Consider the following 115343-nt stretch of genomic DNA (forward strand, 5'->3'; position numbering starts at 1 on the left):
CGGTGTGGGCGAATACTTCAAATTCCGTATTCATTATGGCATCGTGAACGCAGGATATGCCACGCTCGACATGCAGGAATCGACGAGAAACGGCAAAAAAGTTTTTCATGCCGTCGGGAAAGGCTGGACAGTCGGAATGTCGCGTTTTTTCTTCAAGGTAGACGATACTTACGAAAGCTATTTCGATAAGGGAACATGTGTACCCGTGCAAGCCGTGAGAAAGATAGACGAGGGCGGATACGTCCGGAACCAGGAAGCGTTTTTCGACCAGCCGGGCAATCGTGTTTTGGTCAAGGATTACAAACGCAACAAGGAAAAAACATACGTGACGCCAGACAATACACTCGACGTGGTTTCGATGTTCTATTATTTGCGAAACCATCCGAGCATCGATAAAATGAAAGTCGGGCAGGCGATTACCGTCGACATGTTTTTTGACGACGAGGTGATCAAGTTTAAGTTAAAATATATTGGTCAGGAAGATATATCGACTAAATTTGGGACGATTCCGACGATGATTTTCCGTCCGCTCGTCCAGTCGGGCCGCGTTTTTAAAGAGGAAGAGAGCCTCACCGTCTGGATATCAGACGACGACAACAAAATTCCGGTCCGCATCAAGGCGAGTTTGGCCGTCGGATCCATTAAAGCCGATCTTGAAAGCTTTAAAGGACTCAAACATTCATTTAAAGTAAAAGCTAAACCCTGATGTCCAACCACAACATATCGGAAGAAATCCTCGATAAATTAGAGGAAAAATTCCGTGCGATTGACCAAAAGACAGAAACACACCTAGAAGGATTATTATGGTCTAAACCCATTACCTACTGGGATTACATACAAACCGACGCTCTTCTAAACTTACAGACGCAACGCACGACTTTGCCCGATGAAATGGTATTCATCATGTACCATCAGGTCAACGAATTGCTGTTCAAGATGATTTTGTGGGAAATCGAGCAGGTTTGCCACACCGAGAAGCTCACGACGAATTTCTTTACCGAGCGTTTGATGCGGATCTCGCGTTATTTCGACCTGTTGACGAATTCTTTCGACATCATGGGCGACGGGATGGAAGTGGAGCAATACATGAAATTCCGCAACACGCTTACGCCTGCGAGCGGTTTCCAGAGCGCGCAATATCGATTGATCGAATTCGCGTCGACCGACCTGATCAACCTGATCGATTACCGTTTCCGTGCGACTATCGACAGAAACACGCCATATTTGCACGCTTTTGAGCACTTATATTGGCAAGCTGCGGGGAAAGACTATCGAACAGGCAAAAAATCGGCGCTGCTCGGCAATTTCGAAAAGAAATACAAAGACAAGTTCCTTCGCTTCATGGAGGAATACAACACCATAAACCTGTGGCGCAAGTTTTCGGAACTTCCCGAAGAAGACCGCCAAAACCCCGAATTGAGAAATGCGATGCGCCATTACGACCACACGGTGAACGTGAAATGGGTGATGGGACATTTGCACGCTGCGCGAAAATACATCGACAGCGGACACGGAGACGGCGAGGCTACCGGAGGCAGCGACTGGAAAAAGTACATGCACCCGAAGTACCAACGCCGTATTTTCTTCCCCGAACTCTGGAGCGAGGAAGAACTCAAGAATTGGGGAGAGGAAAAAGTGTAACCGCGTAAAAGCCAAGATTTGAAACGATTATCCGTACTGTTTTTACCGGTATTCCTATTGCTTTTCGCGTGCAATAAATCTGAGAAAGAAACCGAAACGAAACCCGTCGTGGCCAAGGCGAAACCCGTGATCGTCGAATTCGGTTTCAAGTTGAACGATTTCGACGTGCTCAACGATACGGTCGTTTCGGGCGATACGTTCGGAAGCATCCTCGAGAAGCAGAATTTCAATCCGAGCCAGGTACACGATATCGTCGAGCAGATACGCGATACGTTCGACGTGCGAAAAATCCGTGTTGGAAAACCCTATACGATCCTGCGTACGAAAGATGTATCCAAAAAAGCACAGATTTTCGTTTACCAACCCGACCGCTTGAGTTATTATGTGGTCGATTTGCGCGATTCGATCGCAAAATCCTATAAAAAAGTACGTCCGATAAAAATCAAAAGACGCACGATTGCAGCGGCTCTCGACGGCTCGTTGACCGAAGAGCTCGAACGCCAGCACGTCGATCCGGGACTCGCGAACAAAATCTCTACGGTTTACGCTTGGAGTATCGATTTCTTCAAATTGCAGAAAGGCGACAAGTTCGCGATCACGTTTACCGAGCGTTATATCAACGATACGATTTACGACGGTGTAGAAGACATGGAAGCCGCGTTTTTCGAATACAAAGGAAAATTGATTTACGCGTTTCCTTTCATTCAGGACACGACGCGTGGAAGAGTTGCTTATTACGACGAAGAAGGAAAAGTGCTCAAGAATTTCTTTTTGAAAGCGCCATTGAAATTCAGCCGCATCTCATCGCGTTTTTCACGCAACCGATTCCATCCGGTGCAACAAGTCTGGAAAGCGCATAAAGGCACCGATTACGCCGCGCCGACAGGAACTCCGATCATGACAACCGCATCCGGAGTCGTTGAGCAAACCGGCTATACGACCGGAAATGGGAATTTCGTCAAAGTCAAACACAACGGCACCTATTCGACCCAATATCTTCATATGTCGAAAATCCTCGTCAGACGTGGTCAACGCGTCACCCAAGGCGATGTGATCGGACGCGTCGGAAGTACCGGATTGGCGACAGGTCCGCACGTGTGCTACCGATTCTGGAAAAGCGGTGTACAGGTCGATCCGTTGCGTTTGCGACTTCCTAACGCCGAACCGATGGACAAGAAATACAAACCCCGTTTCATAGCCGAAATGACGCCGCTAAAACGCGAACTCGACAGCGTCGCTTCGTCCAAATTCAAGGATTTGCCCAAAAGCTGATCCAAATCTGTTAATATATCGGTATTGAATTAATCGGGATTGTGTTATTTTTGGTCTGTCAAAAAAACGATTATGCCACTACCTAAGATAAACCCCGAAACGACTGCTGCCTGGCAGGAATTGCAACACCACCACGGTCATTTGTGCCACATTCCGATGAAGAAACTGTTCTCGGAAGATGCGAATCGCGCCGAAAAATTCCACATTAGCTGGAACGATTTCCTGGTTGATTATTCGAAAAACATCATTACGCAGGAAACGCTTGATCTGCTTTTGAAATTGACCGAAGAAGTCCAGTTGAAAGACGCGATTTCGAAGTATTTCAACGGAGATGCGATCAACGCGACCGAAAAACGTGCGGTGCTGCACACGGCTTTGCGAGCTCCCGAATCGGCGGTTATAAACGTGGACGGAGAAAACGTCGTTCCCGAAGTTTATGCGGTAAAAAATAAAATCAAGGCCTTCACATCCGAAGTGATTGCGGGCACGAGAAAAGGCTTTACCGGAAAAACCTTCACCGATGTCGTGAATATCGGTATCGGCGGTTCCGATTTGGGTCCGGCCATGGTCGTGGAAGCGCTCAAATTCTATAAAAATCACCTCAATGTACATTTCGTTTCCAACGTCGACGGAGATCACGTGAACGAAGTCATCAAAAACCTCGATCCCGAAACGACTTTGTTCGTCGTGGTATCCAAAACCTTCACGACACAGGAAACGTTGAGCAATGCCGAAACGATCCGCAAATGGTTCCTGAAATCGGGCAAACAGGAAGATGTCGCCAAACATTTCGTAGCCGTTTCGACGAACATCAAAAAAGTAACGGAATTCGGTATCGACGCCGACAATATTTTCCCGATGTGGGATTGGGTAGGCGGACGTTTCTCGTTGTGGAGCGCCGTCGGATTGTCTATCGCTTTGGCTGTCGGATTCGAAAATTTCGACGATTTGCTCAAAGGGGCGAACGAAATGGACGAACACTTTAAATCGACCGAATTCAACCAAAATATTCCCGTCGTACTTGCGCTTTTGAGCGTTTGGTACAACAATTTCTTCGGGGCCGAAACCGAGGCTTTGATCCCATATTCCCAATATTTGAACCGACTCGCGCCGTATTTGCAACAAGGCACGATGGAAAGTAACGGCAAATACGTCGACAGAAACGGAAACGTCGTTGAATACCAAACCGGAACGATCATTTGGGGAGAGCCGGGCACGAATTCCCAGCATGCATTCTTCCAGTTGATCCATCAGGGTACGAAATTGATTCCTACGGATTTCATCGGATTCGTAAAGCCTTTACATGGCGATTGGGACCATCACGACAAACTGATGTCGAACTTTTTCGCCCAGACCGAAGCGCTTCTCAATGGAAAAACCGGCTCCCAAGTACAAGCCGAATTCGACAAAATGGGCGTTTCAAGTGAAGAAGCCAAAAAACTCAAGCCGTTCAAGGTTTTCGAAGGCAACAAACCGACGAATTCGATCCTTATCGATAAGCTGTCGCCGAAAACGCTCGGTTCTTTGATCGCGCTTTACGAACACAAGATTTTCGTCCAGGGCGTCATCTGGAACATTTACAGTTTCGATCAATGGGGCGTCGAACTCGGCAAGCAGTTGGCCACTTCGATTTTAGACGAAATCAACAGCGGAAAAGTCGGCAACCACGACAGTTCTACGAGCTTTTTGCTCAAGGCGTTCCTTGCGAAAAAGTAATTTCTATCGATTCCATATAACAAGCCTCGCCTCAAAGCGGGGCTTTTTTATGCTAAATTTTCCTATATTTGGGTTTCCAAACAACGAACTACCGATGGAAAAATTCATTCAACAAGCGCATTCCGGATGGGCTTACATCGTTCTCCTCGTGCTTCTTATCGCCGCAATCAACGGGCTTTCAGGATACTTTTCCACACGCGAATTCAAGCCTTCCGACAAAAGATTAGGATTATTTGCGCTGATTTCCTCCCACGTACAACTTGTATTGGGATTGCTGTTGTATTTCACGTCTCCGCTCGGTTTCGCGTCGCTCGGACAAATGAGCAACAGTGCCTTGCGATTGACTTCCCTAGAGCATCCGCTTGTCAATATTTTGGCCATCGTCTTGATTACGATCGGATGGTCGAAACACAAACGAAAGGAACTCAGCAAAGACAAATTCAAGTGTTTTGCCATTTTCTACACTTTGGGATTGGTCTTTCTTTTGAGCAGGATTCCGTGGAATTTGTGGTTCCAATAACCATTCAGGCGCTTTAGGGCGCTTTTTTCGTCTAAAGGAACGGTATTTGTTAAAACGTTCCCGCGATAAAATTTCAGATATGAAAAACAAAAAAATACTATTTACCGCGATCGCGATTTTAGCGGTTTTCATCAGCGGATTCGGTTTCCAGTCGAGCCAACAGCCGCAACAAGGGAAAACGCCACAGGATTCGATAGCAAAGAATGCAGCGGTTGCCGACAGTCTCAAACTGGTGTCCAACCTCAAGCTCAAAGTCTTCAAAAAGAACGCGCACGCTTCCTATTATCACGACAAGTTCAACGGAAAGCGCACCGCAAGCGGACGTAAGTTCAGCAACAAAGGCTATACGGCGGCACATCGCAAGCTGGCTTTCGGAACCAAACTCAAGGTAACCAACGAGGCCAACGGCAAATCGGTCATCGTAGAAGTCACCGATCGCGGGCCATTCACTAGAGGACGCGACATCGACCTTACCAAAAAAGCGTTTATGGATATCGCCGGCTCGGGTTGGGGCGGCGCACTCAAAGTAACCATCGAAGTAATCGAATAAACCTGTATATGAAGCGGATCCTTGCCCTGATCGTCTTCTTCATGCTGTCGGTTGCCGTCGTTTCCTGTTCGTCCTCAAAAGGCGGCGGATCGGCCAAAACTTTCAAGCGCAATGTAGAAGCCTCGTACTATGCCGACAAATTCAACGGTCGCAAAACCGCGAGCGGTGAAAAATTCCACAACAGCGATTTGACCGCGGCGCACCGCAAGCTGCCTTTCGGGACGAAACTGCGGGTGACCAATGTCAAGAACGGAGAATCGGTCGTGGTGACGGTGAACGACCGCGGGCCGCACAAAGCCGGACGCGAACTCGATTTGACCAAACGCGCGTTCATGACGATCACCGACAATAAAAACCACGGCTTTATCCGCGTCAATATCGAAGTATTAAATTAAGCGCATGGCCAAAACGAACCTTTCCGATACCGAACAAGTCGATCGTCATTTGGAAAGTATTGAGCCGATTTCACGCGCGACTGTCGATTATCTTCGCACACTTTTTCTTAATACCGATGATGAAATTTCGGAACACGTCAAATGGAATTCGATCGCGTTTTATTTTAACGGTCAAATGGCCGAATTCGACGCCAAGGAATACAAACGCGATTTGGCCGTCATCAATCTTCACAGAAGCAAAATCCTGATCGTTTTTCCGACGGGAAACAAAATCGACGATGCGGTAGGGCTTAAGGGCAAGAATTATCCCGACGGACGCAAAATCGTCGAAATCCTTAACATTGCCGAAGCGCAGGCATTGTCCGAAAAACTACAAACGGGTATAAAAGACTGGCTCTCAAAAGTCGAGCGTTATTAAAATCCATTTTCATCCCCTAAGAAATCGATTTCGTAAGATTAACACAAATTTAAGTTCGGTTAGTTCGGTGAAAGACGAACCAAGTTTAATTTTGTGGTCAAATTTTTTGTGAAATGGATCTTCAAAAGGAAAAAGAGGAACTCATCGAAATGTTCGGCGTCCACTTTGAGACACTTTACCATTTACCGCCGTTGGCTTCGAGAATCCTCGGATTGATCATCGTAGACGGGCGCACTCCGGGCTTTACGTTCGAAAGCCTTGTCGAGATTACCGGCGCGAGCAAAAGTTCGGTTTCCACGGCAGTGAATTTACTGCTCAAACTCGGCAAAATCACGTACATCACGGTTTCGGGCGACCGAAAGAAATATTACAGGCCGGCTCCGTTCAGCGACCGCCTTGACAATTACCAACGCATGCTGCAATTCGAGAAAAGGCTTATCGAGCGCATGTTGGCCTACACCGAAAAGACACAGCACGAATACAAATACGAGAACATAGAAAACATCAAGGCGTATCAAAGCCATGTGCTCAAGGTCGAGGAATTGCTGCAGAAAACGGTAGAGCGCTTCCGTCAGATCGAAGAAAAAAACAAGAAGAAGTAAACAATCAATCTACACTCACATTTATATGAAAACCAATCACATTTTCAGTTTCATCATAGCTTCGGTTCTTTTGGCCTCTTGCGGGAAAAAGAATGAACAGGCTCAACAGGCTCCCGGCCCGATGCCGTTTCCTGTAGAGAAAGTCGTCAAACAGGACGCGACGGTCTACCAGGAATACACGGCGAACCTCGAAGGCCGACAGAACGTCGAAATCCGTCCGAAAGTAAACGGGTTCATCCAAAAGATTTACGTCGATGAAGGCCAGCAGGTGCGCAAAGGCCAAATCCTTTTCAAATTGGAGACGAATACGCTCAACCAAGACGCTTCCGCCGCGAAAGCAGCCGTGAACGCCGCACAGGTCGAAGTGGATCGTTTGAAGCCGCTAGTCGACAGGAACATCATCAGTCCGGTGCAGCTGGAAACGGCCAAAGCGAAACTCGCACAGGCGAAAAGCACTTACGGTAGCGTTGCCGCGAACATCGGTTACGGCACGATTACGTCTCCCGTAGACGGCTTTATAGGAAGCTTGCCGTACAAAGAAGGCGCTTTGGTCAGCATGTCTGACGACAAGCCGCTTACGACGGTTTCGGATACTCGTGTAATGCGTGCTTATTTTTCGCTCAACGAGAAACAGATGATCGATTTCGCCAAGACGTTCAAAGGCGAATCGCTGGCCGCGAAACTCAAGAATGTGCCTGCGGTTTCTTTGCTTTTGGCCGATAATTCGGAATACGACGTAAAAGGAAAGATCGAAACGGTCAACGGTCAGGCCGATCCGGAAACAGGAACGACACAGTTCCGTGCCGAATTCGCGAACCCGCAAGCGGTTCTAAGAAGCGGCGGAACCGGAATCGTAAGAATTCCCGTAGAAGTGAAAAGTACGATCCTCGTGCCTCAAAACGCCGTTCTCGACATGCAGGGCAAGCAACAGATTTATGTGGTCGGAAGCGACAACAAGGTCAAATCGCGTATCATCAAGACCAACGGAGTTTCAGGACTTAATTTCATCGTTTCGGAAGGCTTGCAGGAAGGCGAGACCGTCGTGATAGAAGGCGCTTCGAAAATGAAAGACGACATGCAGATCGTCCCGCAACCGAAACAGCCGACCGCCGAGACCGCTCAAAACGCGTCGGACAAAGATTCTGCAAAAGCAACCGTAAAATAATCCGACGCCATGTTAAAGACATTCATACAACGGCCGGTCCTGTCGACCGTAATTTCCATACTGATCACGATTCTCGGGATTTTGGGATTGCTCTCGCTTCCCGTTGAGCAATATCCCGAAATTGCACCGCCGACGGTTCAGGTAACCGCGACGTATACGGGTGCGAATGCCGAAACCGTTCTCAATTCCGTCGTGATTCCGCTCGAGGAAGAAATCAACGGCGTCGAAGGCATGACGTACATGACCTCGTCTGCCGCAAACGACGGTTCGGCCAAGATCACGGTTTTTTTCGAACTCGGAATCAATCCCGATATCGCAGCCGTAAACGTACAGAACCGCGTGTCGCGTGCCACGAGCAAATTGCCTCAGGCCGTCGTACAAACCGGTGTGACCACGTTCAAAAGCCAAACGAGCGCGCTTATGTTCCTTTCGATTTTCTCGAACAATCCCGAATATGACGGGACTTACGTGCAGAACTACGCCAAAATCAACCTCGTGCCGAAACTCCAACGTGTAAAAGGAGTCGGGCAGGTGAACGTTTTCGGCGGTAAGGACTATTCGATGCGTATCTGGATCGATCCCGAGAAAATGGCCGCCTACAAAGTGTCGCCAAAAGACGTGCAGGCCGCGCTCAACGAACAGAACGTCGAGGCTGCGCCGGGTAAATTCGGTGAAAATGCCGAAGGTGTCTACGAATACGTGATCAAATACAAAGGGCGTCTTTCCAAAACCGAGGAATACGAAAATATCGTCGTAAAAGCTACGGGTAACGGACAATTCGTGCGTTTGAAAGACGTGGCCGATATCGAACTCGGCGCGTTCAACTACGCCCAGAAAAACTACGGAATGGGTCAGCAAGGCGTCGCGATGGGCGTTTTCCAGACGTCGGGCTCGAATGCGAACGACATCATCGAAGAAGTAGAATCGATCATGACCGAAGCCAAAGCCGACTTTCCCGAAGGTATCGATTACGTGATTCCGTTCAACACGAAAACCTTCCTCGACGCCTCGATCGAAAAGGTAATCTCTACGCTCATCGAAGCGTTTATCCTCGTGTTCATCGTCGTGTTCATTTTCCTTCAGGATTTGCGCTCGACTTTGATTCCGGCTATCGCGGTTCCGGTCGCGATCGTAGGTACGTTTTTCTTCCTCAACGTTTTCGGATTCTCGATCAACCTCCTCACGTTGTTCGCGCTTGTTTTGGCGATCGGGATTGTGGTCGATGACGCGATCGTCGTCGTCGAGGCCGTACACTCCAAAATGGACCAAGGCGAGAAATCGGCCAAAAAGGCGACCATTTCGGCCATGAGCGAGATTACGGGGGCGATCATTTCGATTACGCTCGTCATGGCGGCGGTATTTATTCCGGTGTCGTTCCTCAAAGGTCCGTCGGGCGTGTTCTATACGCAGTTCGCGATCACGTTGGCCGTGGCGATCCTGATCTCGGCCGTGAACGCGTTGACGCTTTCGCCTGCGCTTTGTGCGTTGTTTTTGAAACCGCACGACGAACACGAACACGAAAAGAAGAAGAATTTCAAGGACAGGTTCTTTATCGCATTCAATTCCGGTTTCGACCGAATGAACGACCGTTACGTAAAATCGCTCGGTTTCCTTTTCAAGAGAAAATGGATCACCGTCTTGGGATTGGCGGTTTTCGCCGGAGCCATCATTTTGTTGTTCAAGTCGACGCCATCGGGCTTTATCCCGAACGAGGACCGCGGTATCATCATGGCCGACATCACGCTTCCGCCGGGAACTACGTTGGAACAGACCGATAAAGTCATACAGAAATTCGATTCCATCCTCAAGACCATGCCGCTTGTAGAAGCGCGTATGAACATCGTCGGATTCAGTTTGCTCAACAGCGTAAACGGAGGTTCGTATGCGTTCAGCGTCATCAAGCTCAAAGATTGGAAAGAGCGCAAGGAAGACAACCAAAGCGTCGATGCTATCGTAGGCGAACTCTTCGCGAAGACCGCCGGATTCAACGATGCCAGAATGTTGTTCTTTACGCCTCCGAGCGTACAAGGTTTCGGTACGGCCGACGGTTTCGAACTCAAGATCCAGGACAAAGGCGACGACGATTGGCAGAAAGTGAACCAAGTGACCGGAGAGTTCCTGGGCGCGCTCAACCAACGTCCCGAGATAGCGTATGCGATGACGAACTTCAACCCGAATTTCCCGCAATATCGCATGGACATCAACGTAGAAAAGGCCAAAGACGCCGGCGTTTCGGTTTCGGACATCTTCAATACGATGCAAGGGTATTACGGCGGTTTGTATACGACCGATTTCAACCGATTCGGAAAACAGTTCCGCGTCATGATCCAATCGAAGCCGGAAGCGCGTGCCGACGAGAATTCGATCAACCACATTTACGTGAAGAACGCAAACGGAGAGCAGGTCGCGATCAGCCAATTCATCACGCTTTCGCGGATTTACGGACCGGAAGCCGTCGCGCGTTTCAACATGCTCAAGGCCGTAAACATCAACGGTAAGGCGAAACCCGGATTCTCTTCGGGAGATGCGATCAAAGCCGTACAGGAAGTGGCCGAGCAGCATTTGCCGAAAACCTACGGATATGAATTCTCGGGCATGACGCGAGAGGAAATCATCGCCGGAAACCAAGCAGCGGGCGTATTTTTGCTCAGTTTGATTTTCGTGTACTTCCTGTTGAGCGCGCAATATGAAAGTTACCTGATACCGTTGGCCGTAATCCTTTCGCTTCCGGTCGGTATCGCGGGTGCGATCGGATTCGTGAAACTCGCCGGATTGGAAAACAACATCTACTTCCAGGTCGCACTTATCATGCTTATCGGATTGCTCGCCAAGAACGCGATCCTGATCGTCGAATTCGCGATGCAAAGGCGAAAACACGGCATGGAAATCTGGCAGGCGGCCATCGAAGGTGCGAAAGCGCGTCTGCGTCCGATCCTGATGACCTCGTTCGCCTTCATCTTCGGATTGATGCCCCTTGCGTTGGCCAATGGCGTTGGAGCGGTCGGTAACCGTTCGATCGGTATGGGTGCCGTTGGCGGAATGCTCGTCGGAACGATTTTCGGCGTATTCGCGATTCCGGTGCTGTACGTGATTTTCGAATCGCTGCAGGAAAGGATTTCGGGCCAGCCGCACGACGCCGATTACGATGAAGACCAAGACCAACCAAAAACCGTTACAGAATGAAATCGAATATAATCAAGATAACAATCGTACTCGTTTCGGCCTTTTCGATGCAATCGTGCTTCGTGGCCAAGAAATACGAGCGCCCGCAGGTTCAGACCGATAATTTATACCGATCGGATCTGACGGCACAAGACAGCACGTCTCTCGCCGATTTGTCGTGGGACAAGCTTTTCACCGATCCGACACTGCAAGGCCATATCAAAAAAGCCATCCAAAGCAATTACGACATGCGCATCGCAGTGCAGACCATTGCATCGGCCGAGGCCTATGTCCGCCAGGGAAAAGCCGGATATTACCCGACTTTGAGCGTCACACCTAGCTGGACGCACCAGGAGTTGTCGAAAGAAAGCCAGCTCGGCGCATTTTTGACCGATCGCGGTACCGATACCTACCAATTGGCAGCGAATGTGTCCTGGGAAGCCGATATTTGGGGTAAAATCCGCAGTACGAAACGCGGAGCCGAGGCGCAATATCTCCAAACCGTAGCGGCTCGCCAAGCGATTCAGACGCAATTGGTCGCCAATGTGGCCTCGAGTTATTTTCAATTGCTGGCTTTGGATGCACAGCTCAAAGTCGTAGATTCGACTTTAGGCAACCGCAACAAAAGTGTCGACGTGATCCGCGAACTCAAAAAGGCCGGTGAAACCAACGAAGTCGGCGTGAAGCAAACCGAAGCGCAGTTGTATGCGACACAATTGATAAGAGAAGATCTGAAAAACCGTATCGTCGTACTCGAAAACGCGATGAGTATTTTGTTGGGCGAAGGGCCGCATCATATCGAGCGCAGTAATTTTGATACGCAATCGGTTACGGCCGATGTAAAAACCGGCGTTCCGGCTTTGCTGTTGCGCAAGCGTCCCGATGTGATCGCCGCCGAGTACAACCTCATAAACAAATTTGAACTCGTAAACGTGGCGCGAAGCAATTTTTACCCATCGCTTACCGTTACAGCTACTGGAGGTTTCCAAAGTATCGACATCGACAAGCTGTTCAGTGCAAACGCGCTTTTCGCGAACATCGTTTCGGGTTTGACCCAGCCGATTTTCAACCAACGCAAAATCAGGACGCAACACGAAGTATCGAAAGCGAACCAAGAAACAGCTTACCTGCAATTCCAACAAACGTTGCTCACCGCAGGCAGGGAAGTTTCGGACGCGTTGCAGCAATACCAAAACGAGACCAACAAGCTCGAAATCCGCGCCAAACAATTGGAATCGTTGCAAAAAGCCGCGAGTTTTTCGGACGAATTGCTGCAATACGGAATGGTGAACTACCTCGAAGTGCTCACGGCCAAAGATCAGGCGTTGAACACCGAGTTGAATTACATAGACAACCAATACCAGAAGTACAACGCCGTGATCACGTTGTACAAAGCCCTCGGAGGCGGCTGGCAATAAGGTTATACGATAATTTTAATTTGTTTTTGGCCATCGGTCCTTTTCGGGATCGGTGGCTTTTTTTATGGAAGTGCGACCTTTATCGATTTGATGGCGTCGAGTGCGCGCTCTTTGTAATACGGTTCGGAAATGTAGCCGTTATCGATCAATGCCTGAAGGAATGCCGCGTCCTTTTGGTTCGGGATGGCTTTGGCGTATTCGATGAACAGATTTGCTGGATTGTTCGGTCTTTTCTCATCGAATCGGTCTTGGCTTTCGTTGTAATAGGCGCCCGAATCGAATCGGATGTACACATTTTTAGGTGCGATTTCCAAAAGTTTCGCGATGCGTTGCCGTGCCGATTTCGGTTCTTCTTCCGACGGGATCACCACTTCAATCATATGATAGACGGCGACTTTTTTACCCGTACTCTCTTCGCTTTCGCGGATAAAAGCGATGTCATGCGACAACTTGTAGTTTTTGAAGTCGGGAAGGCTGTTGAATTTTTCGGACAACGCGCGCTCTTCGGACTTTTTGAGGTCGAACAACGCCGGATTTCGCACAAAATCCGGGCTGATACCCATCCAATCGTAAATCGAAGCATAAATATAAGGGCGCGCCTCTTTGGTTTTAAGACGTGTGAACGACTCGATGTAGGCAGCGTTCCATTTGAGTTGTTTCCGGCTTTCCAAAGTATCGGCATAGGTTTGGAAACGTTGGTAATCGAATAACAGGAAATTTTTTATGTCGGAGCTTTTGAGCGCTGACAGGTTCGTGATCATCCAACTTTGGTCGCGCCGGCTGTTGCGGTTGCAGTTCGAAATGAAATACTTGAGGCTTGGTAAGCATTCGTTGAGGCTGTCGGAGACGATGAAAGTCGCAATCGTCGAGGCGAGTTCCTCGTTCTTCTGTAATAGGTTCGAATTGAAATACGGGATGTATTCTTTGCTTCCGATGGCTTTTAATGATTCCACGACAAGCTTGAACTGATCGGGGTCGTTCGTGTTGAGCAACGGCAAAAGTGCAGGCACGGCCGCTTTGTATCGCATTTCACCCAACGCACGTATAATTTCGTTTTTTCCGCCATCGCTGCGGTTCATGACGGGATCCATTAAATTTATCGGCCCATAATTGCGACTGCTCGCCGTTTTCAAATGTTCAACCAGCAATGGCCCGACAATCTCGATAGGTTCTTTTTTGAGTTGACGCACCGCTTCACCCTGGACCAAGCTACTGTCATCCTTGAGCAATTTGAAAAGGACTTCACGCGATTGGTCGTTCCGGACATTGCCCAAAAGTTGCGCAAGCGCGTATTTGGTGGTTACCGAACCGTAATCGGCGAACTCGTCGTACACTTCTTCAAATTCGTCGAACCCGAGAAAATAGAGTTTCATCAAGTGTTGGGCAACGACTTCAGGATCGGCATCCGACAACAATCTCGGGCGCAATTGCGAAATGAGTTTAGGGGCTTTTTTACGATCGTAATACGCCTCTAGGAATTCCTCGAATTGCTTGAGCGAATGAAAGTGCTGGTTTTGATGGAATGTGGTAGACGTCAAATCGTACTGCACGTTTTTTCCTTTGACTTTAAGGTCGCCCGAGGTTGGCGATTGCACGTAATACGAAAGGACTTGATCCGATTTGTCGCGTCGGTTCAAAAAGACCACGTATCGGTCGCCTTTCTCCATTTTGTCGATCGGGCCGTATCGGTTGCTGAATTCTGAGATTTCGATGACATCGCCCACTTTGAGTGCGCCTTTATACATCGACACGATTTTGGCTTTCGCATTGAAATCGCCCGACGAAACGTATTCGACCAAAGCCACGACATCGGAATTGTCGAGCATTTTTCGCCACGTGGGATCGATCCACGAGTCGGCCTTCGCATTCATGGAAGCGATCAGGAAAAGACTAATGATAAGATGCTGGAAACGTTTCATTTAGTCGCAAAATCCGTAAGCACACGAAAGTTCGTTCTTTTTGCCCGTCTTTACAATGGTATGCGACTGGATTTTTTCGCCCACCATGATTTTTTCGAGGAAATCGACAATTTTTTGCTGTTCTTTCTCGAACAGCCAACCGCTGTATTCGTGTCCACCGCCGCAATAGGTGTACAATTCTGCCGAAGCGTTTTTCGCCAAAGCATAATTGTAAATCGAATATGAACCGAAAAGCATCAGCCAACCCGAAGCGTCGGTCTTGCAGTAATGATGCGCCGCCGTGCCGTACGGAACCGTGCCGTCTCCGTTGCCGTGGAAGAAAAACATCGGGATGATGTTCTTATCGGTAATCAGGTTCAGATCCATGATCGCGCCCGCTCCCGAAACCAGTCCGGCGTATTTGAAATCGGGCGGAAGGTTGTGTTCGTACATCTTCATTAGGTTGCGATCCCAATATGCGGCGTGCAAGACGGTTTCCGCACCCGCGCTCGATCCGGAAATAAAGATTTTCGAATCGTCAAGATTGAATTTTTCCTTGTTCTGCAAGAAATACGAAGTCGCGAGCCATAAATCGTTGACGCCGAATTTGAACGCTTTGACTTTTTCGGTCAAAATCCCGTCGCAACTGAACTTCTTGCCTTTCATGTACAACGTATACGAAATCGTGGCCGCCGCGAATCCGTGTTGGGCGAGATATTGGCAAAAGGAAGCATTCTGTAGGCGTTGTCCGCCCGAAAATCCGCCACCGTGAACGAAAATCATAAGCGGCAATTTGCCCGAAGGCTTCTTGTCGGGCATGTACAAATCGAGGTCGAGCTGAAGCGTATCGTTTTTGAAATACGTCAAGGTTTGCATTTTCTGCGCGCTCAGGACATTGGCGAACAACAGTAGGAAAAGGACTTTTTTCATTTTAATCGGCTAATTGTTCTACGACCAAACCAAGCGCGAATATGTTCGGTACATATTCGTTGTTGAACGTGTTCATGAGGCGCACTTTGTATTTTCCGGGTGAAAGCGATCTGGGCAAGTTTATCTTTTGCGTGAGATCGCAATAATCACCAGAGCAATCGCCGAGTTCCTGACCTGAATCGTCTTTCGTGACGAAATCGAACGCGACGCTCGACATTTGGCCGTCGGGATACGTGATTTCGGCAATCATTGGGATTTTGGCGAACTGGCCGCCGTATATATAACTCATGAAAACGTTGGCCTCGTAAGGTGTGGCGTCTTGCGTGATCTCGAATTCATACGTTTTGATGTCGGACTTTTGCCATCGGTTCTCTTCGAAACTCTTGTCGATTTCGGAATACAAGGTGTTGCCGTTGCAGGAAATCAACAAAAAAGCGGCAAAAAACAGTACAAGTCGTTTCATGTCAGGAGTTTTTTAAAATGTGGTCAATAATCATATCGGCATGGATGCGTGAGTTCTCAATAAACCATTTGTGGGTTTCCATTCCACCGCAAACCACACCCGCGAGATAGAGTCCGGGAATGTTGGTTTCCATGGTTTCGGGATCGTGTTTCGGGATCAGGAGTTCGTCTTTCGAAAGTTCGATGCCCGTCTTTTCAAGAAAATCGAAATCGGGACGATAACCCGTAAGTGCGAGCACAAAGTCATTTTCTACGGTAAATTTCCCGTCGGCGTTCTCGATTTCGACCTCGCTTTCGCGGATTTCGGTCACGCACGAATTGAAATGCGCCTTGATGTTTCCTTCGGCAATACGGTTTTCCGCATCAGGCTTGACCCAATATTTCACACGCGGACTGATTTCGCCTTTGCGGATGACCATCGTCACCTGAGCGCCTTTGCGCCAGCATTCGAGAGCGGCATCGACAGACGAATTGTTCGCACCGACCACGAGCACTTTGCGGAATGCGAATTCATGCGCCTCCTTGAAATAGTGGCTGACTTTGGGTAATTGCTCGCCCGGAATCCCCATGTAAATTGGGATGTCGTAAAATCCGGTGGCGATCACGACGTTCTTGGCCGTGTACTTTTCCTTTTCGGAAATCACATCGAAAAGATCATCGGTTTTGGCGATCGACTCAACTTTCTCGAACAACCGGATATCGAGATCGAAATAGCGTTGGATGTTGCGGTAATATTCCAAAGCTTCCTGACGACCAGGTTTCGGCGCAAGGCAATTGAACGGAATGCCGCCAATCTCGAGTCTTTCGGCCGTAGAGAAAAACGTCATGTACAACGGGTAGTTGAAAAGGCTGTTCACCAACGCGCCTTTTTCGAGAATCAGCGTTTTAAGGTTCGCCTTTTTAGCCGCGATCGCACACGCCATCCCGATCGGGCCGCCGCCTACGATGATGAGGTCGTATGTCACTTCGGCCATTGGGAAAACGGATTTTTACTCAGGTAGGCGTTGTAGTAGCGTTCGTCGTTGGTGATTTCCTCGCCGAGCCAATCTGGTTTTTCGTAGGGTTCGTTCTCCTCGGACAATTCGAGTTCGGCCATGACCAAACCTTGGTTGTCGCCAAAAAACTCGTCTACTTCGAAAGTGTGCTTGCCGATTTGGACTTCGTACCGCATTTTGTCGATCGTGCCTTTTTCACACAAGGCAAGCAACGGTTTGGCTTCGAGCAGCGGGATTTCGGTTTCCCATTCAAAGCGCGTGGTTCCCGTTTCGTTTCCTTTGCCTTTTATGGTGATGAAACCGCTTTCGCCTTTGATGCGAACCCTCACGGTCCTTTCGGGATGCGAACTCAAATAGCCTTGGGCAATGTGGAATTTGTGTTGCGCCTGTGTTTTGAAAGCGTCTGAAAGTACAAGGAATTTTCTTTCGATTTCGACCATTTGTCTGAGGTTGATTTTAGTAGCAAGTTACGAAAATCGTTGCGCTTGGCTGTGATTTTATAGGTTAATTGGATTGTAAATAACAAGTGAGGTAAGTCAATCGGATTGGATTTCGATGGATGATGATTTAACAAAAAAGGCAGAAAATCTGTAATTGACAAGAGTGGGATTTCGTGAACTTTGTAGACCTAACAGATTTTCAAAATCTGTTAGGTCTTACAAACCCTCAAAACTGATGTGTTTTTGATGGGTCGCGAAAGTTCTCTTCGTATTTTTACTTCTGGAACCCGAGACGTTTTATTGGTTCCGATACCAATGAAGCCCAGCGAATTTCCGATTGCGAACCGAAAGATAATCCATGTCGACATGGACGCTTTCTACGCATCCGTAGAGCAGCTCGACAATCCCGAACTTCGGGGAAAACCGATAGCCGTCGGTGGAAGCGAAAGACGTGGAGTGGTCTCGGCGGCGAGTTACGAAGCGAGGAAATTTGGCGTAAGGAGTGCCTTGAGCGGGGTTTTGGCCAAACGCTATTGTCCCGAACTCATTTTCGTGCGTCCGAGGTTTGATCGCTACAAGGAAATTTCCCAACGCATCCGCAAGATTTTTCACGAATATACAGACTTGGTCGAACCGCTTTCGTTAGATGAGGCGTATCTCGACGTCACCCAAAACAAAAAAGGCAATCCGAGTGCGACATTGCTTGCCCAAGAAATCCGACGCAGGATTTTCGAAGAGACGGGACTGACCGCTTCGGCAGGCATTTCAATCAACAAATTCGTTGCAAAGGTCGCTTCAGATTACAACAAACCCAACGGACAGAAAACCGTGAATCCGGACGAAGTTCTGGACTTCCTCGAAAACCTTCCGATAAAGAAATTCCACGGCATCGGAAAAGTGACGGCCGAAAAAATGTACCAGCTTGGGATTTTTACGGGAAAAGAACTGCGGGAAAAAAGCCTCGAATTTTTGGCGGGTAACTTTGGGAAATCGGGCAGTTATTATTACTACATCGTGCGCGGCATCCACAATAGTGAAGTCAAAAGTGAGCGTGTCGCTAAATCTGTCGCCACCGAACATACGTTCAGCGAGAACCTTACGAGTGAGATTTTTATGGCGGAAAAGCTCGAAATGATCGCTGGCGAACTCGAACGTCGCTTGAAGCGATACGAAATCGCAGGGAAAACCGTCACGCTCAAAATCAAATACAGCGATTTTACGCTCCAGACGAGAAGCAAGACGCTACACTATTTCATTTCGGACAAGTCGTTGCTTTACGACACGGCAAAAGAGCTTTTATATCAGGAAAAGCCTAAAGATTCGGTGCGCTTGCTTGGGATTTCCCTGAGCAATTTGAATACCGAGGAGAAGAAAACGGTGGCGGTTCAGTTGAAGTTTGAGTTTTGAGGTTTGTTCCGAGCGCAGTCGAGGAACATCTTGGAAGGTTCCTCGACTGCGCTCGGAACAAAAAAGCCGTCCAAAACGAACGGCTTCTATATTTTCACAAAAATTGATCAGCTCTTTCTGCTCATCAGAATTCTAAGGATATACCAGAACAAAAGCATCACAGACGCAAAAATCTGCAAAGCCGCGCCAACGTATTGTTGTGTTCCGTAATCGTGACGGATTTTATCGGTTTGATACAAGATACTTGCGCAAGCCAAGACTACCATTCCAACGGAAAACCACAATCCTAGATTGAGTCCGAAAAGTACACCGGCTACGATTGCGCCAAGTGCGACGAATCCTCCGATTATCAAAACGCTTCTCAAAAACGAAAAGTCGGCTTTTGTAAAGAAAACGACTGCGGTCAAACCAGAGAACATAAAGAGTGTGATGACGGCCGCTTGCATGATGATTTCTCCACCGCCTGCCATCATCGAAGCGATTGCGATCATCGGTAAGAAGATAATAGCTTCGAGAAGAACATAGAAAGCGAGACCCAAATATTGTTTCTCTCTTGATTGATCCATCGAAAGTTTTTCGGAAATCGTCGAGCCAAGCCAAAATGCGCCAATCAGGAATAACCAGATAAATTTGCCGCTTATCATCCAAGCGATGACATCAATCGGCACAACTGCGAGCAGGACGCTTTCTACGGCCATAAAAGCCAAAATTGCCAAGGCTACGTGTGTATAGGTTTTTTTGTAGAACGTTGCCCTTTCAAGTTCCGACGCTTGGGAAACCAAAATATTTTCTTCCATAATGCTTATTTATTTGAGGCTAAAATAAAGATTTTCCTGAAATGAAAAAACCCACCGTGATGGCGGGTTTTTCTATATGGATGTTTTGATATTACTCGATTTCCGAAACACGCAACGTATTCACCATTCCCTTATCGGCCACAGGCATCGCGGCAAGGTTGATCAAAAAGTCGCCTTTTTCGACATAGCCTTTGTCTTTGGCCATTTGGTTGATGTCGGTTACGGTCTCGTCGGTACTTACCGATTTGTCGTAAAAATATGATTTCACGCCCCAAAGCAGGTTCAATTGCGTGAGGATGCGTTTGTTCGACGTAAATACCAAAATGTGCGAAGACGGACGCCAGGCCGAAATCTGGAAAGCCGTATAACCGCTGTTCGTAAGCGTACAAATCGCTTTTGCGCGGATTACGTTCGCCATAGAAGCGGCGTGGTAACAAATCGTTTTGGTGATGAAACGCTTCGTGCGCACTTGCGGCGTATTCTGCGGAACTTGAATCAGTGGAGAATCTTCTACCGCTTCAATGATTTGCGTCATTTTCTCGATAACCTGTACCGGATAGTTTCCTACCGATGTCTCGCCCGAAAGCATTACCGCATCGGCGCCGTCCATTACAGAGTTCGCGACGTCGTTCACTTCGGCACGCGTCGGGGTCAAACTTGTAATCATCGTTTCCATCATCTGTGTAGCGATGATAACCGGAATACGAGCGGTTTTGGCGCGGTTTACGAGTTTCTTTTGGATAAGCGGAACTTCATGAGCCGGAACTTCAACACCCAAATCGCCACGCGCTACCATCAAACCGTCGCAGAAAGCCACGATCTTGTCGATATTTTCCACAGCTTCGGGTTTCTCGATTTTAGCCACGATCGGAATTTTATGGTCGGAATGTTCGGCGATAAGATCCTGTAATTCCTCCAGATCTTTTGGCGTACGAACGAAAGACAACGCGATCCAGTCGACATCGCATTCAATGGCGAAAATCGCGTCTTTGATATCTTTTTTGGTCAATGCCGGAAGCGAAACCTTGGTATTCGGAAGGTTCACGCCTTTTTTCGATTTCAAAGGTCCGCCTTGGATCACGCGACACAAAACTTCGGTAGAACCGTTGGTAGAAACAGCCTCGAAAATGAGTTTTCCGTCGTCGAGCAAGATTCTTTCGCCCGGATTTACATCGGCAGGGAACGCTTTGTAGTTCATATAGACGCGATCGGCTGTTCCGGGAACATCTTCTGCAGTCTGGAACGTGATCGTATCGCCCGGGTTTACCACAACGTCGTCTTTCATTACGCCAACGCGCAACTTCGGACCCTGAAGGTCGGCAAGGATTGCGGTCGTGTATCCGAATTCGTCGTTTAGGGAACGGATGGTATCTATCTTAAACTTTACATCATCGTAATCGGCATGCGAAAAATTGACGCGAAATACGTTCACTCCTGCATCGATCATGTCCTTGAGGACTTCACGCGTACTACACGCCGGCCCAAGAGTGGCAACAATTTTCGTTTTCTTGTTCGTTGGCATTGGTATTAAAAGATTAAATTGTTTATCGATTTTATGCGGTTCGTATCCAAAGTATACGACATCGTTATTTGGTCAATCTGTTGCAGTTTGTCGCAGATGTCTTCGGCCGAATCGTCCATGTTCTGCAATTTGAGCAGATAATCCACTTTTTTGAATTCGGGCAAAAGAAACGCTTTGGATGCGACTTTCACGTTCGCGCGTCCGAAAAGGTCGCTGTCGTTCGTGCTGGTCTGGGAAACGATCTCGCTTTGGTTCTGGATCAGATCCCAGGTCGAACATGTGTATTCGTCCTCGAACGAAAAGCGTGAAAGCGTCGTGCTTCCGGATTTTGCGGTAATTGGAATGTCCTTCTCGTTCTTGGCGAGCAATACGGGAAAATGCTGATTGATAAAAAAGGCCAGTCGGTAATCCTCTAAAGAAGTGTGGATCGCGATCAGTTGATAATCGATTTCGTCAAACTCATCGATATTCAGTTTATAAACGGCCATTGTGCTCCAAATAAGCCGTAAAGATAACATTTATAAAGCACGAATGAAAACGAAGGAATTCAACTTAACGTTAAATTGTCAACGAAATCGATGTAGTTTTAGAGAATGTGATTTATTTTTTGTTAATTTTTTCCTGAAATGCAAAATAAGCACGTTGGGATGCTTTTTCCTCTGCTTTCTTTTTGGATGTGGCGCGCGCTTTCGATACGACCTTGCCGCCAATGCTAAGCCTGACGCCGTATAAACGTTGGCCGTCTATGCCGTTGTCCTCGAAAACATCGTAGTGGAACGCGAGTTTTTCCTTTTGGCACCATTCGATAAGCAAACTCTTGTAGCTGATGACTTTGCCTTCGAGCCTCGGAATGTCGACATACGGTTCGATGACGCGTTTCTGGATGAAGATTTCGCAATACGGATAACCTTGGTCAAGGTAAATCGCTCCGACCAAAGCCTCGAAAATATTGCCGTGGACGTTTTCTCCGAAATGTACCGGTGCGATTTTGCTGTCGATGAATCCGATGAGGTTCAAGTCGCGTCCGAGTTCGTTCAAGTGCTCGCGGCTCACGATTTTGGAGCGCATTTTCGTGAGATAACCTTCATCGCCCGAAGGTACTTCGTTGAAAAGATGCGCCGCGATCACCGAACTCAGCATCGCGTCGCCCAAAAACTCGAGACGTTCGTAATTAACGGGATTGCCTTTGTCGTCGTGTTTATTCGATGAACGATGTGTGAAGGCACGTCGGTACGGCTCAAGCGAAACCGGGTCGAAACCGAGTATGGCTTTGAGCGCGTCAAAAAAAATCCCGTCTTCTGGAGAACGGGAATCTTTTTTGGTGAAAATATTTTTAAAAATCTTTTTCAAAAATTATTCCTCTAGTTTTTTCACAAGCACGCAGGCATTGTGTCCGCCAAAACCGAAAGTGTTGCTCATCACCACTTTCATATCGCGTTTCTGCGCTTTGTTGAATGTGAAATTGAGCTTCGGATTAATGTTTTCGTCGTCGGTGAAATGGTTGATCGTCGGCGGTACGATGCCATACTTGATCGACAAGATCGCCGCGATTGCCTCGATCGCACCAGCTGCGCCAAGCAAGTGGCCCGTCATCGATTTGGTCGAGTTGAGGTTCATCGTGTAGGCATGTTCCCCGAAAACCGCTTCGATCGCTTTAGATTCGGCAATGTCTCCCAGTGGAGTAGACGTTCCGTGCATGTTCACGCCGTCTACATCTTCGGGTTTCAAACCTGCGTCTCTCAAACAAGACAACATTACGTTCCTTGCCCCGAAACCTTCCGGATGCGGTGCGGTGATGTGGTGCGCATCGGCACTCATTCCGCCTCCGCCAACTTCACAGTATATTTTCGCTCCACGCGCTTTTGCGTGTTCGTATTCTTCTAAAATAAGTGCGCCTGCTCCTTCGCCGAGGACGAAACCGTCACGGTCTTTGTCCATAGGGCGCGAAGCCGTTGCGGGATCGTCGTTTCGCGTAGAAAGCGCATGCATCGCGTTGAATCCGCCCATACCGGCGATTGTTACGGCTGCTTCAGAACCTCCGGTCACCATCACGTCGGCATGACCCAAACGGATGTAGTTGAAAGCATCGATCAACGCATTCGTAGACGAAGCACAAGCCGAAACCGTCGTAAAGTTCGGTCCGCGGAATCCGTATTTGATCGAAATGTGTCCGCCGGCGATATCGGCGATCATTTTCGGGATGAAGAACGGGTTGAATTTCGGAACTCCGTTTCCGGCCGAAAACTCCATGACTTCCTGTTGGAACGTCTCCAAACCGCCGATTCCGGAACCCCAAATGACACCTACGCGGTCTTTGTCTAACGTTTCGAAATTGAAATCGGCATCTTTTACCGCTTCTTCCGATGAAACGATGGCGTATTGAGCATAACGATCCATTTTGCGTGCTTCTTTGCGCTCGATGAAATCCTCTACGTTGAAGTTCTTGACTTCGCAAGCGAATTTCGTCTTGAAATGGGTCGTGTCGAAATACGTAATAGGGGCGGCTCCTGGTTTTCCTGCAATCAGCGCATCCCAATATTCCTGGATGTTATTGCCAATCGGGGTTAATGCACCTAAACCTGTTACAACTACGCGACGTAATGCCATATGTGATCGTGATTTTATTGTTTAAACAAATAATACCTATGCTTTATGCCTAAAAGATCATTAAAGTCACAGGTATTATCGAGTATTATGATGATTGACTAATCAATCGGGATTTAATTGGAAAAAATAATAACACCCGCAAACTTAACGGAATACGGGTGCTGGGGAATATTATTTTTTAGCTTCTTCGATGTAAGAAATCGCCTGACCTACAGTAGCAATGTTTTCAGCCTGGTCGTCTGGAATCTGGATGTCAAATTCTTTTTCGAATTCCATGATAAGCTCAACAGTGTCTAAGGAGTCTGCTCCCAAATCGTTGGTGAAGCTTGCTTCCGCTACGACTTCATTTTCGTCAACGCCTAATTTGTCTACGATAATCGCTTTAACTCTTGATGCAATGTCTGACATAATCTTTCTTTTTAAAATTTTAATTTGTTGGCAAAAATAAAAAACTTTATTTTAAAACAACCTTTTGGTTCGGAAATGTGATTACTAATTTAAAAAATTAATTTCATAAAGAAACGGTAATTCTGTCTATTGTCGGCAATATTCCGTTTTTTTGCAAGCCAAAACAAAGCACATGAAAAAACTCGTCCTTTTCGCTTCGGGAGCGGGTTCAAACGCTGAAAATATCATTCGTTTCTTTAGGCAAAATCCGGTTGCCGAAGTCGTAGCCGTGTTTACCAACAAGGCCGATTCGGGAGTCGTCGACAAAACAAAAAGCTACGGGATCCCGGTTGTGGTTTCGACGAAATCCGATATTGAAAACGGAACAGCTTTATCCGAGGTCAACAAGTTTAATCCAGACCTTATCGTTTTGGCCGGTTTCCTTTTGAAATTCCCTTCGGACATCATCGCCGCATATCCGAACAAAGTCATCAATATCCATCCGGCGCTTTTACCGAAATACGGCGGTAAAGGCATGTACGGCATGAATGTCCACAAAGCGATTTTGGAAAACAAAGAAGCCGAAACCGGTATTTCGATCCATTACGTGAACGAGCATTACGACGAAGGCGCGATCATCTTCCAGGAAAAAATAGGCGTTTCCGATTGCGATACGCCCGAACAGATCGCCGCTCGCGTACAAAAACTCGAGCACGAGCACTTTCCTTTAATAATAGCGCAACTCCTTAAATAATGTCTGCCGAAGTCCATTTGTATACAGACGGCGCGGCCAAAGGGAATCCCGGTCCCGGCGGATATGGCGTCGTGTTGGAACTCGTCGGCCAACCTTATCGAAAGGAATTCTATGAAGGTTTTCGTTTGACTACCAACAATAGGATGGAACTTTTGGCGGTAATCGTAGGGCTTGAAAAACTCAAAAAACCCATGACGAAGGTTTTGGTAATCTCCGATTCGAAATACGTCGTGGATTCTGTCGCGAAAGGTTGGGTTTTCGGATGGGAAAAGAAAGGTTTCGCCGGGAAGAAGAATCCCGATCTGTGGATGCGTTTCCTCAAAGTGTACCGTCAGCATCAAGTAGCTTTCCAATGGGTAAAAGGCCACAACAACCATCCGCAGAATGAAAGGTGCGACGAACTGGCGGTTATGGCGAGCCAATTGCCCAAATTGAATGTGGATGCTTTTTACGAAAGGGAAGAAGGGAAGTTGCTTTAACAATTTTGGCAGAAAATCTGTAATAGAGATGTTTTTAAAACGTATAACTTCGGTCCAGACCTAACAGGTTTTCAAAACCTGTTAGGTCTTAAGCCAAAATTCAGATTCCTCAATTTTCCCAAAAGTAAGCGCCGACATTTTGAATGTTAAAATCGTAATCTAAACCGCTTACAATCAACTTTTTATTTTCACAAAACTTTACCAAAATACCACGTTGCAACTTTCTACATTATAAAGTATCTTTGCGCCTTCAATTAAACACTGGATGAACAAACTACTCATTGTCGGCACCGTGGCTTTCGACGCTATCGAAACCCCATTCGGGAAAACCGATAAGATCCTTGGCGGAGCCGCGACTTTCATCGGGCTTTCCGCTTCCCATTTCAACGTAAAATCGGCGATCGTATCGGTTGTAGGCGAAGACTTCCCACAGGAATATCTCGATTTGCTTACGTCTAAAGGAATCGACATTTCCGCGATCGAAATCGTAAAAGGCGGAAAAACGTTCTTTTGGGCCGGAAAATACCACAACGACCTGAACTCCCGCGACACTTTGGTCACCGAGCTCAACGTTTTGGCCGATTTCCAACCCAAAGTCCCACAGAATTTCAAGGACGCCGAAGTCGTGATGCTTGGAAACCTGCATCCGTTGGTACAAACCAGTGTTCTCGATCAAATGACGACCAATCCGAAACTCGTCGTGCTCGATACGATGAATTTCTGGATGGATTGTGCGTTGCCCGAATTGCTCGACGTAATCAAACGCGTAGATGTGATCACCATCAACGATGAAGAAGCACGCCAGTTGTCGGGAGAATATTCACTTGTGAAAGCCGCTGCCAAAATCCATACGATGGGGCCGAAATATGTCGTCATCAAAAAAGGAGAGCACGGCGCATTGATTTTCCACGGGAAAGAAGTGTTCTTCGCTCCGGCATTGCCGCTTGAAGAAGTTTTCGACCCGACGGGAGCAGGAGACACGTTCGCCGGAGGTTTCTCCGGTTACATCGCCCAAAGCGAGAACGTATCGTTCGACAATATGAAAAACGCGATCATCTACGGATCGAACCTCGCTTCGTTCTGTGTAGAAAAGTTCGGCACGAAACGTATGGAGACGCTCGAAAAAGACGAGGTCATCGCGCGCCTTAAACAATTCAGGGCGCTTACGCAGTTCGACATCGCCTTACAATAAGAAAAGTTACGCCTCGGAATGCCGGGGCGTTTTTGATTGGTCTGGACCGTTTTTTGACAAGCTTCGGCTATTTAATGATTGAATTACAATTACATCCGGTTTTCCGGAAACAACACAACAACAATTATGAGCGACAAACTCAACCACGAATGCGGCATCGCTTTCCTTCGATTAAAGAAGCCGCTTGAATTCTATAAAGAAAAGTACGGATCGGCTTTCTACGGCATACAGAAAATGTATTTGCTCATGGAAAAGCAGCACAACCGCGGCCAGGACGGAGCCGGTTTTGCCAGTATCAAACTCGATTTGCAGCCAGGCGAACGCTACATCAGCCGCGTGCGATCGAACGATCCGCAACCGATTGCCGACATCTTTTCGCAGATAAACGGACGTATCAACGACGAACTCACGTTGCATCCCGAATGGAACGACGACATGAACGAGCTCAAACGCAACGTGCCTTATGTGGGCGAAGTTTTCCTAGGGCACGTGCGTTACGGGACTTTTGGGAAGAACAGCATAGAAAGCGTCCATCCATTTTTGCGTCAGAACAATTGGATGCACCGAAACCTTATCGTTGCCGGAAACTTCAACCTTACGAACGTCACGCAACTGTTCAACAGCCTGATCGAACTCGGCCAGCATCCGAAAGAAATGGCCGATACGGTGACCGTGATGGAGAAGATCGGACACTTTCTCGATGACGAGGTTACCGATTTATATCAGGAATGCAAAGAAGAAGGTCTTTCTAAAAGAGAGGCGTCTCCTGTAATAGCCGAGCGATTGAATGTCGCCAGAATCTTGAAAAGAGCTTCGAAAGGTTGGGACGGCGGCTATGCGATGGCGGGCTTGTTCGGTCATGGCGATGCGTTCGTGTTCCGCGATCCGGCGGGAATCCGACCTGCGTATTTCTACGAAGACGATGAGGTTGTGGTCGTGGCGTCCGAAAGACCGGTCATCCAAACGGTTTTCAACGTCGACCATGAAGACGTAAAGGAATTGACACCTGGTTGTGCGCTTATCGTAAAGAAAAACGGTTCGGTTTCCGAAGAAGAAATCCTGCCGCGCCTTCCATACAAAGCGTGTTCGTTCGAGCGCATCTATTTTTCGCGCGGTTCCGATGTGGAAATCTACAAGGAACGCAAGGAACTCGGGCGTCTCGTTTTGCCGCAAGTTCTCGAAGCGATCGAAAAAGACACCGACAATACTGTTTTCAGTTACATCCCGAATACGGCCGAAACGTCTTTCTTCGGATTGACCGAAGCCGCACGTGACTTCCTCAACAAACGCAAGAACCAACACATTCTCGACCATCGCCACACGTTGACCGAAGAGACGTTGGCCGAATTGCTTTCGGTGAAGATCCGCATGGAGAAAATCGCAATCAAGGATGCCAAACTGAGAACCTTCATCACCGAAGACAGCAGCCGCGACGATTTGGTCGCCCATGTGTACGACGTGACGTATGGCGTGGTAAAACCGACCGACAACCTGGTCATCATAGACGATTCCATCGTTCGCGGGACGACGCTTAAAATGAGCATCATCAAAATGATGGATCGCTTGAAACCGAAGAAGATCGTAATCGTGTCTTCGGCTCCGCAAATCCGTTATCCCGACTGTTACGGCATCGATATGGCCAAACTCGAAGGGCTTGTCGCGTTCAAGGCGGCTCTCGAGTTGCTTAAGGAGCGCAATATGTACCACATCGTAGAAGATGTATACAAACGATGCAAAGCGCAGGAGAATCTTCCCGATACAGAAGTAGTGAATCACGTCGTGGATATCTACAAACCGTTCACCGATCAGGAAATTTCAGATAAGATTGCCGAAATGCTACATTCCGACGGTATCCAGGCCGAAGTGAAAATCATTTTCCAAACGGTCGAGAACCTGCACAAGGCTTGTCCTAAGAACTTAGGCGATTGGTACTTTACCGGAGACTATCCGACACCAGGCGGAAACCGCGTCGTGAATAAGGCATTTATGAATTTTTACGAAGGAAAGGACGCACGAGCATACTAAAACGATGTAAAACGTGCAGTTTATCGATTATTGGTGTATTTCAACTAATTTTTTTGTTAAGAGATTAGAGCGCATATACATTTGAATCACCATAGCATTAGTAGGTTAAGTTTATGGTAGATTTGGGGCAAAAAGGGTGAAAGAAATTTCACCTTTTTTATTTTAAGAAAGTTACAATTGGTATATATGCAAAAGCGGCTGAGGATTTCCTCAGCCGCTTTTATTTTAAAGCTTTCGCTATTATTTCTCGGTAGCGTAACGTCTTGCCACTTCTGTCCAGTTGATCACGTTGAAAAACGCCTCGATGTAATCCGGACGACGGTTTTGGTAGTTCAAATAATACGCGTGTTCCCAAACGTCCATTCCCAGAATCGGTGTTCCGCCGCAGCCGACTTCGGGCATCAACGGATTGTCCTGGTTCGGCGTTCCGCAAACGTCGAGTTTTCCGCCAGGCTGTACGCAAAGCCATGCCCATCCCGAACCGAACTGTGTCGCGCCCGCTTTAGAGAATTTCGCCTTGAACTCGTCGAAAGAACCGAAATCGCGATCGATCGCCTCGGCCAATTCGCCAGACGGCTTTCCGCCACCGTTCGGACTCATCACGGCCCAAAACAGATTGTGGTTGTAGAAACCGCCGCCATTGTTGCGCACGGCCGCATTCTTCTTGTCAAGGTTGATCAGGATGTTCTCGATCGTCTTGCCTTCCATATCGGTACCTTGAATGGCCGCGTTGAGGTTCGTAGTGTAGGCTTGGTGATGTTTGGTATGGTGGATTTCCATGGTGCGCGCGTCGATATGAGGCTCAAGCGCATCATAGGCATAAGGTAATTTCGGTAATTCGAATGCCATAATTTCTAAGTTGTTAAGTGTTTATAAAAAAGTCAATTCAAATTTATAGATTTAACTTTGTAATTGAAACCTTGTGTCCGTTATAATTTTTGTAAAAACGGCCGTCTGATTTTCAGAATCCTAAGGTTTTCAGGAGCTGATCCGGCTGCCCGCTACCAGCTTTCTTAAAAACAGCCTTTTTTCAACGTTAGGCACGAGCTTCCTTTGGTCGCTGCGCCAAACGTGAAAAAAATGGCGGTTTTTTGCAAAAGGCTAGCCGCTTGCATCCGGGCTAGGGCTTTCGTGAAATTGGGGATTCCGACGCAGGAGGAATCTCAGCCAACGCATACAGGATTAGATTCCTCCTTCGTCGGAATCCCAAAAAAACAAACTATGTCCGAAATATCTTTCTCCATTTACGACGCATCCGCAGGTTCGGGTAAAACCTACACGCTCGTAAAAGAGTACCTCAAGATCATACTGCGTTCGCAAAGATCGGACGCATACCGAAACATTCTCGCGATCACGTTTACGAACAAAGCGGTGCACGAAATGAAAAGCCGCATCGTGTCGAGCCTTTCCGAATTCGCTGCCGACGAGCCTTCAGACAAGGCCGAAAACCTCATGCGCGACCTTTCGGGAGAACTCAGGATGTCGTTGCCCGAAATCAAACAGAAAGCCAAGCAGATCATCCGCCACATCATCCACAATTACGCGGCTTTCGATATTTCGACGATCGACAAGTTCACGCACCGCGTCATCCGTGCGTTTGCGCGCGATTTGAATTTGCCGATGACGTTCGAAGTTTCGCTCGATACCGAAAATCTGCTCCAGGAAGCCGTCGACGCACTTATCGCCCAAGCAGGTGAAGACGAGACGCTCACGAAACTGCTCGTCGATTTCGCGATGGAAAAGACCGACGACGACAAATCCTGGGACGTTTCACGCGAAATCATGGAAACCGGACGTTTGGCGCTCAACGAGAATCATCGCGGCGAAATCGCGCATTTGAGCCAAAAGTCGATTCCCGAGTTCATGATGCTCAAGGAAAAACTCGGTAAACTCAGCGACGAGCTCGAAGCGCAGAACAAGCTTCTGGCCCAAACTATATTGCAAAATTTCGACAATAATGCAGTCGATCGCGCATCATTTTCCGCGGGACATTTTCCGAAGCACTTACAAGGAATCGCAGAAGGCAAATTCAATCCGAACAATAAAACCTATCACGAACTCGACGACATCCGGATCAATAAAACGGCCAAAGACCGCAACATAATAGAAAGCTTGTTGCCCGATGTGCTCGCGACTTTATCTGCGATTTATGCCAACTTCGGCAAACGCAATATGTATCTGGCGTTTCTCAAGAACATCACGCCTTTGTCGTTGCTCAATACGGTCAACAACGAGATCGAGCGCATCCAAAAAGAACAGAATATCCTGTCGATTTCGGAATTCAACGCGATCATCCACCGCGAAATCCAAAACCAGCCCGCGCCGTTTATTTACGAACGCCTCGGCGAGCGTTATCGCAATTATTTCATAGACGAATTCCAGGACACAAGCGAAATGCAATGGCAGAACCTCGTTCCGCTTATCGGGAATGCCGTTTCGGGACAGGACGAATTGGGTCAAATCGGTACGTTGATGATTGTCGGCGATCCCAAACAATCCATTTATCGCTGGCGCGGCGGAAAAGCCGAACAGTTCATCGCATTGGGCAAGGAAGAAAACCGCGAACCGTTTCCCAATGTCGCCAAAAAGTTGTTCAAACTCGATACGAATTGGCGCAGTTATTCTGAAGTGGTCCATTTCAACAACGATTTCTTCGAGTTCGTCTCGAGCGAATTCGAGCATGGCGATTACAAAGATTTGTACGAAAAGCAAAGCCGTCAGGAAACCACGGCGAAACAAGGCGGTTATGTGAACATCCGTTTCGTGCAGCCCAACGATGAAGACGAAGACGTGACGACCGAAAAAGACGAACTTCACCTTCAGGCTACTTTAAAAACGATCAACGAAGTCATCGGGCTCGGTTTCCGCTACAGCGAAATCGCGATATTGACCAGAAAACGCGACAAGGGTATTCTGGTCGCGAATTACCTTACCCAAAACGAGATTCCGTTGCTTTCGTCGGAGACGTTGCAGATCGCGACCTCGACCGAAGTGCGTTTCATCGTCAACCTGCTGCGTTATCTCAAGAACGCTAACGACGCCGAGGCCAAGGCGATGTTCCTGCAATATATCGGCAAGCATTTGCAGCAGAGAATGCCGTTGCACGATTTTATCGCCCAGGGCATGTCGCATCACGAAGAGAAGGCATTTGCCGATTGGTTGGCTTCTTTCGATTTCGAGATGTCGTTCGCCGATATCCGAAAGAAGTCGCTTTATGAGGCCGTCGAACGCATCGCCTCGACGTTTATCGTCGAACACAACGCCTATGTGCAATATTTCCTCGACATCGTCTTGGAGCGCGATGTGCGCAACCAGGCCGGAATTGCCGATTTTTTGGTGTTTTGGGATTCGAATTCCGACAAGTTCAGCATTCCGTCGCCCGAAGGAAAGGACGCGGTCAAGATCATGACGATCCACAAATCGAAAGGACTCGAATTCCCGGTCGTCATCATGCCTTTTGCCGAAGAGGATTACAATCGGAAACCGCGCGAAAAAATCTGGATTCCGGGCGAAGACGAGGAATTGGATTTGCCCAAGGTTTTGGTGGACAGCAACAGTTCGGTCGAAGGTTTCGGGGAAGCCGCCGCATTGGTCTACAACCAGAAAAAGCAGGAAGAATTGCTCGATAACATCAATGTTTTGTATGTCGCCTTGACAAGGGCCGAAGAACAGCTGTATGTGATTTCGGGCATGAACCTCGATAAAAACGGTACAGCCAAACGCAATAACATGTCTACTTTTTTCATCGATTTCCTTTTGGAAAAAGGGCTGTTTGACGCCGAAAAATTCGACTACGGCTTCGGGAACAGAAAAAAACTTTCCCAAGTAAAGCAATCGCTACAAGAGCCTTTTTATATCAAACCGGTAGAAGAGCCGCTCGATACGGCCAACATCAAGATTGCACAACGCGAGTCGCTTATGTGGGGTTCGAAACAGCTCGAGGCGATCGAGTATGGGAATACAATACACGAAATCCTCGCCTCGGTCGCATATGCAGATGATATCGACCTGGCGTTGATAAAAGCGGTCGAAAACGGACTGATTTCGCAACTGCAACTGCCGGAAGTCGGACAGACCTTAAAAAACATCGTCGAACATCAAGAATTGGCCGATTACTTCGCGGTCGGCAACGTGGTTTTGAACGAGCAGGCGATCATCCGCACACAACCCGGATTGATCAAGCCTGATCGCATGGTACTGACTCCCGACAGGCAGGTTTATCTGCTTGATTACAAGACCGGAAACCCGAATCCGAAATACGAAAAACAGCTCGAAAATTACGCCCACGCCATAGAAAGCATGGGATTCCGCGTCACCAAAAAAGCGTTGGTGTTCACGGGAGAGCCTTTAAATGTGATACATTTGTAAGCAAACGACAACTAGCAAAACAACAACCTTTATGTACGGCAGAATACAACAACACTTACAGCAGGAACTGCAAACCATCGAAGAAAACGGATTGTTCAAGAAAGAGCGTGTGATCACGTCTCCACAAGGAGCCGAGATTACCGTAAACGGCGAAACCGTGCTCAATTTCTGCGCGAACAATTATTTGGGATTGTCCTCGCATCCCGAAGTGATCCAGGCCGCGAAAGACACGCTCGATTCGCATGGTTTCGGGATGTCGTCGGTGCGCTTCATCTGCGGCACGCAAGACATCCACAAAACACTAGAAAAGACCATCGCCGATTTTTACGGAACCGAAGACACGATCCTTTACGCTGCGGCATTCGATGCGAACGGAGGTGTTTTCGAACCGCTTTTGGGCGAACAGGACGCCATTATTTCAGACAGTTTGAACCACGCTTCGATCATAGACGGCGTGCGTCTTTGTAAGGCGATGCGCTACCGTTACGAAAACAGCGACATGGCCGATCTGGAACAACAGCTCATCAAAGCCAACGAAGCCGGAGCGCGTTTCAAGCTCATCGTCACCGACGGTGTGTTCTCTATGGACGGACTCGTTGCGCCGCTCGACAAAATCTGCGACCTCGCCGATAAGTACGACGCGATGGTCATGATTGACGAATGCCACGCGGCAGGTTTTATCGGCGCTACGGGCAAAGGAACTCCTGAGGCCAAAGGTGTTTTGGGTCGCATCGACATCATCACCGGAACGCTTGGGAAAGCGCTCGGAGGCGCAATGGGCGGCTATACGACAGGAAAGAAAGAAATCATTGAATTGCTGCGTCAACGCTCGCGTCCGTATTTGTTTTCGAATTCGCTTGCGCCGGCAATCGTCGGAGCTTCGATAAAAGTGTTCGAACTACTCAAGAAAGACACCTCGCTTAGGGATAAACTCGAGTGGAACACCAATTATTTCAAGGCCGGAATGAAGGCTGCCGGTTTCGATATAATCGATGGCGATTCTGCTATCGTACCGGTCATGTTATACGATGCAAAACTATCCCAAAACATGGCCGACGAACTGCTAAAAAAGGGCATTTATGTGATCGGATTTTTCTTTCCGGTGGTTCCAAAAGGCAAGGCAAGAATTCGCGTCCAATTGTCGGCAGCCCACGAACAACGCCACTTGGACAAGGCGATAGCGGCCTTCACAGAGGTCGGAAAAATGTTAAATGTTATCTGACAGAGGAATCTTAACAATATGTTATTTTTTTAACATTTGTCTTTGCGGTTAAAAAAAGTACGTTTACATTTGTTCTAATAACTTTTGTAACTAAAAATGAAATCTAGTATGAAACATCTTAACAAAGTTTTTGCCGCGGCAGCTTTGTTGTTGGGCTTGGGCGCTAACGCTCAGGACAGCGACAATCCGTGGGCAGTATCGTTCGGTGCGAACGCGGTTGACACGCGTTTCAGCGCTGCCTCTAAGTTGGAAGACCAATTCTCCGAGTACTTTAACGCTAAAGATAACTGGAACATCATTCCATCTGTATCTTACCTTAACATCACAAGACACGTAGGTAGTGGTTTCACGTTTGGTGTGACCGGATCTATCAACAAAATTGACAAATTCGTAAGCAAAAGAGGCGAAGGCCCTACAGGAATCGATGACTACGAAGTATCTAACCCTGGCGACCTTAAGTATTACGCTGTTGACGGTCAGTTGACTTACCGTTTCGGACAAATGCTTAAATCTAAGTGGTTTGATCCTTTCGCTCACGTAGGTGGTGGTTACACTTGGCTAGGTGACGAAAGCAACGGAACAGTTAACGGTGGTCTTGGTATCACTTTCTGGATCGTTGAGCAAGTTGGTTTGACTTTCCAATCTACTTACAAGCACTCTTTCGAGGACGACAGAAACGTATTCCCTTCTCACATGCAGCACTTTGCTGGTCTTACTTTCAAATTCGGAGGTAAAGACACAGACGGTGACGGAATCTACGACAAAGACGACGCTTGTCCAGAGCAAGCTGGTTTGAAAGAATTCCAAGGATGTCCTGATACAGACGCAGATGGAATTCCTGACAAAGACGACGCATGTCCAGAGCAAGCTGGTCCGAAAGAATTCAACGGATGTCCTGATACAGACGGTGACGGAATCGCTGACAAAGACGATGCTTGTCCAGATGTACCTGGTTTGAAACAATTCAACGGATGTCCTGATACAGACGGTGACGGTGTTACCGACAAACAAGACAAATGTCCAGATGTTAAAGGTCCTAAAGAAAACGGTGGTTGTCCTTGGCCAGATACAGACGGAGACGGAGTTCTTGACAAAGATGACAAATGTCCTACTGTAAAAGGAACTGCTGCTAACTTCGGATGCCCAGAAATCTCTGAAGAGCAAATCAAGAAATTGAACGAGTACGCTAGAACGATCTTGTTCAACTCTGGTAAAGCTACTTTCAAAGAACAAACCTATGCTGTCCTTGACAACATGGTAACGATCTTGAAAGAGTACCCAGGATCTAAATTCATGATCGAAGGTCACACCGATAGCGACGGAAGCAACGCTTTGAACCAGACATTGTCTGAAAACCGCGCTGCCGCTGTTAGAACGTACTTGCAAGAGCACGGAATCGATGCTTCAAGATTGCAATCAGTTGGTTTCGGTGAAACTAAACCGATCGCTTCTAACAAAACAGCGAAAGGTAAAGCTCAAAACAGAAGAGTTGAAGTGAAATTGATCAAAGAATAATTTCACCTTCTTAATACCAAGAACGCCTCGAGAAATCGGGGCGTTTTTTTATTTTTATGCGATGACCGATTTCCTTGATAAACTCGCCCAAAAAATCATAGCCAAAGGCAGCGACTCGTTAGTCAACCTCACGATTGTTTTGCCCAACAGGCGCGCGCGGATATTCCTGATAGAAGCCATCAGGAAACAAATCCCGGGTACGGTATTTTCCCCAAGGATTACGAGTATAGAAGATTTCATTCAGGAAGTCGCTTTGGTACGGACCATCGACAATATCGAGTTGCTGTTCGCTTTTTACGAGATTTATCTGTCGGTAACCGATAAGGAAGAGCAACAGGATTTCGAGCTCTTCGCCAACTGGGCCAAAGTATTGCTGCAGGATTTCAACGAGATCGACCGCTATTTGCTCGATCCGTTCCAGGTCTTGAATTACCTCAAAGCCATCGAAGACATCAAGCACTGGTCGCTCGATCTTGAAAAACGCACGCCGCTTATCGAGAATTACCTCAAATTTTGGAACAAGCTGCCCGAATACTATACGGCTTTGACCGATTATTTGAGTTCGAAAGGAGTCGGCTATCAAGGGTTCATTTACAGGGAAGCGGTAAAGAATCTCGAGCATTTTACCACGTCCAAACCCGATCAACACTACATTTTCGCCGGATTCAACGCGCTCAATGCTGCCGAGGAAGTCATCATCCAACATCTGTTGTCGCTTGCGATGGCCGAAGTGTATTGGGATATCGATTCGGTTTTCCTAAAGGATGAAGAACACGACGCCGGACTTTTCATCAGACGTTTCAAAAACAACTGGAAATACTACAACAGCCATCCGTTCGAGTGGATTATGGACGATTTCGGACGTGAAAAAACCATTAAGGTCATCGGAACTCCCAAAACCATCGGGCAGGCCAAAATCGCCGGAAAAATCCTCGAGGAGCACATCGCAGCGAATCCCGAACAAAAACTAGACAAAACAGCTGTAGTATTGGGCGAGGAAAACCTGTTGGTGCCTTTGTTGTACGGATTGCCGTCGACCGTCGGGGCGCTCAACATTACGATGGGTTATTCGGCGAGAAACAATCCGGCGCAAATCCTCGTGGCCAAGCTTTTTAAGTTGCACGTGAATGCCAAATCGCGCCACGAAACGAACTATGTGTTTTATTACAAAGACGTGCTCGACATCCTTACGCATCCATTGATAGAACCTTATGCGAATGCGCGAGAGACCGTGAACCTGATCAACCGAAACAACTATTCGTTCATCACGCAGGCGAGGCTTCTCGAAAGGTCTGGAGAAACTTCCGATTTGTTCCGGCTGCTGTTCACCAAATGGGATCAAGGCCCGTTACAGGCGTTGCTCCAGATTTCGGACATCCTTCTGATAATCAAGACGCGTCTCGGCAACGACAACCAGCAGGAAAAGATCGCAAAAGCCTTCCTGTATTCGGTTTTTAAGGTCATCAACAAGCTGATTTCTTACTTTTCGAAAGATTCCGTGACCGATTCGATAGAAACGCTACAGGCCATCTATAAACAAGTCATCGACCTGGCCGAAGTCTCGTTCGAAGGCGAACCGCTCGAAGGCCTACAGATCATGGGCGTACTCGAAAGCCGCGTACTCGATTTTGACACCGTCATCGTCACTTCGATGAACGAAGGCAACTTTCCGGCGGGTAAATCGTCGAATTCATTCATCCCGTACGATGTGAAACGCGAGTTCGGATTGCCTACGTTCAAAGAAAAGGACGCGATTTATACGTATCACTTCTACCATTTGCTGCAACGCGCCAAGACCGTTTATTTGCTTTACAACACCGAAAGCGAAGGCCTGGATGCTGGCGAACGCAGCCGTTTCATTACGCAACTCGAGGTTGAAAAGCAGCCCAAGCACCATCTTTCGTTCGAAATCAGGAATGCCGAAGTGCCGCTTATCGCTTACGAACCCATCGAAATCCCGAAATCGCCGCTTGTGATGGATCGCCTCAAGGAAATCGCCGACAAAGGATTTTCGCCTTCGTCGCTTACGAGTTACATCCGCAATCCCGCCGATTTCTACTTCAAACGGATTTTGCGCATCAGCGAGATCGATGAGGTCGAGGAAACCATCGCTTTGAACACGCTCGGAACGATCATCCACGCCACACTCGAGAATCTGTATCGTCCGCTGATCGGCAAATTTTTATTGGAACAGGACATCGACAATTGTTTCAAATCGCTTGACGCCGAAGTCATGAAACAGTTCAAGGAAGTCTACAAGGAAGGCGATATCAAGAAAGGGCGCAACCTGCTCGCTTTCGAGGTAGCCAAACGAAATGTCGCGAACTTCCTGCGTTTGGAACGGGACGACATCAGGAACGGCGACGCGATTTCGATCATCGCGCTCGAACACACGTACGAACGTTGGCTCGAACATTCGAAATTGCCGTATCCGGTGCTGATAAAAGGTAATGTCGACAGGGTCGAGATGCGAAACGGCAAGATCAGGATCGTCGATTACAAAACCGGAAAAGTCGAGGCGCGCGAGGTCAAACTTAAAGATTGGGACGGTTTGATTACCGAAGTCAAAACCGATAAAATCATTCAGGTTTTAGCCTACGCGTTCATGATTTCGGACGAAGATTTCATACAAGGACGCGACATCGAAGCAGGCATCATTTCGTTCAAGAACCTCAAGAACGGATTTTTGCCGTTTGAATTCCAGGGCGAGGACAAAGTCGCGGTTTCTATCGTAAACGAACAGATTTTCTCGGACTACACCGAGCAACTCGCAAGTTTGTTATCTGAAATTCTCGATCCCGAAACGGCATTTGTCGAAAGGATCAACCGATAAGCGTCTTGCTAAATATCAGATTTCCTTTAAAAACGACTGCAATTCCTTAAGAAGTCCGTCTTTGTTTTCGATGGTCGACATGTGCCCGTCGTTGAACGTCACGAGCTTGACCGACGTGTTTTCGATTTGGTCGATGTTCTCGTCGTAATTCAATACTGGATCGGCTTTTCCCAAAACGAGCAATATCGGATAAGGCGCAAAATGCAGCAAAACTTCCCTATCCTTGCGGATTTTCATACCTTCGAGCGAGGCCACGATGCCTTGCAAAGGCGTTTTGAGCGCTTCCTGTTTCACGTTTTCAATCTCGGCAGACAAGCGTTCGCGATTGTTTTCGCTGAACAAATTCCCTACCGATAGGCGCACGAACGACGTATAGTCTTTCTTCACGGCCTTTATCGCGCGATCGCGGTTGAGCTTGCGTTCGTCGCTGTCGGCGCGCGAGGTCGAATTAATCAGCGCTATGCCTTTGACCATGTCGGGATACAATTCGGCGAAAGCCAAGGCCACATAACCGCCCATGGAATGCCCGGCGAGCACGACTTTGCGGATGTTGAGTTCCGACAAGACCGTATGCACCAAATCGGCGTTGTCTTCCATGGTTTGCACGTATCCGACGGGTCCGGTTTGTCCGTGTCCGAGCAGATCGATGGTGATGATGCGGTGTTTTTTGGACAATTCGGGCACGAAATCGTCCCACATTTTGGCGTTTTCAAGAAAGCCGTGCAGCAAAACGACGGCCGTTCCCTTGCCTGTGTCAGAATAGTTTACAGAAGTGTTTTTGTAGGTTACGAGCTTTTGGGAAGTCATGATTTGAGGAAATTTCCGATTTCGGAAAAATACACATTTTCGGCGTCAAGCCAACCGTAATGGCTGCAATTATCGAGCATCACCACACGGGAATTTTCAAATACCGAATGTGCTTTTTGCGCGAGTTTTTCGGGCACGATGTCCTGTTTGCCCTGAATGATCAGCACGGGTTTTTTGAACGATTTGAGTTGGGGCGCACAATCGAAACGGATTCGGCCCAAGTCGTTCCAGACCAAACCGAGAATCTCGCGGTTGCCTTGTGTAAGGCGTTCGGCCAAAATCGGATAGAATTTAGGATTCACCACATAAGCCGGAGCCAGAGCGCGTCCGCGACCCAATCTGGTTTTGTAGCTCGTGTCGCCTTTGTCGATCTTGGCGTTCCAATACGCCAATGAATCGCGATGCGGCTTGTCGAGTTTTTCGCGGATGAAATCGCCTTCGGCCAACAAATCGAGATCGATTCCGCCAGATGACGAAAGAATGAGTTTTTCTACGCGTTGCGGATGAAGTGACGTGTAATACGAACCCAACATGCCGCCAAACGAATGTCCGAGTACGATCCAGCTTTCGAACCCGAGTTTTTTGCGCAATTGTTCAATGTCGTCGACCATCAAATCCATCGTGACATTTTTCGAGGTCGGATTTTTAAGCGTCGATTTTCCCGTTCCGCGCTGGTCGTAAATAATCGCGAAGTTGTGTTCACCAAGTCTTTTGGCCAACGCCTCGAATCCGTTCGAGTTCATTCCCGGGCCGCCGTTTATGATCAGCAGCGGTTTTCCTTTTCCGAACGTGCGGTAATAAATGGGCGTACCGTCGCCGCTTTGGGCGAATCCTTCGTTTTGGGAATAGGCGATTCCCGACAAAAGCAGCAACAGTACGACCAGTTTTTTCATGTTATTTCGCGTTCATCAGCGTTTCGATTTCGTCGATTTCGATCGGGATATTGCGCATCAAATTGAACGGCTCGCCCGATTCCTGTACCACCACATCGTCCTCGATCCGGATTCCGAAACCTTCTTCGGGAATATAGATTCCAGGTTCGACGGTGAATACCATGTTTGCTTTCATCGGTTCGTGCAACAATCCGTAATCGTGGGTGTCGAGACCCAAATGGTGCGACGTTCCGTGCATGAAGTACTTTTTGTACGCTGGCCATGTCGGATCTTCGTTCTGTACGTCGGCTTTGTCTATCAATCCGAGTCCGAGCAATTCCGAAGTCATGATTTTACCGACTTCCACATGATATTCTTTCCACAGCGTTCCGGGTACGAGCATTTTCGTGGCTTCGTTCTTGACGCGCAAAACCGCGTTGTATACATCGGCCTGGCGTTTGGAGTAACGTCCGGAAACGGGAATCGTACGCGTCAAATCGGAAGAATAGTTGGCATATTCGGCCGCGACGTCTAAAAGCAACAGATCGCCGTCCTTACATTGTTTGTTGTTCTCGACGTAATGCAACACGTTCGCGTTGTTTCCCGAAGCGATAATCGGGCCGTAAGCGAATCCTTTCGAGCGGTTGCGCACGAATTCGTGTAACAGTTCGGCTTCGATTTCGTATTCCCAAACACCTGGTTTTACGAATCCGAGAAGTCTGCGGAAACCTTTTTCGGTATTGTCGCAGGCTTTTTGGATTAACGCGATTTCTTCGGGTTCCTTTATCGAACGCAAGCGCTGCAATATCGGGTTCGATTTCTCGACTTTGTGCGCCGGATATTTTTCTTTCCACCATTTGATGAAGCGATCTTCACGCGTTTCGGTTTCTACAGACGCGCGGTAATGCTCGTTCGTGTTGATGTACATCGTATCGGCATACGTCATCAATTCGTAAAAAACCTTGTTGAAATCCTGAAGCCAATACACCGATTTGATGCCCGAAACCTCGAACGCCTGTTTCTTGTCGAGTTTCGCACCGTGCCAGATCGCGATGTGCTCGCTGGTTTCGGTCAAAAACAGTATTTCGCGTTGGTGCTCGTAAGGCGCGTCGGGGAAAAGTACCAAAATGGATTCTTCCTGGTCGACACCGCTCAGGTAAAAAATGTCGCGGTGTTGCTGGAACGGCATCGTACTGTCGGCCGAAATCGGATAAATATCGTTCGAATTGAAGACCGCTATCGCACCGGGCTTCATCTGTGACATGAACTTTTTGCGGTTTTTGACGAAAAGGTTGCTGTCGATTTGTTCGTATTTCATAATCGGAAATTTGATTTTTTCAAAATTACGCATTCGGTTTGGGTGAAAGAGTGGCCAAATGGCGGAAAATTTAGTGTAAGGTAATTTTAGGATTTTTGGTAGAAAAACTGTAATTGGGTTTTGATACGATTGTTTTATTTAGAAACCTCAAAGGTTTTCAAAACCTTTGAGGTTTAGAACGAAAAAACAGTTTTTGCCATCACCCCAAAACGCTTTTCCTGATCCGACTCATATGCCGCGTCGAAATCCCCAAAAAAGAAGCGAGATAATGCAAGGGCACTTCCTTGATCAGTTCGGGTTCGGTCTCGAGTAGTTTGGCGTAACGTTCCTCGGGCGAAAGCGTGAGCAAATCGATGCGGTAATCGTCGATCAGGCAAAGCTGGCGTTCGAGCAATTCATAATAAAGTTTATAGAACTCGGTATTTTCCGACAAGAGCTTTCCGAAGTGGTCGCGACCTATGACGAGCAATTTCGTATCGGTTAAGGCTTTTATGCTTTTGCGCGACGGTTTTCGGTATAAAAAACTTCCAAGTGATGACGTGATGGAATTCGCAAGTCCGAGATAGGTGGTTTTTTCTTCAGATTCAACGTTTATCGCATGTTGCAATATGCCCGATTCGATCAGGCAAAAATATCGGCAAACTTCGCCTTCAACGACGAGGAAATCGTTTTTTTTGAGGTGCATTTTCCAAAATCCCGAGTCGGGACTTTCAATGAAATCCTGCAATTCGCGGCTCGCACCGGGTGAAAAACCTGAAAGAGTATCGAAAAATGCCATACTTAAATTTACGCATTAGTGCGCCTTTCGGGATTGGAGTTACACCGATCAATCGATCCATTTATAAAAACGCGCACCGATCAAATTCGGGTTGTCCTGTTCTATCCGATCTAAAACCCATTCGTTTTTCGGGCTTCTCACGCTGAAATGCTGTTCTTTTTTATGCAGTTTCTCGTAAGTGTCGAAGTTGATTTCGGTAGAATTGTCGAGCGTTTCGAACAATTTTGCTTTAGAGATGGCATGTTTCCATTCGGGTTGTATCTCGCCTTCGAACACTTTCGATTTCGATCCGCTTCCGTACGCCAGGAATCCGAATTTGGTGCCCGAGATATCGCGGTTGTTGTGTAAAGCGTCGCACAAAGCCGACAGCAATCCCATGAAAATCGAACCCGTGTACAAATTTCCGATAAGCGAAGAAGCCGTTTCGGCAGGTTGCAGTTTTTGCTTGACGAATTCGCGATAGGAATCGGTTTTCGCCAATTCCTTGAGTTTGGTTTGGTATTCCGACGGATTTTCGTCTGCCGAAAGTGTTTTTTCCGAAGCGTCCAAAGCAAAAATCTCGGTGAGCATGCGCCGTCCTTGGAAAGCATATGGCAAATGCATAATGATGTTCGACCACGATCCGTAAAGCGAGCCTTCAAAACCGGTTGCTTTCTTGAATGCGAAATAAGCTTCGCGCGTGCGATCGGTGTAACATTGGTTCGAATATTGGCCGTCGAAAACCGGTTGGTCTTTGTGGATTTCGATTTCCGATTCGAGATTCCCGAACCACGGCCTGTTGTCGTCGTTGCCCGAAATCAGGAACTTCGAAACTTTTCGGTACGGTTTGAAAAAGTCGAATACGCCTTTATTGCTCACGGTCCATTCGTTGGCGAACGCGATGATTTTCGGATTCGCCGAAACCAGCATGGCAACCGCGCCCGCGCCTTGGGTGTATTCTCCTGTAGATCCGAGATCGTATTTGGCGATGTCCGACGCGATTACGATGGCTTTCTTTTCGGGATTCAGGCGGATGAAATCGAAGCAATTCTGCAAAGCGTCTACCGCGCCGATACACGCGAACGTAAAATCGACCGCATCGCAATACAGAAGCGAATCCTCACCGAATTTCTGTTCCATCAAAGCCGTGATGAACGATGCGACGGGTTTGGAATTGTCGATGCCGCTTTCCGTTCCGACGTAAATCCGTGAAATTTCGCTCAGATCGATGTTGTGGTATTCGATCAATCGCGTCAATGCATTCGCGCCGAAAACGACCGTATCCTGATGGGCGTCGGGCAAAGTCATCTTGATCAGGCCAAGTCCTTTCTCGAGTTTTTCGGGTTCGATATGGCGCGCCTCGGCCAGTGTTTTTATGGGAAGATGGATGTTGGCGACGTCAAAAGCGATCGCGTCGATTCCTATTTTCATGTCGAAAAATTTGAATGGGTAAAGGTACGACCCGGTTTGTGAATTGTTTGTAAAATCCAATGCCGGGACGCATTTTTACGGTTAACGCCGAACAAGGTCGCAAAGTGTGGATTCTGCCAAATTTTTCAACGCCTAAATTCAGAATTCGACAATAATCGCAACAAGCCGCCGTTATAAGAAAAACCAAAACCAATCGCTATGAGGACAAGCGGTGTTTACTTGTTGTGCGCGTTTTTGCTTTTATCGTTGAACCTGTTGTTCGTTTCTTGCTCCAGCGACGAGACCAATAGCGAGGAACCGATGCTTATCGTGAAGTTCAATTTCGACGGAAATCAGCAACGGCTCAACAATTTGGGTCAACCGGCGGCGATTCCTGCGGGGCATGCGGCCCAGACGCCCGATTTCCACACGATTTCCGCCCACTATTTCGAACTCGCTCCCGATATGTACACCCAATTAGGAGACGGATCGGTTTTGTATCACGCTCCGGAAACGACCCAAGGCGGCACGAATGCAATCGATTTCAGTCAAGCGAAAATCGTTTCCGAAGGCGAGACTTTCCTCAAAATCCCACTGAGCCAGGTCGCCTCCGGAAATTACAACTGGGTACGCGTGTCGCTTTCATACCAGAATTACTCGATCAAATTCCGTCAGGCAGGTGTCGATTACAATGGCACTTTGGCGAGCTTCGTCGGATTCAATACGTATATCACTTCACATTCCATCGGCAATAATTTCTTCGATGTGAACGCCAACCGACTTCAAGGGTATTGGGCTTTCGCTTTGGATGATTATCCGTACAGTTCCGAAGGACAGGCGCCTGCCGGAGCGACTACGGTTCCGAACCCGCTGGCTTCGACTTCGCCTATTCCTGCGGGTTCATGTGTCGTAACCGGCAAATTTGCGAACGAGCTCCAAATTACGGGCAACGAAACAAAAGATGTCGTGGTCACGCTTTCGCTATCGATAAACAAAAGTTTCGAGTGGCAGGAAATCACACCTGACGGCAAATTCGAGCCTTCGATAGGCGAAAACGTAGTCGATATGGGATTGCGAGGCCTGATTCCGTCTTTCACAAGAGAAAATTGACGATTTAAAACCTTTATCGCCAGTACTTTTCGGGGCAATTAAAATTGATTATAAATAACCCGAAAAACATTGTGCTATAATCCATTTAGCCGTATTTTTGTGTGATTTTTTATTAAATTACTCAATTCTATGGCGAATTCTGCATTCCTGAAGTCATCTCTGGCGAAAAAGTACTGGATGGCATTGACAGGTTTATTCTTGTGTCTGTTCCTGATTGGGCACTTGTTGGGAAATCTTCAGCTTTTAAGTACCGAAAAGTACGGGGCGGCGTTGCGATTCAATCAATACGCACATTTCATGACGACGAATCCGGCGGTAAAAGTGCTTTCCTGGCTCACGTACATTTCAATTTTATTTCATGCCATCGACGGTTTTTGGCTTACTGTGCAAAACCGCAAGGCGCGTCCTGTCGGATATGTGAAGAACAGTCCGTCGGCGAACACTACATGGGCTTCGCGCAACATGGCGCTTTTGGGAAGCCTTATCCTCTTGTTCATCGTGACACACATGGCCAGTTTTTGGGGCCGTATGCACTTTGACAAGAACATGCCGCTTTACAAGGTGGAAATAGAGGCGATGGGTCAAAAGCAAAGTTTCTATCAATTGGTGAACGGACAGTTCGTTCCGGTAGAGCAAGTAGCGATGAGCCTTGTAGAAGCGCGTGAAAAGCACATGCCGAAATACATCCACAACAAAACCGAGCTTTTCGATACCAACGCTAAAATCCAGATAGGCGAACTTTACAAAGACCTTTACAAAATCACCGTAGATTTCTTCAAACAGCCGACATACGGATTGCTTTACGTGATCCTTTACGTGATTTCTATGGCGGTTTTAGCGTTCCACCTGAGCCACGGATTGGCGAGTTCGTTCCAAAGTATCGGCATGAGCCATCCAAAATACAGTCCGTTCATCGATAAATTCGGATTGGTATTCTCTATCGTGGTGAGCGTGCTTTTCGCGATACTTCCCGTTTACATTTATTTCGTCCTTTAACAATCCATATTCATAGGCATTATGAAATTAGATTCTAAAATACCGGAAGGCCACATTTCTGAAAAGTGGACCAACCACAAAAATCATCTGAAACTTGTTGCCCCGAACAACCGTCCGAAAATCGACGTGATAGTAGTAGGAACAGGTCTTGCCGGAGCTTCTGCCGCCGCATCACTTGGTGAAATGGGCTACAACGTAAAATCGTTCTGCTTCCAGGATTCACCGCGTCGTGCGCACTCGATTGCGGCTCAAGGCGGTATCAACGCAGCCAAGAATTACCAAAACGATGGTGACTCGATTTACCGTTTGTTCTACGATACGATCAAAGGTGGCGATTACCGCGCCCGTGAGGCGAACGTTCACCGTTTGGCCGAAGTTTCAGGAAACATCATCGACCAATGCGTCGCCCAAGGTGTTCCGTTTGCACGCGATTACGGCGGAATGCTCGACAACCGTTCATTCGGTGGAACCCAGGTTCAAAGAACGTTCTACGCGGCCGGTCAAACCGGACAGCAATTGTTGCTTGGTGCGTATTCTGCGCTTTCACGCCAGATCGGACAAGGAAACGTGCAGCAGTTCAACCGCCACGAGATGCTCGACATCGTAAAAGTCGATGGGAAAGCGCGCGGCATCATCGCCCGTAATCTCGTCACAGGTGAAATCGAAAGACATTCGGCACACGCCGTGATCATCGCCTCAGGCGGTTACGGAAACGTGTATTTCTTGTCTACGAACGCGATGGGATCGAACGTTTCAGCGGGTTGGAAAATCCACAAAAAAGGAGCGTTGTTCGCAAACCCTTGTTACGTGCAGATCCACCCGACCTGTATTCCGGTTCATGGAACCAACCAATCGAAACTGACCTTGATGTCGGAATCGTTGCGCAACTCAGGCCGAATCTGGGTTCCGAAGAAAAAAGAAGATGCCGAAGCGATTCGTGCCGGGAAATTGAAACCGACACAAATCGCCGAAGAAGATAGAGATTACTATCTCGAAAGACGTTACCCGGCGTTCGGTAACCTCGTACCTCGCGACGTGGCGTCAAGAGCAGCGAAGGAGCGTTGCGATGCCGGTTACGGAATCGAGGCCAACGATACGAACGAAGGTGTTTACCTCGATTTCTCGTCAGAAATTACGAGCAAAGGAAAACAGGCGGCTTTGGTTGCGGGCGACCACAATCCATCGGAAGCCAAAATTCTTGAATTGGGTAAAAAATGGATCGAGGAGAAATATGGTAACCTTTTCCAGATGTACGAAAAGATTACAGCTGAGAATCCTTACGAAACACCAATGAAAATCTATCCTGCGGTTCACTATACGATGGGCGGCGTTTGGGTTGACTACAACCTGCAATCGACGATTCCGGGCTGTTTCGTGGCCGGCGAGGCGAACTTCTCCGATCACGGAGCGAACCGTCTTGGAGCATCGGCTTTGATGCAAGGTCTGGCCGACGGCTATTTCGTATTGCCTTACACCGTTTCCGATTATTTGGCGAACGAAATCCGTACGGGAAAAATCTCGACGCAATCGGCAGAATTCGACGAAGCCGAAAAAGCCGTTCGTGCGCAAATCGACAAATTCCTCAACAACAACGGAACGAAATCGGTAGATCATTTCCACAAAAAACTCGGACACATCATGTGGAATAAGGTCGGAATGGGACGAAATGCCCAAGGTTTGGCCGAAGCCGTAAAGGAAATAGACGCTTTGCGTGCCGAATTCCACCGCGACGTGTACGTTCCAGGAAAAGCGGACGAAATGAATCCTGAACTCGAGAAAGCGTTGCGCGTTGCCGATTTCATGGAACTCGGCCAATTGATGGCAATGGACGCCCTGCAAAGAAACGAGTCTTGTGGCGGTCACTTCCGCGAGGAATACCAAGATGCCGAAGGAGAAACGTTGCGCGACGATGAGAACTTCAAATTTGTCGGGGCTTGGGAATACAACGGAGAGGACATCAACAAGGAAATCCTCAACAAAGAAGACCTGAACTACGAATTCATCAAGATAGCCGCACGTAACTACAAATAAAATCCTGCGATATGGCAACTAAATATATCAATATAAACCTCAAGGTTTGGCGCCAGAAAGACGCTAAGGCGAAAGGACAGATGGAAAGCTACAAGCTCGATAAAGTATCGACAGACAGTTCTTTCCTTGAAATGCTAGACCAATTGAACGAACAGCTTGTAAACGAGCGCAAAGAGCCAGTGGCGTTCGACCACGACTGCCGCGAAGGAATTTGCGGAATGTGTTCGCTTTACATCAACGGACGCGCCCACGGCCCGGATCGTTTCATTACGACCTGTCAGCTGCACATGCGTTCGTTCAAGGACGGAGAAACGATTTTCATCGAACCTTGGCGTTCTAAAGCGTTCCCGGTGATCAAGGATTTGGTCGTAGACAGAAGTTCGTTCGACCGCATCCAGCAAGCCGGTGGTTTCGTTTCGGTAAATACATCAGGAAACACGATCGATGCCAATGCGACGCCAATCAACAAAGCAGATGCCGACCGCGCATTCGAAGCGGCAGCCTGTATCGGTTGTGGAGCTTGCGTGGCGAGCTGTAAAAACGGTTCGGCTATGTTGTTCGTTGGGGCGAAAGTTTCGCAATACGCGCTTCTTCCGCAAGGAAAAGTAGAAGCTCACGACCGCGTCTTGAACATGGTGCGCCAAATGGACGAAGAGGGATTCGGAAACTGTACGAATACCGGAGCTTGCGAAATCGAATGTCCGAAAGGCATTTCGCTTGAAAATATCGCACGTATGAACCGCGAGTATTTGAAAGCTTCGTTGAGCTGATGAGCCACTAATGACACGAATGTCACCAATTATAAACGCACTCTTTTGGGTGCGTTTTTGTTTTGACATCATTTTATCTCCAGTAGTATCGGATGGCTTTTGTCACAAAGGATCATCGTCGAAAGTGAAGATTTGCCCTTGATGTCGTATATCGTGACCTGATTGCCTCTTTTTAGTTTCCGGATCGATTTCATCGCTTCTTGCGACAGGCTGTCCGAGCGCATCTCAAGCGCCGCCATTCCGGGAACCTTGAGCATAAAACCGTCGATCTTGAATGTTTCCTCGTATCGGTAATCCCTTTCGATGGTTAATTTTCCGTTGTCGAAAGTATCATAGCCCAATTTTGGGATTTCGCCGTAATATGAAGTCACTCCCGCAAAACAGTTTCGTCTCGACGGGATATTTCCGATTCTAAGTATTACGGAATCCTTGTATTTCAAACCGCTGTTCATGATGGCCTCAATCTTTACGGTCGCCTGCGTGCCGGCACCGGGATTGAACGTGTAATGCCCGAATTCATCGATCTTTTTCAACCCTTCGCACGAAACCTTTACCGATTTGGCGTTCGGGACTTGAATCGTAATCGGATTCGGAATGCCGCGATACACGAATTTCTCGAGCTTGTCGACCGACACTACCGCAAAAGGCTTTGCCGCGGTTGCAAAATCGGTGGCCACGAATGCGCTCGCGACGAGAGCCATTGCAGAGATGAGATTTTGTAGGTGTTTCATACTGAGCTTTTTGGTTTAAACTGTAAATCGAGAAATTTATTGGATAGCGATTAAAACGTATGGCTCTTATCGATTTTCAAACGTCTCCCATTTGCTTATATTTGGGGAACAACTACAAACCCATGCGACAGTATTTCCTTTTGCTTCTTTTGCCGGTTCTCGGCTTTTCACAACTTTCAAAAAATGTAAATCCTCTAATCGGCACCGGCGGTCACGGCCACACGTTTCCTGGAGCGACCGTTCCTTTCGGCATGGTGCAATTGTCTCCCGATACCCGAATCGACGGCAGTTGGGACGGTTGCGGTGGTTACCACTACTCCGATTCGGTGATTTACGGATTTTCGCATACGCATCTTAGCGGCACGGGCGTTTCCGATTACGGCGATATCATGCTTATGCCGACCATGGGCGAACCATCGCTCGATAAAGACCAATATTCGTCTGTATTTTCGCATGCCAACGAAAAGGTTTCGGCCGGATATTACGCCGTCAAGCTCGACAAATTCAATATTGACGTACAATTGACCGCTTCCACACGCGTCGGTTTCCACGAATACAAATTTCCCAAAAAGGGGCAGGCCAACATCGTTCTCGACCTGAACCATCGAGACCAACTTCTGATGGGTGAAGTAAAAGTCATCGACTCCAAAACCATCGAAGTATACCGAAACAGCTCGGCTTGGGCTACCAACCAAAAGATTTGGGCGCGAATCGAATTCGACCATGCGATGAACATCACCAAAATCGACAACAATGCGTTCGCTCCCGCAAAACCCACCGATAAGATGATCGCCGGAAGTTTGCTGCGGATCGCATTTTCGACCGATGTAAAAAAAGGAGAAACCATAAAAGTCAAGGTGGCGCTTTCGCCTACTGGATTCGAAGGTGCGAAAAAGAACATGTCCGAAATCACCGGCTGGGATTTTAAGAAGGTGAAGCAATCGACCGAAAAACTTTGGGACAAGCAATTGTCGAAAATCACGATTTCCGAGACAAATAAAGACAAACTGGCCGTTTTCTACACCGCATTATACCACACGATGATCCAGCCCAATATCGCTCAGGACATCGATGGAAAATACCGTGGGCGCGACGACGAGATCCATCAGGCCGAAGGCTTCGATTACTATTCGGTTTTCTCGCTTTGGGATACGTTCCGAGGCGCGCATCCGCTGTACACGTTGATAGAAAAGAAACGCACTTCCGATTTCATCAATACGTTTTTGAAGCAATACGAACAAGGCGGGCGTTTGCCGGTTTGGGAATTCGCCTCGAACGAGACCGATTGCATGATCGGTTACCATTCGGTTTCGGTAATGGCCGACGCGATGGCGAAAGGCATCAAAGGGTTCGATTACGAAAAAGCGTTCGAAGCGGCCAAACACAGCGCCATGCTCGATCATTTAGGGCTTTCGGCCTACAAAAAGAACGGTTTCATTTCTATGGACGACGAGCACGAAAGCGTGTCCAAAACCGTCGAATATGCGTATGATGACTGGTGTATCGCTCAAATGGCTAAAATCCTCGATAAAAAAGACGATTACGTGTATTTCATAAAGCGTTCGCAAAGCTGGAAAAACGTATTCGATCCCGAAACCAAGCACATGCGACCTAAGAAAAACGGGGGTTGGGACAAACCGTTCGATGCACGCGAAGTCAACAATAATTTTACCGAAGGCAACTCGTGGCATTATTCGTTTTTCGTGCCACAGGATATTCCCGGGATGATCGAAGCGTATGGCGGGAACGATGGTTTTGAGCAGAAACTCGATGAGATGTTTTCGGCTCCGTCGGCAACTACGGGTCGCGAACAGGCTGACATCACGGGTTTGATCGGGCAATACGCCCAAGGTAACGAGCCGAGCCATCACATGGTCTATCTTTATAATTACATCGGAAAGCCCGAAAAGGCACAGGAAAAAATCAAATTCATCCTCGACAATTTTTACAAGAATACACCAGATGGATTGATCGGGAATGAAGACTGCGGGCAGATGAGCGCGTGGTATGTGTTGAGTTCGCTCGGATTGTACAGCGTGACGCCCGGTTTGCCAAAATGGACCGTTTCAAAACCGTATTTCGAAAAAATTACAGTCGATTCTGGAAATGGGCAACACTTGATCGAAAATGGTAAGGCAATTGAAGTTTTCGGATTTGACGTGGCAGATTTTCCCAAAACGCATCTTCTCCCGGAAAATGCACCTGAAATCTTTTTCCAAAATATTGTTCCGGTTCCGGCAATCAAGGCCGATGGCAAATCTTTTCAAGGGAAAATGGATATTTCGTTTTCCCCGTCGAACACGGCTGTCGAATATTTCTACAAAATCGATGGAAAGGATGCAAAATTTCAGATGTTTTCAGCCCCTTTTGAGATTTCGGAAACCAGTACGATCGAATATTATGCGAGAGATGGTTACGGAAAAACCAGTGACACGATCTCATCTACATTCTACAAAAAACCAAACGATTACGCGGTCGCCATCAATTCGACCTACAACAAACAATACCACGCGGGCGGCCCGGACGGATTGCTAGACGGCATTCTAGGTTCCGAAAACTGGCGAAAAGGCGACTGGCAAGGCTATCAAGGCCAAGATTTCGAGGCCGTGATCGATTTGAAGAAGAAAACCGAAATCTCCAAAATCGATGCCCGTTTCCTTCAGGATTCGCGCGCTTGGATCTTGATGCCGACCAAAGTCGAGTATTACGTTTCCGATGACAATTCGAACTTCAGGCTCGTCAAGACCGTCGAGAACACCTACGATCCGAAGAATGCCGAAGTAAAAGTCGTCGATTTTACCGCCGAATTCCCGAAAACATCCGCAAAGTATGTAAAAGTCAAGGCATACAAATTCGGTAAATTGCCCGAATGGCATCAAGGTTTCGGCGGAGATGCGTTTATTTTCACGGACGAAATCACCATAAACTGATGGAAACCCAACTCAACATCGCGCTCGTACAAACGCCTTTGGTATGGCAGGATTGCGAAGCCAACCGAAACCTTCTCGAGGAAAAGATCAACGCGATTGCCGAACCCGTAGACATCATCGTTTTGCCCGAAATGTTCTCGACGGGATTCACGATGACGCCAAACGAGTGCGCCGAGACGATGAATGGCAAATCGGTCAAATGGATGAAACGCCTGGCTTCTGAAAAGAACAGTGCGATCGTAGGAAGCCTCGTCATAAAATCTGGTGTAAAATGCTATAACAGACTACTATTCGTGAGGCCTACGGGTGAAATCGAAACCTACGACAAACGACATCTGTTTACACTTGCAGGAGAAGATAAAGTATACACAAGCGGCAGGAAAAAACTCGTGCTCGACTATAAAGGCTTCAAGATTTGCCCGTTGATATGCTACGATTTGCGGTTTCCGGCTTTTTCAAGAAACGTGGAAGATTACGACCTGTTGATTTACGTCGCCAACTGGCCGTTGCCCAGAATTGCGGCTTGGGACGCGCTTTTAAAGGCACGCGCAATCGAAAACATGTGCTATGTGGTCGGTGTGAACCGCGTGGGCGAAGATTGGAACAAACACCAATATCCGGGGCATTCGCAAGTTTTGGATTATTTGGGTGAAACGTTGCTCTCGGCTTGGGAAAACGAAGGCGTTTTTATCATCGGAATCGATAAACGTCCTATGCTCGAAACGCGCGAGAAACTGGCTTTCCTCAACGACCGTGACAACATCAAGGTAAGCTGAACGGCTGGTCGACGTCCCAATTGGCGCGCACTTCAATATCTTTGGGGAAATAGATGACTTCCTCGGCCTGTCGCTTTTGCAAGTAATTCCCGGCGTCCCATTTGCGGTTCTTGTTGTCGTCGTAAATGATGCGCAACGTATAAGAGGCCGGATCGATTGCGTTGAAATCGACCACATTTGCCGTTCCCGTATACTCGGAATACTTCACTTTTCCTTTTGTATCGGTAAGCTCCACGATGATCGGAAAGCGTTTGGCGTTTTCTAAAGTGACGCGCAAATTCCCGTAATCGGAAGTGTTTTTAGTGGAAAGCTTGTACGTCAGCGTATCCTTGTTTGTCGATTCATAAAAATCGGTAAGTCCTTCGGGAAGTATCTGAATCGTATATTTTTCGAGCGGATTCTTCTTGAAATCGAGTTCAAGCAAACGCGTGAATTCGTCGTATTTGGATGTGAATTTAACCGTAGAATCCTTTGTGGTGACCGAAATTTTGGATGCGTCTATTTTAGACAGCGGAATGCTCGTCTCCAATCCGAAAGTACCTCTCAATGGCAAAGTTCCCGTCTGTCTCGGCGAAAAACTAAGCGTGTCCTTCTTCTGCGACTTGATTTTTACCCAATACGACGATTTGAAATTGTCTTTTTCGATGTTGAGTTGTAGTGAATCGGCCTTGACTCTCGGAAACCAAACGTTGACGGAATCTTTATCGGGCACTTGGGTAATCGCGGTTTTAAGCGTTTCCGAACCGTTCTTGACGACGGCTTTCATGTCTTTCGGGTCGCCTTCGATACCGACGAGAAATTTATGGCCCGCATCGAGCGTCGGGCGCAACGCCTTGAATGGTATGGCTTCCTTGAAAATTTCCAACTCGTATAACGTATCGGAAGGAACGGTAACGAAATCTTTCTGGAACGCGATCTTGTCCGATTTCGGGTCGTATTTGTTATTGTTGTTGTCCTTGAGCGCGATCAGCAAGTACTTTCCGGCTTTGATGTTCTCGATCTTCCAGCTCGTCAAACTATCGAGCGTGTTCGTGATGTAACGCGGCGGTTTTTTGTAAATGACCGAATCGTTGAACGTACTGTCCACTTCGTACAGCATCACCGAAACGAAATTGTCGGCCTTTTTTGCGAAAGCGTCCTTGATTTTGCCGCCGATCTTGAGCGAATCGATGTAATCGCCCGTAGAAAACACATATCTGAACTGCGAATACGGATTGCCTTCGTTGTTGTCCTGCAAACTTTGGCCAAAGTTGAAACTGTAAGTCGTATTCGGTTGCAGCGTGTCCTTGATCGTGATGGTGAACGACTTGGCCGCGGTCGACGGTATGATCGTCGGTTCGTATTTGAGCGGAGGCGAAACGATCAATTGTTTGTTGATGTCCTTCATCTTCACATATTCGTCGAAAACCAGCTTGAAACTCTTGCCTTTGAAGTTCTTCGAGAAATTCTCGGGAATGCTCTGCAACAGCTCGGGTGCTACGGTGTCTTTCGATCCTCCGGTAATCGTGCCGCGTTTGGCACAGCCCACAAAGGCCATAACGAGTAATAAAGCGAGGTATGTGGCGGTTTTCTTCAACTGAAAATCAAGTTACGAAGCACAAAATAACGATTATAATTCTTCGCTGCGAAATGTTTTTTGACCGAATTGTGAATGAGAGCCGATATGCGCGTTCAATGCGAAAAAGCAAGGCATGCGATCGAGATTTTCACCTCGGGAATCTTGAGCAATGCGCGGCTGCAGGCTTCGAGCGTCGATCCGGTCGTGAGCACGTCGTCGATCAGCAGGAAATGTTTGCCTCGATGTTGCTCACTAAAATCAGCTTCGAAAAGCGTTTTGCTGAGTTCGGACCTCGCGAAAAGGTTCTTTTTCGTTTGTGTTTTCGAGTAGAAGTTGCGTTTGAGCAGGTTTTCGTCCAACGGGATTTCCAAAACCTCAGACAACGCTTTCCCAAACGACGTGACTTGATTGTAGCCGCGCTGTTTCATCTTTTTCGGATGCAGCGGCACAGGTATTATTTCATCGGCGAAAGCGGCGGAAGTAGCTTTTAAATCCTCGGCGAACCAATAACCGAGAGCTGTCCCGATGTCTTGCTGTCCTTTGTATTTCAGTTTGTGGATCATTTCCTGCACGATGCCCTTTTTGTGGAAATACGCGAACGCCGTGACCGATTCGATCGGAATCCGTCCGAAGAATTTCGCCGAAGCTTCGTTTTGCGGTTGTAAGTGATGGTTGGTCAGCGGGATTTCGTGCCGGCAGTGCGAGCAGATAACCGATTCGTGTGTGAGCAACAGGTTGTCGCATCCGGCGCAGACCGTCGGAAAGAACAGGTCGAGTAAGGCGTGTAACATAATGGAATGGCGTTTAATGCCTTAAAGTTAGCGAATTCGAGGAAGTAAAGCCGTTTTTATTTTCGGCCTCGGCCAATAATTTTTACTTTCGCGGTTGAATTCTCAAAAACTAAGTACAAGCATCATGTCAAAGCAGGAAGATTTATTCAAAAATGTGATTTCCCACGCCAAAGAGTATGGTTTTATTTTTCCGTCGAGCGAAGTATACGACGGATTGAGCGCGGTTTACGACTACGGCCAGAACGGCGTCGAGCTCAAGAAGAACATACGCGAATATTGGTGGAAAGCCATGGTGCAGATGCACGAGAACATCGTAGGTCTCGATGCGGCGATTTTGATGCATCCGACTACCTGGAAAGCGTCGGGTCACGTCGATGCGTTCAACGATCCGCTCATCGACAACAAAGATTCCAAAAAAAGATACCGCGCCGACGTTTTGATCGAGGATTATTGCGAGAAACTCAACCAAAAAGCACAAAAAGAAATCGACAAGGCGAAAGAGCGTTTCGGCGATGCGTTCGACGAAGCTCAATTCGTGGCTACAAATGCCCGCGTCGTCGAATATAAAGCGCGTCAGAAAGAGATTTTGGGTCGCATGGCCTCTGGTCTCGAAAGCGGGAATTTAGAGGATGTGAAAGCGCTTATAGAGGAGCTTGGCATAGCCGATCCTGAAACCGGTTCGAAAAACTGGACCGAAGTGCGCCAGTTCAACCTCATGTTCGGTACAAAACTCGGTGCTTCTGCCGAAAACGCGATGGATTTGTACCTGCGTCCCGAAACCGCACAGGGAATTTTCGTGAATTTCCTCAACGTGCAGAAATCGGGTAGGATGAAAGTGCCTTTCGGGATCGCCCAGACAGGGAAAGCGTTCCGCAACGAGATCGTGGCGCGCCAGTTCATCTTCCGCATGCGCGAATTCGAACAGATGGAAATGCAATTCTTCGTGCGTCCCGGCGAAGAGATGAAATATTACGAATACTGGAAAGACACGCGCCTCAAATGGCATTTGTCGCTTGGTCTCGGTAAAGAGAACTACCGCTTCCACGACCACGAGAAACTGGCGCATTACGCGAACGCGGCCGCCGATATCGAATTCAACTTCCCGTTCGGGTTCAAGGAACTCGAAGGCATCCATTCGCGCACCGATTTCGATTTGAAGGCGCACGAACAGCACTCGGGAAGAAAATTGCAATATTTCGATCCGGAACTCAACGAAAATTACGTGCCGTATGTGGTCGAGACTTCGGTCGGATTGGATCGTATGTTCCTGGCCATTTTCTCGAAATCGTTGAAAGAAGAAACGCTAGAAGACGGCTCTACGCGTACCGTTTTGGCTTTGCCAGCTGTTTTGGCGCCTACGAAAGCCGCGGTTCTGCCGCTCGTCAAAAAAGACGGTTTGCCCGATTTGGCGCAAAAGATCGTAGACGACCTCAAATGGGATTTCAACGTGGCGTACGATGAAAAAGATGCCGTCGGACGCCGTTACAGAAGGCAGGACGCTTTAGGGACGCCTTTTTGCATCACCGTCGACCACCAGACGTTGGAAGACAATACCGTAACCATCCGCCACCGCGATTCGATGAAACAGGATCGCGTCGATATAGCGCAACTTCGCACGCTAATCAACGACGAAGTTTCCATGCGCAACTGGTTGATGAAAATGAATTAAGAAAAAGCCTCCGAACTTGGAGGCTTTATTTTTTTACGAACATCGCTTCCTGGAGTTGTTTGGCGAAAGTCGGCAATTCGGGTTTTTCGGTTGGGTCGGGCAATACGACGCTGCGCCTCAAAGGATGCGATTTATCGAGCAGTTGGCCCAAGATGGACAGGTTCTGCCCCGAAACCCCATACAATCCGATCAAAGCATGCAAATAAGCCGACAACCCCGATTTTTCAATACGTTGTGGTTGCTTACGGCTGCGGTAGGTGCGTTTGGGAGCAGATTGACGCAATTCTTCCATGAGATCTTCGGGCAAACGTCCAAAAACCCATTCGTGTATGAAATTCGCTGCCGGTATCGGATTTTGGGCGATTTCCTTCCAATCGGTTTGCAGTTGGTCCAGCAAAAAATCCCAAAAATTGTCGTTTAGCCCGCGGATCCACACATGGGCTTTCTCTTTTTGTTTTTCCTGTAACACATCAAAGATTCTTTGGGATGCTTTCCATTTTAAATGGTTCAATCCCGTGATTTCGGTAATCTGGTGCTCAAAAGGTTCTTTTCGGTGCGCCGACAAAATATTTTCGGCCAGCGCGGCGATACGAAGTTCGATGACGCTAAGAAATCCTTCCTTTTTGGCAAACAGGATGAATTCGCACGAATCGAGCAATGTTCTGACCGAATACGCTTCTTCAATGGTCGGAAATCCGTCCTTTTTGACGACTTGGAACAAAATAGGGTTCGAAAGTTGCTCAAGCAAACCAGTCGCCCCGATTCCGAACCGCGTAAAGCCGTGCATGTACTCGTTGAGCCAATCCGACTTGCCCGTATGTCCGAAATAGCGGTTGATGCTTTTCTTGGTCAGCACCAACGACAAATCATCGAGCACGTAAGGCTGAAGCCCAATGCCCGTCCCGACGAGTTTCTTTGCGGTTGATCCTGTAAATATCGAGTGCATTATTTCAATTGGGTGAGCCAGTCGGTTATCGCTAATTGTGATGGGGTTTCTGGTTGTTTTGTAACCGGAGCCGATGTTTGTGTACGCACGTACTTGGCAATCCTTTTTTGCATGAGCCAAGCCGTTTTAGGCGTCACTTCAATCTTTTTGGAAAGGTCGATTGCGGTGATGTTAGGATAGTTGGTAGTGATCCAGATAGCCTGGAACCATTTGGCGAGCTCGATTTTCGTGTTATGGAAAATCGTATGGGTTTTTACATTGAAATACTTGCCCGTGTTGCGGCATCTGTACTTTCCTTGTTTGCATTTGTAGATTTTAGAGGTTTCATCGAACGGACTCACGATATCGTCGTTCCAACGCAAAGTTTCCAATTGGGCGACGCAATATTCCTCGTTATTGAAGATCTCCGAAACCTCTTCCTGCGATTTAAAGTCTTTAAAATCAATGAATTTCATTTTGGTTTGGGTATTTTTATAAGAATACACAAAAATAATAAAATTAGTGTAAAATAATAAAATTAACGATCTAATTATTACAGTTAGATGCATTTCAGCGGAAAATCCTGCCGTTGGTATAGTATTGATAAAAAAGCTTCCGTCTAAATCTTCGCGCGAAAAAACCATTCGTTTTTCACAATACTTTAGCATTCGATAAGTCCCCAAACTATCAACCTGCGTGCCGGTTCCCTAAACCATGAAGCACACTTACGTAATTCTTAGCGACAATCGCGACGAAATCGCGGAAACAAAGGCCGTAGTGTCTGTGTTCCCGCAGATGTCGTTTGTAGGTAGCGCCCAGAATTACGAAGACGGTCTCGATCTTATCCTCGACAAAATGCCGCAGGTGGTCTTCCTCGAAATCCAACCCGAAAAAGCGGACAGCAAGCTCGGTCTCAACCTAATCAGCGAGCTTTATCGTTATTTGAGCCATGTTCCCGAAATCATCGTCACCGCGAAAAACAGCGATTTGGCTTATGAAGCCTTGCGTTACGAGGTGCTCGATTACTTGATTACACCTTTCCGTTCGCTCGATCTTCGCAAGACGTTGTTGCGTTTCGAGAAAGGGCGACTAAAGCCGCTGCACATTCCTACCATAGAGGAAGCGCCGATTTTGTTGCCGATAATCGAAGAGGTTGCAACAGAGGAAGAAGTTGCCACATTAACAGAAGAGCCCGAAGTACTTCCAATCCAGGAAATGCCTCAACCGGTCATGGTTCCGGCCGTCAAGGAAGAAAAGCCGCTTATCATTTGTGTAAAGTCGTACGGAGACTACCGTTTCATCGAGGCTAAGGACATCTGCTACCTGCAGGCCGACAACAATTCTACCGACATCCATTTGAACAACGGCGAAATGATCACGGCGTTCAAGACGCTGAAGCATTTCGAAAATGTATTGCAGCCGCCTTTCGTGCGCATACACAACAGTTACATCGTCAATATAGATTACGTTTCCAGGATCCATACCGGAAACGCCGTTTGCTACATTAAAAATTCTTCTATCAAGCTGCCGTTCTCCAAATCATACAAGGAAAACGTCGATTCTATCATCAGCAGCATCTCAAACGGCAATTATTTGGAGTTTTAAAAGATTCCATCCACACTTCAAAATGGTATCAACCACTCACAAACAGATACCATCTACCAAAGACACCAGTAAACATAGGGCTTGAGAGAGGCATCGTAAGTAGTTTTGCTTCGTGGATTGATATGCACAATACATATGTCCACAGGAGAAACAAAAACAAAATACCACGAACATAAATGTCTCAAATTATGAAAAAAGCTATTTTAACTTTCGGATTGTTTTCACTTGTATTGGTGTTGACGTCTTTTACAACACCTGAGAGTGTAACCTACACGGGTGAGCCTGATGACACAACGGTTGGAAGAGGTGATACAGGAGGTGTGAAGCTTCCTGGTGATGGGAAAAAGTTAGATTTTGAAACTGGCGGAGTAAAATTGCCGGGCGATGGGAAAAAGTTAGATTTTGAAACTGGCGGAGTAAAATTGCCGGGCGATGGAAAAAAACTAGATTAAACGTAAAAAAATTATATATTGTAAAGGGCTGTCAATTTTGATAGCCCTTTTTTTATGAAAAAAATTGTACTTTTTTTAAATATTCTAATTTTAGCTAGCTGTGATTTTTCGGATGATGAGAAGAATCATCAAATAATAAATAACTCATTCAGTATTGCTGAAACCAAAAAACTTTCGCAATCCGAGTTGACCAAACTCCTTAATGAGATTACGTGGAGGGTGAACGAATTGTCTGTGGACACAATAAAAAAAGATTATTATTACAGACTTGCAAATTTATACTGGAATAATGGAAATTATTCTTTTTATAAAAAATTTGTCTTAAAGGGAATAGTTGAATCTCAATCTGTAAATAGTGAATTTGGGTTAGCCCGAGGTTATAGAAAGATAGGAGAATATTATTGTAGGCCGCCTTTTATTGAACGAGATAGTGCATATTATTTTTTAAAAAAATCCGCGAACATATATTTTGAAAAGAAGGATTATGCATCGTTGGCGAATGTAGATTTGATGTTGGGGAATAATTCTTTCTTTTCAGGCGATTTTACTGAGTCTGAAATGTATGCTCTAAAGGCTTTAGATTATTTTAAGAACACTTCGAAAAACGAAAAAATAGCCAGTTGTTATACTCTGCTAGGAATATCTAATCTAGAAAGTAAAAACTTTTCACAAGCAGGTAAGTATTTAAAAGAAGCTAATGAACTTATCAGAAAAAAAACTAATAATAATTGGGATAGGGCAGTAGCTTTAAACAACTTGGGTAAATGTTACTTGGAACAGTTTCAATTCGATTTGGCTAAAGATTGTTTTGTAAAAGGGTTGCACGAACTACAAGGAGAGAAAGACCCACTTCCAATGGCATTGCTAATGGAAAATTTAGCTATTGTTGAATCTAAAATTAACATTCAAAATCCGGATATCCCAAATTGGTTTTTAAAAGCTATTATTCTTAAAGACTCTTTGAAATTCGAAGAAGTTAGATCAAGAATAAATTTTTCAAATTATTATCTACAAAAAGGAGATTCAACTACAGCCAAGCTAAAGGCTGAAGAAGCTGCTAAAATTTCAGAGTTGAAAGGGTTAAAAGACCGGAAGTTGGCCGTGGAGCAGCTTTTGAAGGTTGAAAGGAAAGCCGGTCAAAATAGAGTACATCAATTCCTGTCCTTAGCTGAAGAACTAAATCATTCAGAATTAGTTCTAATGAGAAACATCCTAAAGATAAATAGAGACTTTGACTCTTCGACTAGATTGAAGGATAAACAGTTATATTTAAGACAAAAAATAATTTTTGTATTGTGTTTAGTATTAACTATTGCAATAATACTAGGTCTCATCTGGTTTGTTTTGAATCGAAAAAGACAAATTAAATGGCTGCAGAAAGAACGACAGATGAGTAAGGAAATCTATCATTTAATGGAACAACAGTATATTGATGCAGCTGCAAGAAATGATGAAAAGAAAAGAATAGCAGGAGACTTGCACGATAGTATAATCAACTCTTTGACTGTAATTAGATTAAATCTCAATTTGCTTGGGATAAAATGCAAAGAAGAAACAATGAAAGAGACATTTATTTATGTCAATCAAATTCAAGAAGTCGAAAAGCAAATCAGGGCTATTTCATATGACACATATTTTTCAACAAATGGCTTAGATTATGGTATTCAACAAATGCTGAAGGAAATTATTTCTCATAAAAAAGTTCTTGGATTTAAAGGGACTGTAAATTTAAACCTATCAGATAAAATACCGTGGGTTAGATTAAATATGAAAGAGCAATTTAATCTTTTTGCAATTTTGAGAGAAGGTCTTTTAAACGCTTTAAAACACTCTTCCGCAAGCAGGCTAGAATTAAAAGGGTATTATAAATCCGACAGTCTTGAATTTGAAATTAATGATAATGGAGTGGGATTCAATACAAAAAGTCAAGGTTTAGGAATGGAGAATATGTTTAATAGGGCAAAAAAGCTCAATGCGATTTTGCAAATTAATTCAGAGATAAACGGAGGGACTATAATTCTTTTAAACTTGAAGCTATGAATTCAATTGTTCGTATTCTTATTGTTGAGGATCATTTAGCGATGATTGAAGGATATAAAAGTATCCTTCAATTACTTATGCCGGAATATAATTTTCACTACTCAATTGCGACAAGCTACAGTCAAATTGAATCTTTGATTGAGAAAAGCAGATTCGAATTTGATGTTGTTTTTCTAGATATTTCATTAAAGAAATCTGATGAAAAGATTGAGAATTCGGGAATTCAAGCTGGACAATTAATAAGGAATAAATATTCGGACATCAAAATTCTCATTTTAACTTCTCATGATGAAAAACTCCTGATTTACCAATTGCTTCAAGAAATTAAACCAAACGGTTTCTTAGTTAAGAGTGACTTTGGGCCAATGGAATTGGTACTTGCACTAAAGCAATTACTGAAGTCAAGAAACTATTATAGTGAAAGGGTGGAACTTTGTGTAAAAGAGTTAAATAATGCAATACACTATTTAGATTCAATTAATCGTAAAATTATATACTTGATTGATCGTGGGATTAAGTCTAAAAATCTTCCAAAATATTTGAATTTGTCTATGAGTGCAATTGATAAGCGGAAAGCATTAATAAAGGAAACTCTAGGAGTAATTAAAGGAACTGACGAAGATCTCATTAGGGCTGCAAAACTGAAGGGTTTAATATGACTATAATTTTTTACTAGTTTAGCATTTAATTTTAAACAGCTAAAACTTGAAGGTAAAAGGATATATTTTGTTTTTTACAGTTTTGGTATTCTCCCAATGTAGCAAGACGCCAATTGGCAAGGAATCTTCAAGTGCCAAAGATAGCCTTAAGACATACCTTTCCTATGCCAATTCAGATTCATTGCCACTAAATGAGCGATTAAAATTTAATAAAAAGGCATTGGCGATAGTTGAAACCGAAGATTTGGATTCTTTACGCTTTGCAGGTCTATTTAAAGTGGCGAATAGATTTTATAATGTTGGGGAACTTGGAGATTATAAGAGAGTATCACAAAATATTCTTATTGCAGCTCAAAAAGTTGATGATACAATAAATGTTGCAAAGGCCTTACTTTATTTAGGAGATTATTACAAAAATTCAGTTCAATCTGACAGTGCCATTTATTATTATGATAAAGCCTCAAAATTTTATCGGCGACTTCAAAGTGCAGATGATCTTGCTAATATTAATCTAAAAAAGGCGGAAGTTTATTGGAATGAAAACGATTATTCTTCTAGTGAATTTGCATCTTTAGAAGCATTAAAGTTCTTAAGACAATCTAAAGACAAGCAACAAGTTTTCGAGGCTTTGACGATGTTGGGTCTAGTTTCAAATGCCCGAAATGACTACGATAGGGCGATTGAATATTTGAATAAAGCATTGGAGGTTGTTTCTGAAAATAACTTGCAGTATAATGATCCAAGAGCAACAACCCTAAATAATATAGGAAATGTTTATCAAAATGCAAAACAAAATAGCCTTGCAATAGAGAATTTTGAGACAGCACTTGATGACAGGTCATTGAAGAATAATAATCCCTCTCTATATGCAATTTTGCTTGATAATTTAGCGTACTCAAAATTTAAGTTAAACCCAGGAAGCCGTGAAATAGTTCCATTATTTCAACAATCCATTTCAATAAAAGATAGCCTAAACTTTACTGCAGGAATTATATTTACAAAATGTAGATTATCCGAATATTATTTTGAAATAGGAAAGAAAGAAGATGCGGTTGCTTTAGCAAAAGAAGCTTTGGCTCTCTCAGAAAAGAATGAGAATGCTACAACAAAACTTACTCCTCTCAAGCAATTATCTGCATATGATTCTGAAAATTCACGCCTTTATTCTGCGGAATACATAAAGATTAATGATTCAGTTCAACAGGCGGAAAGAAGAATCCAAGACAAATTCGCCCGCATCCAATTCGAAACCGACGAAATCTCACTTCAAAAGGACAAACTCGAAGCAAAGAACCGCACGTTATTGTTGGTTTTCTTGGGCACTGTGATGATTGGTCTGTTGTTGTTCGTAATCCGTACCCAACGCGCCAAAAACCGCGAGCTTTTGCTTAAACAAGCGCAACAAAAAGCGAACGAAGACATTTACAACCTGATGTTGGCCCAGCAGAACAAGATCGAGGAAGGCCGTATACGCGAAAAGAAACGCATTGCCCAGGAGTTGCACGACGGGGTGTTGAGCCGTTTGTTCGGGGCGCGTCTCAATTTGGATAGCTTGAACAAGATGGATGGTTCCGAGGCGACCGATAAGCGAAACAATTATTTGGTCGAGCTCAAGAACATCGAACAGGACATACGCGAAATCTCGCACGACCTGAACCGCGAGAAGTTCGTGCTGATCAACAACTTTGTGGCCATTTTGGCGAATTTGCTCGAGGAACAGGCGGCCAATTTCACGCCCGAGGTCGAGACCGAAATAGACGAGGATATCCCGTGGGAAAAAGTCGGCAACACGTTAAAGATCAATATCTACCGCATCGTCCAGGAAGCGCTGCAGAACGTGAACAAATATGCAAATGCCACCAAGATAAAAGTGTTGCTTGAGGCTCAGGGCAGCAATCTGCGTCTTGAGGTGTCAGATAACGGTCAGGGCTTCTCGGTGAGCAAGAAAAGCAAGGGGATAGGGCTTTCCAACATGGTCTCGCGTGCAGAAGAATGCGACGGTCAGTTAGAAATTAAGTCCAAAAGAGGAAAGGGAACGACAATTTCCATAACTTTCCCTACCGAAAACACCCCTACTGCCGATCAGCCCGTTGTGTCGGGTCAGCCGGTAATAGCCTAACCAAATAACACAATGCCGCTAAAAGTCAACATCCTCATTGTAGACGACCATCCTTTTATCATCGAGGCTTACAAAAATGCCATAAAAGGCTACAACTCGGCCGACTACGAGTTCACGATCACCCAGGCCAACGATTGCAGATCGGGTTACGACAACATCACCTCGCCCCAGAACGGAGCATTCAACATCGCTTTTTTCGACATCAGCATGCCGCCTTACGAGGAGAAGAACATCCACTCGGGCGAAGACCTGGCCATGCTCATCAAAAAAGAGATGCCCGATTGCAAGATCATCCTGCTTACGATGCATACCGAACTGCTCAAGATCAGCAACATCGTCAAGAACATCAACCCGAACGGCCTGATCATCAAGAACGACCTTACGTTCGACGAGCTCCTGACGGCCTTCGACAAGATCCTGCACGAAGAAAACTACTACAGCCAAACCGTCGTCAAACTGATTTCACAAATCCAGTACGACAACATAGACGTCGACCAGTTCGACAAACAAATCCTGTATCACCTGTCAAAAGGCACCAAGACCAAAGACATCCCGAGTTATGTGCCGCTGTCGTTGAGCGCGATCGAAAAACGCAAGCTCAACCTCAAGGAAACCTTCAACATCAAAGGCGGATCAGACATCGATCTCATACGCGAAGCCAAGAACAAAGGCCTGCTTTAGTGCAGTTCGTCGATTTTACGGCTTCCCGTACGCAAATGTGCGGGAAACCGTAATGGTTTATCCGAATGCCCTGTTTATCTTCGCCTCGGTAATGCTAAGTTAATTACGCCTTAAGGCAAACCGCACTGTCAGTCTACCATAGCTTAACCTACTAAAGAAACTGACGATTTAAAAAAAGCGATACATTAGGGAGTATCGCTTTTTTGTTTTTACTACACACCCTAATCAAAGCGAATAGTCTTCATATATAAATTCCCGTATAGTCAAGTGATTTTCCCGATTGGGATACTAACGTATTGCGGGTTTGCGTTAATTAGTGACCGGAATAACCACAATTCCAGTTTTTCAAAATAAATTTTGGTTGGGCCCAACCTTCGACCCTTGTTTGCGACTCTTTGACAAGTACGGTTCCGTATCTGTTGAAGGGATTGATCTCTAGTATCGAGTATTAACCAAACTAAAACCAATATTTATGAAAGCAAAGTTTTTGAATGCCAGGTCGGTATTGGGCACGTTGTGTCTCGTTGCATTTATGGCGGTCTTTAACGCATCTTGCGAAAAGGACTTGTACGATGAAGGAATACAGAACTCAAAAAGGTTTGTGGTCACGACAATGAAGACGGATAAATTAGATGTCTCCATTTCCAATCGCCTGAAACAAAAAATCAATGATTTTAATCGAATCAAGGAATCTTCTGCTGCGAGGGCAGAATACGACAGTATTTACGAGTTTTATGTAGACGCCGAAGAAGTCAGGGTAATTATAGATAGCGGAAAAACGTCTTACACCTTTGCCGGATACAAAATGACCGACGAAATGGTGCGCAATGTCGTAATAGCGGAAAAAAGCGACGGTTCTTGGGGTACTTATGTCGTAGATTATGAGTTTACTGCCGATCAATTCAAATCAATGACGGAAGAGCAAATGCACATGATAGACCCTAAAATTACCGAGATTATACTGCATGAAGGAAAAATTGAATACCAGGTAATTTGCGACATCCATATAGCGCAGGGTGAAATTGCAGGTACCTCCTCATGGGGCACCCAAGCCCCTTTGTATGAAACAGTTTGGGTCGTTTCATATAACAATTGTCATTTGGAAGCATATGGTGAGGAAACGGATGGTTTTCCTACGCCGACGGCTCCGCCATATTCATATACCCATACGGGAGGCGGAGGACATGGGTCTGGTATTACAACGCCTTGGGTAATGTCGCCCAAACAAATCAGGGAGCGTGAATTCCGCAACGAATTGACCGAAGAGCAGCAAGAGTGCCTCACAAAAATGCCCGAAGAATTGGAAGATCAGATGTTTGAATTTCTCGAGGCGACAGATTTTGTCGATGATGGGGAGGGGTTGACTCTTGCAAATGCCCAATATTCACCGGAGAGTATTTATTTCGCTCAACAAGTAATCGAAGCAGCATGCGAAGATGATGATGTCGAAGTTGATTTTGAAAAACGGATTATCTATGAAATAGAACAACCTTGTCAGAGACAAATCGTAAAAGATGTGATGAATTTGTCTACTCCGTTGACTAACATGATTCGAGATGCGTATGACGGTAATGTGGCGAATGTAAAAGTAATAAATGGAGAGGTCAATGATAATAATCCCGTCGGAACCAGTCCTCAATATTACAGTGCAAACGGCTCAAATTTTATCATAACAATAAAGTTTGACAATGACTACCTTGTTCATGCAACCGACTTATCAATTGCCGCGACTACGTTGCATGAAATGGTACACGCGTATTTGATAAATTTGTATTTGATGGGCACAATGCAAAGCACAGACATGGAGTATGGGACATTGATGAATGCATTTACGAATTTTTATAACAACCCTAATCAATCCAATTACGACGCCACCGATGAAGAAATTCATAATGTAATGGAAATTTTCATTGATAAAATGACCAATGCGCTTTACGCCTATGCACAATCGAAAAACATGGATGATGTCACGTTAGAGTATTGTAAAAGTATAGTCTGGGGTCAGATGAATGATACCGATTTGTTCGAATCGCAATTAACTCAAAATGAACAGATACTTTATCAGAATACCGCATATGTTGAACAAGAAAATGACAGCACAACCTATGTTGGAGCGCCAAAAGGTATGCCATGCACTAATTAAAATTCTCATGTTTTTGTTTTGGTCTGGATTAATTTTCGGCCAACCTATGAAACATGATGACGAGTTAATTTTTGATTTAGCAATCGACAACGTCCCGCACTACAAAGACACGATCCTGGTTTCACGTCTTGGAGCAAATTGTTATGTAGAAAAAGTATTGCGAACAATTGCCGAGAGTGAAAAAAATCCAATAAAACTGGATAGCATAAGGCAAGTGTACGGCATTAAAGATTTTTTATATCGCGATGCACTATTAAACCTCGTCTACAGGAATTCCGATTGTGAGACAGAATGGGACATACCTTCTGGAAAAACATGGAAATTTGTTTCGAAACAAGAGGCTGATGTATTTATATCCAAACCGATCTACATGAAGGATTCCGAGTTTGCGGCAGTAGAAATTCGCTTTCGCAATTTGGGTTTGATACAAGTCTATCGCAAGATAAATGGAGTGTGGACCGAATTTGGCACCATGTGTCCTATCTTCTTCGGACATAAAGCAAAGTTTCGTAAACCGAAAGAATGAAGGGATGTTTATGACGAATAAATATGATGGCAAGCGCCATGTACGTCTTGCCCTAACGATTAGTTTTTTACTGATCGGTATTTTGGGCTTTTCGCAGGATAAGATTTTATTTGTGATCGTTGCTGATAATTTGATAGAAGACACGGATAACAAAATGTTGCTCATGCAATCACATTCCGACAACGCTTATCTTATCTCTTTTTGCGAGCAATACGCCGAGGAAAAACTGTTTGAGCATGACTTCGAAACATTTAAATCATCAAATGGGATAGTTGGTGAAATATCGACCATTGTATTTCCAAGTATGGATATTCATGTGGTGACAGATCAAAAGAAACGAGGAACATGGAAATTCGGTTACCCGAACATTTCTTTTACCGAAGCGAAAGACCGCAGGAAAACGGCTTTTATCTCTCAACCAGTTTTCATTGGTAATGATTATGCGCTGATGCATTATACCTTTAAAGGAGTTTCGGAAATTGTAGTCTTTAAACGAACGGGAGATAATTGGGTAATAATAGGAAGAATAAATTCAATAATGTCCTAGATGCTTCTTAGGTGTTCGATAGCTTAAGGTGAGCCTCAATACCTGAGAGATGAAGGCAGGTTTTATACCTGCCTTTTTATTCCTCCAAAGCATTCCACCCTCTCGCCTTTAAAGCGATTTTCGTATTCGCGCGTGTAATCAGGTGTGCGCCTTCCTTTTCGTCGACCATATGGCCGATAACGGTAAAGTTCGGGTTGGCCTTGATCTTGTCGAAATCGTCAAGTCCTATCGTGAAAAGCAACTCGTAATCTTCGCCACCGTTTATGGCTACGGTCGTCGCGTCAATGTTGAATTCCTCGCAGGTATTGATGAACTGCGGGTCAATCGGGAGCTTTTCCTCGAACAGGTTGCATCCCACGCCCGATTGCTTGCACAAATGCAAAATTTCCGACGACAATCCGTCCGACACGTCGATCATCGAAGTAGGTTTGATTTCAAGCGCGTGTAATAGCGTTCTTACGTCGGTTCTGGCTTCCGGTTTCAATTGTCTTTCGATGAGATAGGTGTAGGCATCCAGATCGGGTTGCGATTGCGGATTCACGAGAAAAACCTGCTTCTCGCGCTCCAAAACCTGCAAGCCCATATAGGCCGCGCCCAAATCGCCCGAAACGACAAGCAGGTCATTCGCTTTGGCGCCGTTCCGGTATACGATTTCCGATTCGTCGGCCTCGCCCAAAGCCGTGATGCTGATAAACAGTCCGGTTTGCGAAGAGGTCGTGTCACCGCCGATCACGTCCACTTTATATTCGTTTGCCGCCAACGCGATGCCCGCATACAATTCCTCGACGGCTTCCAACGGGAAACGGTTCGAGATCGCGATCGAAACCGTGATTTGCGTCGGTTTGGCGTTCATCGCGCAAATATCCGACAGGTTCACCACGACGGCCTTATAGCCCAAATGCTTGAGCGGCATATACGCCAAATCGAAATGGATGCCTTCGATGAGAAGATCGGTGCTCACGACGGCTTTCTTGTCCTTGAAGTCGATCACGGCCGCGTCGTCCCCGATTCCTTTCAAGGTCGACGGCTGGCGGATTTCGAAATTCTTGGTCAGGTGTTCGATAAGCCCGAATTCGCCCAATTGCGAAATGCTCGTGCGTTGCGGGTTCTTGTTCTCTAGCATGATGAAACGATTAGGCGGCAAAGGTAAGGATTTGAAGACAGAAAGCAGCGTTAGGGCAGCAGACAGAGACAGTAGTTGCAAAAGCGATTTTGCGGATTCTTCAAAAAAGCTTCCCTATGGCAAAGCGTAGTCAAAGGGTAGTCAAAGGGTAGTCAAAGCGAAGGATACTTGCAGTCAAAAAACTGTAAAACAAAAAAAATCCACTTTCAAATTTCCTGCTGACAAACTGTTGTCACCAAGCGCAAATAATTTTGACCTGTAACTTAAAAACACATCATCATGGAAACAACAGCCACAGTTTCAATCATCAGCAAAGACGAACTTTTGAAGCATTACCTCGGCCACCGCTTTTTGACCCGCCGCGTGATCGAGGCATTTCCCGAAAAGGACTTCTTCGAATTTTCTATCGGAGGCATGAGGACCGCTGCCCAATTGACCAGCGAACTGTTGTCGATCGCCGGGCCGTCTTTGAAAGCCATCGCCAATTCCGAAGAAACACCTTACGTCGAGCCGACTGTTCCGGCCACGAAAGACGATTACCTCAAAGCGTTCGACGAAGCCGACGAGCAGATCAAGAAATACTGGAAGCAGATTCCCGAAGAGCGTTTCCCCGAGATGTTCAACCTTTTCGGCCAATACAACTTCCCGATCCTGCACAACATCTTGTACTTCATCGACAACGAAATCCACCACAGAGGTCAGATGTACGTGTATTTGCGCGCGCTTAACATCGAGCCGCCTTTCTTCTGGGAGCGCTGGTAAGAACCTGTAATCTTGGCCACGAATGGCACGAAAAGCACTAATGATGATTGGTGTCATTCGTGAAATTCGTGGCCAACCTTTTTCATTCTCGCCTTACCGATTTCCATAATATCCACAAGCCGGTCGTTCAACGACAAAGGTTCTATCACCGATGCGAAATCGGCAAACGTGATGAACCAACGCGCGAACCCGTTCTCGATATCGCGGCTCTGGAACGTCATCTCCACACCATCGGCTACAATCTTCTCGGATACGAAGCCGTAATTCCTTCTGTCGCTCTTGATGTACTTCACGATTTCCTTGTCCACGACGATACGCACCATCGTCGTTTCGTGGTTCGAAGCCGACAGGTACGATTCCAGCGCGGCGTGTTCCATGTCGAACTTCTCTTCGGTAAGCGTGATGCCGTGTATGCGGTCGGTACGGAACTGGCGATAATCCTTGCGCAAATGGCAATAGCCGTAAATGTACCAGTTGCCGTTTTCATGGAAGACGCCTACGGGTTCTATAGTACGTTCGCTGGGTTCGTCGGCCGAAATCGCTTCATACGACAGCCTCACTTTTATTTTTTCGCCCACGCTCCTAAAGATAGAAGCCAACGCATTGGGCGCTTTGTGGTTGTATAGTTCGCGCGGGTTGCGCACGAGCACTTTTGATTCTATTTCTTCTACGAGTTCCTTTTCCGAACTGCGCAGCACGGCTTTGAGCTTGAACATGGCCGATGCGTAATTTTCGCCCAATTCCTTGTCGGTGAATTTCTGCATGAGTTTCTCGGCCGCGATGAAAGATGAAGCTTCCTCACGCGTGAACATGACCGGCGGCAAACGGTATCCGTCTACGAGCGAATATCCGATACCGGCTTCAGAATAAATGGGTACGCCCGAAGCTTCCAACGTTCTGATGTCGCGGTAAATCGTGCGCAGGCTGCAGTCGAAACGGTCGGCCATTTCCTGCGCCTTCACTATTTTCTTCGATTGTAGCTGGATCAGGATCGCAACGATGCGGTCAAAACGCTTCGGAGATTCGTCGAACATGGCTAAAGAATTAGAGAGTGTCGAAATTAGCGAATTAGCGAATGACTGCAGAAGGAAATTGCGGTTTATATTTTGGGGTTCGAAATCGGTTAGTCTACGGTTGCGAAATTCTTAGGGAGTCGCGATTAACCGATTACATTCTCGGATTAAATCTGTATGTTATTTCTTTTGCTTCTAATTCGGTCAAGTTTTTATCGTCCGAAATCAAATAAACTTTATCGAAATAATCCAATATTTCCCGTATCGATTGGCTGTCCGATGTACAATTAATGATTTCCGCACAACTTAACCGATTCAGGATTTGATTTGACTTGACGATAATTGGGGGATTGTCCTGTCTGTTATTTTTATAATTGATATTCATCGATAAAATTGCAAAAGGAGCGATTAACGTAGGCTGTTTCATCAGCATCCCGTCTTTATCCAAACCTATTTTGTATTCCCATTTCCCGTTTTGGCTTAATCGAACCGTATAACTCTCTATATGTAATGTGTCAGTCTTTGACCGAAACGATTGGAATATGCAATCTTTGTCGAGCGATAGGAATAGTACGCGTTTAAAATCTTGGCCGTAAGAGCAATTGAAAAGAAAAATCGCGCCAAGTAATGATACTTTCATATTGGTTTGGTTTTTCTAAGAGATGTGAAAATTTAGATTGTGGTTGGTTGCGCCTTGAAAAGATTGTAATTTGGAAACATGGATACGATTTCAATCAGGAAAGTCACAGCCGATGAAGTTTCCGCATTGCGCGATATCAGCATCAAAACCTTCGTAGACAAGTTCGCTTCGGTAAATTCGGAAGCCGACATGGGCGATTACATTTCCAAAAACCTCTCGCTCGAAAAATTGACGCATGAATTTCTGCACCCGAATTCCGCATTCTATTTCGCGTGCGCGGATGCGAAACCCGTCGGTTATCTCAAAATCAACCTCAAGGACGCCCAAAACGAATGCCGCGACCGCAATTCGCTCGAAGTAGAAAGGATTTATGTCGATGAAACTTTCCAAGGACAGAAAATCGGGCAGAAATTGTTCGACAAAGCCATCGAGATCGCGTCAGGCGAAAATTGCGATTTCATCTGGCTTGGCGTTTGGGAACACAACGAAGGCGCCATCCGATTCTATGAAAAGAACGGTTTTGAGGTTTTCGGAAAGCACGAGTTCTGGCTCGGAAGCGATCTGCAGTTCGATCTGCTGATGAAGAAAAATCTCGATTTGAAATGAAAAATGCGTGGAAATTCGCTTTGCTTGTCGGAATTGCTTCGTTGTGCGCCGGATTCGTCTATTCGTTCCTGATTGCCGGAAACCCATACCAGGATCCGACGCCCGAACTACTCGAAAAATACAATCGCAACAGCGAAACCGGAGAACTTCTGTTGGAGATAGGATTTGGCTTGACCGTATTTGCGATAGTGTTGTTTATCTCGAACCGACTTTTCCAAAAGCCGCAATAAAAATCCGAAACCTTAAAAAAAAACAAACCCGAGAAAACTCGGGCTGTCTATTATATATTCGTCTATTATCTTTTACTCAAACTAAACCACTTTGAGCGTTTTTTGTTTGTTGAGCAACATCAAAAGCGCTTTTCCTGCTCTCGTGTGGCGCGTCTCTTCTTTTTTGGCGGAACCGACCCAATCACAGTAGGCTTGCTTGCAGGATTTCGTAAGGCCGTCGAAAAACTCTTGAGCTTTGGTTTCGCTGTCGAGTAATTGCTGCAATTCTGAAGGAATCCCTTCGATATGTTCGCCTTTTTTGAGCATTAGTCGTTAAGTTTCAAAACTGCCATGAACGCCTCTTGAGGAATCTCTACGTTCCCGACCTGGCGCATGCGTTTCTTACCTTTTTTCTGCTTTTCAAGAAGTTTTCTCTTACGCGAGATGTCACCGCCGTAACATTTGGCCGTAACGTCTTTCCTGAGCGCTTTGATGGTTTCGCGAGCGATGATTTTCGCCCCGATTGCGGCCTGGATCGGAATGTCGAACTGTTGGCGTGGGATCAATTCACGCAATTTCTCGGTCATTTTCTTGCCGATGTTGTACGCGTTATCGGCGTGTATCAACGCAGAAAGCGCATCGACCGTATTCCCGTTCAAAAGAACGTCGAGTTTCACGAGGTTCGACGTACGCATCCCGATCGGATGGTAATCGAAAGACGCGTACCCTTTTGAAACGGTTTTCAACCTGTCGTAGAAATCGAATACGATCTCGGCCAACGGCATGTCGAAGTTGAGTTCGACGCGTTCGGTCGTCAAATAGGTCTGGTTCGTGATGATGCCGCGCTTTTCGATACACAACGACATCACGTTTCCGACAAAATCAGACTTGGTGATGATAGTGGCTTTGATATACGGTTCTTCGACGCGATCGAGTTTCGAAGGTTCGGGCAAATCGGAAGGGTTGTTCACGACCAGCGGCGTGTCCGGTTCTTTTTTGGTGTACGCCAGATACGAAACGTTCGGAACCGTCGTGATCACGGTCATGTTGAACTCGCGCTCAAGGCGTTCCTGGATGATTTCCATGTGCAGCATTCCGAGGAATCCGCATCGGAAACCGAATCCGAGCGCAGCCGAGGATTCAGCTGTAAAAACCAAAGATGCGTCGTTGAGCTGGAGTTTTTCCATAGACGCGCGCAATTCCTCGAAATCTTCGGTGTCCACCGGATAGATTCCGGCAAAAACCATCGGCTTCACGTCTTCGAAACCGGTAATCATATTCGTCGTCGGCGTTTTGGCGTCGGTGATCGTATCACCCACTTTCACCTCGCGCGCTTCCTTGATTCCCGAAATCAGATAGCCTACGTCTCCGGCCGAGACCGATGTTTTAGGAACCTGATTCAATTTCAATGTCCCGATCTCATCGGCGAAATATTCGTTTCCGGTCGCCATGAACTTGATTTTCTGGCCTTTCTTGATTTCTCCGTTTTTCACGCGGAAAATAACTTCGATGCCTCGGAACGGGTTGTAAACCGAATCGAAAATCAATGCCTGCAACGGTTCTTCTGGGTCGCCTTTCGGAGCGGGTATGCGCTCGACGATAGCTTCCAATATCTTGTCTACGCCAAAACCGGTTTTCCCCGAAGCGTGGATGATGTCTTCGATCTTGCATCCGAGCAAATCGACGATGTCGTCGCTGACCTCTTCCGGGTTCGCGCTCGGCAAATCGACTTTGTTCAATACAGGAATGATTTCAAGGTCGTTATCCAAAGCCAAATACAGGTTAGAGATCGTTTGGGCTTGGATGCTCTGAGCCGCATCGACGATCAAAAGCGCGCCTTCGCAAGCGGCGATCGAACGAGAAACTTCGTACGAAAAGTCGACGTGCCCCGGAGTATCGATGAGGTTCAGGATATATTTTTCACCTTTGTACATATAATCCATCTGGATCGCGTGGCTCTTGATCGTGATGCCTCGTTCGCGCTCCAAATCCATGTTGTCGAGCAACTGCGCCTTCTCTTCTCGGGCCGTTACGGTCTGGGTCGCGCCAAGCAAACGGTCGGCCAACGTACTTTTTCCGTGGTCGATGTGGGCGATGATGCAAAAATTGCGGATGTTCTTCATTTTCAGTATTTCATTTTTTTTGGCGTGCCGGCGGCTTTCCAATTGCTTTGCACTGGCGGTGCGGTTTGGCCGCCGTCGGGCTTTCCGCCAATCTTTTGCGGTGGCCTCGACTGCGCTCGCCCACCACAAAAGGATTTCCACTGCAATCCCTCACGCAGATTTGTCCACGCCTGGAATCAATCGGCAAATATAGCGCAAATAGCTTGACTGGCAAGGTGAACCCTTAAAGTAAGAACGAAATTTGCGGGTTGTTTGGGTTAAATTTTTTACGTCAAATCGGCAGGTAAGCCTATTTATAATATATTTAGCCAAATTTTAAAACCAAAACAATGAAAAAATCATTACTTGCGGCGGTATTCTTTATTACCGCTTTCGCTTCGGCCCAGAAAATGGAGCTTAAAAGCGGGGATCTTGCTGTTCTAAAAAATGAGAAGGAAGTAAATGTCGAGTTCAACTTCAGCAACGTGAAGCTAATGAAGGAGAACAAAAGCGAAGCCGAGTACGTTGCCGACCGTCAGGCCGAACTAAACGGAAAAGCCAAAGGAAACGGCGATATCTGGAAAAAGAAATGGGAAGCCGCTCCAGAAGGAATCTGGAAGCCGAAATTCCTCGAATTGATCAATACCGTGCTTACGAAAGAAGACAAGAACGCAACGTTCCAGGAAGGTCTTTCTTCTGCAAAATACACGCTTATCGTAGACGTTGACTGGATTTTCCCGGGTTGGGACGTTTACATGATGAAGCAGCCTGCAAAAGTGACCACTACTTTGAAAGTCGTTGAGTCTTCTAACAAATCGAAAGTGTTGGCCGAAGTGACCAGCGAAAATGCACCCGGCGACCAATGGGGCAACAACTTCAGCAACGAATCGCGCATCGGAGAAGGATTTGCGAAAACCGGAAAGTCGTTCGCTAAACTTTTGCTCAAGAAAGCTTATAAATAAGACTTATATTGAATACAGAAGCCCGGCACAAAGCCGGGCTTTTTTATTTCGGCACGTCAGAAAAAAAATTATGTTTGCTTAAACCAAACCAATAATTATGAACTTTAAAAAAATGACAGCCTTCGCAATCGCAAGCTTTACGTTGCTTTGTATGTATGCGAGCGCACAAAAACGAACCGTCATAGCTGGCGATTACAAGAACCTTAAAGACATCAAGGAATTCAACCTCGTGTTCGACTACAAAGGTCTTATGGTAGACAAATCTTCTGAAGAAGGCTTCCTCAAAGACCGTATGGAAAAACGTAGCGATGAAAATGCGCAGGAATTTCGCGATGGTTGGTTCGCCGATCGTGAAAACCGATATGAACCCAAATTCGTAGAATCGTTCAACAAAAGATTTGAAGGTAGCGAAGTTACGGTAGCCGAAGGCCGTTCCGATGCCAAGTATACCATTAAAGTCAAGACCACGTGGATTCATCCTGGGTTCAACGCCGGCGTAGTCAGGAGTACATCGGCAATTAACGTTACCGTTTCGGTTTTCGAGACCTCTAATCCCGACAATTTACTGCTTTCGGTTAATTACGAGAAAGTGCCGGGCAAAGGCGCAATGGGTTTCGATTATAATTCGGGATATCGCATTTCTGAAGCGTATGCCAAACTGGGTAAGGCATTCGGCAATGACATCCGCAAAAAATCAAAAGGATAAGACAATGAGAATGATAAAATGGTTGCTACTGCTGTTTGCCATAGGTTCGGTTTCTGCGCAACGATATGAGGTGCTTTCCGGAAGTCTTGAGGTTTTGGGCAATATCAACGAGTACAACGTCACGTTTTCGTACGACGGCATGAAAATCCACGGGTACGATTCCGAAGAAGCGTTCCTCAAGGAAAAAGTCGAAAAGCGACAAAAGAGCCCCGAAAAAGCCGAGGCTTTTGCCGAAAACTGGTACGCTTTCCGCGAAAGCAAATACGAGCCGCGTTTTATCGATTACTTCAACGGTCGGTTCGAGAACGCAGAAGTCAAGATGGGAAAGAATCCGTCGGCAAAATACACGCTCAACGTAAAAACCACTTGGTTGTATCCGGGTTACGGCATCGGAATGGGCGGAGAAGAAGCCAAAGTGAGCGCAATCCTGACGGTTTTCGAAACCGCGAATCCGTCTAAAGTGTTGCTTTCACTGGAGTTCGACAAATCGATTGGTCTCGCGAACAAAAATTACAATGATTTCGGCGATAGGATTTCGGGTGCTTATGAAAAGCTCGCGAAGAATCTCGTGATGCAGGTCAAGCGGTTCAAGTAACCGAAAAGCTTAAATAAAAAAGGCGCCCGAAACGGAACGCCTTAATTTATATGAAAATGGTCGCTTACGATTTGTTCGCGGCCATTTCTTTTTCCTGGTTGATCATATACGCCATGTTCTTGATCACGTTGTCGTGTTTTTTCACGAACGGATTGGTCTCATCCCAAACGTAACCCGCCAAAACCGCGCAGATTTTCTTTTTCACGTCCGGATTTTCGGGTTGGTGGAAGAATAACGTTTGCAGGTTACCCGTATACCATTCTTTCACGTAAGTCGTGAAAACCCCGATTCCGCGGCGCATGTAGCCCGTAAATTCGGTTTCCCAATCTACGTTCTCGCCGTTTTGTTCTTTCAAATATAATTTGGCGGCCAATATTCCCGATTCTGTGGCGAAACACACACCCGACGAGAATACCGGGTCGAGGAATTCCGAACTGTTTCCGGTGAGCGCGAAACCGTCTCCATACATACGTTTTACCGAACGGCTGTAGTTTTCGAGCTTTACAGGATCGAACGAGAATTCGACGCCTTTAAAACGCTTGATATAATAATCGGACAAATTGATCGCGTTCTGCAATGCCTCGCGGTTGTCCTTGTTTTCCGATAAGGAATTGATGAAAGTCGTCGGTCCGACCACGCCCAAAGACGTTTTGCCGTTCGAGAACGGGATTACCCAAAGCCAAACTTCGGTTTCCAAAATGTCGAACGAAATCATCGTGCCTTCTTCGCCTTCGGGACGGTTGATGTCGTCGACGTGCACGAAAATAGACGAGTGCGGATCGAGGTGCGAAGGCGTGTCCAAATCGAGCAAACGCGGCAAAACGCGTCCGTAACCGCTCGAATCGATGATGAATTTGGCGTGGATTTCCTTAAGGTTGCCGTCTTTGTCCTTGACGACGGTTTTGGAATTCCTGCCTTCGAATTCCACCGAGATCACTTCCGATTCGAACTCAAGGTCGATGCCTTTATTGATACATTCCTTGGCCATGGTATTGTCGAAATCACCACGCGGAACCTGCCACGTCCAATCCCAGCCTTGACCGTATTTGTCGCTGAAGTCGAATACGCAGATCTCGTTGCCGCGGATGAAGCGCGCGCCCAATTTCTTTTCGAAGTTCATCGCATCCAACGACTGGAACAAACCAGCCTCGTCAAAATGGTCCATCACACGCGGGATAAGGCTTTCACCAACTACCAAACGCGGAAATTTCTGTTTTTCGACCATTTTCACCTTCACTCCATTATTGTGCAGATGACTCGCCGAAACACATCCCGAAGGACCAGCACCAATCACCAACACATCGACAACTTCCTTTAACATCAGAATAAGTGTTTTTCGTTCTTAAAATATTCTTAATTTATATTACATTTGTGGCCTCAAAATAAAGACAATTCAATATAATAAAAAAATAAACTTTAGGGTTTATACGCTCTCTAAAATCAAGTGTAAATGAATACGATACATGAATATCTAAGCCTTGAGGAATTTGAAGCCGTAGTATTCAACAACAACAAAGTGGCGATAAGTGAGGAAGTGCTGCAAAGGGTGAATGCCAGTTTTGATTTTTTAAAGGAGTTCTCTGAAAATAAGGTCATTTATGGCGTCAATACAGGGTTTGGGCCGATGGCGCAATACCGCATCAACGACGAAGACCGCATCCAACTTCAATACAATCTTATCCGAAGCCATTCTTCAGGAACCGGCAAACCGATGAACCCGACTTTCGTAAAGGCCGCTATCCTGGCGCGTCTCAATACGTTGTCGTTAGGGAATTCGGGTGTGCATCCTTCGGTTATCCATTTGATGAAAGAACTCATCAACCGCGACATCACGCCATTGATCTTCGAACACGGAGGCGTCGGTGCGTCTGGCGATTTGGTGCAATTGGCGCATTTGGCGTTGGTGCTTATCGGTGAAGGCGAAGTGTTCTACAAAGGCGAGCGCAGATCGACCAAGGAAGTTTTCGAGATTGAAGGTTTGAAACCGATCAATGTAGAAATCCGTGAGGGATTGGCTTTGATGAATGGCACTTCGGTCATGACCGGAATCGGCGTGGTCAACATCCATGCCTCGAAAAAAATACTCGATTGGGCCGTGAAGCTGTCTTGTGCGATCAACGAAATCGTGCAGGCTTACGACGATCATTTGTCGGCCGAGCTCAACAACACCAAACTTCACAAAGGCCAACAGGAAATCGCCGAGAAAATGCGCGCCAACCTCGCCGACAGCAAATTGGTGCGCAAACGCGAAGACCATTTGTATTCGGGAGAAAATACCGAAACGGTCTTCAAGGAAAAAGTTCAGGAATATTATTCGTTGCGTTGTGTTCCGCAGATTCTCGGGCCGGTTCAGGAAACCATCGATTCGGTCGCGGCGATTCTCGAAAAGGAAATCAATTCGGCCAACGACAACCCGATCATAGACGTAGCGAACAAACACGTTTGGCATGGCGGAAACTTCCACGGGGACTATATTTCCCTGGAAATGGACAAGCTAAAAATCGTCATCACCAAACTGACGATGCTTGCCGAACGCCAGCTCAATTATTTGATGAACGCGAAAATCAACGAAATTTTGCCGCCGTTCGTCAACATGGGCAAACTCGGATTCAATTTCGGTATGCAAGGCACGCAGTTTACCGCGGTTTCCACGACTGCCGAAAGCCAGACGTTGTCGAACCCGATGTACGTACATTCGATCCCGAACAACAACGACAACCAGGATATCGTGAGCATGGGGACGAACGCCGCGGTCATTACGGCCAAAGTGATCGAGAACGCTTTCGAAGTATTGGCGATCCAGGCGATATCCATCGTCCAGGCCATCGATATTTTGGATCAGAAAGACAAGATTTCATCGGTAACGCGTACGATTTACGACGATATCCGTAACATAATTCCTACTTTTAGCGAAGATCAGGCGATGTATCCGTACGTCCAGAAGGTCAAGGATCATTTGATAAATAATTAGTATTTTAGCTAGTAACCATTAAATTACTGGATATGAGAAAACTATATTTTTTATTGGTACTGGCGATCAGTTTCGCAAACGCTCAGGATTTGGCCTTGGTACGGAAAGATGGGCTTTTCGGATACATTGACAAATCGGGGAATTTCGCCATCCAGCCCAAATTCAAAAAAGCCAAGAGCTTTTCGGACGGATTGGCCGTCGCCGAGGAAAACGGCAAATGGGGTTACATCGACAAAAAAGGAAACTGGGCAATCCAGCCGACTTTTGCCGGTGCTGCAGATTTCAACAGCGGTTACGCCGTCGTGAAAGCCGATAAAAAAGGAGATGAGTCTTATATCAACAAAAAAGGGGAAACGGTAAAAGGTGCGACTTCCGACAAGGTTTTCGACTTTGTCGACGGGATCGCGATGATCAAAACAGGAGACAAGGTCGGTTTCATGAACGCGCAAATGAAAACCGTCGTCGAGCCGAAATACCAAATCATCAAAGAATTCGTCGGGAATTACGCACGCGTGAAGAACAACGACCGTTGGGGAATCATCGACAAAACCGGCAAAGTGATCATCGATCCGACTTACGATGACATAGGCGATTACAGCAAAGGCGTGGCTTGGGCTAAAAACGGCGATAATTTCGGACTGATCGTCAACGGAAAATTCACGGCTCTCGAAGGCGCCCAAAAAATTTGGGATTTCCGCGACGGCAACGATTTGACTTATGCGAAAAAAGGCGATAAGGTCGGATTCATCGACCGCACCGGAAAATGGGTGATCGAGCCGAAATTCGACAAAGCACGCGCTTTTTCTAAAGGACTTGCGCCTGTAAACGTGGGGAAAGCCTGGGGTTACATCAATGCCAAAGGCGCGTTTGTCGTGGATGCGAAATACAAGGACGCCGAAGTTTTCTCGGAAGGATTCGCTCCGGTAAAAGAAGAAAACTGGGGTTTCATCAACGAATCGGGAAAAGTGGTCATTCCTACGCAATACGGTTTGCCGATCGGCGGCCTGATAGGCATGATTTCTTCGATCAAAGAAGACCAGACCGGGTTTTCAGGAGGTGTTGCCCGAGTCAAGAACGAAAAAAAATGGGGTTTCATCAAGCCTGACGGTTCAGTTTTAGGAAACCAATGGTTCGAGAACGTCGAGCTGTTCAGCAATTAATACAAACAAAAACAAAAATAAGGAATGAAGTGTGCTTTGGTCACAGGCGGTTCCCGCGGTATCGGAAGAGCGATCTGCTTAAGGCTTGCCTCCGATTCTGAATATCACATATTGATCAACTACCAGGCGAACCAATCGGCTGCCGAGGAAACTTTGGCCGAGGTGCAAAAATTGGGTCGCACGGGAGAAATCCTCAAGTTCGACGTTTCCGATAACGACGATACGAAATCGGTACTCGAGAAATGGCAGGAAGCCAATCCGGACGCGGTCGTAGAAGTCATCGTCAACAATGCGGGCATCACACGCGACGGATTGTTCATGTGGATGTCGCACGAAGATTGGAGTAAGGTCATCAACACCAGTTTGAACGGATTCTACAACGTGACGAATTTCTTCATCCAGAAAATGTTGCGCAACAAATACGGACGCATCGTGAACATGGTGTCGGTTTCGGGCGTGAAAGGAACGGCCGGCCAGACCAATTATTCGGCTGCGAAAGGCGCTCTCGTCGGGGCTACGAAAGCTTTGGCCCAGGAAGTCGCCAAACGCAACATTACCGTGAATGCGGTCGCTCCGGGATTCGTACGTTCAGACATGACGGCCGAACTCGACGAAAAAGAACTCATCAAAATGATTCCTGCCAACCGTTTCGGTGAAGTCGAGGAAGTGGCCGATCTTGTCGGATTCCTCGCCTCGAAAAAAGCCGGTTACATCACAGGAGAAATCATCAACATAAATGGAGGCATCTATTCATAAAATTACGCTGAAGAAGAGATAATGGAAAGGAGAGTTGTAATTACCGGAATGGGTATCTGGAGCTGCATAGGCACGTCTTTGGACGAGGTCAGGGATTCGCTTTACAAAGGCAAATCGGGCATCCATTTCGACGAAGAAAGAAAAGAATTCGGATTCCGTTCGGCCCTTACCGGACATGTGCCCAAGCCGGAGCTCAAAGAACTCTTGAACCGTAGGCAGCGCATCAGCGTAGGCGAAGAAACTGAATACGCTTACATGGCAACGATCGAAGCCTTGAAAAATGCGAATATAGGCGAGCAGTTTTTCCACGATCGCGAAGTAGGGATTTTGTACGGAAACGACAGTGTTTCAAAAGCGATCATAGACGCGACGGACATCGTGCGCGAAAAGAAAGACACGGCCTTGATCGGTTCGGGAGCGATTTTCAAATCGATGAACTCTACCGTGACGATGAACCTTGCCACGATTTTCCAGCTCAAAGGCGTGAACATGACAATCAGCGCAGCTTGCGCGAGTGGTTCGCACGCCATCGGTCTCGGATATTACCTGATCAAAAGCGGCATGCAGGACGTCATCATTTGCGGTGGCGCACAAGAAATCAACAAATACGCGATGAGTTCGTTCGACGGATTGGGTGTGTTCTCTCCGCGCGAGGAAAATCCTCCCAAAGCATCACGACCGTTCGATTCAGGACGCGACGGATTGGTTCCAAGCGGAGGCGGTGCGACGTTGATTCTCGAAAGCTATGAATCGGCTATCGCAAGAGGGGCAAATATCGTCGCCGAAGTCATCGGTTACGGATTCTCGTCAAACGGCGGACACATTTCCACGCCAAACGTAGACGGACCTTCGATCGCGATGAAAAAAGCGCTCAAAGAAGCCGGAGTCGATGCATCGGAAGTCGATTACATCAACGCCCACGCCACTTCAACGCCAGTAGGCGATGCCAACGAAGCCAAAGCGATTTTCGAAGTGTTCGGGCCAGACGGACCGCCCGTGAGCTCGACCAAATCGATGACGGGACACGAATGCTGGATGGCCGGAGCGAGTGAGGTCATCTATTCGATCCTGATGATGAACAATTCGTTCGTCGCACCCAATATCAACCTTGAAAACCCAGACGAGGATTCGGCCAAATTAAATATTGCGCGAACCACGTTGGATAAAGAAATTAATATATTTTTGTCGAATTCTTTCGGATTCGGAGGAACTAATTCGGCCTTGGTCGTGAAAAAGTATGCCAAATAAAATGAATAAAGAAGAGATTATTGAGAAGATCAACGCGTTCATGTCTGATGAATTCGAAGTAGATGTAGAGGATATCCAACCAGAGGCCATCTTGAAAGATACGCTTGGTCTTGACAGCCTGGATTATGTAGACTTGGTAGTTTCAATCGAATCGCACTTTGGTGTAAAGCTCATTGAGTCCGATTTCTCGGGTATTACGACGTTCCAGACGTTCTACGACCTTATAGATCAAAAACTGCAAGCGAAACACGCTTAAAATGGCCCAATGGGAAGGCAAGTCCAAAGGGACGGTTCTTGGTTATAGGATTTTCGTTTTCCTGATCAAGAAAGCCGGTGTCCGTGCGGCCTATTTCATCTTAAATTTCGTCGCGGGTTATTATTTCCTGACACAAAAAAGGAGCAACCGCGCCATGTCGTATTATTTTCACGACAGGCTTGGCTATTCGCGTTCCAAAACGAGGCGTTCGCTTTTCAAAAGCTATTATACTTTCGGACAGACGATCATCGACAAGGTCGCGATCTCGGCAGGTTTGCGCCAGAGTTTCACCTATGAGTTCGACGGACGCCACATCCTCGAGGAATTGCTCGCCGAGAAAAAAGGAGGCGTTCTGATTTCGGCCCACGTCGGGAATTTCGAGATTGCCGAACATTTTTTCGCAGACATCGACCTCGACTTCCACATCAACATCGTCACGACCGATCTGGAGCATTCGGCCATCCGCGACTATCTCGAAAGCGTTACCTCGAAAGCGAGCCGTAAGTTCATCATCATCAAGGACGATATGTCGCATATTTTCGAGATCAATGCGGCATTGGCCAGAAACGAGCTCGTTTGTTTTACGGGCGACCGATATTTTCCGGGCAACAAAGTGCTTACCGAGGAATTTTTGGGCGAAGCCGCGAATTTCCCGTCCGGTCCGTTTTTGATTGCCTCGCGACTCAAAGTTCCCGTCGCTTTCGTGTACGTGATGAAAGAGCCGAAATTGCATTACCATTTGTACACGCGTCGCGCCGAAGTCAAGCACCGCGATGAAAAAGCGTTGCTCAAGGAATATACTGCCAACGTGGAAAGTTTCGTGAGGAAATATCCATTGCAGTGGTTCAATTATTTTAACTTTTGGGATAAATCAGAAAATTCTGAAAGCTAAAGTCTTGTCGTTGTTTGTAATAACGTCGGCTTCGGCAAAATTTCCAATTTTTCGCTTACATTTGCGCCCGAAAAACCAACAGGAATGAAGAACGTTCTGGTCGTTTATTACACCCAATCCGGACAGCTTAAGGACATTGCCCGAAACATTTCCAAACCTTTTTTGGACAATGGCGGTTTCCATGTCGATTTCCATGAGATAAAACCGGTTACGCCGTTTCCGTTCCCGTGGGATAGCGACAGTTTCTTTGGTGTGTTTCCCGAGTCTTTCGTTCAGGAACCGATAGCGCTCGAGTCTGTCCCGTCTGAAATCCTGCATAAAAATTACGACCTGATTTTGCTTCATTATCAGGTTTGGTATCTGTCGCCTTCGATTCCGGTCAATTCGTTTCTCAAAAGCGACGAAGGGAAACAGATCCTGAAAGGAAAACCTGTGGTAACGATTTCCGGTTCGCGCAACATGTGGGTCATGGCGCAGGAAAAAGTCAAAGTGCTTTTAAAAGAAGCCGGAGCCGACCTTAAAGGAAACATCGCCTTGGTAGACCGCGTCGGAAACCTGATCAGCGTCCTGACGATAGTCGAATGGATGATGTCGGGCAAAAAGACCAAAAAATGGGGCATCCTTCCGTTGCCGGGCGTTTCCGATGAAGACATTGCCGATTCGACCAAATTCGGACACATCATAAAGCAGCATATACAAGAAGATTCGCTCCAAAATTTGCAGCCCGAACTCGTCAAAAACGAGGCCGTGCGCATCAGTTCGTATCTGGTTTTGGTCGATCGAACGGGCAACAAAATCTTTAATAAGTGGTCGAAATTTATCAAATCGCGAAAATCGGGCAGGAAAACTTGGCTTAAAGTATTTTATGTTTATTTATTCCTCGCGATTTGGGTTATATCACCTATTGTATATATCTTGCACCTTTTAACGTACCCGCTGAAAATCAATAAAATCAAGAGAGAAACCCTTTATTATCAAGGGATTTAGAGAGTCGAGACTATAAATATGTTTGAAGTATATATTACCAAAGCCGGTAAGTTTTTGCCGAACGAAGCGATCCAGAACGACGATATGGAAAGCTATTTGGGGATGATCAATGAGACGGCATCAAAGGCGCGCAGGCTGATTTTGAGAAACAACAAGATCACCACGCGCTATTACGCTTTGGACAAGCACGGAAAAAGCACGCACAACAATGCGCAGATGACCAAAAACGCGGTGGAATCGCTGTACGACGCCACGTTTTCGGCCAAAGACATGGAACTTTTGTCTTGTGGCACATCGACTCCGGATAACTTTTTGCCGTCGCATGCGGCTATGGTCCACGGACTTTTGAAAAACCAATCGGTAGAATTGAATTCTTCTACAGGAGTTTGCTGCGCAGGCATGAACTCCTTGAAATACGGTTATCTTTCGGTGAAATCGGGAAATACGAAGAACGCGGTCTGTACGGGTTCTGAAAAAGTTTCCACCTGGATGGTTTCCGACAAATACGAACAAGAAGTCACCAACCTCAAAAGCCTCGAAGAGCAGCCGATCATCGCGTTCAAGAAAGACTTTTTGCGTTGGATGCTTTCCGACGGAGCGGGCGCTTTCCTTCTCGAAAACCAGCCAAAAGGCGATCTTTCGCTTCGCATCGAATGGATGGACGCGTATTCTTACGCCCACGAGCTCGAAGCCTGTATGTATGCCGGTGGCGACAAGCAGGAAGACGGGTCGATCAAGCCTTGGAGCGAATACGATCCGGCCGATTGGGGCAAGGAATCGGTATTCTCGATCAAACAAGATGTAAAACTTCTCGATAAATACATCCTTGAGAAAGGTGCCGAAAGTATGGGCGATACGCTCAAAAAGCACAACATCACGGTAGACGACCTCGATTATTTCCTGCCCCACGTGTCATCGCATTATTTCGTGGCCGGACTTAAGACCGTTTTCGCCGAAAAAGGAATTTGTCCTTCAGACGACAAGTGGTTCATGAACCTGCAACGCGTCGGAAATGTCGGATCGGCATCAATCTATTTGGCGCTCGAGGAATTGATGAATTCCGGAAAGCTGCAAAAAGGCCAGAAAATCCTGTTGTCGGTTCCCGAAAGCGGCCGATTCTCATTCGCTTACGCATACTTAACCGTCGTATAATGGAAGTCTTGGCCGAAAAAGAAGCCGTCGGGCAACTGATTCCGCAAAAGTTTCCTTTCGTGATGGTAGACAAGCTGTTTTCATTTACCGAAAGCCAGGTCGAATCCGGACTTTTGGTATCGGACGACAATATTTTCACGATCGAAGGAACGTTCCGCGAATCGGGATTGATCGAACACATGGCGCAATCCGTAGCGCTTCACACCGGATACAAATTCTTTTTGAAACAAGAACCGGCTCCTACGGGTTACATAGGATCGGTGAGTTCGCTGCAGATTTCCCAATTGCCTAAAACCGGTGATGAAATCAGAACTTCGGTAAACATCATACAGGAATTCGGCGACATCACGATGGTAGAAATCACGTCATTCGTAAACGGATCCGAAATCGCCAAAGGCCAAATGAAAACCGTACTTGCCAAATAATGAGCACGAACATCGACATCACCAAATATCTTCCGCATCGCGCGCCATTCCTCATGGTCGACACGATTACGCACTTGAACGATGAGGTGGTCGAAACGGTTTTTGAAATTACTGCCGATAATATTTTCGTCGACGCCAGCGGTTTTTTCACCGAAGCCGGACTCGTCGAAAACGCCGCCCAAACATGTTCGGCGATCGTCGCCAAAGACTATTTCGTAGACGAGAACCTGAACGACAGGCCAGATGCCCAAGTCATCGGTTTCATCAGTGCGATCAAGACGTTGAAAGTGCTTTCGCTGCCAAAATCGGGCGAAGTCATCATCACCAAATCGCGTCTCGTGTCTAACTTCGTCACAGACGATTACAGCCTGTGCACGATGCATTGCCAAACTTTCGTCGATTCAACCCAGTTGCTAGAAGGCGAAATCAACCTTTTCATACAACAGCAAACGCCAACTGTTGTAAAATCCAACGTTTAGCGGTACTTTTGGCCGTTCGGGAAATATCCCAAAATCGGACGACTATGAAGAAAGATCAAGTGCCTCAGGACGAGGGAAATCTCTCCAAAAACAACGTACGCGAGTTGCTTTATGCGACCGATGAACAAGGCAATTACACGACCGCTTTGAGCAAAGGCTGGGAGCCGAAGTCGATCGCGCTTTCTAACGCGATGGACGATATTTCCGAGCGTATGGAACTTGCGAAAGCCGACTTCAAAGCCGGGAAATCGAGTCCGATCGTTTATTTTATGGAGGCTTCCAAAATGGATCTGACCATTCTCGCAAGTTATGTCGGGATGTGGCAATGGCGCGTCAAACGTCATTTCAAGCCGTCTGTTTTCGCGGGATTGTCCGATAAGATACTTCAGAAATACGCCGATGCGTTCGACATCGACATCAACCAACTCAAAAATTTCAAAGCCGATTAATGGAATTAGGATTTACACATCACCAATCGGCCCATTGCGAAAATGGAGTCGCGTCGAATCTTTTGAAACACAACGGTTTCGAAATTTCAGAACCGATGATTTTCGGGATCGGATCGGGGCTTTTTTTCGTTTACATCCCATTTTTGAAAGTCAACCACGCACCTGCGATCTCGTATCGTCCGATGCCGGGCACGATTTTCAACAAAGCCGCGAAACGACTTGGTTTTACGGTAAAACGCGTCAAGTTTTCGAATCCGAAAGCGGCCCAACAAGCGCTTGACGACAACCTCAAGAACAACATCCCGACCGGATTGCAGGTAGGCGTTTACGGGCTCACATATTTCCCGGACGAATACCGTTTCCATTTCAACGCGCACAATTGCGTGGTATACGGCAAGACCGAAACCGATTATCTCGTGTCCGATCCCGTGATGGAACACGTGACGACGCTTACGCACAAAGACTTGGAAAAAGTGCGTTTCGCCAAAGGTGCGTTCGCCCCGAAAGGCCAGATGTATTATCCGACATCTATCCCGAATAAAGCCGATTTACCGAAAGCGATCATAAAAGGCATAAAGGAAACCTGTCGTGACATGCTCGCTCCGGTTCCGTTCGTCGGCGTAAAAGGCATCCGTACGGTTTCTAAGCTCGTGCGCAAATGGCCGACCAAATACGGTGTGAAAGTCGCGAACCATTACTTGGCGCAAATCGTTCGCATGCAGGAAGAAATCGGTACGGGCGGAGGCGGTTTCCGTTATATTTTCGCCGCGTTCCTACAAGAATCGGCCGATATTTTGGGTAAACCCGAATTGCGCGAACTGTCGCACGAGATGACCAAAATCGGTGACAAATGGCGTGATTTCGCCGTAGAAGCGTCGCGCGTTTATAAAAATCGTTCGTCAAAATCGGATGTTTACAATTTATTGGCAGATGAAATGCTCAAAATTGCCGACCTTGAAGAAGCTTTCTTCAAGAAACTAAAAAAAGCCATCGCCTGATTTGGACGTTATCATAGACATACACGAACTCTCCAAAAAGTATAAGGGAGCCGAAAATTATTCGGTTAAACCGCTGTCTTTACAAATCGCAAAAGGCGAGGTTTTTGGTTTACTTGGCCCGAACGGTGCTGGAAAAACCACGTTGATCTCGATGTTGTGCGGACTTCTCGAACCGACTTCGGGAGCGTTTGCGATCGACGGCAAAACATACGAATCGGACGAGAAAGAACTCAAAAAAATCATTGGTGTCGTGCCACAGGAATATGCTTTGTATCCGACTTTATCGGCCGAGGAAAACCTCACGTATTTCGGCAGCATGTATGGGCTCAAGCGCAAAGAACTCAAGACGAAAATCGCTGAGAACCTCGAAAGATTGGGCTTGACGAAATTCGGAAGCAAGCGCATCGATACCTATTCGGGCGGAATGAAACGCCGTATCAACCTGATCGCGGGTATCATGCACGAACCCAAAGTGCTGTTTTTGGACGAACCGACCGTCGGCGTCGACGTGCATTCCAAAAACGTCATCATGGAATATCTTACCGAAATCAACAAGCGCGGCACGACGATCATCTACACGTCGCATCACATGACCGAAGCCCAGGATTTCTGTACGCGTATCGCAATCGTCGACAGAGGCGTGATTTACGCGCAGGGAACGCCGTCGGAACTCATCGCATCGACTCCCGATGCGAGAAACCTCGAGGACGTGTTCCTTTCGCTAACCGGAAAAGCGCTGCGCGATGCATAAGTTGCGCATGTCCATACAAAAGGAATTGCTGTTGCTAAGACGCGACATCGGTGGCGTGGTCATCCTGTTCGCGATGCCGCTCGTGCTGATTTTGGCTGTGACTTTGATTCAGAATGCGGCGTATCAGCGCTCTGGCGATTCCCAAATTCCGATTTTGATTGTCGATAACGATAAGGGCGATGTGGCCAAATCGGTGTTCGAGAACATGAAAGATAGCCATGCGTTCGATCTGGTTACCGAAATCGACGGAAAACCGATTACTGAAACGTCGGCCAAAAATGCCGTGTTCAGTGGGAAATACCAGCTCGCGATCGTCATTCCCGAGAACCTGAGTTCCGACCTTCAGGCCAAAATCGATCAAAACGTAGAAAAAATATTGTTGAGTTTCGGTCTTGCCGATTCGCTCAAGCCCAAAGTCGCCGAAAGGATCATCACAAAAAAAGACGTCAAGTTGTACTTCGATCCGGCCGTTCAGATGAGTTTCAAGAACGCCGTGATGAACAACATCGACAAGATGATTTCCAAAATCGAAAGCCAGTCGATTTATGCGGCTTTCAAAGAACAATTGGGCGACGAGGCCGGAACCGATCCGTTCGAGAACCAGAATTTCATCGCGTTCAAGGAAATCAATCCGACCGTCGGAAACAAGGAAATCAAGCCCAACGCGGTGCAACACAACGTGCCCGCGTGGACGTTGTTTGCGATGTTTTTTATCGTGATTCCGCTGTCAATCAATATGGTCAAGGAAAAGAATCAGGGAACGTTCATCCGTTTGCGCACGAATCCGGTTTCGAGCGCGGTCGTGATCGGCGGAAAAACCTTGACGTACCTGATCATCTGCATGATCCAATTCTATATGATGATCGCCGTGGGCATCTGGATTTTCCCACTTTTGGGATTGCCGGCGCTGAACGTCGACGCAAACCTGTTCATGCTTACCGTCGTCGCGCTTTTCTCTGGATTGGCCGCGACCGGATATGGGATTTTGGTCGGGACGATCGCCAAGACACAGGAACAATCGGCCCCGTTCGGCGCGACCTCGGTAATTATCCTCGCTGCGATTGGCGGTGTTTGGGTGCCGGTTTTCGCCATGCCCAAATTCATGCAATACGTGGCGATGTGCTCGCCGATGAATTGGGGTCTCGACGCGTTTTACGACGTTTTCCTGCGCAATGCCTCCATCATGGAAATTTACCCCGAAATCGCACTTTTATTCCTATTTTTCGTGGTTACGATAACAATCGCTCTGCTGTATGACAAAAAGAAAAGAAGCGTTTAAGCTTATCCCCGAACTTACAACCGAATTCGAGACAAGAATCCGGTTCAATGAATGCGACCCGCTCGGCATCGTTTGGCATGGACATTACATCAAATATTTCGAAGACGGGCGCGAGGCTTTCGGGCGCAAACACGGCGTTTCATATCTCGATGTGGCCGAAAGCGGTTTTTCTACGCCAATCGTCAAATCGATGTGCGAACACAAATTATCGCTCAGATACGGAGACGTCGCTCGCATAAAAACGGAATACTTCGACACGCCGGCGGCCAAAATCGTTTTCAGGTACACCATATACGACCCGAACGGTGACGTGGCATGTACCGGAGAAACCATCCAGGTTTTCGTCGACAAAAAAGGCGAACTCCAGTTGACGAATCCTAAGTTTTACGAAGATTGGAAACGCAGAGCCGGTTTGATTTCATGAGAAAGGACGTATTCATATCGGGCATGAACTGCGTGACGCCTTTGGGGTTTTCGGTCGAGGAGAACTTCGAAAACCTGATTGCGGGAAAATCGGGTATCGAACGCCATGAAAACGAAATGATGCCCAATCCGTATTTTTCGGCCATTGTAGACGAAGACCGATTGGACGCGGAATTTGCGAAAATCACCGCCTCCGAAAAATATACCAAGCTCGAGAAAATGATGATTTTGGCGTTGTTCCCGATCGTCAAAAAATCAAAATCGGAACTCGGTAAACGCACGGCATTCCTGCTTTCGACGACAAAAGGCAACATCACCGCGCTCGAATCCGAAAATATAGAAAAAGCGCAATTGTATGATTTGGCGCAAACCGTAGCCGATTTCTTCGGATTCGAATCGCAGCCGATCGTGGTTTCGAACGCTTGCGTGTCGGGCATTCTGGCGATTTCGGTCGCAAAACGCCTGATCCAATCCGAAGTGTACGACGAGGCTTTTGTCGTCGCGGGCGATTTGGTTTCGGAATTCGTCCTGTCCGGATTCAACTCGTTCCAGGCCATGAGCGACGCGCCTTGCAAGCCGTATTCGAAAAACCGCACCGGTGTTACGTTGGGCGAAGCCACAGCTGCCGTTTTGGTGACTTCCGATACGGGAAATGCCAAGGCGAGGATTTTGGGCGATGGCTCGATGAACGACGCCAACCATATTTCTGGCCCGTCGCGAACCGGAGAAGGCCTGTTTTTAAGCGTCGAATCGGCTTTGAAGGAAGCGAATCTGGGCGCGGATAAAATCGATTACATCTCGGCTCATGGCACGGCGACTCCGTTCAACGACGAAATGGAGGCCATTGCATTCAACCGTCTCGGGCTCGAAAACAAACCGCTTCACAGCTTGAAAGGCTTTTACGGACATACGCTCGGTGCCTCGGGATTGCTCGAAACCGTAATCGGGATCGAGGCTTTGCAACAGAATAAATTGATCGCTTCGGCCGGATTCGACGAAATCGGCGTAAGCCAAAACATACGCGTCATCGAAAAGAACGAGGATAAATTTTTGCGCTATTTCTTGAAAACGGCGTCGGGATTCGGCGGTTGCAATACGGCTGTGGTTTTTGAAAAGGAAGGGAATTTTGGGGAGTAATTAGTGAATGGGATTCCGAGCGCAGTCGAGGAATCAAACTAAAATCGAAAATTGGAGAATAAACTGTACATAAAATCATACGTTTCGATCGAAAACGGACAAATTTCGATCGATGGAAACGTCGTTTTCGAATCGTCCGCGAGCAACGTTTCTGACTTTTTGAAGGAAGGTTTGCGCCATTTCGGTATCCAATACCCGAAATTCTTCAAGATGGACAACCTGAGCAAACTCGCGTTTTTGGGTTCGGAATTGCTTCTTAAAGATCAAGATTCACCCGAAACAGCGCTTTTGTTCGCGAATTCATCTTCGTCTTTAGATACTGACGTGACCTATCAGGAATCCATCGCAGACAAAGACAATTATTTCCCGAGCCCAGCGGTTTTCGTGTACACGTTGCCCAACATCTGCCTTGGCGAAATAAGCATACGCCATCAGTTGAAAACCGAGAATAGTTTCTTTATATTTGGCGCGTTTAATCCGGATTTTTTTATCGGATACGCTGAAAATCTGATAGAAACAGGCAAGGCCGAAAACGTGCTTTGCGGCTGGACGGAACTCTTCAAAGAAGATTACAAAGCCTTTTTATATTTGGTTTCCGACGAAGGAAAAACAGAACACACAAAACAAAACATAGAACTATTTTACACGAATTGACATGGAAGCATTGAAACAAGAATTGAAAGAGAAGATTATCGCGGTTTTGAACCTTGAAGACGTGCAACCGTCGGACATTTCGAACACGGACGCGCTTTTTGGCGACGGTTTGGGATTGGATTCGATTGACGCTTTGGAATTGATCGTTTTGCTCGACAAAGATTACGGCATCAAATTGACCGACCCGAAAGAAGGAAAGAACATTTTCCAGTCTATCGATACGATGGCTGCTTATGTGGAAGCCAATCGTACTAAGTAAGCAGCGTCTATCTCTAAAGCGCAGCGTGTCTATTATCTAAAGCTCAGCGCATCTTTTTATCATGAACAAAGGAGTTGCGATTACAGGAATGGGAATCATTTCGGCTATTGGAAACGATGTCGAGGAGAACTTCCGTTCGCTTATAAATTCCGAAAAGGGAATTTCGAAAACCGACAATATTCCCACAATCCACAAGGATGAAATTATGTTCGGCGAGATCAAGAAATCGAATGAGGATTTGATTGCCGAATTGGGTTTGCCTGCTGACAATAACTTCACGAGAACGGCGCTGCTTGGTGCTTTTGCCGCGAAACAAGCGGTTGAAGATGCCGGTATTCGAGATATAAATGAATACAAAACCGGACTGATCAACTCCACGTCGGTTGGCGGAATGGACACGACCGAAAAGCACTATTACGAGTATTTCGAGAATCCCGAAACCGTGAAATTCATCGCTTCTCACGACGGAGGCGACGTTTCCCAAAAAATCTCTGAAGTCATCGGCCTCGAAGGATTCGTGACGACGATTTCGACGGCTTGTTCGTCTGCGGCCAACGCGATCATGCTTGGCGCGCGAATGATCAAAGCCGGAAAACTCGACCGCGTCATCGTTGGCGGAACGGACGGACTCGCCAAATTCACGATCAACGGTTTCAAGACTTTGATGATCTTGACCGATTCGTACAACACGCCTTTCGACAACGACAGAAAGGGCCTGAATCTCGGTGAAGCTGCGGCTTTCCTGGTTTTGGAATCGGACGAAATCGTTGAAAGAGAAGGCAAAAAAGTACTTGCCCGCGTTTCGGGTTACGCCAATGCGAACGACGCGTATCACCAAACCGCTTCGTCCGAAAATGGGGAAGGCGCGTTTTTGGCGATGCAGAAAGCGTTCAAAGTTGCCGATTTGGATCCGACGCAGATCGATTACATTAACATGCACGGCACGGCGACGCCGAACAACGATTTGAGTGAAGGTCGTGCGGTGGCAAGGATTTACGAAGGCAAAAACGTTCCTTATTTTTCGTCTACGAAAGCGTTTACGGGACATACTTTGGCCGCTGCGGCTGCGATCGAGGCGGTTTACAGCGTTTTGGCGATCCAGAACGGGGTTGTTTATCCGAACTTGAATTTCAAGACGAAAATGGCTGAATTCGACCTTGTGCCGCAAACTGAAATCAAGTACAAAAACATCGATTATGTGTTGTCGAATTCGTTCGGATTCGGTGGCAATTGTTCGACAGTGATATTTTCTAAAAATTAATTTGTTCGATTGGGTTGGCTCCTCGACTGCGCTCGGAGCCGCTCCGAGCGCAGTCGAGGAGCGTCCTTAAAAAAAAGTAACATGGCAAAAACGTACATAAACGGCATCGGATGTGTTTCGGCACAAGCCACGGTAGACGGTTTTCCATCGGAATTCGCCCTTGACGAGAACACGAATTTCCTTGAACTCGTCAAGCCCGAATACAAAGATTATTTCTCGCCAATTGCTTCCAGAAGAATGGCGAAAGGCGTCAAAAACGGTATCGTAGCCTCGACTTTGGCCATGAAAGAAGCCGGAATCGAGAACCTCGACGCGATCATCACGGGAACGGGAATGGGTTGCATCGAAGACTCGGATAAATTCCTCAAGGCAATCATCGACAACAACGAGCAATTCCTGACGCCGACTTCGTTTATCCAATCGACGCACAACACGGTCGCTTCTACAATTGCGATCAATCTCGGTTGCAAAGCGTACAATTTCACGTATGTGAACGGAGCGGTTTCGTTCGAATCGGCTTTGGTCGACGCGAAATTGCAGTTCGACGCCGATGAAGTTTCCAACGTTTTGGTCGGCGGAATCGACGAAATGACCGAATACACGAAGTCACTTTTCAAGCTCGCGGGTTTCATCAAACCCGACGAGTCAGGGCCGCACAAGATTTTGGGTTCACATACCAAAGCGACAGTTTTCAGTGAAGGCGCGACTTTTTTCATGTTGTCGGATACAAAAACCGAATCGACTTATGCCGAATTGGTTGACATCGAAACGATCAACAAACTCGAACTTTCCAAAGTCGGGCACAAAGCGATCGAGTTCCTTAAAGCGAATAACCTAACGCAACACGATATCGACGCCGTGGTTTTAGGTTTTGACGGAGACGTTGAATTCGACGAATATTACAAAGAACTGGCGCGCGAGTTCGCGTTCACGCCTCAGGTTTACTACAAACACGTTTCGGGCGAATACAACACTGCTTCGGCTTTCGGTTTATATGTTGGCTCAAACGTTTTGAAGAACCAGGAAATTCCGCAGCAATTAAAAGTCAACGAGGTCGAAAAACCGTCGTACCACAAGATTTTGTTGTACAACCAATACCGCGGCATCGACCATAGTTTCACGTTAATTTCTATTTGATGAAGCATAGGATCGTCAATATCACATTTATCACAACCGCAATCACACTGGCTCTTTTGAGCCTTTTTGCTTCTGTAAGCTGGTGGTTTTTGGGGTTGTCGGTTGTGGTTTGGATGACAATCGTTTTTGTCGGTTCGGCCTGGATCGGAAGCAATTACCATGTAAAGGCATATTGCTCGAATCCATCGGAAAAACAAAACAAAATCGCGATCACGTTCGACGACGGCCCGAGCGAATTCACGCCGAAAGTCTTGGAATTGCTAGAGAAATTCGATGCAAAAGCCGCGTTTTTCTGCATCGGAAAAAACATCGATTCCCATCCTGAAATTTTACGTCAGACGATTGAAAAAGGCCACATCGTAGGCAATCACAGTTATTTTCACGGAAAGGATTTCGATTGGAAAAATACGGCCGAAGTCATTTCGGAACTGGTCCAGACCGACGGCGCGATCAAAAGGAATACCGGCAAAATCGTCAAACTTTTCCGGCCGCCTTACGGAGTCACGAATCCGTCGATCGCAAACGCGCTCAAAGTCACGAAACATCACGTCATCGGCTGGAACATCCGCTCTATGGACGGCGTGAGCAGAAATGAAAACGCGATTTATAACCGAATCGTCAAACAATTGAAACCTGGTGCAATCATACTGATGCACGACACTTCGCAAGTTACGGTGAACGTTTTGGAACGCTTATTGTTAACTTTGCGCGACAAAAATTTTACAATCGTTCCGGTCGATATTTTACTCGGATTGAAAGCTTATGAAGAAGATTAATTATTTTTTATTGCTGTTTTTTATTGGGTTTTCGGCTCTGGCGCAGGACGCGATGTCTTCGGGCGAGATTGCCGAATTCAAGAAAGACGTGAACGCCGCATCGGCCAAAATCAAGACGATGACGACCGATTTCGTGCAGTACAAGCACATGGATTTTCTCGCGAAAGACGTCGAGACTTCGGGTAAAATGGCGTTCAAAGAACCGAATTCGCTCGCGTGGCAATACAAAAAGCCGTACAATTATTCGATCGTTTTCAAAAACGGCAAAATCCTCATAAACGACGAAGGCAAGAAAAGCCAGATGGACGCCAAATCGAACAAGACGTTTTCCAAAATCAACAAATTGATCGTAGGCAGCGTGTCGGGACAGATGTTCGACGACAAGGAATTTGCGATCTCGTATTTCAAATCGAAGGATTTCAACATCGCACGCTTTATTCCGAAAGATGCCGCGATGAGAAAATACATCAAGCAAGTCGAATTGAGTTTCGACAAAAAAGAAGGTACGGTCGAACAGGTGCGACTTCTCGAATCCGAAACCGATTATACCAAAATCGTCTTCAAAAACAAGATCCTCAATGCGAAAGTTGACGATTCCGCTTTTAGTAACTAGTTTTTTGCTGGTTTTCGGATGTGCGTCGAAACCTAAACCGAATGCGAAAACGGAATTCGAGACGGTGACCAATCCGTACTTTTCGAATCCTGAAACCGATTACACTTATCGCACCAAAATCACGGTTTACGGGCACGAACTCAACGGCATCCTGATCGCAAAAAAAATCAATGATTCGATTCATCGCGTCGTTCTGACCACCGATTTCGGCAATACGCTCATCGATTTCGAAGTCGGGCAAAACAGTTTCAAAAAGAACAATGTCGTCGATGATCTGGATCGGAAAATCGTCGTGAATACGTTGAGAGATGATTTCAGATTGCTTTTCCGCGAGAAATTTGCCAGTTCCGAGCTTGAACAAAGCGTTTCAAATGGGGTAACAACTTTCGAATCGACTGACGGACGCAACCATTACCGTCTTTCATACTCTGCTAACAAATTGATTTCCATATCGAAAGGAAGCCGTAAGAAAGAACAGGTTTCTGTAGGATTTCACAGCGAAAACAATATTTTTGCCGACAAAATCCAAATTCAGCACCGCGACACCAAGCTCAAAATCGAGATGAGTCATTTTGCCCCATAAATTACGATGATAAACAAGATTGCCGCAGCCGCCATTTTGATCATGGCTTTCGCAAATGCGTACGCGCAGGAAAAAAATGTTCAGAAAAAGAAATTTCCGATTGGAGTTCGCGCAGGTTACAATTTATCGAACGTCACCCAAATAAGAAGCGAATCCAGAAGCAGTTATTATGTTGGCGTATTCGTGCCTTACCGCTTTGCGAAATGGTACGGGTTACAGCCTGAAATCGGGTATTCACGCCAAGGCGCGGTGGTAAACAAGGAAAATTATCATTATCCGGCAGAAGGAGCGCCAACGATGACATACAAACTTGATTACATTGGCGTCGCGCTCAACAACAAGGTCTTTGTTTATAAAGGATTGCATCTGATGGTCGCGCCATATGCCGATCTGCTCGTGCATCACAACAAACTGTATATTGAAAGGACCTATACCGTAAAACAGAAAGAACATCACGATATTGGTGTCATTTTCGGGACCGGATGGGAATTCGACAGTGGGTTTGGCGTCGAATTGAGATTTAAAAGAGGCTTTACCGATATCGTATATTATCCGGATTATCCGTATGTCATCAACAGCAGTATAAGCACTTCGGTGGCACAATTAGGAATTACATACAAGTTTTAACCATTACCAAAAACAAAATGAAAAAACTACTGTTCATCGCCGCTTTGCTTGCTGGATCTCTAGTCCAGGCGCAAGGTCGTGTCAAGCCAATGGTTCGCGCAGGACTCAACATCGCGCGCCTTACCAACGCCGAAGACGACCGCGTTACCGATTTTTATGTCGGGGCCGGTGTTTCGTTCAAATTCTCGAAACGCTACACGCTTCAACCCGAAATCAATTATTCGCGCCAAGGCGGAAGTTTGTACGAATTCGACCCGACCTATGGCGCGTACAAAGCCGATATCGAAGCACAATACGTCGGGATTGCGGTAACGAACAAGATTTACATCGTAGAAGGTTTCCATTTCCTTGCCGGACCGGCCATCGATTTCAAAGTCGGTGACAACCACGACGATGTAGAAGGTTTCGATTTCGGGATTTATGGAGGTGTCGGCTACACGCTTCCGCTCGGATTGACCATCGAGGCGCGCATCAAGCAAGGGTTTGTCGATATTTTCGGAAGCAACGTGAATACAGGAGACGAGTACGACGAAGATTACAACGACGACGTCAATGACATCAGGCTCAACCAAGTCATATCGATCGGGGTTTCCTATAATTTTTAAGCCATGAAAAAGATTTATCCCGCGTTGGTTTTGCTTGCGACTTTCGGCTTGCAGGCACAGGTAAAATTCACTCCCGGCGTTCGCGGCGGACTCAACTTCGCCCAATTGACCGAATCCGATCTTGGCATCAAAACCGATTTTTACGTTGGCGGATTCGCGGGCATCAAATTCACCAAGCACTACACTTTACAGCCCGAGGTGATTTATTCGCGTCAAGGAGCGGAAGGCGATTACCGAGTTTATGACCCGGTTTACGATTCGAACGGCAACCTGATTTCTGAGTATCGCGATGGCCATGCCGACGTTTCGCTTCAATATTTGTCGGTCGGCATCATGAATAAGTTTACTTTTGTGGACCGATTGTCTATTGTCGTCGGGCCGTCCGTCGATGTTTTGGTCGATCACAACGTTCCCGTGAATTCCGATGCCGATCTGGCGATCCAACTTGGTTTGGGTGTACGACTGATCGATGGTCTTGAGGCCGAATTCCGTGTCAAGAAAGGGATCGCGAGCGTCGTGGACGATACCGAGTACATCGATGACGACGAATGGTTCGATTTTCAGGACGGCACGAATTTGCTGTTCCAGGTCGGGTTGAGTTACACTTTCGGACGATAATATGCTGAAACAAGTCATTTCGACCTTCGTGCTGCTGATCGGATTCGCCACGTGTGCGCAAACCGGATTCGTGCCAAGCATAAGGGCAGGTGTCAACATCGGCTCTATCAACCATTCGGAATTGGAAAATCGCGCAGGTTTTTATGTGGGCGCATCGACAGGATTCAAGGTTACGCAACAATATACGTTCATGCCCGAAATCGGATTTTCGAGCCAGGGCGCAAAAAAAGATTTTGTCAGGATATACAGTTATTTCGACGAGAACAACGTGTATGTGACCGATACGATCGTAAACAGGGTAAACGCCAAACTGAATTACATTTCGGTCGGTGCGATCAACAAGTTTACATTTGGCAAGCGGTATTCGGTTTTGGCTGGGCCGATCTGCGATTTACTGGTAACGAACCACAGCAATTCGGACAACGATGTGGCCTTGGCAGGAATGCTAGGCCTTGAGTACCAAATGCCGTCGGGAATCGGGTTTGAATTTCGTGTAAAACGCGCGATATTCGACATCCAAACGGAATCCGACGGGCAAAATTACAAATGGTTCGGCGAAGAAAACAATTCAAACTGGATGCTGCAGTTCGGGCTTACTTATAAAATCGACTTAAAATAAGTTTATGCTTTTAAAAAACTTTTACACGATAGTTTCTAAAGACGAGGTTTCGGACGGGAATTTCACGGTCAACCTATCGGTCAATCCGGCACATGAGGTCTTTAAGGGACATTTTCCCGGAAATCCGGTAATGCCGGGCGTTTGCATGATGCAGATCATCAAAGAACTCGTCGAGGAAATCACAGGTTCGGCTTTGTTCATGCAAAGCTTGTCGAACGTGAAATTCATGGCGCTCATCAATCCTGAAGCCACGCCCGATTTGCGTTTGGAGTTAAATCTCTCACAAACCGAGGATAACCTTGTAAAAGTCAAGAATACGACGTATTTTAATGATACGGTGGCACTTAAGCTCGCCAGCACGTATAAAAAAGTCTGACATGAAATTGATTGCCTCGATTCTTTGCCTGTTCGTTTTGGCTTCCGCCGATTTGACCGAAATCCGCAAAATGTATCCCGACGCCTCGAAAACCGAGGAAAGCGCCAAAGCCTTCCACGAAAAACTCGCCGCGGTCGCCGATAACGACGCCAACAAAGTACTGGTCGCTTACAAAGGCGCTTCGGAAACGCTGCTTTCGAAATACGGCAACACGTTGGGCAAGAAAACCAAGCATATGAAAGCCGGAGCGAGCCTGATCGATGCCGCCGTTGCCGCCGAATCCGATAATATCGAAATCCGCATGGTGCGACTGTCGGTTCAGGAAAGCGTGCCCAAAATCGTCCGATACAAGAAAAACATTAAAGAAGACAAGGCATTTATCGCAGCCAACTACGGTAAAAGCGGCAACTTGAAAGAATACATCAAAAACTTCATTTTACGCTCGAAAAGTTTCTCGGACGAAGAGAAAAAAGCGTACAAATAGCCTTTCGGATGACGCAGGTGACGGAACAAATGAAAAGGCTCAACGTATGTGTGATCATTCCCACATACAACAACCACAAGACGCTCAAACGCGTGATCGATTCGGTGTTGGAATACACTCCTGACATCATTATCGTAAACGACGGCGCGACCGATTCGACGTCGGAAATCCTCGAAAATTATCGACAACTTACGATTGTCACGCATCCCAAAAACATAGGTAAAGGTATGGCGTTGCGCAACGGTTTCGCCAAAGCGCGCGAATTGGGATTTGACCATGCGATTACGATCGATTCAGACGGACAGCATTTCGCTTCCGATTTACCGATTTTCCTCGAAGCGCTCGAAGCGGAAGGCGATATCTTGCTCATCGGCGGACGCAATATGACGCAGGAAGGCGTGCCTAAGAAAAGCAGTTTTGGCAACAATTTTTCTAACTTTTGGTTTTGGTTCGAGACCGGAATCCGGCTTGAGGACACGCAATCTGGTTACCGATCGTATCCGTTGAAACGAATCCCGAAGAAATACTTCACCAAAAAATTCGAATTCGAGATCGAGGTCATCGTGCGTGCGGCCTGGCGCGGAATCGACGTGAAAAACGTGCCGATCCAAGTCAAATACGACCCGAACGAACGGGTTTCCCATTTTCGTCCGTTCAAGGATTTTACACGCATTTCGATCCTGAACACGATTTTGGTGACGATTTGCCTGTTGTGGATTTTCCCGCGCAACCTGTTCCGAAAACTAAAAAAAAAAGGGATTAAGCGTTTCTTTTTAGAAAACGTGCTGCACAGCGAAGATTCGAATCGCGTCAAGGCGTTGTCGATCGCGCTCGGCGTGTTCATAGGCATTTCGCCGTTTTGGGGATTCCAGACCGTGCTGGCGTTGTTTCTCGCGACGGTTTTCAGACTCAACAAAGCCATAGCATTCGCATTTTCGAACGTTTCGATTCCGCCGATGATCCCGCCTATCGTCGCGGGTTCGCTTTGGGTAGGGAGTTTGTTTTACGACACGGGTGCGCCGCTTTTCCCCGAATTGCCGATCACGTTCGAGAAGCTCAAAATCCATTTGGGACAATATCTCATAGGAAGTCTTACTTTAGCGGCGATTTCGGCGGTCGTGATCGGGTTCCTGAGTTACGGATTGCTGAGGATTTTCAAGAAAGAAACGAAGTAAATGCATAGGTTTTTCTTTGGCATACACCAATTCGTGAATCGGAACAAGTTCGTTTCCGTGGCCATTGCATTGGGAATTTTATGCATTTTCGGATTTTTCGGATCACGCCTCAAATTCGAGGAAGACGTCACCAAGCTTTTGCCCGTTAACGACAAGCTCGACGTGACCGCAAAAGTGCTCAAACAAGTCAATTTCGCCGATAAGATAACCGTCATTTTCGAATCGAAACCCAACGGTTCGCCCGAAGATTTACAGCAAACCGCCCAGGTTTTCATCGATTCGCTCGAAAAATCGTGCAAGCCGTTCTACAAGGAAATCCAAGGAAAAATCGCCGAGGAAAACATAGACGAGACGATCGGGTTCGTGTTCGACAACCTGCCATTATTCTTGAATGAAACCGATTATGCCCAAATCGATTCCAAACTTTCGCAAGATTCGATAAAAGCCACGGTCGAGGCTAATTACCGCTCGATGCTATCGCCTTCGGGAATGGTAACCGGCGATTTCATCCGCCGCGATCCGCTCGGCATTTCGTTCATCGGACTCAAAAAACTACAGCAACTAAGTCTTGGAGACGATTTCACGCTCGAAAACGGATTCGTGATGACCAAGGACAAAAAGATGCTTTTGTTGTTTATCGCGCCCAACCAATCGTCTGCCGAAGCCGACAAAAACGCCGAATTTTCGAAAAAACTATACGAGATAAAAGGAAAACTCGACAGTTCAAAAACCACCAAAGTCAGTTACTTCGGCTCGCCTTTGATCGCCGTGGCCAACGCTACGCAAATCAAGGGAGACGTGATGCTCACGACGATTTTGGCGATGAGCGCCCTGATGCTGATCCTGATTTTGTTCTACCGGAAAATCACGATCCCGATCATCATTTTCATCCCGACGATTTTCGGGGCGTTGTTCGCGCTCACGGTCTTGTATTTCGTCAAGGAGACCATTTCGGCCATTTCGCTTGGAATCGGCGCGATCCTGATTGGGATTACGATCGATTATTCGCTTCACATCCTCACGCATTACAAACACAACGTCGATGTGAAACACACGTACGAAATCATCACAAAGCCGCTGTTTATGAGCTCTTCGACGACGGCTTTGGCGTTTTTGTGCCTGCTTTTCGTAAAATCGGAAGCGTTGCGCGATTTGGGGATTTTTGCGGCCTCGATCGTCATGGGCTCGGCATTTTTCTCGCTTTTGATCGTGCCGCATCTGTACAAACCCAACAAAGACGTCACGGCTCACAAGGAGAATTTCATTGAACGCGCCGCCGGATTTTCGTTTGACAGCAACAAATGGCTGATTTTGGGTTGCGCGATTTTGGTCGTCATAAGCATTTTCACTTCGAAAAAAGTCGATTTCGACAACGATCTTTCGAAACTCAATTACATTCCCGAAGACATCCGTCAAGCGGAAAAACAACTAGAGAAAAATTCGAGCCTCACGTCCAAAACGATTTACGTCGCGGCCTACGGAAACAGTCTCGATGCGGCTTTGGCAAGCAATTCGAAGCTTTTTTCCGATTTGGAATCCGATAAGAAATCGGGCAAAATACTCAATTTCAGCTCCATCGGCGGATTGGTTTTGCCTGTATCGCAGCAACAGCAAAAAATCGATCGCTGGAATTCGTTCTGGACGCCCGAAAAGAAATCGGCGTTGCGATCGAAATTGATTTCCGAAGGTGAAAAAGTCGGATTCAAAGCCAACACCTACGAACCGTTTTTCGAGGAACTGAACAAGAATTTCGAACCGGTTCCGATTCACGAACTCAACAAAGTCGCGGCTTTGCAGCTTGGCGAATTCATTGCGCACAAAAACGATTTCTATACCGTTTCAACGTTGGTCAAAGTCTCGAACGGCCAGCGCGACGCTTTCGTGAAATCGGCGGCGACCAAGAAAAATGTCGTTGCGATCGACAGACAAGAAATGAACGAGACGTTTCTGACGCAGCTTCGCGATGATTTCAACAATCTTGTCGATTATTCGCTGATTGCGGTCGTAGCGATACTTTTCGTGTTTTTCCGGCGCATCGAAATCGTACTCGTGGCGACCATTCCTATTGTTTTGACGGGTTTGGTCACGGCTGGCGTCATGGGCATTTTCGGACTCGAGCTCAACATTTTCAGCACGATCGTGTGTACGCTCATTTTCGGGCACGGCGTCGATTTCTCGATTTTCATGACAAGTGCGCTGCAAAAGGAATATACCGACGGTCGGGACGAACGAAAGGTGTACAGGACTTCGATTATCCTCGCGGCAATTACGACGATTTTAGGCGTCGGAGCTTTGATTTTTGCGGGACATCCGTCGTTGAAATCGATTTCTACGGCCGCACTCATCGGGGTTTTTGCGGCCTGCGCGATGATTTTCGTGTTGTATCCGATGATTTTCCGCTGGGTTTTCTTCGCGCGTCGCAAGAAAGGTTTCGCACCGATACAGCTCAGGCGCATGTTGCATTCGTTCTTTTCGCTTGCGTATTATGCGATCGGAGGTTTTTTCATCTCGATTTTCGCTTGGCTCATGATGAAGCTGCTGCCGTTATCGAAGCGGCGCAAACAGAAAATCTTCCACAGGATCATGTCGGGTTACATGAACTCGGTTTTTTATACGTTTCCGGCCGTGACGCGCAGGATTTACAACGAGCAAAACGAAGATTTTTCGAAACCGGCCGTAATCATCGCCAACCATACCTCGTTTCTCGATACGATGGCCATGGGCGGACTCAACGGCAACATCATTTTCCTGGTTTCCGATCACGTATACAACAATCCGATTATTGGGCTTGGCGTGCGTTTGGCGGGATTTTATCCGGCGAGCGAAGGTTTGAAAACGGGTGTCGAGCATTTGCGCGAGAAGGTCAATCAAGGTTTTTCGCTTATGATTTTCCCCGAAGGCACGCGTTCTGAAGACAATTCGATCAAACGCTTCAAAAAAGGCGCATTTTTTCTCGCACAAGAGTTCGATCTGGATATTTTACCGGTTTTGATACAAGGTTATTCCGAAGCCGCACCCAAAAACGATTTCATCCTTAACGGAACGACGACAGCAATCAAATTCCTTCCGCGCATCAAGCCAGACGATTTGAGTTTCGGAAAGGATTACGCCGAGCGCACCAAGAAAGTCAACGCCTACATGCGAGACGAATTCCAAAAATTACGAGCAGCTGAAGAAGGCCCGAAATACTGGAAAAAATTCGTGTTGGGCAGTTTCGACTTTAAAGAAGAATTTGTCGTTTCGGCCGTGAAATCCGACCTTAATGCGAATATGGAGTTGTACCATCGTCTCAACAAGCACATCGGGATAAAATCCAAAATGCTGCACGTGGCAGACGATTACGGCCAACTCGATGTGTTGCTCGCGTTCCAGCAATCTACAAGACGCATCGATTCGTACATTGCCGACGACGAGACAAGACGCATCGCCAACCAAAGCCATGTGTTGCAAAAACGCGAAATCACGTATATTTCCAAACCCGAAAAGCGATATGAGACTTTGTTGATTTCGGCCAAGCGCGTCGAAACAGAAGCGGTTGCCCGACTTTCGGACCATGTCATTTTACTCGATAACGATGCGTTCGTCGAAATATTCGAAAATCTCGGATTCAAAACGATCCATACAGAACAAAAAATTACGATCCTGAAACGTGAAGCAGCAGTATGATGTCGTGATAATCGGAAGCGGGCTTGCCGGCTTGGTTTCGGGCGTAATCCTCGCCAAGGAAGGTTACAGCGTGTGCGTGCTCGAGAAGAACAACCAATTTGGCGGCAATCTGCAGACGTTCGTTCGCGACAAGACGATTTTCGATACGGGCATCCATTACATCGGCGGATTGGACAAAGGACAGAATCTGAACCGATTGTTCTCGTACCTCGGAATCATGGACGATTTGCGTCTCAAACGCATGGATCGCGCGGGTTTCGACATGATTTCGTTCGGAGACGATCCGACCGAATATCCGCAATCGCAAGGTTACGACACGTTTGTGTCCGAATTGTCGAAATTCTTCCCCGAAGAACAACAAAACATCCGCAACTACTGCGATAAATTACAAGCGGCCTGCGATACTTTTCCGCTTTACAAACTCGAATCCGAAGGGTCGTATGACGAAAATATGATGCGCCTCAACGCCAAACAAGTCATCGATTCGATCACCGAAAACGAGAAACTGCGCGCGGTTTTGGCCGGAACGAATTTCCTGTACGCGGCAATTCCAGACAAATCGCCGTTTTACCTGCATGCGCTCGCGGTGAATTCGTACCTGCAAAGTGCGTATCGCTGCATCAACGGCGGCAGCCAAATCACCAAACAGCTCATCAGGCAATTGAAGGCGTTCGGAGGCGAAACGTACAAATACAAAGAAGTCGTGAAGATCGAGGTCGAAGAAGAATCGGCAAAATCGGTCAAAATGAAAGACGGATCCGAGGTTCGCGCCGATATTTTCATATCGAACATCGAACTCAAGACGATGCTCGATCTGGTCGGGGCAGAACACTTCCGGAAGGCATTTTACAACCGCATCCAAAGCCTTGAAAATACGTTGTCGGCGTTTAGCGTTTATATCGTTTTCAAGCCGGATTGCTTCACATACATCAACAAGAATTTCTATCATTTCGCTTCGACGGATGAGGTTTGGACGGCTCACGATTATACCGAAGAAACTTGGCCGAAATCGTATATGGTCGCGATGAACGCCACGCATCATTCCGAAGATTTCGCCGACGGTATGACGATTTTGTCTTACATGAAATACGAAGACGTCAGGCATTGGGAAAACACGTTCAATACGACGGCCGAAAAGCACGACAGAGGCGAAACCTACGAAGCATTCAAGAACCGTAAAGCCGAAAAATTGATTGCAGAAGTAGAGAAAAAGTTCCCGAACCTGCGCGATTGCATCAAATCGGTACATACTTCGTCGCCTTTGAGTTACCGCGATTACATCGGAAGTTCTGAAGGGAATATGTACGGTTATGTGAAAGATGCCGAAAATCCGCTGATGACGATGATTCCGCTCAAGACGAAGTTTTCGAATTTGTATCTTACGGGACAAAGCGTGAGCACGCACGGCGTTGTCGGGGTTGCGCTCGGTGCGGTTCGGACTTGCAGCGAAATTTTGGGGCGCAAGTATATTATCGATAAGATTGCAGGAAGATGATGAAGTCGAAAGAAAGTCGAAAGTCAATAGGCCTTTTGGTTCAAAAATTCGTTTGTTCCATATTGCTGATTTTCCTTGTAGGATGCGGTACTTCGGGTTCGTTGCATCACAAACCGATCACAAAAGGTTACGATTCGATTGCGCCGAGAGTCGAGAAGATTTCACCCGAAAAATTCATTTCGGGCAACAATTTCCTGATCAAGAACAAACAACAGCTTTGGGAATTGTACGTCGAAGGCGATCCGCTGCAGATTGGTTTGACAACGGGCGCGCTCGAGGATTCACTGTTGAAAAAGCAGGAAAAAGTCTTCTTTTCGAAAATCGAGGAAATCGTACCGTCCAAATCGAAACAAAAGCTGCTTCGCAAAATCCTGACGTGGTACAACCGAAAATTGTATCTGAACGTTCCCGAAGAATACAAAACCGAAATCTACGGGCTTTCGCAATACACATCCCACGATTATGACTTTATCGCGCCGCGGTATTTGCGCACGTTGTATTTGCACGGCGCTCACGACATCGGGCATGCGATGCAGGATTTGATGCTCGTCGGATGTTCGTCGTTTGCGGCTTGGGGCGACAAATCGGCCGACGGGAAACTGATTCTCGGGCGCAATTTCGATTTTTACGCCGGAGACGATTTCGCCAAGGACAAAGTCATCGCTTTCATAAGACCCGACAAAGGGAACGCTTTCATGACCGTGACCTGGGCCGGAATGATCGGAGCGGTTTCGGGCATGAACGACAAAGGCTTGACGGTGACGATCAATGCCGGCAAATCGAAAATCCCGCTGATTGCCAAAACGCCGATCTCGATTTTGACGCGTGAGATTCTGCAATACGCATCGACAATAGACGAAGCGGTCGCGATTGCCAAAAAGCGCCAGGTTTTCGTATCCGAAGCAATCATGGTCGGAAGCGCGAAAGACGGAAAAGCCGCGCTGATAGAGGTTTCTCCTAAAAATTTCGGTGTTTACGAAGTTCCCAATTCCGCAGATCAACTTTTGTGTTCGAATCATTTCCAAAGCGAGCCGTATAAGAACGACAAGCGCAACAACGACGCAATCAAGAATTCGCATTCGAAATACCGCTTCGATAAATTGACCGAAGATTTCAACCGGAATCCGAAGATAAATCCCGAAATCGCGGCTTCCATATTGCGCGACACCAAATCGCTCGAAGGCGGATTGCCGCTCGGTTACGGGAACGAAAAAGCACTGAACCAGCTATTGGCGCACCATGGCGTGATTTTCCAACCGAACGATTTGAAAGTTTGGGTTTCGGCGAATCCGTATCAATTGGGCGAATTCGTGTGCTACGATCTCCATGCGATTTTCGGTAAAGAACGCAACTCAAAATTCGTATCGACGCTTGCCGCCAATTCGCTGAACATTGCGCAAGATCCTTTCGCGAATTCGGAAGCGTTCAAAAAGTACGAGCAATATCGCATAGAAGACAGAAAAATGGACGGATTCCTCGAAAACGAATCAGGAATGACCGAAGAATTTGCGAGAAATTACCAATCTTTGAATCCCGATTTGTGGATCGTGCATTACAAAGTGGGCCAATATTATTTCGGGAAAAAGGAGTACGCCAAGGCAAAACCACATTTCGAAATGGCACTGACCAAGGAAATCACGACGCTTCCGGCAAAGGAACACGCTCAGGAATACCTCAAAAAAATCAATAAAAAGCTCAAAAAGTAGCTTTATAGTCCAGGATTTACAGATTGAAAAAACTTCATTCGTGCATTCGTGGCTAAAACAAATAAAAATGATGATCCCGAAAATCGAAACCGCTTCGGCCCAAGAAATACAAGCGTTCCAGGAATCGGAATTGGCCAAGACTTTGAAATACGTTTCACAGCATTCGGCTTATTACAAACGACTTTTTGCCGATAAGAATATCGATGTTTCCTCAATCAAAACGATTGATGATTTACGTCAGATTCCGGTCACGACGAAGGCCGAACTGCAAGCGTTCAACGACGATTTCTTATGTGTCCCGACGACCGAAATCATCGATTATGCCACGACTTCGGGCACTTTGGGCGATCCGGTGACGTTCGGCCTGACCGATAAAGATCTTGACCGACTCGCGTACAACGAAGCGATTTCGTTCGATTGCGCGGGAATCAAACACGGCGATATCGTGCAATTGATGACGACGATCGACAGAAGATTCATGGCCGGATTGGCATATTTTCTCGGACTTCGCAAGATGAAAGTAGGCGTGATCCGCGTCGGCGCCGGAATTCCGGAGTTACAATGGGATTCGATCCGAAAGTACAAACCGACGTATTTGATCACCGTTCCGTCGTTTCTGCTCAAACTCATCGAATACGCCGAAGCACACGGCATCGATTATAAAAATTCGGGTATAAAAGGCGCGGTCTGTATCGGAGAAGCGTTACGCGAACAGGATTTTTCGGATAGTACGTTGTCGCGCAAAATCGCCGAAAAATGGGACATCAAACTCTATTCGACCTATGCTTCGACCGAAATGGCGACGGCGTTTACCGAATGCGAATTCCACGTCGGCGGGCATCATCACCCCGAATTGATCGTAGTGGAAACCGTCGATGACGAAAACAATCCCGTTGCCGACGGAGAACCTGGCGAATTGGTCATTACGAATCTCGGCGTCGAAGGCATGCCGCTTATCCGTTTCAAGACGGGCGATATCGTGCAATTACACCGCGAACCTTGCCGATGCGGACGCAATACGTTGCGCGTCGGGCCGGTTTTGGGCAGAAAACAGCAAATGATCAAATATAAAGGCACGACGCTTTATCCGCCCGCGATGACGAACGTTTTGAACGATTTCGAGAACATCGATTTGCACGTGATCGAGATTTCGACGAACGATTTGGGAACGGACGAAATCCTTATCAAGCTTGCCGTAAAACACGAATCCGAGCAGTTTTTGCGCGAAATCAAAGACCATTTCAGGGCGAAATTGCGCGTGACGCCAAGGATTGAATTCACGACGAAAGAAGCTTTGAGTCCCATCGTTTTCAATCCGATGAGTAGAAAACCGATCACTTTTTTTGATTTCCGAAAATAAGCCCAATGTACAGGATTTTACCGCTTTTGTTTTTCATCTGTAGTCTGCCGGCGTCTGCTCAGGAAGCGAAGCAGTTCTACAGCAAGGAATTTAATTGGCGGATGGATTTCCCGTCTGGCTTCCAAACCGTAAGTACTGCCGAAGACGCCCAATACCAGAAAAAAGGCAAAGAAATGATGGAAAAGGCCATGGCCATGGAAATCGAAAATCACGCGAAACTTCTTTTTTCGTTGAAAAGTGACGATTTCAATCATATGGAAGCCAATTATCAGCCGTTCGATGAAGCTGTCGATGGTAATTATTCCGAGAGCGTCCAACTTGTAGCGGAGGCCATGATCCAGACCTTGTCGGCGCAAATTCCCAGAGAGCGCATCAAATCGGAAGTTACAAACGAAACCATAGGCGGGCTCAATTTCCATGTCCTTAGGATAACCGTGGCGATTCCAAATAAATTTGACATGCAAATGCACATGCACAGCCGCTTGTTTGGAAACAAAGAATTGGCCGTCAACTTGATTTATATCGATGCCCAAAAGGGAAAATTAATGTTCGACGCGTGGAAAAACTCGACTTTCAACTGAAGTTTTCGCGCATAAATCGCTCTCTTGCACCCTGAATCATTTTGCCTTACCTTTGCGCCATGGTAAAAATCGGCAACATCGAACTCCCAGAATTTCCGCTTTTGCTCGCTCCGATGGAAGACGTGAGCGATCCGCCGTTCCGTCGTTTGTGTAAAGCGCATGGAGCGGATCTGATGTTTTCGGAATTCATTTCGTCCGAAGGCCTGATCCGCGATGCGATCAAAAGCCGCCAAAAGCTCGATATTTTCGATTATGAACGCCCCGTCGGCATCCAGATTTTTGGTGGAGACGAGGAAGCGATGGCGATGTCGGCGAAGATTGTAGAAGCCGTGAATCCCGATCTGATCGATATCAACTTCGGATGCCCGGTCAAAAAAGTCGTGTGCAAAGGTGCCGGAGCCGCGGTTCTGAAAGACATCGATTTGATGGTTCGCCTTACAAAAGCCGTAATCGATTCTACGAATTTGCCCGTTACCGTGAAAACGCGTTTGGGTTGGGACGAAAACTCGATCAATATCGATGAGGTTGCAGAAAGACTGCAGGACATCGGCGTGAAAGCCCTATCAATTCATGGACGCACAAGAGCACAACTTTATAAAGGAGAAGCCGATTGGTCGCATATCGCACGCGTGAAAAACAATCCGAGAATTACGATGCCGATTTTCGGGAACGGCGATATCGATTCTCCAGAGAAAGCGCTTGAATACAAGAATAAATACGGTGTCGACGGCATTATGATCGGTCGCGCCGCTATCGGTTATCCTTGGATTTTCAACGAGATCAAACACTTTTTGAAAACCGGAGAAAAACTGCCGTTGCCGACGATGCAAGACCGTATCGAGGCCGCGAGAAACCATCTTACCTGGGCAATGGATTGGAAAGGCGATAAACTGGGCATCGTCGAAACCCGTCGTCACTACACGAATTACTTCAAAGGGATCGCCAACTTCAAGGAATACCGCCAGCGTTTGGTCACGACCGACGGGAAAGAAGAGCTTTATAAAGTTTTCGACGAGATTTCGGATGTGTATTCCGATTACGAATTCGCCTGAAGCGGATTGATTTCGTGATTTTTTATCGGCTTTTTCTTCGCGAGCGACTCGTCGTAACTCACGAACATGTTGATGTAGATGTTGCGTGAAAGGCGTGATATGACGGGCATCAATCCGATCAGTACGACAAAGATTGCGGCGAACGATTTCAACAGGTCCAACCCGAACCCGAAATGGCTGACGACGAAAGTCCCGACGCCGACCGCTACCGAAAGTGCGTAACTCACATACATCGCCCCGAAAAAGAAATTCGGTTCTATTTTGTATTGGAAGCCGCAATTCTCGCAATGCTCGTGCATTTTCATCGTCTCTAAAATGTTGTACGGATTTTTGTTGACGTACATGTTTTCTTCATGACATTTCGGACATGTCCCGGTTATCATACTGTGAATTTTGCTTTTTCTGCTGAACATGACTTTTGTTTTTAAACGTTGTGTCAAAGTTCTAAATTAGGCCTTGTTTCTTCGTAGTGTAAAGTCTGCAAGAATTTGTACTTTTAGGACATTATGGCAAAAAGTGACGACATCGAAGTCCTTGATTTAAACCTGTTCAGGAAAACCAACATCCTGCCCGATTTTTACATCAATACCATGGCCGACCATTTGGTCACGAGCCACGCACATATCGAACGTCCGCACCGTCATGATTTTTACGTCGCGATACTGTTTGTCAAGGGTTCGGGTACACATACGATCGATTTTACGACCTACGACGTGAAACCCGGAAGCGTTTTCGTGATGTCACCCGGTCAGATGCACCATTGGCAGCTTTCGCAAGATGCGGACGGCTATATTTTTTGCCACACCAAATCGTTTTACGAAATGCGTTATGCCGATGAAAGTTTGAGCGATTACGCGTTTTTCTCCCAAGTGCAAAACGTAGGCTGCATTGAGATCGATGCGTCGAGAATAGACGAATTCGCGAACCATTTTCAAAAGATGTCCGACGGAAATTTCAACGATGCCAAAGCATATCGTCATTTCGTAATCAGCCACATCACACAGGTGTATTTGGAATTGGAATGCGCGCTTCACGGAAAAAATCTCGAATCCGGTTTGGGTTCTGCGGGTTATCTGTTCAAATTCAAAAAGTTCGAAGAATTGTTGGAGCAAGGTTTCCGCAGTGAAAAATCGCCGGAGAAATACGCCGAAAAACTCAACATGACGGCAAAACACCTCAATCGCATCAACCGCCAGATTGTCGGGAAATCGACTTCGGACATCATCATGGAACGCGTGATGCTCGAGGCCAAACGACTGCTGATTCATTCCGAGGAAAGTTTCAACGCGATCGCTTTCGGGCTTGGTTACGACGACTATGCGTATTTTTCGAAACTGTTCAAAAAGAAAACCGGAACCACGCCTTCGGAGTTCCAAAGAAACCAACGTTAGTTATTCTTCCAACGTCTTGTGGACGCGAGAGGAAGCGATCAAGGACGCCAAAAACCCGAATCCGAAAATCGTAAGTGTCACGATCGCGATGTTCTGGAACGTGAATACGACGGGATACGCCAAAGTCGGCGTGATCATGATGAGTTTGAAGTGTTGCTGCAGCAAAACGACGATCGATCCGAGCGCCAATCCGAAAATTCCCGCAAAAAGGCTCAAAAGACTGCCTTGCAACAGGAAAATCTTGCGCAATCCGTTCACTTCGACGCCCAAAGCTGTAAGCGTTTTTAGATTGCCTTTCTTTTCGATGATCATGACGATCAAAGCTCCGGCGAGGCTGAAAAGCGCCATGATGACCACAAGCGTGAAAATCAGGTAAACGACCAGATTCTCGCTGTTGAGCATCTTGTAGAGCGACTCGTTGAGTTCGGCTCTTGTCTTGATTTGGATGCCCGGAAGAATTTTCGCAGCTTCCTCACAGACATCGTCCACATCAGCATTCGCGTCGAGCTTGAACTCTACGGCCGAAACCTGGTCGATCTGGTAATTGAGCAGGATTTGTGCCAGACGCAAATCGGCGAACACGTATTTCGAATCCAATTCCTCGCTTATCGCATAAATCCCGACAGGCGCGAGGACCGCTTTGGTAAAGGCTTCATCGGGGTTTTCGATATCGCCTTTTCCGGGTTTGGGCATATAGACTTCGAACGGATTGTTGAAGTCGAGCAATCCGAGCGACAATTTTTGCGAAATCCCATATCCGACGACAACCTGCGTGGTATTCGGCTCGAGCCATTGCCCTTGGAAAATGGTCTTATTGACACTGTTGACCTGTCCGAAAAGACTGTCGACGCCTTTTAGGTAGGCGACTTGTTCCTTTCCGTCGAAAACGAAAAGCACGCGTTCCTCAATCACTTTCGAGATCATCTTGACACCTTCGATCTTTTGCAGTTTCGCGGCTTGCGCAGGTGTGACGGTAAAGACTTTCCCGGTTTTCGGAAGCGCTTTCAGATCGGGGTCGAAATCGTTCGAAAACGACAAACTGAAATCCTTGAGTCCGCTAAACACAGACAAAACCACAAACAAAGCCGCCGCGCCCACGACGATACTGATCGAGGCGATGCCGTTGATGAGGTTGATCGCGTTGTTTTTGCTCGCGGTCCTCAAATAACGTTTGGCTATGTAAAGCGGGAAATTCACTTACGATTTCTTGCGCTTGGCGAGCAAATCGCGGTTCTCGATAGGGTTTTCTTCTCCTTTGAGCGCTTGGTCGATCTTTTCGATGTAGTCGAGTGAATCGTCAATATAAAAG

111 protein-coding genes (2 of these 111 cut by a window edge) are annotated in these 115343 nt (G+C 46.7%); 80 read left to right on the plus strand and 31 right to left on the minus strand.

Annotated features, from left to right (window positions below; genetic code table 11):
• The 12 genes from HZF10_RS10350 to HZF10_RS10405 form a co-directional block, all read left to right on the plus strand.
• Positions 1-706 carry the 3' portion of a DUF3108 domain-containing protein gene (locus HZF10_RS10350; RefSeq protein ID WP_176006136.1) on the plus strand. The gene continues 71 nt to the left of window position 1, outside the view, so the window shows 706 of its 777 coding nt (coding positions 72-777); its start codon lies off the left edge, out of view; its stop codon occupies positions 704-706.
• Positions 706-1641 (plus strand): tryptophan 2,3-dioxygenase family protein, encoded by a 936-nt coding sequence (locus HZF10_RS10355; protein ID WP_176006137.1) that lies wholly within the window; start codon positions 706-708, stop codon positions 1639-1641. The genes HZF10_RS10350 and HZF10_RS10355 overlap by 1 nt, the downstream gene beginning before the upstream one ends.
• Positions 1642-1659: 18 nt before the next feature.
• A complete protein-coding gene (locus HZF10_RS10360) occupies positions 1660-2913 on the plus strand; it encodes a M23 family metallopeptidase (RefSeq protein ID WP_176006138.1) in 1254 nt (417 codons plus the stop codon).
• Between the two features lie 72 nt (positions 2914-2985).
• On the plus strand, positions 2986-4629 hold the full coding sequence (gene pgi, locus HZF10_RS10365) for a glucose-6-phosphate isomerase (RefSeq protein ID WP_176006139.1): 1644 nt from the start codon (positions 2986-2988) through the stop codon (positions 4627-4629).
• A 94-nt stretch (positions 4630-4723) separates the two neighbouring features.
• Positions 4724-5149, plus strand: a complete 426-nt coding sequence (locus HZF10_RS10370; RefSeq protein WP_176006140.1) for a hypothetical protein — start codon at positions 4724-4726, stop codon at positions 5147-5149.
• A gap of 79 nt (positions 5150-5228) precedes the next feature.
• Entirely contained in the window at positions 5229-5699 is a 471-nt protein-coding gene (locus HZF10_RS10375; RefSeq protein WP_176006141.1) for a septal ring lytic transglycosylase RlpA family protein, read from the plus strand.
• 41 nt (positions 5700-5740) lie between these two features.
• Complete coding sequence (locus HZF10_RS10380) at positions 5741-6094, plus strand: septal ring lytic transglycosylase RlpA family protein (RefSeq protein ID WP_246282575.1); 354 nt, start codon at positions 5741-5743, stop codon at positions 6092-6094.
• A gap of 4 nt (positions 6095-6098) precedes the next feature.
• Positions 6099-6512, plus strand: a complete 414-nt coding sequence (locus HZF10_RS10385; protein WP_176006143.1) for a DUF1801 domain-containing protein — start codon at positions 6099-6101, stop codon at positions 6510-6512.
• Between the two features lie 113 nt (positions 6513-6625).
• The gene (locus HZF10_RS10390) at positions 6626-7114 is read left to right on the plus strand and encodes a GbsR/MarR family transcriptional regulator (protein ID WP_176006144.1); all 489 of its coding nucleotides are present in this window, start codon (positions 6626-6628) and stop codon (positions 7112-7114) included.
• Positions 7115-7139: 25 nt separating this feature from the next.
• Positions 7140-8279: an efflux RND transporter periplasmic adaptor subunit gene (locus tag HZF10_RS10395; protein WP_176006145.1), complete on the plus strand. Its 1140-nt coding sequence runs from the start codon at positions 7140-7142 to the stop codon at positions 8277-8279.
• A 9-nt stretch (positions 8280-8288) separates the two neighbouring features.
• Positions 8289-11462, plus strand: a complete 3174-nt coding sequence (locus HZF10_RS10400; RefSeq protein WP_176006146.1) for an efflux RND transporter permease subunit — start codon at positions 8289-8291, stop codon at positions 11460-11462.
• Positions 11459-12859, plus strand: a complete 1401-nt coding sequence (locus tag HZF10_RS10405; protein ID WP_176006147.1) for an efflux transporter outer membrane subunit — start codon at positions 11459-11461, stop codon at positions 12857-12859. Before HZF10_RS10400 ends, HZF10_RS10405 begins: the two co-directional genes overlap by 4 nt.
• Before the next feature lie 62 nt (positions 12860-12921).
• On the opposite strand, the gene HZF10_RS10410 is transcribed toward HZF10_RS10405, so the two are convergent.
• The 5 genes from HZF10_RS10410 to HZF10_RS10430 are packed head-to-tail and all read right to left on the minus strand — an operon-like array spanning position 12922 to position 17584.
• A complete protein-coding gene (locus HZF10_RS10410; RefSeq protein WP_176006148.1) occupies positions 12922-14778 on the minus strand; it encodes a HEAT repeat domain-containing protein in 1857 nt (618 codons plus the stop codon).
• Complete coding sequence (locus HZF10_RS10415; protein WP_176006149.1) at positions 14779-15687, minus strand: alpha/beta hydrolase; 909 nt, start codon at positions 15685-15687, stop codon at positions 14779-14781. It lies immediately after the preceding gene.
• A gap of 1 nt (position 15688) precedes the next feature.
• The gene (locus HZF10_RS10420) at positions 15689-16150 is read right to left on the minus strand and encodes a gliding motility lipoprotein GldH family protein (protein WP_176006150.1); all 462 of its coding nucleotides are present in this window, start codon (positions 16148-16150) and stop codon (positions 15689-15691) included.
• Position 16151: 1 nt separating this feature from the next.
• Positions 16152-17123, minus strand: a complete 972-nt coding sequence (locus tag HZF10_RS10425) for a YpdA family putative bacillithiol disulfide reductase (RefSeq protein WP_176006151.1) — start codon at positions 17121-17123, stop codon at positions 16152-16154.
• The gene (locus HZF10_RS10430) at positions 17111-17584 is read right to left on the minus strand and encodes a CYTH domain-containing protein (protein ID WP_176006152.1); all 474 of its coding nucleotides are present in this window, start codon (positions 17582-17584) and stop codon (positions 17111-17113) included. The genes HZF10_RS10425 and HZF10_RS10430 overlap by 13 nt, the downstream gene beginning before the upstream one ends.
• A 315-nt stretch (positions 17585-17899) precedes the next feature.
• On the opposite strand from HZF10_RS10430, the gene dinB reads away from it, so the two are divergent.
• Positions 17900-18991 carry a DNA polymerase IV gene (gene dinB / locus HZF10_RS10435; RefSeq protein WP_176006153.1) on the plus strand — a complete coding sequence of 364 codons (1092 nt, stop codon included), beginning with the start codon at positions 17900-17902 and terminating at the stop codon, positions 18989-18991.
• A gap of 107 nt (positions 18992-19098) precedes the next feature.
• Here the strand turns inward: dinB and HZF10_RS10440 are convergent, their stop codons facing one another.
• The 6 genes from HZF10_RS10440 to HZF10_RS10465 all read right to left on the minus strand — a co-directional run bounded on the left by HZF10_RS10440 (position 19099) and on the right by HZF10_RS10465 (position 24325).
• Positions 19099-19788: a Bax inhibitor-1/YccA family protein gene (locus tag HZF10_RS10440; RefSeq protein ID WP_176006154.1), complete on the minus strand. Its 690-nt coding sequence runs from the start codon at positions 19786-19788 to the stop codon at positions 19099-19101.
• Between the two features lie 91 nt (positions 19789-19879).
• Positions 19880-21310 carry a pyruvate kinase gene (pyk, locus tag HZF10_RS10445; protein WP_176006155.1) on the minus strand — a complete coding sequence of 477 codons (1431 nt, stop codon included), beginning with the start codon at positions 21308-21310 and terminating at the stop codon, positions 19880-19882.
• Between the two features lie 5 nt (positions 21311-21315).
• Positions 21316-21798: an IPExxxVDY family protein gene (locus tag HZF10_RS10450; protein ID WP_176006156.1), complete on the minus strand. Its 483-nt coding sequence runs from the start codon at positions 21796-21798 to the stop codon at positions 21316-21318.
• A 112-nt stretch (positions 21799-21910) separates the two neighbouring features.
• Positions 21911-22660, minus strand: coding sequence for a ribonuclease III family protein (locus HZF10_RS10455; RefSeq protein WP_176006157.1), 750 nt, complete (start codon positions 22658-22660; stop codon positions 21911-21913).
• Between the two features lie 3 nt (positions 22661-22663).
• Positions 22664-23917, minus strand: a complete 1254-nt coding sequence (fabF, locus tag HZF10_RS10460) for a beta-ketoacyl-ACP synthase II (RefSeq protein WP_176006158.1) — start codon at positions 23915-23917, stop codon at positions 22664-22666.
• A 171-nt stretch (positions 23918-24088) separates the two neighbouring features.
• A complete protein-coding gene (locus HZF10_RS10465) occupies positions 24089-24325 on the minus strand; it encodes an acyl carrier protein (protein WP_002988156.1) in 237 nt (78 codons plus the stop codon).
• 172 nt (positions 24326-24497) lie between these two features.
• Here HZF10_RS10465 and purN point away from each other — a divergent pair, with 172 nt between their 5' ends.
• From purN to HZF10_RS10485, 4 genes are all read left to right on the plus strand, one after another.
• Entirely contained in the window at positions 24498-25058 is a 561-nt protein-coding gene (purN, locus tag HZF10_RS10470; RefSeq protein WP_176006159.1) for a phosphoribosylglycinamide formyltransferase, read from the plus strand.
• A complete protein-coding gene (gene rnhA, locus HZF10_RS10475; protein ID WP_176006160.1) occupies positions 25058-25537 on the plus strand; it encodes a ribonuclease HI in 480 nt (159 codons plus the stop codon). Before purN ends, rnhA begins: the two co-directional genes overlap by 1 nt.
• A gap of 265 nt (positions 25538-25802) precedes the next feature.
• Complete coding sequence (locus tag HZF10_RS10480) at positions 25803-26729, plus strand: PfkB family carbohydrate kinase (protein ID WP_176006161.1); 927 nt, start codon at positions 25803-25805, stop codon at positions 26727-26729.
• Positions 26730-26855: 126 nt separating this feature from the next.
• Positions 26856-28754 (plus strand): amidophosphoribosyltransferase, encoded by a 1899-nt coding sequence (locus HZF10_RS10485; protein ID WP_176006162.1) that lies wholly within the window; start codon positions 26856-26858, stop codon positions 28752-28754.
• A gap of 240 nt (positions 28755-28994) precedes the next feature.
• On the opposite strand, the gene HZF10_RS10490 is transcribed toward HZF10_RS10485, so the two are convergent.
• Positions 28995-29603, minus strand: a complete 609-nt coding sequence (locus tag HZF10_RS10490; protein ID WP_217703374.1) for a superoxide dismutase — start codon at positions 29601-29603, stop codon at positions 28995-28997.
• 372 nt (positions 29604-29975) lie between these two features.
• On the opposite strand from HZF10_RS10490, the gene HZF10_RS10495 reads away from it, so the two are divergent.
• The 4 genes from HZF10_RS10495 to HZF10_RS10510 all read left to right on the plus strand — a co-directional run bounded on the left by HZF10_RS10495 (position 29976) and on the right by HZF10_RS10510 (position 38692).
• Positions 29976-33122: a UvrD-helicase domain-containing protein gene (locus HZF10_RS10495; protein WP_176006163.1), complete on the plus strand. Its 3147-nt coding sequence runs from the start codon at positions 29976-29978 to the stop codon at positions 33120-33122.
• A 31-nt stretch (positions 33123-33153) separates the two neighbouring features.
• Positions 33154-34344 carry a glycine C-acetyltransferase gene (gene kbl / locus HZF10_RS10500; RefSeq protein WP_176006164.1) on the plus strand — a complete coding sequence of 397 codons (1191 nt, stop codon included), beginning with the start codon at positions 33154-33156 and terminating at the stop codon, positions 34342-34344.
• A 108-nt stretch (positions 34345-34452) separates the two neighbouring features.
• A complete protein-coding gene (locus tag HZF10_RS10505; RefSeq protein ID WP_176006165.1) occupies positions 34453-35859 on the plus strand; it encodes an OmpA family protein in 1407 nt (468 codons plus the stop codon).
• A gap of 61 nt (positions 35860-35920) precedes the next feature.
• Positions 35921-38692 (plus strand): PD-(D/E)XK nuclease family protein, encoded by a 2772-nt coding sequence (locus tag HZF10_RS10510; RefSeq protein WP_176006166.1) that lies wholly within the window; start codon positions 35921-35923, stop codon positions 38690-38692.
• 15 nt (positions 38693-38707) lie between these two features.
• On the opposite strand, the gene HZF10_RS10515 is transcribed toward HZF10_RS10510, so the two are convergent.
• The 5 genes from HZF10_RS10515 to HZF10_RS10535 all read right to left on the minus strand — a co-directional run bounded on the left by HZF10_RS10515 (position 38708) and on the right by HZF10_RS10535 (position 43877).
• The gene (locus HZF10_RS10515; protein ID WP_176006167.1) at positions 38708-39499 is read right to left on the minus strand and encodes an alpha/beta fold hydrolase; all 792 of its coding nucleotides are present in this window, start codon (positions 39497-39499) and stop codon (positions 38708-38710) included.
• Positions 39496-40392, minus strand: a complete 897-nt coding sequence (locus HZF10_RS10520; RefSeq protein WP_176006168.1) for an alpha/beta fold hydrolase — start codon at positions 40390-40392, stop codon at positions 39496-39498. Before HZF10_RS10520 ends, HZF10_RS10515 begins: the two co-directional genes overlap by 4 nt.
• 1 nt (position 40393) lies before the next feature.
• Positions 40394-41689, minus strand: a complete 1296-nt coding sequence (locus HZF10_RS10525) for an aminopeptidase P family protein (protein ID WP_176006169.1) — start codon at positions 41687-41689, stop codon at positions 40394-40396.
• Between the two features lie 199 nt (positions 41690-41888).
• Entirely contained in the window at positions 41889-42467 is a 579-nt protein-coding gene (locus HZF10_RS10530) for a Crp/Fnr family transcriptional regulator (RefSeq protein ID WP_176006170.1), read from the minus strand.
• 48 nt (positions 42468-42515) lie between these two features.
• A complete protein-coding gene (locus HZF10_RS10535) occupies positions 42516-43877 on the minus strand; it encodes a hydroxymethylglutaryl-CoA synthase family protein (protein WP_176006171.1) in 1362 nt (453 codons plus the stop codon).
• Between the two features lie 198 nt (positions 43878-44075).
• On the opposite strand from HZF10_RS10535, the gene HZF10_RS10540 reads away from it, so the two are divergent.
• The 4 genes from HZF10_RS10540 (at position 44076) to HZF10_RS10555 (ending at position 48763) form a co-directional block, all read left to right on the plus strand.
• On the plus strand, positions 44076-44966 hold the full coding sequence (locus HZF10_RS10540; RefSeq protein WP_176006172.1) for a hypothetical protein: 891 nt from the start codon (positions 44076-44078) through the stop codon (positions 44964-44966).
• 129 nt (positions 44967-45095) lie between these two features.
• Positions 45096-45962, plus strand: a complete 867-nt coding sequence (locus tag HZF10_RS10545; RefSeq protein ID WP_176006173.1) for a succinate dehydrogenase cytochrome b subunit — start codon at positions 45096-45098, stop codon at positions 45960-45962.
• 21 nt (positions 45963-45983) lie between these two features.
• A complete protein-coding gene (locus HZF10_RS10550) occupies positions 45984-47993 on the plus strand; it encodes a fumarate reductase/succinate dehydrogenase flavoprotein subunit (RefSeq protein ID WP_176006174.1) in 2010 nt (669 codons plus the stop codon).
• A gap of 11 nt (positions 47994-48004) precedes the next feature.
• Positions 48005-48763 (plus strand): succinate dehydrogenase/fumarate reductase iron-sulfur subunit, encoded by a 759-nt coding sequence (locus HZF10_RS10555; protein ID WP_176006175.1) that lies wholly within the window; start codon positions 48005-48007, stop codon positions 48761-48763.
• A gap of 68 nt (positions 48764-48831) precedes the next feature.
• Here HZF10_RS10555 and HZF10_RS10560 read toward each other — a convergent pair whose 3' ends face one another.
• The gene (locus HZF10_RS10560; protein WP_176006176.1) at positions 48832-49494 is read right to left on the minus strand and encodes a GldM family protein; all 663 of its coding nucleotides are present in this window, start codon (positions 49492-49494) and stop codon (positions 48832-48834) included.
• Positions 49495-49616: 122 nt separating this feature from the next.
• On the opposite strand from HZF10_RS10560, the gene HZF10_RS10565 reads away from it, so the two are divergent.
• Both HZF10_RS10565 and HZF10_RS10570 read left to right on the plus strand, forming a co-directional pair.
• Positions 49617-52424 (plus strand): GH92 family glycosyl hydrolase, encoded by a 2808-nt coding sequence (locus tag HZF10_RS10565; RefSeq protein ID WP_176006177.1) that lies wholly within the window; start codon positions 49617-49619, stop codon positions 52422-52424.
• Entirely contained in the window at positions 52424-53200 is a 777-nt protein-coding gene (locus HZF10_RS10570) for an amidohydrolase (protein WP_176006178.1), read from the plus strand. The genes HZF10_RS10565 and HZF10_RS10570 overlap by 1 nt, the downstream gene beginning before the upstream one ends.
• Here the strand turns inward: HZF10_RS10570 and HZF10_RS10575 are convergent.
• Positions 53187-54776, minus strand: a complete 1590-nt coding sequence (locus tag HZF10_RS10575; protein WP_306454594.1) for an Ig-like domain-containing domain — start codon at positions 54774-54776, stop codon at positions 53187-53189. The genes HZF10_RS10570 and HZF10_RS10575 overlap by 14 nt on opposite strands.
• 95 nt (positions 54777-54871) lie before the next feature.
• Positions 54872-55549 (minus strand): ComF family protein, encoded by a 678-nt coding sequence (locus HZF10_RS10580; protein ID WP_176006179.1) that lies wholly within the window; start codon positions 55547-55549, stop codon positions 54872-54874.
• A 124-nt stretch (positions 55550-55673) separates the two neighbouring features.
• Between HZF10_RS10580 and HZF10_RS10585 the strand changes: the two genes are divergently transcribed.
• Complete coding sequence (locus HZF10_RS10585; RefSeq protein WP_176006180.1) at positions 55674-57218, plus strand: glycine--tRNA ligase; 1545 nt, start codon at positions 55674-55676, stop codon at positions 57216-57218.
• 25 nt (positions 57219-57243) lie between these two features.
• Here the strand turns inward: HZF10_RS10585 and HZF10_RS10590 are convergent, their stop codons facing one another.
• Positions 57244-58164, minus strand: a complete 921-nt coding sequence (locus HZF10_RS10590) for a P63C domain-containing protein (protein ID WP_176006181.1) — start codon at positions 58162-58164, stop codon at positions 57244-57246.
• Entirely contained in the window at positions 58164-58619 is a 456-nt protein-coding gene (locus HZF10_RS10595; RefSeq protein ID WP_176006182.1) for a hypothetical protein, read from the minus strand. Before HZF10_RS10595 ends, HZF10_RS10590 begins: the two co-directional genes overlap by 1 nt.
• Positions 58620-58857: 238 nt before the next feature.
• Here HZF10_RS10595 and HZF10_RS10600 point away from each other — a divergent pair, with 238 nt between their 5' ends.
• From HZF10_RS10600 to HZF10_RS10640, 9 genes are all read left to right on the plus strand, one after another.
• Positions 58858-59748: a LytR/AlgR family response regulator transcription factor gene (locus HZF10_RS10600; protein ID WP_176006183.1), complete on the plus strand. Its 891-nt coding sequence runs from the start codon at positions 58858-58860 to the stop codon at positions 59746-59748.
• A 188-nt stretch (positions 59749-59936) separates the two neighbouring features.
• On the plus strand, positions 59937-60200 hold the full coding sequence (locus HZF10_RS10605) for a hypothetical protein (RefSeq protein ID WP_176006184.1): 264 nt from the start codon (positions 59937-59939) through the stop codon (positions 60198-60200).
• A 54-nt stretch (positions 60201-60254) separates the two neighbouring features.
• Complete coding sequence (locus HZF10_RS10610; protein ID WP_176006185.1) at positions 60255-62240, plus strand: tetratricopeptide repeat-containing sensor histidine kinase; 1986 nt, start codon at positions 60255-60257, stop codon at positions 62238-62240.
• Positions 62237-62899 carry a response regulator gene (locus tag HZF10_RS10615; protein WP_176006186.1) on the plus strand — a complete coding sequence of 221 codons (663 nt, stop codon included), beginning with the start codon at positions 62237-62239 and terminating at the stop codon, positions 62897-62899. The genes HZF10_RS10610 and HZF10_RS10615 overlap by 4 nt, the downstream gene beginning before the upstream one ends.
• A 46-nt stretch (positions 62900-62945) precedes the next feature.
• A complete protein-coding gene (locus HZF10_RS10620; protein WP_176006187.1) occupies positions 62946-65018 on the plus strand; it encodes a tetratricopeptide repeat-containing sensor histidine kinase in 2073 nt (690 codons plus the stop codon).
• Positions 65019-65030: 12 nt separating this feature from the next.
• Positions 65031-65699 (plus strand): response regulator, encoded by a 669-nt coding sequence (locus HZF10_RS10625; RefSeq protein WP_176006188.1) that lies wholly within the window; start codon positions 65031-65033, stop codon positions 65697-65699.
• Between the two features lie 472 nt (positions 65700-66171).
• Complete coding sequence (locus tag HZF10_RS10630; protein ID WP_176006189.1) at positions 66172-67842, plus strand: hypothetical protein; 1671 nt, start codon at positions 66172-66174, stop codon at positions 67840-67842.
• Between the two features lie 46 nt (positions 67843-67888).
• Positions 67889-68368: a hypothetical protein gene (locus tag HZF10_RS10635; RefSeq protein WP_176006190.1), complete on the plus strand. Its 480-nt coding sequence runs from the start codon at positions 67889-67891 to the stop codon at positions 68366-68368.
• Between the two features lie 4 nt (positions 68369-68372).
• The gene (locus HZF10_RS10640; protein WP_176006191.1) at positions 68373-68915 is read left to right on the plus strand and encodes a hypothetical protein; all 543 of its coding nucleotides are present in this window, start codon (positions 68373-68375) and stop codon (positions 68913-68915) included.
• Between the two features lie 76 nt (positions 68916-68991).
• Here the strand turns inward: HZF10_RS10640 and thiL are convergent, their stop codons facing one another.
• On the minus strand, positions 68992-70038 hold the full coding sequence (gene thiL, locus HZF10_RS10645) for a thiamine-phosphate kinase (protein WP_176006192.1): 1047 nt from the start codon (positions 70036-70038) through the stop codon (positions 68992-68994).
• Positions 70039-70317: 279 nt separating this feature from the next.
• Here thiL and HZF10_RS10650 point away from each other — a divergent pair, with 279 nt between their 5' ends.
• On the plus strand, positions 70318-70800 hold the full coding sequence (locus HZF10_RS10650) for a DinB family protein (RefSeq protein ID WP_176006193.1): 483 nt from the start codon (positions 70318-70320) through the stop codon (positions 70798-70800).
• A gap of 53 nt (positions 70801-70853) precedes the next feature.
• On the opposite strand, the gene HZF10_RS10655 is transcribed toward HZF10_RS10650, so the two are convergent.
• On the minus strand, positions 70854-71834 hold the full coding sequence (locus HZF10_RS10655) for a helix-turn-helix transcriptional regulator (protein WP_176006194.1): 981 nt from the start codon (positions 71832-71834) through the stop codon (positions 70854-70856).
• Positions 71835-71967: 133 nt separating this feature from the next.
• A complete protein-coding gene (locus HZF10_RS10660) occupies positions 71968-72453 on the minus strand; it encodes a hypothetical protein (protein WP_176006195.1) in 486 nt (161 codons plus the stop codon).
• A 78-nt stretch (positions 72454-72531) separates the two neighbouring features.
• Here HZF10_RS10660 and HZF10_RS10665 point away from each other — a divergent pair, with 78 nt between their 5' ends.
• Positions 72532-73059 (plus strand): GNAT family N-acetyltransferase, encoded by a 528-nt coding sequence (locus HZF10_RS10665; RefSeq protein ID WP_176006196.1) that lies wholly within the window; start codon positions 72532-72534, stop codon positions 73057-73059.
• Entirely contained in the window at positions 73056-73289 is a 234-nt protein-coding gene (locus HZF10_RS10670) for a hypothetical protein (protein WP_176006197.1), read from the plus strand. The genes HZF10_RS10665 and HZF10_RS10670 overlap by 4 nt, the downstream gene beginning before the upstream one ends.
• Before the next feature lie 81 nt (positions 73290-73370).
• Here HZF10_RS10670 and HZF10_RS10675 read toward each other — a convergent pair whose 3' ends face one another.
• Together HZF10_RS10675 and lepA are read right to left on the minus strand one after the other, a co-directional pair.
• Entirely contained in the window at positions 73371-73595 is a 225-nt protein-coding gene (locus tag HZF10_RS10675) for a YdeI/OmpD-associated family protein (protein WP_176006198.1), read from the minus strand.
• Positions 73595-75391, minus strand: a complete 1797-nt coding sequence (gene lepA / locus HZF10_RS10680; RefSeq protein WP_176006199.1) for a translation elongation factor 4 — start codon at positions 75389-75391, stop codon at positions 73595-73597. Before lepA ends, HZF10_RS10675 begins: the two co-directional genes overlap by 1 nt.
• A gap of 329 nt (positions 75392-75720) precedes the next feature.
• Here lepA and HZF10_RS10685 point away from each other — a divergent pair, with 329 nt between their 5' ends.
• From HZF10_RS10685 to HZF10_RS10695, 3 genes are all read left to right on the plus strand, one after another.
• A complete protein-coding gene (locus HZF10_RS10685) occupies positions 75721-76332 on the plus strand; it encodes a hypothetical protein (protein ID WP_176006200.1) in 612 nt (203 codons plus the stop codon).
• A gap of 97 nt (positions 76333-76429) precedes the next feature.
• Positions 76430-77038 (plus strand): hypothetical protein, encoded by a 609-nt coding sequence (locus HZF10_RS10690; RefSeq protein WP_246282561.1) that lies wholly within the window; start codon positions 76430-76432, stop codon positions 77036-77038.
• Between the two features lie 4 nt (positions 77039-77042).
• A complete protein-coding gene (locus HZF10_RS10695) occupies positions 77043-77633 on the plus strand; it encodes a hypothetical protein (protein WP_176006201.1) in 591 nt (196 codons plus the stop codon).
• Positions 77634-77697: 64 nt separating this feature from the next.
• Here HZF10_RS10695 and HZF10_RS10700 read toward each other — a convergent pair whose 3' ends face one another.
• Entirely contained in the window at positions 77698-78954 is a 1257-nt protein-coding gene (locus HZF10_RS10700) for an NAD(P)/FAD-dependent oxidoreductase (RefSeq protein WP_176006202.1), read from the minus strand.
• A 129-nt stretch (positions 78955-79083) separates the two neighbouring features.
• On the opposite strand from HZF10_RS10700, the gene flxA reads away from it, so the two are divergent.
• From flxA to dusB, 36 genes are all read left to right on the plus strand, one after another.
• The gene (gene flxA / locus HZF10_RS10705) at positions 79084-80604 is read left to right on the plus strand and encodes a flexirubin biosynthesis tyrosine ammonia-lyase FlxA (RefSeq protein WP_176006203.1); all 1521 of its coding nucleotides are present in this window, start codon (positions 79084-79086) and stop codon (positions 80602-80604) included.
• A gap of 32 nt (positions 80605-80636) precedes the next feature.
• A complete protein-coding gene (locus tag HZF10_RS10710) occupies positions 80637-81764 on the plus strand; it encodes a WG repeat-containing protein (RefSeq protein WP_176006204.1) in 1128 nt (375 codons plus the stop codon).
• Positions 81765-81788: 24 nt separating this feature from the next.
• Positions 81789-82520 (plus strand): flexirubin biosynthesis SDR family reductase FlxB, encoded by a 732-nt coding sequence (gene flxB, locus HZF10_RS10715; RefSeq protein ID WP_176006205.1) that lies wholly within the window; start codon positions 81789-81791, stop codon positions 82518-82520.
• Between the two features lie 21 nt (positions 82521-82541).
• Positions 82542-83768, plus strand: a complete 1227-nt coding sequence (locus tag HZF10_RS10720; RefSeq protein WP_176006206.1) for a beta-ketoacyl-[acyl-carrier-protein] synthase family protein — start codon at positions 82542-82544, stop codon at positions 83766-83768.
• 1 nt (position 83769) lies between these two features.
• Entirely contained in the window at positions 83770-84024 is a 255-nt protein-coding gene (locus HZF10_RS10725; RefSeq protein ID WP_176006207.1) for an acyl carrier protein, read from the plus strand.
• Between the two features lies 1 nt (position 84025).
• Entirely contained in the window at positions 84026-84916 is an 891-nt protein-coding gene (locus HZF10_RS10730; RefSeq protein ID WP_176006208.1) for a lysophospholipid acyltransferase family protein, read from the plus strand.
• Between the two features lie 84 nt (positions 84917-85000).
• Positions 85001-85903 carry an NADPH-dependent FMN reductase family protein gene (locus HZF10_RS10735; RefSeq protein WP_176006209.1) on the plus strand — a complete coding sequence of 301 codons (903 nt, stop codon included), beginning with the start codon at positions 85001-85003 and terminating at the stop codon, positions 85901-85903.
• Between the two features lie 18 nt (positions 85904-85921).
• Positions 85922-87055 (plus strand): dialkylresorcinol biosynthesis protein DarB, encoded by a 1134-nt coding sequence (gene darB, locus HZF10_RS10740; protein ID WP_176006210.1) that lies wholly within the window; start codon positions 85922-85924, stop codon positions 87053-87055.
• Positions 87055-87480, plus strand: a complete 426-nt coding sequence (locus HZF10_RS10745) for a hotdog family protein (RefSeq protein WP_176006211.1) — start codon at positions 87055-87057, stop codon at positions 87478-87480. Before darB ends, HZF10_RS10745 begins: the two co-directional genes overlap by 1 nt.
• Positions 87480-87959, plus strand: coding sequence for a hotdog family protein (locus tag HZF10_RS10750; RefSeq protein WP_176006212.1), 480 nt, complete (start codon positions 87480-87482; stop codon positions 87957-87959). Before HZF10_RS10745 ends, HZF10_RS10750 begins: the two co-directional genes overlap by 1 nt.
• A gap of 44 nt (positions 87960-88003) precedes the next feature.
• Positions 88004-88408: a flexirubin biosynthesis protein DarG gene (DarG, locus tag HZF10_RS10755; protein WP_176006213.1), complete on the plus strand. Its 405-nt coding sequence runs from the start codon at positions 88004-88006 to the stop codon at positions 88406-88408.
• Positions 88408-89406: a BtrH-related acyltransferase DarH gene (gene darH, locus HZF10_RS10760; RefSeq protein ID WP_176006214.1), complete on the plus strand. Its 999-nt coding sequence runs from the start codon at positions 88408-88410 to the stop codon at positions 89404-89406. Before DarG ends, darH begins: the two co-directional genes overlap by 1 nt.
• A gap of 1 nt (position 89407) precedes the next feature.
• A complete protein-coding gene (locus HZF10_RS10765; RefSeq protein WP_217703375.1) occupies positions 89408-90157 on the plus strand; it encodes an ABC transporter ATP-binding protein in 750 nt (249 codons plus the stop codon).
• The gene (locus HZF10_RS10770; protein ID WP_176006215.1) at positions 90150-91436 is read left to right on the plus strand and encodes an ABC transporter permease; all 1287 of its coding nucleotides are present in this window, start codon (positions 90150-90152) and stop codon (positions 91434-91436) included. Before HZF10_RS10765 ends, HZF10_RS10770 begins: the two co-directional genes overlap by 8 nt.
• A complete protein-coding gene (locus tag HZF10_RS10775; RefSeq protein ID WP_176006216.1) occupies positions 91411-91860 on the plus strand; it encodes an acyl-CoA thioesterase in 450 nt (149 codons plus the stop codon). The genes HZF10_RS10770 and HZF10_RS10775 overlap by 26 nt, the downstream gene beginning before the upstream one ends.
• Positions 91857-92996, plus strand: a complete 1140-nt coding sequence (locus tag HZF10_RS10780) for a beta-ketoacyl synthase N-terminal-like domain-containing protein (protein WP_176006217.1) — start codon at positions 91857-91859, stop codon at positions 92994-92996. Before HZF10_RS10775 ends, HZF10_RS10780 begins: the two co-directional genes overlap by 4 nt.
• A 51-nt stretch (positions 92997-93047) precedes the next feature.
• The gene (locus HZF10_RS10785) at positions 93048-93650 is read left to right on the plus strand and encodes a 3-oxoacyl-ACP synthase (protein WP_176006218.1); all 603 of its coding nucleotides are present in this window, start codon (positions 93048-93050) and stop codon (positions 93648-93650) included.
• A gap of 1 nt (position 93651) precedes the next feature.
• Positions 93652-93909: a phosphopantetheine-binding protein gene (locus HZF10_RS10790; protein ID WP_176006219.1), complete on the plus strand. Its 258-nt coding sequence runs from the start codon at positions 93652-93654 to the stop codon at positions 93907-93909.
• Positions 93910-93970: 61 nt separating this feature from the next.
• A complete protein-coding gene (locus HZF10_RS10795) occupies positions 93971-95170 on the plus strand; it encodes a beta-ketoacyl-[acyl-carrier-protein] synthase family protein (RefSeq protein WP_176006220.1) in 1200 nt (399 codons plus the stop codon).
• Between the two features lie 81 nt (positions 95171-95251).
• Positions 95252-96307 carry a beta-ketoacyl synthase N-terminal-like domain-containing protein gene (locus tag HZF10_RS10800; RefSeq protein ID WP_176006221.1) on the plus strand — a complete coding sequence of 352 codons (1056 nt, stop codon included), beginning with the start codon at positions 95252-95254 and terminating at the stop codon, positions 96305-96307.
• Positions 96307-97083: a polysaccharide deacetylase family protein gene (locus tag HZF10_RS10805; protein ID WP_246282563.1), complete on the plus strand. Its 777-nt coding sequence runs from the start codon at positions 96307-96309 to the stop codon at positions 97081-97083. Before HZF10_RS10800 ends, HZF10_RS10805 begins: the two co-directional genes overlap by 1 nt.
• Positions 97070-97696, plus strand: coding sequence for a flexirubin biosynthesis/transport protein LolA2 (lolA2, locus tag HZF10_RS10810; protein WP_176006223.1), 627 nt, complete (start codon positions 97070-97072; stop codon positions 97694-97696). The genes HZF10_RS10805 and lolA2 overlap by 14 nt, the downstream gene beginning before the upstream one ends.
• Entirely contained in the window at positions 97662-98279 is a 618-nt protein-coding gene (gene lolB2 / locus HZF10_RS10815; RefSeq protein ID WP_176006224.1) for a flexirubin biosynthesis protein LolB2, read from the plus strand. The genes lolA2 and lolB2 overlap by 35 nt, the downstream gene beginning before the upstream one ends.
• Positions 98280-98285: 6 nt before the next feature.
• The gene (locus HZF10_RS10820; RefSeq protein WP_176006225.1) at positions 98286-98906 is read left to right on the plus strand and encodes a porin family protein; all 621 of its coding nucleotides are present in this window, start codon (positions 98286-98288) and stop codon (positions 98904-98906) included.
• A 17-nt stretch (positions 98907-98923) separates the two neighbouring features.
• Positions 98924-99511 (plus strand): porin family protein, encoded by a 588-nt coding sequence (locus HZF10_RS10825; RefSeq protein WP_176006226.1) that lies wholly within the window; start codon positions 98924-98926, stop codon positions 99509-99511.
• Between the two features lie 3 nt (positions 99512-99514).
• Positions 99515-100129, plus strand: a complete 615-nt coding sequence (locus HZF10_RS10830; RefSeq protein ID WP_176006227.1) for a porin family protein — start codon at positions 99515-99517, stop codon at positions 100127-100129.
• 1 nt (position 100130) lies between these two features.
• Positions 100131-100748, plus strand: a complete 618-nt coding sequence (locus HZF10_RS10835; protein WP_176006228.1) for an outer membrane beta-barrel protein — start codon at positions 100131-100133, stop codon at positions 100746-100748.
• Positions 100749-100752: 4 nt separating this feature from the next.
• Entirely contained in the window at positions 100753-101124 is a 372-nt protein-coding gene (locus tag HZF10_RS10840; RefSeq protein ID WP_176006229.1) for an ApeI family dehydratase, read from the plus strand.
• A 1-nt stretch (position 101125) separates the two neighbouring features.
• Positions 101126-101608: a hypothetical protein gene (locus HZF10_RS10845; protein ID WP_176006230.1), complete on the plus strand. Its 483-nt coding sequence runs from the start codon at positions 101126-101128 to the stop codon at positions 101606-101608.
• Between the two features lie 8 nt (positions 101609-101616).
• A complete protein-coding gene (locus HZF10_RS10850; protein ID WP_246282565.1) occupies positions 101617-102783 on the plus strand; it encodes a DUF2062 domain-containing protein in 1167 nt (388 codons plus the stop codon).
• A complete protein-coding gene (locus tag HZF10_RS10855; RefSeq protein WP_176006231.1) occupies positions 102784-106449 on the plus strand; it encodes a 1-acyl-sn-glycerol-3-phosphate acyltransferase in 3666 nt (1221 codons plus the stop codon).
• On the plus strand, positions 106433-107944 hold the full coding sequence (locus HZF10_RS10860) for a phytoene desaturase family protein (RefSeq protein ID WP_176006232.1): 1512 nt from the start codon (positions 106433-106435) through the stop codon (positions 107942-107944). Before HZF10_RS10855 ends, HZF10_RS10860 begins: the two co-directional genes overlap by 17 nt.
• Complete coding sequence (locus HZF10_RS10865) at positions 107944-109650, plus strand: C45 family autoproteolytic acyltransferase/hydrolase (protein ID WP_176006452.1); 1707 nt, start codon at positions 107944-107946, stop codon at positions 109648-109650. The genes HZF10_RS10860 and HZF10_RS10865 overlap by 1 nt, the downstream gene beginning before the upstream one ends.
• 70 nt (positions 109651-109720) lie before the next feature.
• Positions 109721-111010, plus strand: coding sequence for a flexirubin biosynthesis putative acyl-CoA ligase FlxY (flxY, locus tag HZF10_RS10870; protein ID WP_176006453.1), 1290 nt, complete (start codon positions 109721-109723; stop codon positions 111008-111010).
• Between the two features lie 5 nt (positions 111011-111015).
• Positions 111016-111591: a hypothetical protein gene (locus HZF10_RS10875; RefSeq protein WP_176006233.1), complete on the plus strand. Its 576-nt coding sequence runs from the start codon at positions 111016-111018 to the stop codon at positions 111589-111591.
• Between the two features lie 59 nt (positions 111592-111650).
• On the plus strand, positions 111651-112643 hold the full coding sequence (gene dusB, locus HZF10_RS10880; RefSeq protein WP_176006234.1) for a tRNA dihydrouridine synthase DusB: 993 nt from the start codon (positions 111651-111653) through the stop codon (positions 112641-112643).
• Here dusB and HZF10_RS10885 read toward each other — a convergent pair.
• The gene (locus HZF10_RS10885; RefSeq protein WP_246282567.1) at positions 112628-113026 is read right to left on the minus strand and encodes a DUF983 domain-containing protein; all 399 of its coding nucleotides are present in this window, start codon (positions 113024-113026) and stop codon (positions 112628-112630) included. The genes dusB and HZF10_RS10885 overlap by 16 nt on opposite strands.
• Before the next feature lie 123 nt (positions 113027-113149).
• Here HZF10_RS10885 and HZF10_RS10890 point away from each other — a divergent pair, with 123 nt between their 5' ends.
• The gene (locus HZF10_RS10890; protein ID WP_176006236.1) at positions 113150-114034 is read left to right on the plus strand and encodes an AraC family transcriptional regulator; all 885 of its coding nucleotides are present in this window, start codon (positions 113150-113152) and stop codon (positions 114032-114034) included.
• On the opposite strand, the gene HZF10_RS10895 is transcribed toward HZF10_RS10890, so the two are convergent.
• Together HZF10_RS10895 and rbfA are read right to left on the minus strand one after the other, a co-directional pair.
• On the minus strand, positions 114035-115231 hold the full coding sequence (locus HZF10_RS10895; RefSeq protein ID WP_176006237.1) for an ABC transporter permease: 1197 nt from the start codon (positions 115229-115231) through the stop codon (positions 114035-114037).
• On the minus strand, positions 115232-115343 hold the 3' portion of the coding sequence (gene rbfA, locus HZF10_RS10900; protein ID WP_176006238.1) for a 30S ribosome-binding factor RbfA. It continues 281 nt past the right edge of the window; 112 of the gene's 393 nt are visible here — the last part of the coding sequence; its start codon lies beyond the right edge, outside the window; its stop codon occupies positions 115232-115234.

The sequence above is a fragment of the Flavobacterium agri genome (assembly GCF_013401995.1).
GTDB classification, from domain to species: domain Bacteria; phylum Bacteroidota; class Bacteroidia; order Flavobacteriales; family Flavobacteriaceae; genus Flavobacterium; species Flavobacterium agri.

Coding starts and splice junctions, on each gene's coding strand:
- HZF10_RS10355 (WP_176006137.1), top strand. CDS start 706: ATGTCCAACCACAACATATCGGAAGAAATCCTCGATAAATTAGAGGAA.
- pgi (WP_176006139.1), top strand. CDS start 2,986: ATGCCACTACCTAAGATAAACCCCGAAACGACTGCTGCCTGGCAGGAA.
- HZF10_RS10370 (WP_176006140.1), top strand. CDS start 4,724: ATGGAAAAATTCATTCAACAAGCGCATTCCGGATGGGCTTACATCGTT.
- HZF10_RS10375 (WP_176006141.1), top strand. CDS start 5,229: ATGAAAAACAAAAAAATACTATTTACCGCGATCGCGATTTTAGCGGTT.
- HZF10_RS10380 (WP_246282575.1), top strand. CDS start 5,741: ATGCTGTCGGTTGCCGTCGTTTCCTGTTCGTCCTCAAAAGGCGGCGGA.
- HZF10_RS10385 (WP_176006143.1), top strand. CDS start 6,099: ATGGCCAAAACGAACCTTTCCGATACCGAACAAGTCGATCGTCATTTG.
- HZF10_RS10390 (WP_176006144.1), top strand. CDS start 6,626: ATGGATCTTCAAAAGGAAAAAGAGGAACTCATCGAAATGTTCGGCGTC.
- HZF10_RS10395 (WP_176006145.1), top strand. CDS start 7,140: ATGAAAACCAATCACATTTTCAGTTTCATCATAGCTTCGGTTCTTTTG.
- HZF10_RS10400 (WP_176006146.1), top strand. CDS start 8,289: ATGTTAAAGACATTCATACAACGGCCGGTCCTGTCGACCGTAATTTCC.
- HZF10_RS10405 (WP_176006147.1), top strand. CDS start 11,459: ATGAAATCGAATATAATCAAGATAACAATCGTACTCGTTTCGGCCTTT.
- HZF10_RS10410 (WP_176006148.1), bottom strand. CDS start 14,778: ATGAAACGTTTCCAGCATCTTATCATTAGTCTTTTCCTGATCGCTTCC.
- HZF10_RS10415 (WP_176006149.1), bottom strand. CDS start 15,687: ATGAAAAAAGTCCTTTTCCTACTGTTGTTCGCCAATGTCCTGAGCGCG.
- HZF10_RS10420 (WP_176006150.1), bottom strand. CDS start 16,150: ATGAAACGACTTGTACTGTTTTTTGCCGCTTTTTTGTTGATTTCCTGC.
- HZF10_RS10425 (WP_176006151.1), bottom strand. CDS start 17,123: ATGGCCGAAGTGACATACGACCTCATCATCGTAGGCGGCGGCCCGATC.
- HZF10_RS10430 (WP_176006152.1), bottom strand. CDS start 17,584: ATGGTCGAAATCGAAAGAAAATTCCTTGTACTTTCAGACGCTTTCAAA.
- dinB (WP_176006153.1), top strand. CDS start 17,900: ATGAAGCCCAGCGAATTTCCGATTGCGAACCGAAAGATAATCCATGTC.
- HZF10_RS10440 (WP_176006154.1), bottom strand. CDS start 19,788: ATGGAAGAAAATATTTTGGTTTCCCAAGCGTCGGAACTTGAAAGGGCA.
- pyk (WP_176006155.1), bottom strand. CDS start 21,310: ATGCCAACGAACAAGAAAACGAAAATTGTTGCCACTCTTGGGCCGGCG.
- HZF10_RS10450 (WP_176006156.1), bottom strand. CDS start 21,798: ATGGCCGTTTATAAACTGAATATCGATGAGTTTGACGAAATCGATTAT.
- fabF (WP_176006158.1), bottom strand. CDS start 23,917: ATGGCATTACGTCGCGTAGTTGTAACAGGTTTAGGTGCATTAACCCCG.
- HZF10_RS10465 (WP_002988156.1), bottom strand. CDS start 24,325: ATGTCAGACATTGCATCAAGAGTTAAAGCGATTATCGTAGACAAATTA.
- purN (WP_176006159.1), top strand. CDS start 24,498: ATGAAAAAACTCGTCCTTTTCGCTTCGGGAGCGGGTTCAAACGCTGAA.
- rnhA (WP_176006160.1), top strand. CDS start 25,058: ATGTCTGCCGAAGTCCATTTGTATACAGACGGCGCGGCCAAAGGGAAT.
- HZF10_RS10480 (WP_176006161.1), top strand. CDS start 25,803: ATGAACAAACTACTCATTGTCGGCACCGTGGCTTTCGACGCTATCGAA.
- HZF10_RS10485 (WP_176006162.1), top strand. CDS start 26,856: ATGAGCGACAAACTCAACCACGAATGCGGCATCGCTTTCCTTCGATTA.
- HZF10_RS10490 (WP_217703374.1), bottom strand. CDS start 29,603: ATGGCATTCGAATTACCGAAATTACCTTATGCCTATGATGCGCTTGAG.
- HZF10_RS10495 (WP_176006163.1), top strand. CDS start 29,976: ATGTCCGAAATATCTTTCTCCATTTACGACGCATCCGCAGGTTCGGGT.
- kbl (WP_176006164.1), top strand. CDS start 33,154: ATGTACGGCAGAATACAACAACACTTACAGCAGGAACTGCAAACCATC.
- HZF10_RS10505 (WP_176006165.1), top strand. CDS start 34,453: ATGAAACATCTTAACAAAGTTTTTGCCGCGGCAGCTTTGTTGTTGGGC.
- HZF10_RS10510 (WP_176006166.1), top strand. CDS start 35,921: ATGACCGATTTCCTTGATAAACTCGCCCAAAAAATCATAGCCAAAGGC.
- HZF10_RS10515 (WP_176006167.1), bottom strand. CDS start 39,499: ATGACTTCCCAAAAGCTCGTAACCTACAAAAACACTTCTGTAAACTAT.
- HZF10_RS10520 (WP_176006168.1), bottom strand. CDS start 40,392: ATGAAAAAACTGGTCGTACTGTTGCTGCTTTTGTCGGGAATCGCCTAT.
- HZF10_RS10525 (WP_176006169.1), bottom strand. CDS start 41,689: ATGAAATACGAACAAATCGACAGCAACCTTTTCGTCAAAAACCGCAAA.
- HZF10_RS10530 (WP_176006170.1), bottom strand. CDS start 42,467: ATGGCATTTTTCGATACTCTTTCAGGTTTTTCACCCGGTGCGAGCCGC.
- HZF10_RS10535 (WP_176006171.1), bottom strand. CDS start 43,877: ATGAAAATAGGAATCGACGCGATCGCTTTTGACGTCGCCAACATCCAT.
- HZF10_RS10540 (WP_176006172.1), top strand. CDS start 44,076: ATGAGGACAAGCGGTGTTTACTTGTTGTGCGCGTTTTTGCTTTTATCG.
- HZF10_RS10545 (WP_176006173.1), top strand. CDS start 45,096: ATGGCGAATTCTGCATTCCTGAAGTCATCTCTGGCGAAAAAGTACTGG.
- HZF10_RS10550 (WP_176006174.1), top strand. CDS start 45,984: ATGAAATTAGATTCTAAAATACCGGAAGGCCACATTTCTGAAAAGTGG.
- HZF10_RS10555 (WP_176006175.1), top strand. CDS start 48,005: ATGGCAACTAAATATATCAATATAAACCTCAAGGTTTGGCGCCAGAAA.
- HZF10_RS10560 (WP_176006176.1), bottom strand. CDS start 49,494: ATGAAACACCTACAAAATCTCATCTCTGCAATGGCTCTCGTCGCGAGC.
- HZF10_RS10565 (WP_176006177.1), top strand. CDS start 49,617: ATGCGACAGTATTTCCTTTTGCTTCTTTTGCCGGTTCTCGGCTTTTCA.
- HZF10_RS10570 (WP_176006178.1), top strand. CDS start 52,424: ATGGAAACCCAACTCAACATCGCGCTCGTACAAACGCCTTTGGTATGG.
- HZF10_RS10580 (WP_176006179.1), bottom strand. CDS start 55,549: ATGTTACACGCCTTACTCGACCTGTTCTTTCCGACGGTCTGCGCCGGA.
- HZF10_RS10585 (WP_176006180.1), top strand. CDS start 55,674: ATGTCAAAGCAGGAAGATTTATTCAAAAATGTGATTTCCCACGCCAAA.
- HZF10_RS10590 (WP_176006181.1), bottom strand. CDS start 58,164: ATGCACTCGATATTTACAGGATCAACCGCAAAGAAACTCGTCGGGACG.
- HZF10_RS10595 (WP_176006182.1), bottom strand. CDS start 58,619: ATGAAATTCATTGATTTTAAAGACTTTAAATCGCAGGAAGAGGTTTCG.
- HZF10_RS10600 (WP_176006183.1), top strand. CDS start 58,858: ATGAAGCACACTTACGTAATTCTTAGCGACAATCGCGACGAAATCGCG.
- HZF10_RS10605 (WP_176006184.1), top strand. CDS start 59,937: ATGAAAAAAGCTATTTTAACTTTCGGATTGTTTTCACTTGTATTGGTG.
- HZF10_RS10610 (WP_176006185.1), top strand. CDS start 60,255: ATGAAAAAAATTGTACTTTTTTTAAATATTCTAATTTTAGCTAGCTGT.
- HZF10_RS10615 (WP_176006186.1), top strand. CDS start 62,237: ATGAATTCAATTGTTCGTATTCTTATTGTTGAGGATCATTTAGCGATG.
- HZF10_RS10625 (WP_176006188.1), top strand. CDS start 65,031: ATGCCGCTAAAAGTCAACATCCTCATTGTAGACGACCATCCTTTTATC.
- HZF10_RS10630 (WP_176006189.1), top strand. CDS start 66,172: ATGAAAGCAAAGTTTTTGAATGCCAGGTCGGTATTGGGCACGTTGTGT.
- HZF10_RS10635 (WP_176006190.1), top strand. CDS start 67,889: ATGAAACATGATGACGAGTTAATTTTTGATTTAGCAATCGACAACGTC.
- HZF10_RS10640 (WP_176006191.1), top strand. CDS start 68,373: ATGTTTATGACGAATAAATATGATGGCAAGCGCCATGTACGTCTTGCC.
- thiL (WP_176006192.1), bottom strand. CDS start 70,038: ATGCTAGAGAACAAGAACCCGCAACGCACGAGCATTTCGCAATTGGGC.
- HZF10_RS10650 (WP_176006193.1), top strand. CDS start 70,318: ATGGAAACAACAGCCACAGTTTCAATCATCAGCAAAGACGAACTTTTG.
- HZF10_RS10655 (WP_176006194.1), bottom strand. CDS start 71,834: ATGTTCGACGAATCTCCGAAGCGTTTTGACCGCATCGTTGCGATCCTG.
- HZF10_RS10660 (WP_176006195.1), bottom strand. CDS start 72,453: ATGAAAGTATCATTACTTGGCGCGATTTTTCTTTTCAATTGCTCTTAC.
- HZF10_RS10665 (WP_176006196.1), top strand. CDS start 72,532: ATGGATACGATTTCAATCAGGAAAGTCACAGCCGATGAAGTTTCCGCA.
- HZF10_RS10670 (WP_176006197.1), top strand. CDS start 73,056: ATGAAAAATGCGTGGAAATTCGCTTTGCTTGTCGGAATTGCTTCGTTG.
- HZF10_RS10675 (WP_176006198.1), bottom strand. CDS start 73,595: ATGCTCAAAAAAGGCGAACATATCGAAGGGATTCCTTCAGAATTGCAG.
- lepA (WP_176006199.1), bottom strand. CDS start 75,391: ATGAAGAACATCCGCAATTTTTGCATCATCGCCCACATCGACCACGGA.
- HZF10_RS10685 (WP_176006200.1), top strand. CDS start 75,721: ATGAAAAAATCATTACTTGCGGCGGTATTCTTTATTACCGCTTTCGCT.
- HZF10_RS10690 (WP_246282561.1), top strand. CDS start 76,430: ATGAACTTTAAAAAAATGACAGCCTTCGCAATCGCAAGCTTTACGTTG.
- HZF10_RS10695 (WP_176006201.1), top strand. CDS start 77,043: ATGAGAATGATAAAATGGTTGCTACTGCTGTTTGCCATAGGTTCGGTT.
- HZF10_RS10700 (WP_176006202.1), bottom strand. CDS start 78,954: ATGTTAAAGGAAGTTGTCGATGTGTTGGTGATTGGTGCTGGTCCTTCG.
- flxA (WP_176006203.1), top strand. CDS start 79,084: ATGAATACGATACATGAATATCTAAGCCTTGAGGAATTTGAAGCCGTA.
- HZF10_RS10710 (WP_176006204.1), top strand. CDS start 80,637: ATGAGAAAACTATATTTTTTATTGGTACTGGCGATCAGTTTCGCAAAC.
- flxB (WP_176006205.1), top strand. CDS start 81,789: ATGAAGTGTGCTTTGGTCACAGGCGGTTCCCGCGGTATCGGAAGAGCG.
- HZF10_RS10720 (WP_176006206.1), top strand. CDS start 82,542: ATGGAAAGGAGAGTTGTAATTACCGGAATGGGTATCTGGAGCTGCATA.
- HZF10_RS10725 (WP_176006207.1), top strand. CDS start 83,770: ATGAATAAAGAAGAGATTATTGAGAAGATCAACGCGTTCATGTCTGAT.
- HZF10_RS10730 (WP_176006208.1), top strand. CDS start 84,026: ATGGCCCAATGGGAAGGCAAGTCCAAAGGGACGGTTCTTGGTTATAGG.
- HZF10_RS10735 (WP_176006209.1), top strand. CDS start 85,001: ATGAAGAACGTTCTGGTCGTTTATTACACCCAATCCGGACAGCTTAAG.
- darB (WP_176006210.1), top strand. CDS start 85,922: ATGTTTGAAGTATATATTACCAAAGCCGGTAAGTTTTTGCCGAACGAA.
- HZF10_RS10745 (WP_176006211.1), top strand. CDS start 87,055: ATGGAAGTCTTGGCCGAAAAAGAAGCCGTCGGGCAACTGATTCCGCAA.
- HZF10_RS10750 (WP_176006212.1), top strand. CDS start 87,480: ATGAGCACGAACATCGACATCACCAAATATCTTCCGCATCGCGCGCCA.
- DarG (WP_176006213.1), top strand. CDS start 88,004: ATGAAGAAAGATCAAGTGCCTCAGGACGAGGGAAATCTCTCCAAAAAC.
- darH (WP_176006214.1), top strand. CDS start 88,408: ATGGAATTAGGATTTACACATCACCAATCGGCCCATTGCGAAAATGGA.
- HZF10_RS10770 (WP_176006215.1), top strand. CDS start 90,150: ATGCATAAGTTGCGCATGTCCATACAAAAGGAATTGCTGTTGCTAAGA.
- HZF10_RS10775 (WP_176006216.1), top strand. CDS start 91,411: ATGACAAAAAGAAAAGAAGCGTTTAAGCTTATCCCCGAACTTACAACC.
- HZF10_RS10780 (WP_176006217.1), top strand. CDS start 91,857: ATGAGAAAGGACGTATTCATATCGGGCATGAACTGCGTGACGCCTTTG.
- HZF10_RS10790 (WP_176006219.1), top strand. CDS start 93,652: ATGGAAGCATTGAAACAAGAATTGAAAGAGAAGATTATCGCGGTTTTG.
- HZF10_RS10795 (WP_176006220.1), top strand. CDS start 93,971: ATGAACAAAGGAGTTGCGATTACAGGAATGGGAATCATTTCGGCTATT.
- HZF10_RS10800 (WP_176006221.1), top strand. CDS start 95,252: ATGGCAAAAACGTACATAAACGGCATCGGATGTGTTTCGGCACAAGCC.
- HZF10_RS10805 (WP_246282563.1), top strand. CDS start 96,307: ATGAAGCATAGGATCGTCAATATCACATTTATCACAACCGCAATCACA.
- lolA2 (WP_176006223.1), top strand. CDS start 97,070: ATGAAGAAGATTAATTATTTTTTATTGCTGTTTTTTATTGGGTTTTCG.
- lolB2 (WP_176006224.1), top strand. CDS start 97,662: ATGCGAAAGTTGACGATTCCGCTTTTAGTAACTAGTTTTTTGCTGGTT.
- HZF10_RS10820 (WP_176006225.1), top strand. CDS start 98,286: ATGATAAACAAGATTGCCGCAGCCGCCATTTTGATCATGGCTTTCGCA.
- HZF10_RS10825 (WP_176006226.1), top strand. CDS start 98,924: ATGAAAAAACTACTGTTCATCGCCGCTTTGCTTGCTGGATCTCTAGTC.
- HZF10_RS10830 (WP_176006227.1), top strand. CDS start 99,515: ATGAAAAAGATTTATCCCGCGTTGGTTTTGCTTGCGACTTTCGGCTTG.
- HZF10_RS10835 (WP_176006228.1), top strand. CDS start 100,131: ATGCTGAAACAAGTCATTTCGACCTTCGTGCTGCTGATCGGATTCGCC.
- HZF10_RS10840 (WP_176006229.1), top strand. CDS start 100,753: ATGCTTTTAAAAAACTTTTACACGATAGTTTCTAAAGACGAGGTTTCG.
- HZF10_RS10845 (WP_176006230.1), top strand. CDS start 101,126: ATGAAATTGATTGCCTCGATTCTTTGCCTGTTCGTTTTGGCTTCCGCC.
- HZF10_RS10850 (WP_246282565.1), top strand. CDS start 101,617: ATGACGCAGGTGACGGAACAAATGAAAAGGCTCAACGTATGTGTGATC.
- HZF10_RS10855 (WP_176006231.1), top strand. CDS start 102,784: ATGCATAGGTTTTTCTTTGGCATACACCAATTCGTGAATCGGAACAAG.
- HZF10_RS10865 (WP_176006452.1), top strand. CDS start 107,944: ATGAAGTCGAAAGAAAGTCGAAAGTCAATAGGCCTTTTGGTTCAAAAA.
- flxY (WP_176006453.1), top strand. CDS start 109,721: ATGATCCCGAAAATCGAAACCGCTTCGGCCCAAGAAATACAAGCGTTC.
- HZF10_RS10875 (WP_176006233.1), top strand. CDS start 111,016: ATGTACAGGATTTTACCGCTTTTGTTTTTCATCTGTAGTCTGCCGGCG.
- dusB (WP_176006234.1), top strand. CDS start 111,651: ATGGTAAAAATCGGCAACATCGAACTCCCAGAATTTCCGCTTTTGCTC.
- HZF10_RS10885 (WP_246282567.1), bottom strand. CDS start 113,026: ATGATAACCGGGACATGTCCGAAATGTCATGAAGAAAACATGTACGTC.
- HZF10_RS10890 (WP_176006236.1), top strand. CDS start 113,150: ATGGCAAAAAGTGACGACATCGAAGTCCTTGATTTAAACCTGTTCAGG.